Origin of the sequence: Streptomyces sp. NPDC089919, assembly GCF_040684615.1 — a bacterium.
Classification (GTDB): Bacteria; Actinomycetota; Actinomycetes; order Streptomycetales; family Streptomycetaceae; genus Streptomyces.
The window spans coordinates 1-86,840 of record NZ_JBFBGK010000023.1 but is presented as its reverse complement, the minus strand read 5'-3'; the positions used below and the strand labels follow the sequence as shown (position 1 = coordinate 86,840).

The 86,840-nt window shown below is 74.9% G+C and carries 63 protein-coding genes; 28 read left to right on the top strand and 35 right to left on the bottom strand.

Annotated elements, in window-relative coordinates; all coding sequences use genetic code 11:
• Positions 1-43: 43 nt before the first annotated feature.
• From mtnA to AB0O40_RS12955, 13 genes are all read right to left on the bottom strand, one after another.
• Entirely contained in the window at positions 44-958 is a 915-nt protein-coding gene (gene mtnA, locus AB0O40_RS13015) for an S-methyl-5-thioribose-1-phosphate isomerase (protein ID WP_365039321.1), read from the bottom strand.
• Positions 955-2,235, bottom strand: coding sequence for an MFS transporter (locus tag AB0O40_RS13010; RefSeq protein ID WP_365039318.1), 1,281 nt, complete (start codon positions 2,233-2,235; stop codon positions 955-957). Before AB0O40_RS13010 ends, mtnA begins: the two co-directional genes overlap by 4 nt.
• The gene (locus tag AB0O40_RS13005) at positions 2,235-2,552 is read right to left on the bottom strand and encodes a DUF5372 family protein (RefSeq protein WP_365039315.1); all 318 of its coding nucleotides are present in this window, start codon (positions 2,550-2,552) and stop codon (positions 2,235-2,237) included. The genes AB0O40_RS13010 and AB0O40_RS13005 overlap by 1 nt, the downstream gene beginning before the upstream one ends.
• On the bottom strand, positions 2,549-2,779 hold the full coding sequence (locus AB0O40_RS13000) for a ferredoxin (protein WP_365039314.1): 231 nt from the start codon (positions 2,777-2,779) through the stop codon (positions 2,549-2,551). The genes AB0O40_RS13005 and AB0O40_RS13000 overlap by 4 nt, the downstream gene beginning before the upstream one ends.
• On the bottom strand, positions 2,772-4,028 hold the full coding sequence (locus AB0O40_RS12995) for a cytochrome P450 (protein ID WP_365039311.1): 1,257 nt from the start codon (positions 4,026-4,028) through the stop codon (positions 2,772-2,774). The genes AB0O40_RS13000 and AB0O40_RS12995 overlap by 8 nt, the downstream gene beginning before the upstream one ends.
• Before the next feature lie 26 nt (positions 4,029-4,054).
• A complete protein-coding gene (locus AB0O40_RS12990) occupies positions 4,055-5,518 on the bottom strand; it encodes an aldehyde dehydrogenase family protein (RefSeq protein ID WP_365039308.1) in 1,464 nt (487 codons plus the stop codon).
• On the bottom strand, positions 5,515-6,912 hold the full coding sequence (locus tag AB0O40_RS12985) for a cytochrome P450 (RefSeq protein WP_365039305.1): 1,398 nt from the start codon (positions 6,910-6,912) through the stop codon (positions 5,515-5,517). Before AB0O40_RS12985 ends, AB0O40_RS12990 begins: the two co-directional genes overlap by 4 nt.
• Before the next feature lie 90 nt (positions 6,913-7,002).
• Complete coding sequence (locus tag AB0O40_RS12980; RefSeq protein WP_365039303.1) at positions 7,003-7,863, bottom strand: SDR family NAD(P)-dependent oxidoreductase; 861 nt, start codon at positions 7,861-7,863, stop codon at positions 7,003-7,005.
• 207 nt (positions 7,864-8,070) lie between these two features.
• Positions 8,071-8,493 (bottom strand): ester cyclase, encoded by a 423-nt coding sequence (locus AB0O40_RS12975; RefSeq protein ID WP_365039300.1) that lies wholly within the window; start codon positions 8,491-8,493, stop codon positions 8,071-8,073.
• Positions 8,494-8,554: 61 nt separating this feature from the next.
• The gene (locus AB0O40_RS12970) at positions 8,555-10,966 is read right to left on the bottom strand and encodes a KR domain-containing protein (RefSeq protein WP_365039297.1); all 2,412 of its coding nucleotides are present in this window, start codon (positions 10,964-10,966) and stop codon (positions 8,555-8,557) included.
• Positions 10,963-17,025, bottom strand: coding sequence for an SDR family oxidoreductase (locus AB0O40_RS12965; RefSeq protein WP_365039294.1), 6,063 nt, complete (start codon positions 17,023-17,025; stop codon positions 10,963-10,965). The genes AB0O40_RS12970 and AB0O40_RS12965 overlap by 4 nt, the downstream gene beginning before the upstream one ends.
• Before the next feature lie 28 nt (positions 17,026-17,053).
• Positions 17,054-18,547: an acyltransferase domain-containing protein gene (locus tag AB0O40_RS12960; protein ID WP_365039291.1), complete on the bottom strand. Its 1,494-nt coding sequence runs from the start codon at positions 18,545-18,547 to the stop codon at positions 17,054-17,056.
• 241 nt (positions 18,548-18,788) lie between these two features.
• On the bottom strand, positions 18,789-20,204 hold the full coding sequence (locus AB0O40_RS12955) for an NAD(P)/FAD-dependent oxidoreductase (protein WP_365039288.1): 1,416 nt from the start codon (positions 20,202-20,204) through the stop codon (positions 18,789-18,791).
• Positions 20,205-20,482: 278 nt separating this feature from the next.
• On the opposite strand from AB0O40_RS12955, the gene AB0O40_RS12950 reads away from it, so the two are divergent.
• From AB0O40_RS12950 to AB0O40_RS12940, 3 genes are all read left to right on the top strand, one after another.
• Entirely contained in the window at positions 20,483-21,043 is a 561-nt protein-coding gene (locus tag AB0O40_RS12950; RefSeq protein WP_365039285.1) for an FABP family protein, read from the top strand.
• 1 nt (position 21,044) lies between these two features.
• Positions 21,045-21,776: a 4'-phosphopantetheinyl transferase superfamily protein gene (locus tag AB0O40_RS12945; RefSeq protein WP_365039282.1), complete on the top strand. Its 732-nt coding sequence runs from the start codon at positions 21,045-21,047 to the stop codon at positions 21,774-21,776.
• A gap of 351 nt (positions 21,777-22,127) precedes the next feature.
• Positions 22,128-23,030 (top strand): IclR family transcriptional regulator C-terminal domain-containing protein, encoded by a 903-nt coding sequence (locus AB0O40_RS12940; RefSeq protein WP_365039279.1) that lies wholly within the window; start codon positions 22,128-22,130, stop codon positions 23,028-23,030.
• Positions 23,031-23,123: 93 nt separating this feature from the next.
• Here the strand turns inward: AB0O40_RS12940 and AB0O40_RS12935 are convergent, their stop codons facing one another.
• On the bottom strand, positions 23,124-24,356 hold the full coding sequence (locus AB0O40_RS12935; protein WP_365039276.1) for an MFS transporter: 1,233 nt from the start codon (positions 24,354-24,356) through the stop codon (positions 23,124-23,126).
• 126 nt (positions 24,357-24,482) lie between these two features.
• Here AB0O40_RS12935 and AB0O40_RS12930 point away from each other — a divergent pair, with 126 nt between their 5' ends.
• Positions 24,483-25,076 (top strand): CGNR zinc finger domain-containing protein, encoded by a 594-nt coding sequence (locus AB0O40_RS12930; RefSeq protein WP_365039273.1) that lies wholly within the window; start codon positions 24,483-24,485, stop codon positions 25,074-25,076.
• 203 nt (positions 25,077-25,279) lie between these two features.
• Positions 25,280-25,474, top strand: coding sequence for a hypothetical protein (locus AB0O40_RS12925; protein ID WP_365039270.1), 195 nt, complete (start codon positions 25,280-25,282; stop codon positions 25,472-25,474).
• On the opposite strand, the gene AB0O40_RS12920 is transcribed toward AB0O40_RS12925, so the two are convergent.
• Complete coding sequence (locus AB0O40_RS12920; RefSeq protein WP_365039267.1) at positions 25,458-28,574, bottom strand: BTAD domain-containing putative transcriptional regulator; 3,117 nt, start codon at positions 28,572-28,574, stop codon at positions 25,458-25,460. The genes AB0O40_RS12925 and AB0O40_RS12920 overlap by 17 nt on opposite strands.
• 182 nt (positions 28,575-28,756) lie before the next feature.
• Positions 28,757-29,734, bottom strand: a complete 978-nt coding sequence (locus AB0O40_RS12915; RefSeq protein ID WP_365039264.1) for a helix-turn-helix transcriptional regulator — start codon at positions 29,732-29,734, stop codon at positions 28,757-28,759.
• A gap of 286 nt (positions 29,735-30,020) precedes the next feature.
• Here AB0O40_RS12915 and AB0O40_RS12910 point away from each other — a divergent pair, with 286 nt between their 5' ends.
• The 15 genes from AB0O40_RS12910 (at position 30,021) to AB0O40_RS12840 (ending at position 58,578) form a co-directional block, all read left to right on the top strand.
• Positions 30,021-30,224 (top strand): hypothetical protein, encoded by a 204-nt coding sequence (locus AB0O40_RS12910; protein WP_365039261.1) that lies wholly within the window; start codon positions 30,021-30,023, stop codon positions 30,222-30,224.
• Between the two features lie 9 nt (positions 30,225-30,233).
• Complete coding sequence (locus AB0O40_RS12905; protein WP_365039258.1) at positions 30,234-30,548, top strand: hypothetical protein; 315 nt, start codon at positions 30,234-30,236, stop codon at positions 30,546-30,548.
• Between the two features lie 11 nt (positions 30,549-30,559).
• A complete protein-coding gene (locus AB0O40_RS12900) occupies positions 30,560-30,772 on the top strand; it encodes an MbtH family protein (protein ID WP_365039255.1) in 213 nt (70 codons plus the stop codon).
• 4 nt (positions 30,773-30,776) lie between these two features.
• The gene (ddaH, locus tag AB0O40_RS12895; protein ID WP_365039252.1) at positions 30,777-31,619 is read left to right on the top strand and encodes a dimethylargininase; all 843 of its coding nucleotides are present in this window, start codon (positions 30,777-30,779) and stop codon (positions 31,617-31,619) included.
• A gap of 56 nt (positions 31,620-31,675) precedes the next feature.
• Positions 31,676-32,686, top strand: coding sequence for a TauD/TfdA family dioxygenase (locus AB0O40_RS12890; protein WP_365039327.1), 1,011 nt, complete (start codon positions 31,676-31,678; stop codon positions 32,684-32,686).
• Complete coding sequence (locus tag AB0O40_RS12885; protein WP_365039249.1) at positions 32,679-34,433, top strand: non-ribosomal peptide synthetase; 1,755 nt, start codon at positions 32,679-32,681, stop codon at positions 34,431-34,433. Before AB0O40_RS12890 ends, AB0O40_RS12885 begins: the two co-directional genes overlap by 8 nt.
• On the top strand, positions 34,430-35,248 hold the full coding sequence (locus AB0O40_RS12880) for an alpha/beta fold hydrolase (RefSeq protein WP_365039247.1): 819 nt from the start codon (positions 34,430-34,432) through the stop codon (positions 35,246-35,248). The genes AB0O40_RS12885 and AB0O40_RS12880 overlap by 4 nt, the downstream gene beginning before the upstream one ends.
• A complete protein-coding gene (hppD, locus tag AB0O40_RS12875; RefSeq protein WP_365039244.1) occupies positions 35,245-36,327 on the top strand; it encodes a 4-hydroxyphenylpyruvate dioxygenase in 1,083 nt (360 codons plus the stop codon). Before AB0O40_RS12880 ends, hppD begins: the two co-directional genes overlap by 4 nt.
• A 35-nt stretch (positions 36,328-36,362) precedes the next feature.
• A complete protein-coding gene (locus AB0O40_RS12870) occupies positions 36,363-37,427 on the top strand; it encodes an alpha-hydroxy acid oxidase (RefSeq protein WP_365039324.1) in 1,065 nt (354 codons plus the stop codon).
• The gene (locus tag AB0O40_RS12865; protein WP_365039241.1) at positions 37,424-38,734 is read left to right on the top strand and encodes a PLP-dependent aminotransferase family protein; all 1,311 of its coding nucleotides are present in this window, start codon (positions 37,424-37,426) and stop codon (positions 38,732-38,734) included. The genes AB0O40_RS12870 and AB0O40_RS12865 overlap by 4 nt, the downstream gene beginning before the upstream one ends.
• Positions 38,735-38,789: 55 nt before the next feature.
• Complete coding sequence (locus AB0O40_RS12860) at positions 38,790-40,316, top strand: AMP-binding protein (RefSeq protein WP_365039238.1); 1,527 nt, start codon at positions 38,790-38,792, stop codon at positions 40,314-40,316.
• 54 nt (positions 40,317-40,370) lie between these two features.
• A complete protein-coding gene (locus AB0O40_RS12855) occupies positions 40,371-42,098 on the top strand; it encodes a condensation domain-containing protein (protein ID WP_365039235.1) in 1,728 nt (575 codons plus the stop codon).
• A gap of 67 nt (positions 42,099-42,165) precedes the next feature.
• Positions 42,166-50,055, top strand: a complete 7,890-nt coding sequence (locus AB0O40_RS12850) for an amino acid adenylation domain-containing protein (protein WP_365039232.1) — start codon at positions 42,166-42,168, stop codon at positions 50,053-50,055.
• A 46-nt stretch (positions 50,056-50,101) separates the two neighbouring features.
• Positions 50,102-57,304, top strand: coding sequence for an amino acid adenylation domain-containing protein (locus AB0O40_RS12845; protein WP_365039229.1), 7,203 nt, complete (start codon positions 50,102-50,104; stop codon positions 57,302-57,304).
• Positions 57,301-58,578, top strand: a complete 1,278-nt coding sequence (locus tag AB0O40_RS12840) for an MFS transporter (RefSeq protein WP_365039226.1) — start codon at positions 57,301-57,303, stop codon at positions 58,576-58,578. The genes AB0O40_RS12845 and AB0O40_RS12840 overlap by 4 nt, the downstream gene beginning before the upstream one ends.
• Before the next feature lie 26 nt (positions 58,579-58,604).
• Here the strand turns inward: AB0O40_RS12840 and AB0O40_RS12835 are convergent, their stop codons facing one another.
• Positions 58,605-60,545 (bottom strand): DNA/RNA helicase domain-containing protein, encoded by a 1,941-nt coding sequence (locus tag AB0O40_RS12835; protein ID WP_365039223.1) that lies wholly within the window; start codon positions 60,543-60,545, stop codon positions 58,605-58,607.
• Positions 60,546-60,852: 307 nt separating this feature from the next.
• On the opposite strand from AB0O40_RS12835, the gene AB0O40_RS12830 reads away from it, so the two are divergent.
• Positions 60,853-60,981: a DUF6408 family protein gene (locus AB0O40_RS12830; protein ID WP_365039220.1), complete on the top strand. Its 129-nt coding sequence runs from the start codon at positions 60,853-60,855 to the stop codon at positions 60,979-60,981.
• 73 nt (positions 60,982-61,054) lie between these two features.
• On the opposite strand, the gene AB0O40_RS12825 is transcribed toward AB0O40_RS12830, so the two are convergent.
• Both AB0O40_RS12825 and AB0O40_RS12820 read right to left on the bottom strand, forming a co-directional pair.
• The gene (locus tag AB0O40_RS12825; protein ID WP_365039218.1) at positions 61,055-62,380 is read right to left on the bottom strand and encodes a TRAM domain-containing protein; all 1,326 of its coding nucleotides are present in this window, start codon (positions 62,378-62,380) and stop codon (positions 61,055-61,057) included.
• A 130-nt stretch (positions 62,381-62,510) separates the two neighbouring features.
• Positions 62,511-64,559 carry an APC family permease gene (locus AB0O40_RS12820; protein WP_365039215.1) on the bottom strand — a complete coding sequence of 683 codons (2,049 nt, stop codon included), beginning with the start codon at positions 64,557-64,559 and terminating at the stop codon, positions 62,511-62,513.
• 226 nt (positions 64,560-64,785) lie between these two features.
• Here AB0O40_RS12820 and AB0O40_RS12815 point away from each other — a divergent pair, with 226 nt between their 5' ends.
• Complete coding sequence (locus AB0O40_RS12815; RefSeq protein WP_365039212.1) at positions 64,786-65,454, top strand: TrkA family potassium uptake protein; 669 nt, start codon at positions 64,786-64,788, stop codon at positions 65,452-65,454.
• The gene (locus AB0O40_RS12810; RefSeq protein WP_365039210.1) at positions 65,451-66,122 is read left to right on the top strand and encodes a TrkA family potassium uptake protein; all 672 of its coding nucleotides are present in this window, start codon (positions 65,451-65,453) and stop codon (positions 66,120-66,122) included. The genes AB0O40_RS12815 and AB0O40_RS12810 overlap by 4 nt, the downstream gene beginning before the upstream one ends.
• A 64-nt stretch (positions 66,123-66,186) precedes the next feature.
• Here AB0O40_RS12810 and AB0O40_RS12805 read toward each other — a convergent pair whose 3' ends face one another.
• From AB0O40_RS12805 to AB0O40_RS12775, 7 genes are all read right to left on the bottom strand, one after another.
• Positions 66,187-66,942 (bottom strand): DUF3159 domain-containing protein, encoded by a 756-nt coding sequence (locus tag AB0O40_RS12805; RefSeq protein WP_365039207.1) that lies wholly within the window; start codon positions 66,940-66,942, stop codon positions 66,187-66,189.
• 3 nt (positions 66,943-66,945) lie between these two features.
• A complete protein-coding gene (locus AB0O40_RS12800; RefSeq protein WP_365039204.1) occupies positions 66,946-67,356 on the bottom strand; it encodes an OB-fold nucleic acid binding domain-containing protein in 411 nt (136 codons plus the stop codon).
• Positions 67,357-67,414: 58 nt separating this feature from the next.
• A complete protein-coding gene (locus tag AB0O40_RS12795; RefSeq protein ID WP_365039201.1) occupies positions 67,415-68,101 on the bottom strand; it encodes a response regulator in 687 nt (228 codons plus the stop codon).
• Entirely contained in the window at positions 68,098-70,635 is a 2,538-nt protein-coding gene (locus AB0O40_RS12790) for a sensor histidine kinase KdpD (protein ID WP_365039198.1), read from the bottom strand. The genes AB0O40_RS12795 and AB0O40_RS12790 overlap by 4 nt, the downstream gene beginning before the upstream one ends.
• Positions 70,636-70,957: 322 nt before the next feature.
• Positions 70,958-71,746, bottom strand: a complete 789-nt coding sequence (locus tag AB0O40_RS12785) for a DUF3710 domain-containing protein (protein WP_365039195.1) — start codon at positions 71,744-71,746, stop codon at positions 70,958-70,960.
• Between the two features lies 1 nt (position 71,747).
• Complete coding sequence (gene dut / locus AB0O40_RS12780; RefSeq protein ID WP_365039192.1) at positions 71,748-72,281, bottom strand: dUTP diphosphatase; 534 nt, start codon at positions 72,279-72,281, stop codon at positions 71,748-71,750.
• On the bottom strand, positions 72,281-72,865 hold the full coding sequence (locus tag AB0O40_RS12775) for a PaaI family thioesterase (RefSeq protein ID WP_365039189.1): 585 nt from the start codon (positions 72,863-72,865) through the stop codon (positions 72,281-72,283). Before AB0O40_RS12775 ends, dut begins: the two co-directional genes overlap by 1 nt.
• Before the next feature lie 58 nt (positions 72,866-72,923).
• On the opposite strand from AB0O40_RS12775, the gene AB0O40_RS12770 reads away from it, so the two are divergent.
• Positions 72,924-73,385, top strand: coding sequence for a DUF3093 domain-containing protein (locus AB0O40_RS12770; RefSeq protein ID WP_365039186.1), 462 nt, complete (start codon positions 72,924-72,926; stop codon positions 73,383-73,385).
• 43 nt (positions 73,386-73,428) lie between these two features.
• Here AB0O40_RS12770 and AB0O40_RS12765 read toward each other — a convergent pair whose 3' ends face one another.
• From AB0O40_RS12765 to AB0O40_RS12735, 7 genes are all read right to left on the bottom strand, one after another.
• Positions 73,429-74,328 (bottom strand): hypothetical protein, encoded by a 900-nt coding sequence (locus AB0O40_RS12765; protein ID WP_365039183.1) that lies wholly within the window; start codon positions 74,326-74,328, stop codon positions 73,429-73,431.
• 8 nt (positions 74,329-74,336) lie between these two features.
• Complete coding sequence (locus AB0O40_RS12760; RefSeq protein WP_365039180.1) at positions 74,337-74,633, bottom strand: DUF4193 domain-containing protein; 297 nt, start codon at positions 74,631-74,633, stop codon at positions 74,337-74,339.
• 384 nt (positions 74,634-75,017) lie between these two features.
• On the bottom strand, positions 75,018-76,262 hold the full coding sequence (locus tag AB0O40_RS12755) for a HAMP domain-containing sensor histidine kinase (protein WP_365039177.1): 1,245 nt from the start codon (positions 76,260-76,262) through the stop codon (positions 75,018-75,020).
• A gap of 5 nt (positions 76,263-76,267) precedes the next feature.
• Positions 76,268-76,921 carry a response regulator transcription factor gene (locus AB0O40_RS12750; protein WP_281206972.1) on the bottom strand — a complete coding sequence of 218 codons (654 nt, stop codon included), beginning with the start codon at positions 76,919-76,921 and terminating at the stop codon, positions 76,268-76,270.
• Positions 76,922-77,187: 266 nt separating this feature from the next.
• The gene (locus tag AB0O40_RS12745; protein WP_365039174.1) at positions 77,188-77,355 is read right to left on the bottom strand and encodes a hypothetical protein; all 168 of its coding nucleotides are present in this window, start codon (positions 77,353-77,355) and stop codon (positions 77,188-77,190) included.
• Positions 77,356-77,567: 212 nt separating this feature from the next.
• Positions 77,568-78,371, bottom strand: a complete 804-nt coding sequence (locus AB0O40_RS12740; protein WP_365039171.1) for an inositol monophosphatase family protein — start codon at positions 78,369-78,371, stop codon at positions 77,568-77,570.
• 92 nt (positions 78,372-78,463) lie between these two features.
• On the bottom strand, positions 78,464-79,633 hold the full coding sequence (locus AB0O40_RS12735; protein WP_365039168.1) for a ferrochelatase: 1,170 nt from the start codon (positions 79,631-79,633) through the stop codon (positions 78,464-78,466).
• 181 nt (positions 79,634-79,814) lie between these two features.
• Here AB0O40_RS12735 and AB0O40_RS12730 point away from each other — a divergent pair, with 181 nt between their 5' ends.
• Both AB0O40_RS12730 and AB0O40_RS12725 read left to right on the top strand, forming a co-directional pair.
• Positions 79,815-81,074 carry an MFS transporter gene (locus tag AB0O40_RS12730; protein ID WP_365039165.1) on the top strand — a complete coding sequence of 420 codons (1,260 nt, stop codon included), beginning with the start codon at positions 79,815-79,817 and terminating at the stop codon, positions 81,072-81,074.
• Positions 81,016-82,353 carry a D-arabinono-1,4-lactone oxidase gene (locus tag AB0O40_RS12725; protein ID WP_365039162.1) on the top strand — a complete coding sequence of 446 codons (1,338 nt, stop codon included), beginning with the start codon at positions 81,016-81,018 and terminating at the stop codon, positions 82,351-82,353. Before AB0O40_RS12730 ends, AB0O40_RS12725 begins: the two co-directional genes overlap by 59 nt.
• A gap of 3 nt (positions 82,354-82,356) precedes the next feature.
• Here the strand turns inward: AB0O40_RS12725 and AB0O40_RS12720 are convergent, their stop codons facing one another.
• Positions 82,357-83,193, bottom strand: coding sequence for a hypothetical protein (locus AB0O40_RS12720; protein WP_365039159.1), 837 nt, complete (start codon positions 83,191-83,193; stop codon positions 82,357-82,359).
• Between the two features lie 653 nt (positions 83,194-83,846).
• Here AB0O40_RS12720 and sepH point away from each other — a divergent pair.
• Positions 83,847-84,875, top strand: coding sequence for a septation protein SepH (gene sepH, locus AB0O40_RS12715; protein ID WP_365039156.1), 1,029 nt, complete (start codon positions 83,847-83,849; stop codon positions 84,873-84,875).
• Between the two features lie 184 nt (positions 84,876-85,059).
• Here the strand turns inward: sepH and AB0O40_RS12710 are convergent, their stop codons facing one another.
• The gene (locus AB0O40_RS12710; RefSeq protein ID WP_365039153.1) at positions 85,060-85,899 is read right to left on the bottom strand and encodes a sulfurtransferase; all 840 of its coding nucleotides are present in this window, start codon (positions 85,897-85,899) and stop codon (positions 85,060-85,062) included.
• A 144-nt stretch (positions 85,900-86,043) separates the two neighbouring features.
• On the opposite strand from AB0O40_RS12710, the gene AB0O40_RS12705 reads away from it, so the two are divergent.
• Positions 86,044-86,820, top strand: coding sequence for a VOC family protein (locus tag AB0O40_RS12705; protein WP_365039150.1), 777 nt, complete (start codon positions 86,044-86,046; stop codon positions 86,818-86,820).
• Positions 86,821-86,840 lie beyond the last annotated feature (20 nt).

Sequence of the window (86,840 nt, the reverse complement as noted above, 5' to 3'; positions counted from 1 at the left end):
GCGCACGGTCGCGTAAGCCGCGGCGGGACTCCCGGCCGTCACGTCACGGCCGGGACCCCTGCGGTGCGGCGGTCCGGTCCCCGGTGGTCGTCTCGTCCCGCATCTCGATCCGCACGCCCGCGCCGTCGGCGGTGGCGAGGTCGAGCGTGGCCGTGGTGGCCGCGACCATGAAGGGGACGTCCGCGTGGGCGCAGGCGAGGGCCACCCCGAGGGTGCCCACCTTGTTGGCCGTGTCGCCGTTGGCCGTGATCCGGTCCGCGCCCACCACGGCCGCGTCGACCAGCCCGCCGACGATCGCGGACGAGGCGGCGCCGTCGACCTGGACCCGGTGCGGGATGCCCTCCTGCGCCAGCTCCCAGGCCGTCAGGCGGGCGCCCTGGAGCAGCGGCCTGGTCTCGTCGACGTAGACGGTCTCCAGCATCCCGCGGCGGTGCAGCTCCCGGACCACGCCCAGGGCCGTGCCCCAGCCGGCGGTGGCCAGCGCCCCGGTGTTGCAGTGCGTCAGCAGCCGCAGCGGGCGGTCCGTCCCGGTCCGGGCCAGCAGCCAGTCGGCGCCGAGGACCCCCATGGCGCGGTTGGCCTCGAGGTCCTCGCGCAGCACGGCGTGGGCCTCCGCCAGGACGGCGTCCAGCCCCTCGGGGAGCCGGGCGGCCACCCGGTCCACGCAGACGGCGAGGTTGACCGCGGTCGGCCGGGCCCCGCGGATGCGCGCCACGGCCGCGGCGAGTTCCGCGTCGTCCCAGCCCTCCCGGCGCGCTTCGAGCAGGGCGAGCGCCACGCCGTACGCGCCGGCCGCGCCGATCGCCGGCGCACCGCGCACGGCGAGCCGCACGACGGCGTCGACGAGGGTGGCGACCTCGCGCACCTCCAGCCGCTCCAACCGGTCCGGCAGGGCGGTCTGGTCGATGAGCGACAGGGCCGTGCCCGTCCACTCGACGGCGCGCAGTTCACGGGTCATCGGGCACTCCTTGCAGCGGGGGAAGCGGAGACGGTTGCGGGCTCGGCCGGCGGGGCCGGGCGGCGGGCGCCGCGGACGGCCACCGTGCTGGCGGCCACGCTGACCGCCGCGAGCACGGCGAAGAAGATCCAGATGGCCCGGTCGCCGAAGGCCTCGTGCAGCCGCAGTCCGCTGAGCGGCGCGATCATCCAGGCGAGCAGCTGGCTGCTGGTGTACCCGCCCATGTAGACCCCGTGCATGGCGGGCGGGGCCAGCCGCGCGATGGTGGCCTGCATGGTGGGCACCCACAGCATCTCGCCGAAGGCGAAGACCACGATCACCGCGAGCACCGCGGCGAGGTGGGTGGTGGCCAGCAGGATCAGGAACGGCGGGCCCATCAGCAGGACCCCGACGCTGAGCACGACGCCGGGGTGCCAGCCGCTCGTCCAGCGCGTGAGGCGGATCTGGAGGGCCAGCACCAGGACCGGGTTGACCGCGTAGAGCAGGCCCCAGGTGGCGGGAGCCAGGCCGAAGGAGCTGACCGCCACGACGGGCAGCACCGTCTCGAAGGACATGTAGACCATGAAGCCGACGAGGGTGGCGAGCAGGAGCAGCAGGAAGGGCCGGTCGGCGCCGACGGCCTTCAGGGTCGGCCCCAGGCCGGCGCCGCGTTCGCCGCCGCCGCCGTGGTGGGCGGGCAGCAGGACGACGGCCAGCCGGCAGGTGAGGGCGCCCAGCACCGCGATGCCGACGAGGAAGGCGGTCCAGCCGCCCGCCAGCAGCAGCCCGGCGGCCAGCGGTGGGCCGACCACGACGCCCAGGTTGTTGGCCGTGCGCAGGCTGGCGTACGCCTGGTCGCGCCGCTCGGGCGGCATCACGTCGGCCACCAGGGCGTTGATGGCGGAGCGGCCGGGCGCCCAGACGACCCCGGCCAGCACGACCAGGGCCACGCCCCAGGGCACGTGCCGTCCGACGAGCCCGAGGCAGAGGATGAGCGCGGACTGCAGGCCGGTGCTGGCGACGAGGATCCGGCGCCGCCCCCACCGGTCGGAGAGGTGCCCGCCCACCCAGGCGGCCGGCGGGGTGAGCACGGCGCTGAGGAGGAAGATCAGGCCGGTCTCGCCCGCGGTGGCGTGCAGCGACTCGATGGCCCAGACGCCGACGTACGACCAGAAGGTCGCGAAGGAGGCGCCGCTGAGCAGGCTGACCAGGGCCGCCCGGCCCAGGACCGGCTCCCATTCCGCTCCCAGCAGCAGTCGGCCGCAGCCCCGGGCGAGCCCGGCGAGCCTGGTCTTCATCAGGTGAACTCCATCGTGCGAGGGGGGTGTTCCGCGGGGCCGTCGAGGCCCACGCGGCGGCCGACCGCGGCCGCCACCGAGCTGCGCAGCCGGCCCAGGGCCCGCTCGGACACCCGGAAGGGCGGTGCCGGGTGGTGGTCGTCGGTCCAGGACCGCAGCACGGTCACCGGGCGCCCGTCCGGGCCGTCGCAGATCAGGGCCTCGGCCAGGCCCCGCCCGTGCACGGCCCGGACGTGCAGGCGCCGGCCGCGCAACGGGTGCGAGGGGTGGGTGACGGTGATCGGCTGACCCGGTCCGGCCGGGCGGTCCCCGGTCATTCGGGCGGGGCCAGTTGGCTTCCCGTCCCGGCCTCGTGGACGAACACCGCCTCCATCGGACAGGTCTCCGCCGCCTCCAGGACCCGGTCGTCCGGGGCCGTCAGGGGGTGCAGCGCCTCGGCCCGTCCGCCGCGCAGGGCGAAGTGGCCGGGGGCGACGGAGACGCACACCCCCGAGCCCTGGCAGTACGACCGCTGGACGGACAACTCCCACTGCTGCTCAGCCATCAAGGGCCTCCCCCGCGCCGCCCGGCCGCCGGGCTCCGGTGCGGATCTCCCGGAAGGACACCCGCATCCGCTCGGGGCCGCGGACCGCGACGTGCGGCCGGTAGCTGAGGGCGCCGGTGTCGAGGACGGGGTCGGCGAACGCCCGGGCGAAGGCGTTGAGGGCGATGGCGCCCTCCATCCGGGCCAGCACCGAGCCGAGGCAGAAGTGCGGGCCGGCGGCGAAGCCGAGGTGGCCCGGGTCGCCGCGGGTGATGTCGAAGGTGTCGGGGTCCCGGTGCTCCTCGGGGTCACGGTTCGCGGCGCCGAGGAGGACCAGCAGGGGCGTGCCCGCCGCGACCTCGACGTCCCCGACGGTGAGGGGTTCGCGCGCGATACGGGTGATCATCTGGGCCGGGGCGTCGTACCGCAGCACCTCTTCCACCGCCGCGCCGGCCAGTTCGGGCCGCTGCCGCAGCAGTTCGAGCTGGTCGGGGTGGCGCAGCAGGCTGAGGACGCCGTTGAGGATGAGGTTGGCGGTGGTCTCGTGGCCCGCGACCAGCAGCAGGATGCACATGATGATCAGCTCGGTCTCGGTGAGCTGGTCCCCGCTCTCCTCGGCCGCGATCAGCTCGGAGAGCACGTCTGCGCGGGGCGCCGGGTCGTTCCGGCGCTCGGCGATCAGGCGGGAGAAGTAGCCGACGAAGCCGGCGCGGGCCTCCTCGACCTCCGCCTCCACGCCGGTGGTCAGCTGCCCCGGGACCAGCTGCGGGTCCACGGTGTACGCGATGGAGCGGGCCCAGCGCTCGAAGACCGGGTGGTCCTCGCGGGGCACGCCCAGCATCTCGCAGATCACCCGGACCGGCAGCGGGTAGGCGAAGGCGGACACCAGGTCCGTGCTGTCGCCCCCGGCGGCGATCTCCTGGAGCAGTTCCTCGACGATCTCCTCGACGCGGGGCCGCCACTGCTCGATGACCCGGGGCTTGAAGGCCCGGCCGGCGAGCCGGCGCAGCCGCGTGTGGTCGGGGGCGTCCAGGTTCATCAGGTTGGGCATCTGCGGCACCTTGGTGATGCCCGCGCCGCGCCGGTCGCTGCTCACCTTGGGGTTGCGCAGCACGGACTCGCAGTCGGCGCGGCGGCCGACGACGAGGATCCCGCTGGCGGGGTCGGTGTAGGGCGAGGCCTCCCGCAGGGCCCGCAGGACCTCGTACGGATCGGGCCGTACGGCCGGGTCCGAGAGCCGGGCCAGGTCGGGTGACAGGGATGTGGTCACGTTGTCCGTTCTTCCGTGAGGGGGTGTCAGCGCCGGCCGTGGACGGCGCGCATCATCCGGACCAGGGCGCGCATCGTCCCGGGCGTGCGGCTGAAGCTGGTGGGCCGCAGCGGCGGGCGGAACAGCTGGCTGGTGACGGCCTGGGTCCGGGTGAACTCCCGCAGTCCGTCGGCCCCGTGGACCCGGCCGAAGCCGGAGTCCCCGACGCCGCCGAAGGGCAGGGCGGGGATGCCGGCGAAGGCGATGACGGCGTTGACCGACACCATCCCGGCGCGCAGCCGCCCGGCGACGCTCCGGCCGGCGGCCCGGTCGCGGGTGAACACCGAGGCGCCCAACCCGTAGGACCCGGCGTTGACCAGCTCGACCGCCTCCTCGACGGAGCCGACGGTGTTCACCACGAGCACCGGGCCGAACGTCTCCTGGGTGAGCGCGGTGCTGTCCTCGGGCACGTCGGCCAGCACGACCGGGGCGACGTACGGGGGCGCGAAGGAGTGCTCGCCGCCGAGCAGGGCGCGGGCGCCGCGCGCCAGGGCGTCCCGGACGTGGCCCCGGATCACCTCGACCTGGCGGGGCAGCACGATCGGGCCGAGGTCGGCGTCGGGCCGGTCCCCGGTCCGCAGCGCCGCGGCCTTCGCGGTGACCAGCTCGAGGAAGCGCTCGGCCGCCTCCCGGACGACGTAGACGCGCTCCAGGCCCACGCAGGTCTGCCCGGCGTTGGACATGGCCGCCCAGACCGCCGCGTCGGCCGCCGCCTCGAGGTCGGCGTCGGCGGCGACCACCATGGCGTCCTTGCCGCCGCCCTCGATCACCACGGGCGTCAGGGTCTCGGCGCAGGCGGCCATGACCTTGCGGCCGGTGGCGCTGGAGCCGGTGAAGGAGATCTTGTCGACCCCGGAGCGGCACAGCTCGGCGCCGGTGTCGCCGTCGCCGGCCACGACCTGGAGCAGGTCCTGGCCGGGCGCTGCCTCGGCCAGGGTGGCCGCGAGCCAGCGGCCGGTGGCCGGGGTCAGTTCGCTCGGCTTCAGGACGACGGTGTTGCCGCCGGCGAGGGCGGCGGAGACCGGGCCGATGGGGATGAACGCCGGGTAGTTCCAGGGCCCGATGACGCCGATCACGCCCAGCGGCCGGTAGGCGAGGGTCGCGGACTGGTTGACCATCAGCATCCCGGCGGGGACGCGGCGGCGGCGCAGCACGCGTGCGGCGTGGGCGGCGGCCCAGCGCAGGTGGTCGGCGACCAGGACCACCTCCAGGCGCGCGTCGTCGGGGGTCTTCCCGGTCTCCCGGCCGATGAGGTCGGCCAGTTCGTCCGCCCGGCGCAGGATCAGCACCCGCCAGGCGTCCAGGACCCGCTTGCGTCCCGCGAAGCCCAGCGCCTCCCAGGCGGGCTGGGCCCGGCGGGCGGCGGCGACGGCCCCGGCGACCGCGGCCGCGCCGGGCCGGCCGGTGCCGGCGTCGGCGTCGGTGGGTGCGGGGGCGGCGCCCGGGCTCATCGGCGGGCCCCCCGGTCGCGGGAGACGGGCTGGACCAGGACCCGGGAGCGGGGGCGCAGCGAGATCGCCGTGTCGCCGTACCGCAGGAACTCGCCCGGCACCAGGCTGAGCTTGAAGCGCTGGTGGATCATCGCGACGATCATCCGCAGCTCCAGCAGGGCCATGAAGTTGCCCACGCACATCCGGGCGCCGGCGCCGAAGGGGAAGTAGGCCATGCGGTGGCGGCCCTTGGACCGCTCGGGGTCGAACCGGGCCGGGTCGAAGGCCTCGGGGTTCTCCCAGTGCCGCGGGTTGCGGTGCGAGACGAACGGCGAGAGCAGGACGGAGGAGCCGGCCGGGATGTGGAAGCCGGCCAGTTCGTCGTCGGCGACCGCGTCCCGCGGGTAGATCCAGATCGGCGGGTACAGCCGCAGGCTCTCGTCCACGACCTGCTGGGTCCACGGCAGTCGCTCGACGTCCGCGGCGGTGGGGACCGCGCCGGCCAGCACGCGCTCCAGTTCCTCGTCCATCCGCTCGCCGACGGCCGGGTGCTGGGCCAGGGAGACCAGGGTCCACAGCAGCGCGACGGCGGTGGTCTCGTGGCCGGCGAGGTAGATGGTCAGCATCTCGTCGCGGATCTCCTCGTCGGTCCACCGCTGCCCGGTGACCGGGTCGGTGGCGGCCTCGATGAGCTCCATGAGCGGGCCCTCGCCGGTGCGGGCGTGGTTCTCGCGGATGTCGGTGACCAGCCGGGTGAAGATCCGGCGGTCCCGGGCGATGGTCCGGTTGCGGCGGGTGGGCAGCCAGGACGGGGCCATCTCGCCGACCGACCCGTGCTTGAACATCACCTCGATGACGTTGTTGACCACGTCCTTGAGGACCGGGGTCGCGGGCCGGATGTCGTAGCCGAAGAGGGAGCGGCTGAGGGTCACCAGCGTCAGCCGCAGGGTCTCGGTGACCAGGTCGACCGGTTCGCCGCGGCGTGCCCGCACCTCCCAGTCGTCCAGCATCTCGGTGGTGGCGCGGACGATGATGGGCTCGATCGAGGCCACGGCCTTGCGCAGGAACACCGGCTGGACGGCCCGCCGGTGGGCCTTCCAGGCGTCGCCGTCGGTGGTCAGCAGGCCGTCGCCCATCACCGTGCGGAACTGCTCGTAGAGCACGCCGCGCGTGTAGTTGGAGGAGTTGTCCTTGAGCACCCGGGCCACCGCGTCGGGCTCGGAGACCAGGTGGACCGTGTACGGGCCGAGGCGCAGCCGGGAGACCTCGCCGTGGTCGCGCTGGGCGCGCAGCAGGAACTCCGCGGTGTCGCCCTTCCACTGGGGCAGGTTGCCGAGCACCGGGATGCCCCGGGGGCCGGGGGCGGTCCGCCCGCGCACCGGCGCGGGCCGTACTGCCGTCTGGGTCGTCGTCATCGTCGCGTCACCTCGTTGGATGGGCCGGGGGCCGGCCGTTCGCCTGGTCCGCCCGCGGCGCCGGGCGGGGAGTGCTGTGGGGCCCGCGGATCACGGGACGGGGAACTGGCGCTTCACGAAGGCGCCGTCGAAGACCCGGTCGGGGGCCAGCCGGCGCAGCGCGATGGTGCTGGCCGCCAGGAGGCCCACCGGGTAGCGGGTCCTGGGCCGGCGGGCCCGCACCGCCCGGCCGATGGCCTCGGCGACCTGCTCGGCGGTGATGGTGAAGGTGCCGGCCAGCGTCCGGCGGGTGCCGTTGTAGATCGCGTCGTAGTAGGCGGCCGTCCGCTCGTGGAAGGTGCGGTACGGGGAGTTCTCGCGGGTGGCGGCGGGGGGCAGGTGGTCCATGAAGGTCTGCCCCCACGGCGTGTGCACCGGGCCGGGCTCGACCAGGACCACCCGGATCCCGAAGCCGGCGACCTCCAGCCGCAGCGCGTCGCTCAGCGCCTCGACCGCGTGCTTGCTGGCGTGGTAGAAGCCGCCGCCGGGGACGGCGTACTTGCCGAAGATGGAGGAGACGTTGACGACCGTGCCGCGGCCGGCCTCGCGCATCCCGGGCAGCACCCGCTGGGTGAGGGCGACCAGGCCGAAGACGTTGGTCTCGAACTGCTCCCGGACCCGGTCGAGGGCGGTCTCCTCGAAGGTGCCGGACAGGCCGTACCCGGCGTTGTTGACCAGCACGTCCACCGAGCCGTGGCCCTCCTCGACGGCGGTGACGGCGGCGTCCACGGACTCGGGGTCGGTGACGTCGAGCGCGAGGGTGCGCAGGCCCAGGGCGGCGAGCTCCGCAAGGGTCTCGGGCTTGCGGGCGGTGGCGAAGACGGTGTACCCGGCGGCGTGCAGCCGGAGCGCGGTGGCGCGTCCGATGCCCGACGAGCAACCGGTGACGAGAGCGGTCTGCGGCTGCGGCATCGCGCCTGCCTCCTCATGTCCGTGGTGGGCCGCGGCCCGTGGGGGCGCGGCTGGGATCGCTGCGGTGGGGTGGGGCCGGCCGGCCCGGGGCGCACCGGACGGGGTGCGGGGCGGACAGCCGGGGACACCGGGCATCGACGAAGAGCAGGTGTCCCCGGCGGTCCCGTCGGGGTGCTGCCGCGGCCCGTGCGGGCCGCGGCTCCTGGGTCAGCCCAGGGCGCCGAGCTGCTGGGCGAGCTCCATGCCGTCCATCGAGAACCAGGACTCGACGATCTTGCCGTCGACGAAGTGGTCGATGACGATGCCGGAGATCTCGAAGGAGCGGCCGCTGGCGGGGATGCCGTAGTACTCGGCGCCCGAGTGGCTGCCGCGCGCGGTGAAGCGCTGGACGATCTTGTCGCCCTGCTCGATCCAGTCCTCGACGACCACGTGGAGGTCGGGGAAGGACTCGCGCTGGATCCGCACCCACTCGCGCAGGTGCTCGACGCCGTCGAAGCCGTCGGCGCGGGTGCCGTGGCTGATGTGGTCCGGGATCGCCTTCTCGTAGACGGCGTCCAGGTTGCCCTTGTTGAGGCACTCCTCGTAGTAGTGCTCCAGGACCCGGCGGTTGTGGCTGGTGGTCTCGGTCATGTCGGTGCTCCTCGGTCGGTGGTCGGAAGGGGATGGCCGGGCCGGCGGACCGGCCCGGGGGTCAGATGCGGTTCGCCGCCAGCCCGTGGAAGCGGGCGACGAACTCACCGGTACGGGCGTCGGTGACGCGCCAGACGCCGAGCGCGGGGTCGCCGGCGAGCCGGACGCGCGCCCGGGCGGCCCCGTTCAGGGCCAGCCGGCGGACGATCAGGGGGTCGGGGGTGACCGAGAGCCCCGGGGCGCACTCGGTCACGACGCGGACGACGTTCTCGACCGCGGCCACCGGCACCGCGCACTCCGGCGGCCGGGGCACCGCCCACAGGTCGTGCGGGTGGCAGTAGCCGGCTTCGGCGCCGAGGCCGTGCACGCCCTCGGGCTCCCAGCCGGCCAGCGGGACCACCAGGCCCCGCCAGCGCAGCACCGGGGTGTCGGTGAGCAGGGTCACCGGCGCCCCGGGCCGGCCCGGCAGGGCCACCGGCAGCTCCGCCTCCGGCGCCCCGGTCCCGTAGACCAGGCGCAGCGCGGCGGCCGGCGCCGGGTCCGCGGGGTCGTCCGGCCCGCCGGTGACGGGGCGGAAGGTGACCCGGACCGCCCAGCGGCCGTCCGCCAGCGGGTCGGCCGTGACGTCGCGCCGCAGCCGCAGCGGGCCGTCTGCCGGGCAGCCGAGCAGCGACCAGGGCACGGACAGGTCCTCCACGGTCGGCAGGCCCTGCTCCGGCAGGTCGGCCGGGACCACCCACTCGGCGCCGCGCACGGCGCTCTCCAGCAGGAGCGACACCGGGAGTGCCGGCCGGCCGCCCACCGTGAAGTCGCCGACCGCGGGGCTGGTCGCCGGGTCGAACTCCACCACGCTGCAGAGCCGTTCGTGGGCGGCGTACACCTCGGGCGAGCCCAGGTGGAAGACCTTGGGCCAGGTCTCCCGGTAGCCGGGGAGCGAGGGCGTCAGCGGGTAGCCGAGCGCCTGGACCGGGTCGAGCGCGCTGCCGAGCGGGCCGACGAAGCTCACCTCGCCGCGGCTGCCGGCGAGCAGTTCGGCGTGCCAGTGCGCCAGGCCCTCGTCGACGTCCATGGCGGCCATGTAGCGCAGGCTGGCCTCGAAGTTGGCGATCAGGCCGAGCTTGGCCCAGGTCGGCCAGGCCAGGGTCATCACGGGGAAGGACACCTGGCGGCCGGCCCACAGGCCGAGCCGGGCCAGGCACTCGTTGGCGGCGGCGTAGTCGAACTGGCCGACCATGCCGCCGAGCCGCCCGGTCAGCGAGCCGACCGTGCACAGCACCTTCAGGTCCCGGTCCCGCACCGCCCGGAAGACGTGCAGGAAGGCGTCGACCTTGGTGGACACCACGTCGGTGATGTCCGCGTCGGACTTGTTGGGCAGCCGGGTCGGGCGGTCCACGCCCGCGTTGTGCACCACGGCCGTCAGCTCCGGCAGCGCCTCGACCAGGGCCTCGACCTGCCCGGCGTCGGTGAAGTCGCAGGCCCGGTACTCCAGTCGCAGCCCCGCCGCACGCGCCGAGCGGAGGTTGTCCACCAGCTCCCAGGCGCTTTCGGCCCGGGCGATGTCCTGCCGGATCTGTGCGACCCGGCGGCCGTCCCGGTGGCCGGCCCACAGCTCGGCGCGGCGCCGGGCCAGCCCGACCGCGGTGTACTGGTCCCAGGTGTCCTCCGGCGGGGCGGCGGCCCGGCCGGTGACCACGGCGCGCAGGCCGTGCGTGGCGCACAGCCGCCGGGCCAGGGCCATGCCGATGCCCCGGCCGCCGCCGCTGATCAGGACCGTGTCGGCGGCCGTCCACCGCACCTCCGGGGCGCCCGGCGGCACCTGGTCGGCGGCCAGGGTCCAGCGGCCCCCGTCCCGGTGGCCGATCTCGGTCAGCCCCGGGCGCACCAGCTCCGCGGCGACCAGGCCGGGCAGGACCTCCTGGTCGTCCAGGGAGACGTCCAGCGCCCGGGCGTGGCAGGTCGGCAGCTCGCGGTGCAGGGTCTTGGCCAGCCCCGCCCACAGGCCGCCCAGCGGCTGCGCGAGGTCGTCGCCGGCGTGGTAGCCCATGCCGCCGCCGTGGTAGGTCACGGCCAGGTAGGTCAGCCGGTCGCAGGCCTTCTCCGTGCTCCAGGCGGCGTAGCAGGCGCGCAGGGCCGCGAAGGTCCGCAGCAGTGCGGCCCGCCACTGGCCGGCCGCGCCGGGCGCCAGCGGCTCGGCCAGCGTCAGGTCGACCAGGGTGTCGGCGGCCGCGGCGCCGGAGGGCCCGTCGGCATCCGCCAACTCGGCTCCGTGCGCCAGCAGTTCGGCGCGGACCCGGTCGGCGAGGGCCGGCGTGCCGTTGAGGACCAGCACCCGGCGGCCCGCGAGGGACTGCCGGGGCGCGCCGGCCGGGGCGGCCGTGAGCCGCCACAGCATCCGGCGCACCGGACGGGTGCTGGGGTCCTCGGACGGCAGGGCCGGGTGCGCCTCGGGCGCGGTGAGGGCGGGGGCGCTCATGCGGACACCGCCTGACGGCCGGCGGCGGCCGGCGCGGGCGGGTGCACCACGCCGGTGGCCGGGTCGAGGTGGCCGATCACCGTGGCGTCCAGGTCCTTCATCTGGGCCACCACCCGTCCGCCGGGGGTGACGGCGACGAAGCGGTTGCCCTCCCGGCGCTCCCCGGTGAAGCCGGGGTTGGTGACGTAGAGCTCCAGGTGCCCGTGCTCCTCGGCCAGTTCCCGGTCGTTCGCGCTCTGGTACAGGTCGATGCGGCGGATCGAGAGCGGTGCGGCGACCGGCACCAGGCCGTCGACCGGGGCCAGGACCCCGGTGCGCGCCAGGGCGTCGAGCAGCACGGCCGGCATGGTGAACTCGCCCCAGGGGCCGGCCCCGTCCAGCCGCGGACGGTAGCGCGACCGGGCGCCCATCGGGTGGCTCCGGGTCGCCTCGGTGGCGCGGAAGGCGCCGCCGAGCAGCACCGGCGCCGCGGGCTCGTGGTACGGGTCGGTCACCGGGTGCTCGCCCTCCGGAGCCCAGTGCTCCCAGCGGGGTGCGGCCGGGAAGGCCTGGCTGACCAGTACGCGGGCGGTGAAGTGCGGCTTGTCGGAGACCAGCAGCACCCCCGAGGGGGAGACCACGTCGTGGGTGATGGAGACCTCGACGGCGGTGAGGTCGCCCAGCCGCTCCGCGAGGGTGGCGGTGATCTTCTTGGGCCCCTGTGCGACCCCGGCGCGGACCTGGAGGAAGTGCAGGAACCGCACGTCCTCGAAGGCCACCACGCAGCCGCCGGGGACCAGTTCGAGGGCCGCCTCGGCGGCGATCTCGGTGACGAAGGTGCCGGGCAGCGTGGGGACGCCCCGGACCAGGTGGCCGTGCAGGTAGCCGTCCGTCTCCAGGTCGAAGGGGCACTCGAAGCGGATCGTGTCCGCGGGGGCGCCGGCCGGTGCCTCGACGGCCCGGCGCAGGTAGAACCGGCCCCGGCCGGACCGGGGTGCGGCGGCCGCGGGGACCCCCGCCACGGGGGCGGGGCCGGTCGCGGCGGCGGCCGGGGCGCTCAGGAAGCCCGGGTAGAAGGACTCCACCGTGGCCTTCTCGGCTTCGCCGAGGTGCACCATGGAGGGCACCCGACGGCCGGTGGCGAGCTCGGCCAGGAAGTGCCGCACGCCCTCGGCGACCGGCATGTGGGTGTAGGAGCCGGCCCGCTTGAAGTACTCGCGGGTGAGTTCGTTCGCCCCCATGCCCACCTCGTCCCAGAGGGTCCAGCCGATGACGAACTCCTCGCTGCCGCCGCCCCGGGAGGCCCAGCCGGCGGACGTGGCCAGGTAGTCGTTGCCGGAGGCGTAGTCGGCCTCGCCGCGCTGCCCGAAGTACCCGAGCAGGGAGCCGAAGTCGCACCACAGGCGCGGCGGCCGGCCGGCGAGGGCCCGGTGCAGGTTGCGGTGCGCGGCCACCTTGAGGTCGCGGATCCGGCGGAACTCGCCGAAGTCCTTGTCCCGGATGAGCGCCGAGCGGTTCAGCCCCGGGGCGTTGACGAGCAGGTCGATCCGGCCGTGCTCGGCGTGGACGGTGTCCAGTGCGGCGGCCACCGACGCCTCGTCGCGGGCGTCGCAGGTCAGGTAGGTGACCCGGCCCGCACCGCTGTGGCGGGCCATCCGCTCCAGGTTGCGCCGGGCGGCGCGTGCGTCGGTCAGCCGGTCGAAGCCCCGGCTGATCTCGGCGACGGTCCGGCCGCCCTGCTTGAGGCCGGCGGTGATGTACGCGGAGCGGGTGGCCGCGAACTCCTCGTCGGTGCCTTCGAAGGTCGCGGCCGGGTAGCTGTCGATCGGATTGCTGCCGAGGGCGTAGATCCGGCTCCCGTGCCGCTCGGCCACGGCGGTGAGCAGTTCCGCGGTGATGCCCCGGGCACCGCCGAGGGCGACGACGACGGAGTCCCGGTCCAGCGGCGGGACCGGCGCGGGGTCCGCCGCGGCGGCCTCCTGCCGTACCAGCGCGGGGACCAGCCGGCGGGTGCCGTCGTGGTGGACGACGGGGAAGGTGCGCGCGCACGCCCGCTCGGTGGCGATGAGCCCGGCCGCCCGGTCCGCCCCGCCGGCCGCGACGAGGGCGAAGACCTGGGCGTCGGCCAGTTCGAGGCTGACGCACTTGGCGAGTCCGGTGAACAGGCCCGCGAGCGGGTGGGTGACGCCCTCGGGGGCCGCGCCGAGGAGGGCGAAGACCACGGAGGACCCGGCGTCGCCGAGGTCCGCGTAGCACTGCTGGACGACGAGGAAGGCCAGGTCGTGCAGGGCGGTGAGGGCGGTGTGGTCGCCGGTGAGGGCCGACTCCGGCGGGGCGGCTGCGGTCAGGTCGGTGGCGACCAGCACGTGCCGGACCGGACCGGGCAGCGCCTTCAGCGCCTCGGCCACCGCCTCCGGGGTGTTGGCGACGTGCCGCGCCCCCGTACCGGCGGACCCGGTGGTGCTGAGCACCGTGCAGCCCGCGGCGGTGCCCGCCAGCCGGGCGGCCAGCTCGGGCCGGTCGGTGAGGATGACCGCGCCGTCCGGGACGGCCGCGGGCAGCGGGCCGCGCGGCTCGGCCGGTTCCGGCCGCAGGGCCGACTCGTAGCGCTCGACCAGGTCGGCCGGGGCGGGCCGGTCCTGCGACCGGTCCTCGGACCGGTCCGCGGGTGCGGCGGGCCGGGCGGCCGCCCCGGGGCCGCTGACGAGCAGCCGGGTGACCATGTCGTGGCCGTTCTCGCGGCATCCGATCTCGGTGCTGCCGGCGGGCTCGCGCAGGGACCGCAGGATCTCCACGGCGCCCGAGGCGCCGAGGTAGCGCCCGTAGGTGCCCTGCGAACCGCAGTCCACGGTGGCCGCCGGGGCGGCGGCGGCCGCGGCCCGCGTGTCGACCTCGTCGACGTAGCCGAGCACCGTCAGGCCGGCGGCGCGGGCCGCCCGCTCGGTGGTGAGGCCGAAGAGGAAGGCGCCCTCCGCGAGGTCCACCCGCTGCTCGAAGACCTCGCCGAGCAGGTCCCGGTACTCGGGCAGGCTGTTGCCGTTGATGCCGCCGGCCAGGACGAAGTCCAGCTCGCCGCTGTGCAGGTAGCGGGCGGCGGTGGCGAAGGCCGACAGGGTGGAGGCCAGCCCCGCGTCCAGGGTGATGTTGGGGCCGTTGAGGTCGAAGTAGTTGGCCACCCGGGCGGAGATGACGTTCGGCATCATGCCCGGGAAGGAGTCCTCGTTCGAGGCCGGCACCATCGAGCGGACCCGCTCGCGCAGGCCGTCGAGGAGCGGGGTGAGACCGCTCTCACCGGCGAGTTCGGCGTCCTCCCGCAGGCCCCGCTCGATGTCGTCGAGGTAGCAGCGGTTGGCGTAGAGCATGGCGGCCCGGGTCGGGCCCATGTGCCCGATCACCACACCGGTGCGCTCGGCGTGCTCCTGCCAGAACTCCGGCAGCTGGTCGCGCAGGTCGTGCGCGCAGGCCAGGATCATCAACTGACAGCGGTCGATGGTGCGTACCGTCGCGGGAGGCATCCGAACCTGCTGGAACGGCGGCGTCGGGTACTTCTCGCCGAAGCTGTCGGCCACCTCGCGGGAGCCGGTCAGCCAGTCGAGCACCTGCTCCCGGTCCTCGACGCCGGGCAGCTTCGCCGACCAGCCGACCACGGCGATCCGCTCGGTGTCGCGGCGGGCGGGCACCGGCGCGCCCTCGGCGGCGCCGGTCTCCTCCGTGAGGATCAGGTGGGCGTTGGTGCCGCCGAAGCCGAAGCCCGAGATGGCGGCCGTCCGGGGCCGGCCGGGGACGGCCGGCCAGGGCCGGGGCGCGCTGGAGATCTCCAGGCGGCAGCCGTCCAGCCCGAAGGAGGCGGGAGCGGAGGAGTAGCGGTACTGGCCCGGGATGGTCTCCTCCCGCATGCCGAGGATCGACTCGATCAGGGAGACCACACCCGCGGCCCAGCCGGTGTGCCCGATCAGCGACTTGTTGGAGGTGACGGCGGCGGCCCGGTCGCGGCCGTAGTACTCGCGCAGGGTGGTGAACTCCGCGAGGTCGCCGGCCGGGGTGCCGGTGGCGTGGGCGTTGACCCAGTCGACGTCCGCGCCGCCGATGCCGCCCGCCGCCAGGGCCCGGCGCACGGCCAGGGACTGGCCGGTGGAGCTCGGGGCGTAGATGGCCTTGCCCTTGCCGTCGGAGGAGGAGCCGAAGGCCTTGAGCACGCCGAGCACCCGGTCGCCGTCGGCCCTGGCCCGGTCGAGCCGCTTGAGCACGACCACGCCCGCGCCGTCGGCGAAGATCACGCCGTCGGCCTCGGCGTCCAGCGCGTGCACCGCGCCCCGCTCGGAGAGGCCCTTGAGCTTGGAGAAGAGGACGGTGCCGCGCGGCGCCAGGGCGAAGGCGCCGCCGCAGACCGCGATGTCCTGCTTGCCCATCAGCAGGCCCTTGATGCCGATGTCGATGGCGTACAGCGACGAGGAGCAGGCGGTGTCGACCATCTGCATCTGGGTGTCGTCGGGCAGGACCCCGGCCATGGCCTGGCGGCCCACCTGGTGGGGCAGGAAGCGCGGGGTGGTGGTGGCGCCGCGGTGGTAGCGGCCCGACAGCACCTTGTCGACCCGGCCGAGCAGCCCGGCGCGCGCAGCGGCCGGGACGTCCAGCCCGTCGGCGACCTCGGAGGTGAGGTGCCGGGCGGCGGCCAGCACGCCGGCCTCTTCGAGGTGCTGGCTGCCGTCGGCGGTGTAGCCGACGTGGAAGGAGAACCGGTCGCGTTCGCCGTACCGGACCCCGTCCAGCGCCTGCACCAGGGAGTGCCGCAGCCACAGGGTGGTCAGCTCGGTGTCGTCGGGGTGCCCGGACAGGCCCTCGAGCGCGGCCCGCTCGGGGTGGAAGTCCGTGATGAACACGCAGGTGTCCTGGTACGACTTGTCCTCGTCGGCGCGCTCCCGGGAGGAGAAGTTGGACCGCTCCCAGCGGTCCTCGGGCACCTCGATGAAGAGTTCGCCGCCGGTGGTGCGCAGCTGCCAGAACTCCTCCGGGCTGCTGGCCCCGCTGACGGCCAGGCCCATGCCGACCACGGCGATGTCGTGGTCCTCGTACCCGGCGTACGGGTCCTGCGGCGCGGCCGGGGCCGGCTGCGGCTCCTCGGCGCGCGGGGCGGGGGCCACCGGGGCGGCGGCGGGTACGGCGACCTGCCGCGGCACGTCCGGGCGCCCGGCGGCCGGCACCGGCTCGGGCTGCGGCACGGGGGCCGGCGCCGGGGCGGGGACCTCCTCCTGGACGGGGGCCTCCTCCTGGACGGGGGCCTGCTGCCGGCCGGCCTCGCCCGCCGGCGGGGACAGCAGCGGCGCGCCGAGGGTGAGGCCGCCGTCCGCGAGGAGCACCTGCCCGGTGATCCAGCGCGAGCGGTCCGAGGCGAGGAAGGCCACGACCTCCGCGAACTCCTCCGCCGTGCCGAGCCGGCCCAGCGGCGTGGCGGCGGCGATCGCCGCCTGCATGGCCCCGGCGTCGGGGAAGGCGTCCGCGACCGCGCTGGTGAGCATCGCCGCGGAGGCGGTGTTGACCCGGATGCCCAGCGGCGCGAGCTCGACCGCGAGGTAGCGGGCGGCGGCCTCGACGGCCGCCTTCGCCGGGGCGCAGGCCAGGTAGTTGGCCATCACCATCTGGGACCCGCCGAGGGCGGAGACGTTGACGATGGAGCCGCCACCGGTCCGCGCCATCAGCGGCGCGGCGGCGCGGGCGCAGCGCAGGCCGCCCTTGAGGTTGGTGTCCCAGGCCTTGTCGAGCAGTTCGTCGGTGACCTCGGGGCCCGGCACCAGGGCGCCGTCGGCCGCGTTGTTGACGAGCACGTCGAGCCGGCCGAAGCGGCTCTCGATCTCCGCGAACATCCGCGTGACCTGCTCGGGCCGGGCCACCGAGGCGCGCAGCAGGTCGGCCTTCAGACCCCGGTCGCGGAGCTCGCCGAGGGTCTGCTTGGCCTGCTCGTGGGAGTGGAAGTAGTTGATCAGTACGTGTGCGCCGCGTTCGGCCAGCGTGGTGGCGATGGCCTTGCCCACGTTCTTGGCGCCGCCCGTGACGAGCGCGGTCCTGCCGGTCAGGTCTGTCATCGGTCTCATTCCTCGCAGATGCGCCGGCTCAGGCGCGGGCGCCGTCGAGCTGCAGACGGCCGAGTTCGTCCTGGACGAGGTCGGCGATCTTGTCCAGGGTTTCGTAGTCGCCCAGCCGGAAGTCCGAGGAACGGGCGGGCAGTCCGTAGTGCTCCGAGGCCCGCGACAGCAGCTCCACCTGCTTCACCGAGTCCACCCCCAGCTCCGCCTCCAGCAGCGCACCCGGCGTGAACACCTCCTCCGGGTACTCCAACGCCTGCGCGTACAGCGCCCGCACCGTCGCGAACACCTCCGCCCGCGCCGGCACCCCACCACCCACGACAACCGGCTCCGACACCGGCTCGGCCACCGGGACGGCCGGGGCGGCGGCAGGGGCGCGGAACTCGGTCAGCAGCCGCTCCACCACGTCCGAGACCTGGGCGCCGGCCTGCGCCCAGAAGTCGGCGAACTCCCCCGTGGACAGGCCCGGGGCCAGCCGGTCGCGGACCGCGTCCAGACCGCCGGCGGCGCTGCGGGCCAGGCCGAGCGAGCGCAGCACGTCCAGGGTCTCCGGCAGCCGCAGGGCGTTGCCCCGGCCGACCGAGAGGGTGGAGAGCACCGTGACGTCCTCGCCGGCCGACCCGGCCAGCGCCTTGGGCGTGAGCGAGGCGAGGATGGCCCGCCCGCCGGTCTCGACGAACGTGCGCGCGCCCCGCTCGTGCAGGTGGCGGACGGCCGTGGAGAAGCGGACCGGCTGGGTGAAGTGGTCCGCCAGGCGGTCCGCCAGGCTCTCGTCGTCCTCGTAGAAGCGCTGGGTGATGGGCGAGTAGACCGGCACCGTGAGCGGGTGGCGGGGCAGCTCGCGCACCGAGGCCGCGAAGCCCGGCGCCACCGCGGCCAGGGTCGGGCTGTGGAAGGCGAAGGAGGCGTCCAGGTCGGCCGTGGCGATCTTCAGCTGCGCGGCGATGGCCTTCACGTGGGCGATCGCCCCGCGCGGCCCGCTCAGCACGGTCTGGGCGTCGTGGTTCTCGGTGGCCACGGCCAGGGACTCGTCCCCGACCAGCGCCACCAGGTGGCGGCTGCGTTCGGGGGAGGCGCCCAGCGCCACCATCATGCCCGCGCCGGCGTCCCGCCCGGCGATGGCGCTGGTGCGGCGCAGCACGATCCGGGCGCCGTCCTCCACCGAGTAGCCGCCGGCGGCGACCAAGGCGGTGATCTCGCCGAGGCTGTGGCCGACGAGCACCGAGGGGCGGACGCCGTTGTCGGTCAGGATGCGGTGCGCGACCAGCCCGGTGGCGTAGATGGCCAGCTGCGAGACCCAGGGCTCGTCCGCCAGCAACTGGGCCAGCTCGCGCGGGGGTTCGGCGAAGAGGATGTCCGACAGGCGGCGGCCGCAGGACTCCTGGGCGACCGGGTCGATGCGCTCGAGCACCGCGCGCATCTGCGGGTACGTGCCGGCGGCGCGGTGGAAGGCGGTTCCGTCGAAGCCGCCCTGCCCGGGGAAGAGCAGTACGGGGCCGGTGGCGGGTGTGGTCGTGGACATCGGTGAGCATCCCCCTCGGGAGCGGGCGCGGTCCGGGCGGGCCCGTGGACGGGCGGCCGGCGGACGGCGCGGCGTGGGTACGAGTGAGTCGGTGGCGCGCGCGGCCCGCCGGGACGCACCGGAACGGCGGTCGGTGCGGCGGGGCGCCGGTGGTGCCCGGCGCGCGGCGCTCTGCTGATCGGTACGGCGGCACGGTTTCGGGCGTGCGGTGCCGTGGTGAGGGCGGGCGGGCCGGGGACGGCTAGGGGCGGGCGCTGCGCAGGAGCAGGTCTCCCATGGGGCCCAGGTTGGCGGCGACCAGCCGGTCGGCCAGGTCCGCGGGGCCCACCGGCAGTCCGGGCACGGCCGGCAGGCCGTGCAGCAGCCAGCGCAGCATCCGGATCTTCGGCGGCAGGCCGCCCCGGTCGTCGAGGAAGTCGAAGAGCGCGCGGAAGTTGGCGCGGGAGTAGAACTCGCGCGGCGGCACGACGGTGGCGAACAGGCCGATCATGTCGCGGGCGTGCCAGGGGCTGCGGCTCATCGCCTCGATGAGGGCGCGCTCCTCGGCGCTGTGGTCCGCGACCCGCGCGTAGTCACAGGTGTATTCGTAGTGCTCGGTGACGAGCCGGTCGCGCTCGCGGCCGTAGCGGGCCAGGGCCCGGGCCATCGGCAGGCCGCCGCCCAGCGCCTCGTCCAGGGCCGCGGCCAGGAGCTCGGCGCCGAGGACCGCGTAGGTGATGCCGGAGGCGGTGATGGGGTCCCGGGTGGCGCCCGCGTCCCCGACCAGCGCCCAGCCCGGACCGGACGCGGTGCGCAGGAAGTTGGGCACCGCGCCGGTGAGCCAGCGGTCGGCGCGCCGGGTGTCCCGCATCTGGTCGGCCAGTTCGGGGTCGACGTCGGCGAGGGCGTCGGTGACCACCTTGTCGGTGGCCTCGTCGGAGCCCGGCACGGGGAAGTCCGCGGTGGGCCAGGCCACTCCGACGATCGTGAGCCCGTCGTGGGTCGGCCAGGTGAAGGGGTGCCGCCCGTGGTCGCGGTAGGTCCGCACCAGGTCGGGCTGCGGCAGGTCTTCCCAGTACGTCCACAGGCTCTTGCCGAGCACCGGCCGTTCGCGGTACTTGGCGGCCGACACCAGCTGCGCGACCTTGGAGTTCTTGCCGTCGGCGCCGATGACGACCCGGGCGCGCTCGGTGAACGTGCCGGCGCCCTTGGTGGTGCCGCGGACCCCGACGACCGTGCCGTGCTCGTCGTACAGGAGCTCCTGGACGGAGGTCTGTTCGCGCAGTTCGGCTCCCGCGTCGACGGCGCAGCGGACGAAGGCCTCGTCCAGCGCGAGCCGCGGCGGTGACATCGCGTAGTCGACGCCGCGGACCTCGGGCAGGCGCGCCTCGAGGCCGACGGGGCCGCTCTGGAGCCGGTAGCTGTGGATCCGGGGCACGGTGTGGCCGGTGAGCCGGTCCAGCACGCCCCACTCCCGCAACCGGGCCACGCCCGGTGGGTGGATGAGGTTGGTGGACGACGAAGTGGGGCTCGGGAAGCGGGCCCGGTCGACCAGGAGCACCCGGTGCCCGGCCCGCGCCAGCAACAGCGCTACGGACGCACCGGATATTCGTGCGCCGACAACTATGGCGTCGTACACAAAGGCCCCCCGTTGGCCGTGGACGTCGAAGAAAAACACCGAAGCGAGTCCGGCTCCGCCACCGTAGCAAATGCCCGAGAGCCCGCGCCAACCCTTACAAGAGGCTCTGACCTGCACTTTCTCTGTATACGAGAAATGAATTCTTCTCACCTGACGAGAAAGCCGCGCATTCTCGCCAGGTGAGAATGCAAAGCCCTCACGCCTTCCTGAAAGCGGCGTGCAAGATAGCCTCGACCATTGTCCGCCCGGCACCCTCCGGCGGGCCCGCCCGGCGGGCGGGGCCCCGGGGACGGCCGTACCGCACAGGAGGTTCCGCCGTGTTCGCGCCGGTGACCGCCCACCCCTTCCCCGACGTCCACGCCCTGGGCGAGGGGCCCGAACCGCACCCCTGGCTGACGCCCCTGCTGCCCTACCTCGGCCGCTGGCGCGGCGTGGGCCGGGGCGAGTACCCGACCCTCGACCGGCCCTTCCACTACGAGCAGGAGGTGACGTTCGGTCACGACGGCCGGCCCTTCCTCCACTACGAGGCCCGCTCCTGGCTGGTCGACCCGGACTCGGGCGCGCCGCTGCGCCCGTCCGGCCGGGAGACCGGGTGGTGGCGGGTCGCCCCGAGCGGCGACATGGAGACCGTGCTGGCCCACCCCACGGGCATCGTGGAGGCCAGCACGGGCCGGGTCACCGCCGGCGCCGACGGCCCGGTGGTCGACCTGGAGTCCTTCGTGACGGCCTGCACGCCGGTGGCCAAGGAGGTCGAGGGGATCAGGCGCCACTACGCCCTGGAGGCCGGCGAGCTGGTCTTCACCCAGGAGATGGCGGCGGTGGGCGTCGCGATGTCCCACCACCTCTCGGCCCGGCTGCGCCGGATGCCGCGGGGCTGACGTGCTCGACCTGTGGTGGTGGCGGTACGACTCCCCCGCCCCGGCCGCCTTCGCCGACCTGCTCGACGACGCGGAGCGGCGCCGGGCCGCGGCCTTCCGCTTCCCGGTGCACGCGGCCCGGTTCGTCTGGGCGCGGGGCATGGCCAAGTCCGCCCTGGCCGCCGCCGCGGGGGTGCCGGCCGGTCGGGTGCGCCTGGTGCGCGAGGGCTGTCCCGACTGCGGCGGCCGGGACCACGGGAAACCGTCCGCGGTGGTGCCCGGCGACCGGCCGGGCGCGTTCCAGTTCAGCCTGTCGCACAGCGAGGGGCACTCCGCGCTGGTGCTCGCCCGGGGCCACCCGGTGGGCCTGGACGTCGAGCGGATCCGGCCGATGGCGGTCGACGTGCTGGCTCCGGCCACGCTCAGCCCGTCCGAGCGCGCCCACGTCGCGGACCAGCCGGCCGGCCCGCCCCGCTCCCTCGCCTACCTGCGCTGCTGGACCCGCAAGGAGGCGGTGCTCAAGGCCTCGGGGGCCGGGGTCCGCGGGGACCTGACCGCACTCGAGGTGGCACCGGCCGAGGAGCCGGCACGGGTGGCCCACGCCTTCGGCTCCGGACCGGCGCACTGGACCGTGGCCGGCGGCGCGGTCGCGGACGGGCTCCTGGCCGCGGTCGCCGTCCCCGAGGGGGCGGACCCGGCCCACCGCCTCCGCTCCGCGGCCGCGCTGCACGGCGCGGGAACGCAGACCCGCTGAGTCACCCCGCCCGGCCCCGGTCACCACGACCGGGGCCGGGCTTTCCGGTGCCCGGACCCGGCTGCGCCGACGGGACGAACACCCCGTATCCACCCGCGCCGTTCACCCTGTGAGGGCCGCCACACCAGCCGGACTCCAGCCAACGTATAACGTGGAAACGGCAACTTTCCCAGTAGAAAGCGCTGAGCGACCGACGGCGCACAAGGGGGTGGGAACGTGGTATCCGCAGGTCGGCACGCTGCCGGGCACAGTGACGTGGTCCGCTCACCGAGCTTGACCGGTGACCCCCCGTCCGCCTTCGGTGGTCGCAGGAGCAGCACTTTCCGCCAACCCGGCTCCGTGGAGGTACCGATGTCCATACCCCGCATCCCCACCCAGCGCCCGGCCGCCGTGGATGCCCGGCACGGCACCGCGCAGAGACCCGCACCGCGTTCCGGCGGCACCACGCATGCGGAGCGCGTCTTCCGCGTCCAGCAGGCCTTCGCGCAGCTCGGCGGCGAGGTCCACGGGCTGGGCGAACTGGCCCGTGCCTCCGGTGTGGACGACTCCTCTGTCCACCGCATCCTGCGCTCCGGCCTGTCGCGCGGGGCGTTCCTCCAGGTGGGCCGGGGCCGCTACCGGCTGGGCCCCTCGGCGGCCCGGCTCGGGGCGCAGGCCCTGATGAACTCGCTGGACGTGGAGGCCCTGCCGGACCGGCTGGGCCGACTACACCGGGCCACGGAAGGTGGCCTCACCTTCCTGTTCGGGCTGAACCACTTCGGGCGGCTGCAGCGCCACTGCGTCGACATGGCCGTGGGCGACTCGGACCTGTCCGAGTTCGGCGCCGTCCGGGACATGCTCGTCATCAACAGCTCGCTGCGGGTCGGTGCCGCCGGCCGGGCGATCCTCGCCCACCTCCCGGAGGCCATGCGGCGACGGGCGATCTCCGAGCCCCTGCCACCCGGCGTGGGACCGGGAGCGTTCCACGACCGCGAGCGGCTGCTGGCCTCGCTGGCCGAGATCCGCGCCAAGGGGTACGCGGTCGGGCTGCAGGAGTGCATGTCGGGCTGGAACTCCCTGGCGGCTCCGGTGCTGTGGGGGGACACCCCGCTCGGCGCCGTGGTCGTCATGAAGCCGGCGGTCGGCGCGGCGGAGCCGATCGAACGGTACGTCCTGGCGGTCCGCGCGGCCGCCGCCGACCTCGGGCGACATCTGGGGAGCTCCGAGTCGGAGGCCTGCGTGACGGCGCTGGACGGGGGCCCGCGCACCGCGTAGCGGATCCGGCCCGGCGGCTCTGCACGGGAAGGCAGCCCTGCACCACCGTCTCCGGCGGTGCAGGGCTGCGGTGCGCCCGGGGCTGCGGGGGATTCAGCTCCGGGCGAGCGAGGGGGCGTCGGCCGTGCTGCCGGCCTCGGCGGCCGCCTCGGCCCGGCGGGCCCGGCGGATGGCGAGGTGGCTGAGCTCGCCGATCAGCAGGCCGGCCAGGACGATGCCGGCCGCGGGGTAGCCGAGGTGGTCGACCTCGACGACGTGGTCGAGGAGGAAGCCGCCGATCACCGGGGCGAGCGAGACGCCGATGTAGTTGGCGGAGGAGCTCAGCGAGATGGACAGCTGCGAGGCGGCCGGGTTGGCGCCGACCAGCCGGTGCTGGATGGGGACGAGCATGGCCCAGCCGCAGGCGCCCCAGATCATCACGGCGACGAAGGCCGACACCGTGTGCTGGCTGCTCCAGGGGGTGGTCGCGAAGACGGCGACCGCCACGATCCCGGCCGTGTTGATCACCACGCGGTTGCCGAACTTGTCGGTGATCCTGCCGGAGACGCTGTTGCCGACCACCGCGGCGGCGCCCCAGGCGAACAGCAGCCAGGCGAGCGTGGTGCCGTCCCCGTCGGTGGCGGTGCGGAAGACCTGGCTGACGTACGTGTACAGGGTGAACAGACCGCTGTAGGCGACGAGCAGCAGGAGCAGGGTCAAGGTGATGCGGACGTCCTTCAGCGGGGAGAGCCGCTGCCCGAAGGAGACCCGCGGCGGGCTCGGCACGCTGGGCAGCCCGACGAGTACGGCGACCAGGGCGACCGCGCCCACGACGGCGACGAACACCATGGTGCCGCGCCAGTCGGTGACCCCGCTGATGGCGGTGCCGATCGGGGAGCCGAGCGCGGTGGCCGCGCTCAGGCCGCCGAAGAGGATCGACAGCGCGGTGGCGCGCCGCTCCGGCCCGGCGAGCGCGACGACGGCGCCGGCCGAGGTCGGGGTGAACATGGCGCCGCCGAGCGCGGCCACCACCCGGAAGCACATGGCCACTTCGAAGGTGGGGGCCAGGCCGGTGCCGATGTTGCCGCCGATGAAGACGAGCAGGCCGCCGATGAGCAGGACCTTGCGCGAGACCTGCGCGGCGACCGTGGCCACCACCGGGGACAGGATCGCGTAGGCCAGGGCGTAGGCGGTGATCAGTTCGGCGCTGGTCTGGACGTCGGTGTCCAGGTCCTTGGCGATGCTGGGCAGGATGCCCGCCACCACGAAGCTGTCCGTGCCGATGGCGAACATGCCGATGGCGAGCGCGACGAACCTCAGGTTCAGCCGCTTGTCCGTGTCTGCCATGAGTCCTTCTTCGGTCGGGGTCCTGCACCGGCGGCCCGCCTTCATAACGGGAAACCGATCAATTTGCCGTTGTAAGCGCGACCGTACGCCGGATAACGGGAAATCACAAGTGCTACCGTGAGAGGTATGGACGTCGCCGAACGCACCCCGGCCGCACGGGGACCCGCCCCCGGCGAGGCGCAGTACGCCTCGCTCGCCCTGGTCAACACGGAGTTCGAGCTGCCGACCGGCCCTTATGACGGCCTGCCGGACGCCCCCGCCGCCCGCGGCTGGCTCACCACCGCCGGGCTGGTCCCGGCCCGGACCCGGGTCGACGCCGACGGTGCCGAGCGGCTACGGCTGCTGCGTACGAGCGTGCGCGAGGCCTTCGCGGCCCGCATCGAGGAGCGGCCGCCGGCCGCCGACGCCCTGGCGCACATCAACACCGCCCTCGACGGCGCACCCGGCGTCCGCAAGCTCTCCTGGACCGCCCGGGGCCCGGCCGTCGAGGTCCGCCGCCGCGCCGACGCCCCGCTCGAGACGGCCCTGACCGTCCTGGCCGAGGATGCCGTCGAACTCCTCGCGGGCCCGGTCGGCGCCAAGCTCTCCGCCTGCGGCGCCCAGGGCTGCACCCGGCTCTTCGTCCGCGCCCACGCGTCCCGCCGCTGGTGCTCCGACCGCTGCGGCAACCGGGTCCGCGCCGTCCGCCACTACGCCGACCGCACCCGCCGCCCGAAGTAGCCCGGGCCGACGGGCCCACCGCGACCGCCCCCTGCGCCACCGGCGCCGGGGGCGGTGGCGTACCCGCAGGTCAGAGCCGCGGTCCGGCGGTGGAAGCGGCGTATATGAAACGTAGATGGCCGGCTGCGAGGCTGCTGCGCAGAACAGCCCGCAAGCCATCCAGGGGCCGCACCCGGCGCCTGGACGAACAGACAGGATCCACCGTGCCGCACACCCGCACGTCCGTCACGCGCCGTCTGGCCCTCCTCGTCCCCGCCGCGCTCCTCGCGCTGCTCGCCGTCGGCGCCACCGCCGGCGCCCCCGCCCTCACCGCGGACCGCGACACGAACGTCGCGGCGGACTTCGTCACGGGGCCGCACCCGCGCCTGGACCACGACGAGTTCAACTCGAAGGCCTGACCACCACGCGCGTCTCCAGCAGGGTGCGGGCCTCCCCGGCCTCCGGGAGGCCCGCCCGCTCGAAGACCTCCAGCGCCTCGGCCGCGTGCCGCAGCCCCTCCTCCGGCCGGTCCGCCGCCAGGCAGAGCCCGGCGTGGATCAGCAGGGCGTAGCCGCGGTCCCGGCCCCGGCCCGGCGCCGTGCGCAGGTGGGCCACGGCCCGGGCGGAGGCCTCCAGGGCCTCCCGGGTCCGGCCCAGGTCGCTCAGCGTCCGGGCGCGCCGGTAGTCGGCCTGCGCCCGCTGGCCCGGGATCCGGGCCGCGTCACACAGGTCCAGGCACTCCTCGTACGAGGCCAACGCCTCGGTCAGCCGGCCCAGTTCGTGCAGGGCCTGGCCGCGCACGCACAGCGCGTGGGCGACCCCGTGGTCGTCGGCCACCTCCCGCAGCGCCGCCAGCGCCTCCTCGCAGGCGGGCAGCGCCTCGGCCGCCCGGCCGTCGCGGACCCGGGCCAGCGCGGCGTTCAGGGTGATCGTCAGGGCGCCCGAGCGGTGCCCCTGCTCCCGCGCCAGGACCAGCGCCTCGTCGAAGCACTCGACCGCCTCGCCGAAGCGGTGCTCGAACTGGGCGATCACCCCGAGGTCGTTGTACGCCTGCTGCAGGATCGCCCGGTCGCCGGCCCGCCGGCAGGCCCGCACGGCCAGCTCGGAGCCGGTGCGGGCGCGGCCCAGGTCGGTGGCCTGCAGCGCCGCGTTGCCGGTGAGGAAGTGGGCGCGGCCGGCCGCGCGGTCGTTGCCGCGCAGGGTCGCGGCCCGGGCCAGTTCGGCGGCGGTCGCCGTGATCCGCGCGTACGGGATGTCCTGGCCGAAGGAGCTGAGCGCGACCAGCAGGTCGGCGGCCATGGTGAGGTGTTCCGGGTCCGCGGCGTCCGGCCGCCGCACCACCAGCTGGACGGCGTGCAGCGCGCAGTCGAACTCGGCGACGACCCAGGCGCGGGCCTCGGCCAGGTCCGCGAGCCGTTCCTGCCCCGCTCCGGCGGGCGCCGCGACGATCGAGCGGTGCACCGGGTCGCCGGGGATCATCCGCTGGAAGGCCTCGGCCGCCATGCCCAGCAGGTGGTGCAGGAGCCGGTGCTGGACCGGCGGTCCGGTCTCGCCGGCCGGGGCCGGCAGGTTGAGAGCGAAGTCCCGGCCCAGCTCGTGGTGGCGGTAGCGGCCCGGCTCCGGTGACTCCAACAGGGCGGCGTCCACCAGGGCTTCGAGCAGGTCCTCGGCGTCCGGCTCGGCCAGGTCCAGGGCCGCGGCCGCGGCGGCGAGTCCGATGCCCGGCCGGGAGACGGGGGCGAGCCGGCGGAAGACGCCCGCCTGGGGCCCGGTCAGCTGGCGGTGGCCCAGTTCGAAGACCGCGGCGACGGCCAGGTCGTCGGCCCGCAGCTCGGTCAGCCGGCGCCGCTCGTCGGCGAGCCGGGCCACCAGGTGCGCGACGGTCCAGCCGGGCCGGGCGGCGAGGCGGGCGGCGACGATGCGGACCGCCAGCGGCAGCCGGGCGCAGGCCGCGACCAGCGCGGCCGCGGCCTCCTCCTCCCGGTCCACCCGCTCGGCGCCGACGATCTGCCGCAGCAGCCCGAGCGCCTCGGGCGTGGTGAACTCCGCGAGCTGGACGTGGCGCCCGGAGAGCAGCCCGCCCAGCCGGGCCCGGCTGGTGACCACCACGGCGCAGCCCGCGGCGCCCGGCAGCAGCGGTTTGACCTGGGCGATGTCCCGGGCGTCGTCGAGCAGCAGGAGCAGCCGGCGGCCGTCCAGGACGGTACGGAAGAGCCGGGCGCGGTCCTCCGTCGAGGACGGCACCTCACGGCGGGGCACGCCGAGGGCGCCGAGCAGGCTGGCCAGGACGGTGCCGGGGTCGGCGGGTTCGCTGCCGGTGCCGCGCAGGTCGGCGTAGAGCTGGCCGTCCGGGTAGGCGTCCTTGACGTGGTGCGCGACCCGCAGGGCCAGCGCGCTCTTGCCGATGCCGCCCATCCCGCTCACCGCCGCGACGGCCAGCGCGGTACGGGCCGGATCGGCCAGGGCCCCGGCGAGGGCGCCGAGTTCGGCGGCGCGCCCACTGAAGTCAGTGATGTCGGCCGGGAGTTGGGCCGGGCGGACGTACCCGGTCGCGGGCCGCCCCGGTTCCGGGTCGGGCACCGCGGCGGCGGCGCCGGACGGCACGGCCCCGGCCGGCGTCCCGGCATCGCCGGCCACCGACTGCCCGGGGGCCCCGGCGGCGGCACCCGGCACTCCGGCCGGACCGCCGGCGGCGGCCACCGGCCCGGCGGCCGGCACCTGCCCGGCCGGCCGGTCCTCGGGACCGGTACCGGGACCGAGGAGGAGGCCGGGGTCGCCGGTCAGGACGCGCGCGTGCAGGGCGCGGAGTTCCGGACCCGGGTCCAGGCCCAGCTCGTCGGCCAGCACCTCCCGGGCCCGGCCGAAGACCGCGAGGGCGTCGCCCTGCCGTCCCGCGGCGTACAGCGCGCGCATCAGGAGCCCGTACGGGCGCTCCCGCAGCGGCTCGTCGCGGATGAGGGCGGTGAGTTCGGGGACCGCGCGTTCGTGCCGCCCCAGCAGCAGGTCCGTCGCCAGGCGCTCCTCCAGCAGGTGCAGCCGCAGCTCCGCCAGGCGCGAGCGCTGGCTCTCGGCGTACGGGCCCGGCACCCCGGCCAGCGGCTCGCCGCGCCACAGGGCCCCGGCCTCGGCCAGCGCGTCGGCGCAGGCCGCCGTCTCCCCCGCCGCGTGGGCGCGCGCGGCCTGCCCGGCCAGCTCCTCGGCCCGTACCGCGTCCACCGAGCCCGGCGGCACCGCGAGCCGGTAGCCGTCGTTCGCCGACTCCAGGACCTGGGCCCCGGCCTTCCCGGACGCCCCGCGCTCCAGGAGCTTGCGCAGCCGCCAGACGTAGGTCCGCAGGATCATCACCGCGGAGTCCGGGGCGGACTCCCCCCACACCGCGGCGGTCAGTTCGTGCAGCGGCACGACATGGCCCGCGCGCAGCGCCAGGGCGGCCAGGGTCGCCTGCTGCTGTGGCGGCCCGCAGGCCAGTACCGGTCCCCCGTGGGACAGCCCCACGGATCCGAGCACGAAGATTTCCACGAATTCCCCCTGTGCGCGCGCACAGCTCCACCCGGCGGCTGGTCCCCAGTCGCACTGGTCCGCCGATGTACGGAGCGTCATCCTAAGCGGTTCATATGACCAGCTCATCGGAATCGGTCACGCAGGCGCGGCGGTGGCCCCGGCGGGGTCCGCGGGGTGAATCGGAGGGAACCATTCCGGGCTCAGACCCATCCGAGGCGGGCCGCGCGCAGCCCGGCCTCGAACCGGCTGCGGGCGCCCAGCCGTTCGATCAGCGAGGCCATGATCCGGCGGGCGGTGCGGGCCGAGATGTGCAGCTGCCCGGCGGCGGACTCGTCGGTGTGGCCCTGGGCCAGCAGGCTGAGCAGGGAGCGCTCCTGCTCGGTGGGGACGTACCCGGCCTCCGAGGGGTCCGCGCCCAGCGGCACCGCCGCGCCCCACTCCCGCTCGAAGAGCGCGACCAGCGGGGCGATCATGCCCGGCGCGGAGAGGCACAGGGCGCCCTGGCGGGTGTCCGCCGGGTCGATGGGCACGAGCGCGTGGGTCCGGTCGACCAGCACCATCCGGGTCGGCAGCGCGGCGACCGTGCGGAAGGCCCCGCCGCCCGCGACCAGCGCGCGGCTGTAACGCAGCGTGGCCGGATCCTCTCGGACCAGGTCCAGCCCGATGGTGCGGACGGCGACGCCGCGGGCGAGCACCAGGGCGTCGTTGCGTTCGGCGGCCTCCAGCGCGGCCGCGGACTGCGGCCCGCCCGGCATGAAGGTCAGCACCTCGGTCCTGGCCTCCAGCGCCAGGCGCTCCAACCGCCGCTGCACGGCGTCGAGTCCGGTCAGCCGCTCGACGCCCTCGGCCGGCCGGCCGCCGGCGCCGCCGCCCGCCAGGATCCGGACCAGGGCCTGCTGGTGGCCGGCGGCCTGGCGGTGCCGGCGCACCAACTCCTCGTGCTGCTGCTCGAGCAGCCGCTGCATCCCGAGGACCGGGTCGACGACGGTGAAGCGGCCGGGCGTCTCGAAGGACGCCTGGACCAGGCGCAGCGCGAACAGCCGGTCGAGGCAGTCACGGATCCGGTCGGGCTCCACCCCGAGCCGGCCGGCCAGCTCGGCCAGGCCCAGTTCGGGCCGGGCCAGCATCTCCTCGTACACCGTCTGGTCGAGCTCCTCCAGGCCGAGCGTCACGGACATCGTTCCCCCTCTTCGCTTGCGGTCGTCCCCGTCGGTCTGCGACCAGCCTGCCCGCCGGAGATCTACGGGACATAGACGCGTCATCTGCGCGCGTAGACGGGGCCGGGACCGGGCATCCACGGCCCGCCGCGACGGGCTCCCGACCGGGGCCGGCCCGGGCGCGGCTGTCACAAAGCGTCCTGGCCGTTTCCGCCACCCCTGGACCCGTTCCCCCAGGTCAACGCCGTGAGCAGGATGGAGGCGTGCCGCTCGGCACCCCTTCCCTACTCCCGATGAGGGCACCTCCATGACGTCTCGCGTCCCCACCGCCGTCCGTCCGGTCCGCACCGCCGCCGTGGCCGCGGCCGCGGCCGTCGCCTGCGCCGCGCTCGCGTTCACCGCCGGCGGTGCGGCCGGTGCGGACAGCGCCGGGGCGGACGCCGTCCGGACGGCCGCGGTGACCCTCCCGGCCGGCCCGGGCGCGGTCGCCCGCGGCCTCATCTGGGACTGACCCGGGCGCGTGGAGCTGACCCTGATCTCCCTCGTCCCGCCCGGGCCCGGGCCCGTCCCCGTGGACGACGACCGGCTGCGCCGGCTGCTCCGGGACGCGGCCCGCCCGGCGGACCGCCTGGAGCACATCAGCCTGCGGAGCGGTCCGCACGGCGTGGACCTCGGACTCTTCACCGTGGCCAGGCCCGGCACGACCGCCGCGGAGGCGGCCCTGGCCGTCTGCCGCCGCGCCCTCGCAGCACCCTCCCCCTTCCACGGCTGGCACCTCGCCGCCGGACCCACCGGCCTCGCGCGACCCGGCGCGATCCCGACCACCACGACGTGACAGGAGCACCCGTGACCAACCCCTTCGAGGACGACGAAGCGACCTACTTCGTCCTCGTCAACCAGGAGAACCAGCACTCCCTGTGGCCCGCCTCGATCGAGGTGCCCGCCGGCTGGAGCGCCACCCACGGCCCGGCCGGCCGGCAGGCCTGCCTGGACCACATCGAGGAGCACTGGACCGACCTGCGCCCGGCCTCCCTGGTCGCCGCGCTCGGGGAGGTCTGAGCCCGTGAGCGTCCAGCGCACCGCCCGTCCCCGGCACTACCTGATGTGCCGCCCGTCGCACTTCACCGTCGACTACCGCATCAACCCCTGGATGGACCCGGCCAAGCCCACCGACACCGACCTGGCCGTCCTCCAGTGGGAGCGGCTGTACGCCCTCTACCAGGAGCTCGGGCACACCGTCGACCTGGTCGACCCGGTTCCGGGGCTGCCCGACATGGTCTACTCGGCCAACGGCGCCACCGTGCTCGGCGACCGGGTCCTGATGGCCCGCTTCCGCCACCCCGAGCGCGCCGCCGAGGCCCCCGCCTACCAGGCCTGGTTCGAGGCCAACGGCTACACCGAGGTGGTCGCCCCGGAGCACGTCAACGAGGGCGAGGGCGACTACCTGGTCGCCGGCTCCCGGATCCTGGCCGGCACCGGCTTCCGCACCGACCCGGCCTCGCACGCCGAGGCCGAACGCGTCCTCGGCGCACCGGTGGTGGGCCTGACCCTGGTCGACCCGCGCTTCTACCACCTGGACACCGCCCTCGCCGTCCTCGACGACGACGAGATCATGTACTTCCCCGGTGCCTTCTCCGCCGAGTCGCAGGCGGTGCTGCGCGAGCTGTACCCGGACGCGCTGCTGGCCACGGAGGAGGACGCCGAGGTCTTCGGCCTGAACGCGCTCTCCGACGGGCGCAACGTCCTCCTCGCCGAGGCCGCCCGCGGGCTCGCGGACCGGCTGGCCGAGCGCGGGTTCCACCCGATCGGCGTCGACCTGTCCGAGCTGTTCAAGGGCGGCGGCAGCGTCAAGTGCTGCACCCTGGAGCTCCGGCACGCCGCACCGGCCGCGGGCGGTGCCGCGTGAACCCGCAGCCGACCACCCCCGCGGCGGCCACCGGGGCCGTCCCCTTCGCGGCCGCCCTGGACTGGCTGACCGAGCCGGGCGCCCCGGCCACCGTGCGGACCCCCGAGCTGGCCGACGCGGCCGCCGCCCGCGACTGGCTCGCCGAGCACCGCGCCGAACTGCGCGCCGGACTCGACCGGTTCGGCGCCGTGTACGTCAGCGGGCTGCCGGTCCGCACCGTCGACGACTTCGCCGTGGTCCGCGACGAGCTGGTCCGCCGGGCCACCCCGTACCGCGAGAAGGCCACCCCCCGCAGCGACTTCGGCTCCGGCGTCTTCTCCTCCACCGACCTGCCCGCCGCCCAGCCGATCCGCCCGCACAACGAGAACAGCTACACGCTGACCTTCCCCGGACTGCTGCTCTTCGGCTGCCTGACCGCGCCCGAGGAGGGCGGCGCCACCCCGGTCACCGACTGCCGCGAGGTGCTGCGCTCGGTCCCCGCCGCGCTGGTCGAGCGGATGCGCGCGCACGGCTGGATCCTGACCCGCACCTACTCCGAGACCCTTTCGGTCGCCTGGCAGGCCGCCTTCGGGGCCACCACCCGCGAGGAGGTCGAGGCGTACTGCGCCGAGAACGCCATCGCCTGCGCCTGGGACGAGGAGGGCACGCTGCGCACCAGCCAGGTGCGGCCGGGCGTGGTCCGGCACCCCGGGACCGGCGACGAGGTGTGGTTCAACCACATGGCCTTCTGGAACCGCTTCTCGCTGGACGAGGAGCTGCGCGAGGTCCTGCTGGACGAACTCGGCCCCGGCGGGCTGCCCTTCGACACCGGCCTCGGTGACGGCATCGAGCTGACCGAGGCGGACCTGGCGGCCGTCAACGCCGCCTACGAGGCGGCCACCGTACGCCGTGCCTGGCAGCCGGGTGACCTGCTGCTGGTCGACAACGTCCTGACCGCGCACGGCCGCGACCCCTTCCGCGGCGACCGGCGGATCGTCGTCGCCATGGGCGACCCGGTCGCGGTGGCGGACTGCGCCCCGACCGTCGCCCCGCGCGCCGGAACCGTGGCGGGGGTCTCCCGTGGCTGAGCCGCTGAACCTGGTGGAGCGGTTCCTGGCGACCGCCGGGGCCTTCCCCGACCGGGCCGCGGTGCACGCCGCGGACGGTTCCCTGACCTTCGAGGAGCTGGCCGGGCGCACCGCCCGGCTGGCGGCGGCGCTGCACGCGCTCGGCGTCCGCCCCGGCGACCGGGTCGGCGTGAGCCTGCCCCGCGGCACCGGCTGGGCCGCCGTCCCGCTGGCGGTGTGGCGGGCCGGCGCGGCCTACGTCCCGCTGGACCCGGCGTACCCCGGGGAGCGGCTGGCGCGGACCGCGGCCGGCGCCGGGCTGCGCGCGGTGGTCGCTCCGGCCGGTACCGCGGCCGGCTGGGCCGGCGGCCTGCCGGTCCTGGACCCGGCCGACCCGGACCGGCAGGCCCCCGCCGCCGGGCCGGCCGGCCGCGCCGGGCACCCGGCCACCGCGGCCTACGTCATCCACACCTCGGGCTCCAGCGGCCCGCCCAAGGGCGTGGAGGTCACTCACGGCTCCGTCGCCGCCCTCGTGGCCGGCCTGGAGGAGCGGGGCGTCTACCCGTCCGGCCACCGCGTGGTCGCCTGGAACGCCAGCCTGTCCTTCGACGCCTCCGTGCAGCAGCTGGTGCGGGTCTGCCGCGGCGACACCCTGGTCGTGTTGGACGACGAGGACCGCACGGAGCCGGCCCGGCTGGACGCGCTGTTCGACGCGCACGGCGTGACCGACCTCGACTGCACCCCCTCGCACTGGCAGTCCACCGGTCCGCGGCTGCGGCCCGGCCGGCCGCTGCGGCTGCTGCTCGGCGGCGAGCCGGTACCGGAGCCGATGTGGCGGGCGCTGGCCGAGGACCCGGCCGTGACGGCCTGGAACCTGTACGGCCCGACCGAGTGCACCGTCGACGCCACCGCGACCCGGATCACCGGGGCCGTCCCGCACCTGGGCGAGCCGCTGGCCGGAGTCCGCGCCCACGTCCTCGACGAGCAGCTGCGCCCGGCCGCGACGGGCGAGCTGTACCTGGCGGGTCCCGGCGTGGCCGTCGGCTACGTCGGCCGGCCCGGGCTGACCGCCTCGCGGTTCGTCGCGGACCCGTTCGCCGCCGACGGCGGCCGGTTGTACCGCACCGGCGACCTGGTCCGCCGGGGGCCGGACGGCCTGGAGTTCCTGCGCCGCACCGACCGGCAGCTCAAGGTCCGCGGCTTCCGGGTGGAGCCGGGCGAGCTGGAGGACCGGCTGCGCAGCCACGCCGCGGTGGCGGCGGCGGTCGCCGTGGCCCGGACCGGCCCGGACGGCGACACCCTCCTCGCGGCCTACTGGGTCCCGGCCCCCGGCGCCCGGGTCACCGACGCCGAGCTGCGCCGGCACTGCGAGGCCGCGCTGCCCCCGCAGTTCGTCCCGGCCGCCTTCGTCGCCGTCGACGCGCTGCCGCTGACGCCGAACGGCAAGGTGGACACCGAGGCGCTGCCCCCGCTGCCGACGGCCCCCGCGGCCGGACCGGAGGCCGGCGGACGCGCCCCCGAGGGCCCGCTGGAAGAGCTGATCGCCGCCGTGTGGGCCGAGGTCCTGGGCCGGGACGGGGTCGACGCGGAGGCGAACTTCTTCGCGCTGGGCGGCCATTCGCTGCTGGCGCTGCGCGTGGTGTCCCGGCTGAAGAAGAACGCCGGCATCGCGCTGCGCACCAAGGACGTCTACCGCTTCCCGGTCCTCGCGGACCTGGCCCGGCACGCGCACGCGGTGCAGGCCCGGCCCGCCGGGGAGGGCTCGTGAACGCCCTCGACACCACCGCGGTGCGGCTGAAGGAGGCCGCGCCGGGCGCGCCCACCCTGGTCTGCCTCGCCTTCTGCGGCGGGGGCACCGCGACCTACCACGACTGGGTCCCGGCCCTCCCGGACGGCGTCGGCCTGGTGGCCGTCTGCTATCCGGGCCGCGAGGGGCGGTTCGCCGAGGAGTTCGCCCTGACCTGGGACGAGCTGGCGGCGGACGCCGCCGCCGGGGTCGCCTCGGTGGCCGGGCAGGGTCCGTACGTCCTGTTCGGGCACAGCATGGGCGGCTGGATGGCCTTCGACGTCACCGTCCGGCTCGCCGCCGCGGGCGCGCCCGCGCCGCGCGCCCTGGTCGTCTCGGCCTGCAACGCCCCGGACCTCGGGGTCACCGACCGGGACCGGTTCCTGGACCGGGGGCAGCGCGACGAGGAACTGCTCGGCTGGATGCGCACCCACGGCCTGCTGCCCGCGCACGTCCTCGACGAACCCGAGCTGACCGAGATGGCCGTGGAGCTGATGCGGGCCGACCTGACCGCCCGGGACAGCTTCACCCACGCCCCCGGCGCCCGTACCGGCGTCCCGGTCCAGGTGTTCTCCGGGGACGCGGACCCGGTCATCGGCGGGGACGTGGGCCCGCGCTGGGCGGCGCTGACCGACGGGCCGTTCCGCCACGACGTCCTGCCCGGCGGCCACTTCTACACCCCGGAGGTGTGGCGGGGCCTGCCCGCCGAGATCGCCTCCCTGACGACCGGGGGCGCCGAGGTCCCCGCCCCCGTCCCTTCCCCGTCCGCCGCCCCCCGAGGGACGGCGGCCCCATGACGAACGGCAGCTCCATGACCTTCTCCCCCGCCTTCGGCATCAGCCACGTCGAGTCCTACGTCGCCGACCTCGAGTCGGCGGCGGCCGAGATGACCGGCCGCTTCGGCTTCCGTGCGGTCGCCCGCGCCGCGTCCGCCGACGCCGAGTCCCTGCTCCTGCGCCAGGGCCGGATCTCCCTCGTCCTCACCCAGGCCCGCTCCCCGCACCACCCGGGCGCCGCGTACGTCCTGGCGCACGGCGACGGCGTCGCCGACATCGCGCTGAGCGTGCCGGACGTGACCGCCGTCTTCGACGAGGCGGTCGCCCGCGGCGCGGTCCCGCTGGCCGTGCCGCGCCGGGACCCCGACGGCCGTACCCGGGCGCAGGTCGCGGGTTTCGGCGACGTGGTGCACACCCTCGTCGAGCCGGACCCGGCCGGGCTGCCGGCCGGCTTCACCCCGCTGCCGGACGCCGCCGCACCGGATGCGGACGGCGAACTCCTGGAGGAGCTGGACCACTTCGCGGTCTGCCTGCCGGCCGGCGAGCTCGCCCGGACCGTGGAGTTCTACACCCACGTCCTCGGCTTCCGCATGATCTTCCAGGAGCTGATCCGGGTCGGCGCGCAGGCCATGGACTCCAAGGTGGTGCAGAGCGCCACCGGCGAGGTCACCCTGACCCTGATCGAACCCGACACCTCCCGGGAGCCGGGGCAGATCGACCGGTTCCTCGCCGAGCACGGCGGCGCGGGCGTCCAGCACGTCGCCTTCGCCTCCCGGGACGTGGTCCGGGCGGTCTCCACGCTGCGCGAGCGCGGGGTGGACTTCCTCAGCGTCCCCGACGCCTACTACACGATGCTCGCGGACCGGCTCGACCTGGTCCGGCACTCCACGCAGGAGCTCCGGCGCATCAGCGTCCTGGTCGACGAGGACCACGACGGGCAGCTCTTCCAGATCTTCACCCGCTCCACCCACCCGCGCCGCACCCTCTTCCACGAGGTCATCGAGCGGTTCGGCGCCCGCACCTTCGGCAACGGCAACATCAAGGCCCTGTACGAGGCCGTCGAGGCCGAGCGGCTGGGCGCCGGCGAGGTCCTGCGGTGAGCGCCGGACACGACACCGCGCCGGTCCCGGTCCGGCTGGCGGACTTCGCCGGTCCGGCCCGCCGGGCGCTGCCCCCGGAGGTCTGGGACTTCATCGAGGGCGGCAGCGGCGAGGAGCTGACCCTGGCCGCAAACCGGGCCGCCCTGGACCGGATCCGGCTGGTCCCCCGCGTCCTGTCGGGCGGCGGCTGCGACACCTCGGCCGGGCTCCCGGGCGCCCTGGCGGCCCTGCCCGTGGCGGTCGCGCCGATGGCGTACCAGCGGCTGCTGCACCCCGAGGGCGAGCTGGCCACGGCCCGTGCGGCGGCCGCCGCCGGGGTGCCGTTCACCCTGAGCACGCTGAGCAGCGTGCCGGTGGAGGAGGTCACCGCGCTGGGCGGGGTCACCTGGTTCCAGCTGTACTGCCAGCGGGACCCGCAGCTCACCGCCGACCTGGTGCGGCGGGCCGAGGAGGCCGGCTGCGCCGCGGTGATGGTCACGGTCGACGTCCCCTCGATGGGGCGCCGCCTGCGCGACCTGCGCAACGGCTTCGCCCTGCCGGCGGACGTGGCGGCCGCGCACCTCGACCCGGCCACCACCCGCCGGGCCGCCGAGCGCCGGGCCGGTACCTGCGCGGTGGCGGAGCACACCGCCGAGTCCTTCGCCCGCACGCTGGGCTGGGACGACCTGGCCCGGCTGCGGGAGCAGACCGGACTGCCCCTGATCGTCAAGGGGATCCTCGATCCCGGGGACGCCGCGACCGCGGCCGCCCTCGGTGCGGACGCCGTCGTCGTCTCCAACCACGGCGGCCGCCAGCTGGACGGCGCGGTCGCCAGCGCGGACATGCTGCCCGCGGTCCGGGCGGCGGTGCCGCCGGCCTGCCGGCTGCTGCTCGACAGCGGGATCCGCGGCGGGACGGACGTCCTGAAGGCCCTGGCGCTCGGCGCCGACGGGGTGCTGCTGGGCCGCCCCGTCCTGTGGGGCCTGGCCGCGGACGGCGAGGCGGGCGTGTCCCGCGTCCTGGAGCTGCTGGCGGCCGAACTGCGCTCCGCACTGGAGCTGTCGGGCTGCGGCAGCCCCGCCGACGCCCCCTGGCTGACGACCCTGGGAGCGGGCCGATGACCCTGACCGCCGTGGCCCTGGACCGGGCCGATCTGCACGCGTCCCTCTCGGACCCGGCGCTGCTGTCCATGACCTTCCTGAACGAGATCGCGGGGCGGTTCCCCGAGGCGGTCTCCTTCGCCCCCGGCCGGCCCACCGAGGACTTCTTCGACCCGGCCGACCTGCACCGCTACCTCGACGCGTACATCCACCACCTCACCGCGGACAAGGGCTACGACGCGGCCGGGGTGCGGCGGGAGCTGTTCCAGTACGGCCGCACCAAGGGCGTGGTGCACGAGCTGATCGCCCGTCACCTCGAGGTGGACGAGGGCATCGTCTGCGACCCGGAGGCCGTGCTGGTCACGGTCGGCGCGCAGGAGGCCCTGTGGCTGGTGCTGCGCGCCCTGAAGTCCGGCCCGCAGGACGTGGTCCTGGCCCTGGACCCGACGTACGTCGGGCTGACCGGCGCGGCCCGGCTGCTGGACCTCCCGGTGCGCTCCGTCCCCGAGGGCCCCCGCGGGGTGCGCCCCGAGCAGGTCCGCGAGCGGATCCGCGAGGTCCGCGCCGCCGGCGAGCGGCCCCGGGCGCTGTACCTGGTGCCGGACTTCTCCAACCCGAGCGGCCACTCCCTGGGGACGCAGACCCGCCGCGCACTGCTGGAGGTGGCGGAGCAGGAGGACATCCTGCTGCTGGAGGACAACCCGTACGGGTACTTCCGGATGACCGAGGGCTCCCGGCCGCCGACGCTGAAGGCCCTCGACACCGGGCAGCGGGTGGTCTACCTGGGCTCGCTGTCCAAGACCTGCTTCCCCGGCGCCCGGATCGGCTTCGCCATCGCGGACCAGCGCGTCACGGGGGCGGGCGGTCCGGCCCTGCTGGCCGACGAACTGGCCCGGGCCAAGAGCATGCTGACCGTCAACACCCCGCCGGTGGCGCAGGCCTTGGCCGGCGGGATGCTGCTGGAGCACGACGGCAGCCTGCTGGCGGGCAACCGCCGCCAGATCGAGGTCTACCGGCGCAACCTGCGCGCTCTGCTCGAGGGGCTGCACCGGCGCTTCGCCGGGGTGCCCGGGGTCTGGTGGACGGCCCCCGCGGGCGGCTTCTTCGTCGTGGTCGACGTGCCGTTCCCGGTGACCGACGCCCTGGTCGAGGCGGCCGCCGTCCGGCACGGGGTGCTCTTCACCCCTATGCGCCACTTCAGCGACCACGAGCGGGCCCGGCGCCAACTGCGGCTCTCGTGCAGCTCCTTGGACCCGGACCGGATCGAGGACGGACTCGACCGGCTGGCGGCGCTGATCGACGAGCACGGCGCGGCCACCCATGGCTGAGCCCGCCGCCCCGCCCCTGCCCCCACGTCCCGCACCCTCCCCGGAAGGAACGTCCATGCACACCGACGACGCGCACGCACCGCGGCACTCGCTGGTCCGGTCCCTGATGCGCGCCGTCCGGCGCGACCCGGCGGCGGTGGCCGTCGTCGACCGCGGCACCGCCCGCACCTACGGTGAACTCGACCGGCTCTCCGCCGAGATCGCCGGCGGCCTGGCCGCCCGCGGCCTGGGGCCGCAGGACGTGCTCGCGGTCCACGGCGAGCGCTCCTGGGAGCGCTGCGCCGCGGTGCTCGGCGCCTGGCGGGCCGGCCTGGGCGTGGTCTGCGTCGACCCGGGCATGCCGGCGCCGCGGGCCGCCCGGATCGCCCGGCTCTGCGCCCTGCTGGTCCGCCCGGACCACACCCCGCCGACCGGTCTCGGCCCCGCCGAGGCCGCCTTCGGGGAACTGCGCGGCGCTCCCCTGGAGGAGCTGCGCGAGGGGACCGTCGGGTACGTCATCCCCACCTCCGGCTCGACCGGGGAGCCCAAGTCGGTGGCCGTGGCGCCGTCGGTGCTGGCCGCGCTCGGCGACTGGCACGTACGGCACTGGTCCCACGACCGCCCGCCGCACACCCTCCAGGCGGCCTCGATCGGCTTCGACGTGGGCTACGAGGAGATCGTCACCACCTGGCTGGCCGGGGCCGCGCTGGTCGTCGTCTCCGACGAGGAGCGCCAGGACCCCTTCGCGCTGATGGACCTGATCGGCGAACAACGCGTCGCCCGGCTGTTCCTGCCGGTGGTGGGGCTGCACGCGCTGGCCACGGCCGCCGTCTTCGACCCGGAGGCGATGCCCGACCTGCGGGAGATCGCGGTCGCGGGCGAACGCCTGGTCGTCAACTCCGAGGTGCGGGAGTTCTGCGCGGCCGCCGGGGTCGCCCTGGTCAACGAGTACGGGCCCAGCGAGACCCACGTGGTCACGCAGTACCGGCTGGACCCGCGGGAGGCCGCGTCCTGGCCCGAGCACCCGCCGATCGGCGGTGCCGTCGCCGGGGCCGAGCTGCTGCGCGAGGCGGACGGCGTGCTGCGGCCGTTCGGCGCGGGCGAGGAGGCGGAGCTGGTCGTGGGCGGCGGCAGCGTCGGCCTCGGCTACCTGGGCGACCCGGAGCTGACCGCGGCCCGCTTCCGGACCCTGCCGCACCGTGATGGCACCACTCGGCGCACGTACGCCACCGGCGACCTCGTCCGGTTCGACGGCACGGACTTCCACTTCGTGGCCCGGGCCGACGACCAGCTCAAGGTGAGCGGCTACCGGGTCGAGCCCGGCGAGGTGGAGGCGGTCCTGGGCGCGGTCCCGGGGGTCCGCCGGGCCGTGGTGGTGGCGGTGGAGGTCGCGGGCTCGCGCCGGCTCGCGGCCGTGTGGACCGGGACGGGGCCCGCCGGGCCCGGGCCCGGGGAGCTGGCCGCGGCGTGCGCGGCCCGGCTGCCCGCCTACATGGTGCCCCGGCACTTCCGGCCGGTGGAGGAGCTGCCGGTCACCGCCAACGGAAAGGTCGACCGGGCCGCGCTGCGGGCGCTGTTCGCCCCGGCCGGCGCCGCCGTCTGACAAGCCCGCGCGGGCCGCCCGAGGCCCGCACGGAGAACGAGAACGAGGAAGACCATGAGGGGAATCGACGTGACCGAGGCGGAGCGGATCCTGTGCGGTGTCCTGGCGGACCTGTTCGGGATCCCGGAGGTCGGCCCGCAGGACGGCTTCGTCCGGCTCGGCGGTGACAGCATCATCGCCGTGCAGGTGGTCGGCGCGGCCCGCCGGGCCGGGCTGCGCATCGCCGTCCGGGACGTACTGGCCCTGCCGGACGTGGCGGCCCTGGCCGCCGCCGCCCGGCCGCTGGCCCGGTCCCCCCGGCCGGGCGCCGACGACGGGGTCGGCCCGGTCCGGCCCACGCCGGTGATGCACTGGCTCGACGGCCGCGGCGGCCCCGCCGACCGGTACTACCAGTACCTGGTGGTCCGGACCCCGGCCGCACTGACCGAGGCGGCCGCGGCCGAGGTGTTCCAGGCGGTCCTGGACCGGCACGACATGCTGCGGGTGGTCCGGGAGGACGCCGGCTGGCGGACCCGCCCGGCCGGGTCGGTGCGCGCCGCGCAGTGGCTGCGCCGGGTGCCGGCGGAGGGCCGCGAGCCCACCGTCGAGGAGGTCGACCGGGAGGTGCGCGCGGCCCGCGACCGGCTGTCGGTGGCCGACGGGGTGATCGTGCAGGCCGTCTGGTTCGACGCCGGCCCCGGGCTGCCCGGAGCGCTGGCCCTGGTCGTCAACCACGTGGTCGTGGACGGGATCTCCTGGCGGGTGCTGACCGGCGACCTGGCCCGGGCCTGGGAGGCGGTGGCCGCCGGGCGGGCCCCCGCCGACGCGCTGGAGCCGGTGGCGACCTCGTTCCGCCGCTGGTCGGAGCTGCTGGCCGCGGAGGCGGCCGGGGCCCGGACCGCGGCCGAAGCCCCGTACTGGAGCCGGGTGGTGCGGCCGGGCGCGGGGATCGCGGGCCACCGCCCGCTGGACCCGGCCCGCGACCACGAGGACCGTGCCGGGCACCTCGTCCTGCGCCTGCCCGCGGCGACCTCCGGGCCGCTGCTGACCTCGGTCGCCGACCGGCTGGCAGCCGACGCCAACGAGGTGCTGCTGACCGGGCTCTCGCTGGCCCTGGCCCGGTGGCGGCCCGGTGCGGCGGAGGTCTTGGTGGAGCTGGAGGGCCACGGCCGGGAGGACATCGGCGCCGAGGCCGACCTCTCCCGCACGGTCGGCTGGTTCACCACCCTCTTCCCCACCCGCTTCGCCCTGGACGGCCTGGCCGCGGCGGACGCCGAGGACGGCGGACCCACCGCCGGCGAGGCGCTGCGGCGGGTGCAGCGGCAGCTGCGGGAGATCCCGCGCAAGGGCATCGGGTACGGCCTGCTGCGCCACCTGGACCCGGTCGCCGGCGCCGAACTCGCCGCGGCGGAGCCCGCCGGCCTCGGCTTCAACTACCTGGGCCGGCTGGGCGGTCCGGGCGGCGGGGACTGGCAGCTGCTGCCCGCCCACGGGGCCCGGCTCGACGCCCCCGGCCCGGGCATGCCGATGGCGCACGCCCTGGAGGTGAACGCCTTCGTCCTGGAGTCGGCGGACGGGCCGGTCCTGCACGCCGACTGGGCCTGGGCCGAGGGCGTCCACGACGGGGCGGACGTCCGGGCGCTGGCCGAGGGCTGGTTCCGGATGCTCGCCGCCCTGGTCCGGCACGCCGACCGCACCGTTCCCGCCGGCCCGGTCGCCGCCCCGCCGGCCACCGCCTTGACGCTCGACGCCATCGACCAGGACGAGCTGGACGACCTCGCCGCCTCCCTCGGCCTCCTCTGACCCCGCCCGGACCGCACCCCCGCCCCGCCGCCGCCCGCCGGCGGCATCCCAGAAAGCGACACCAGCCATGAACACCAGCCGGCCGGCCATCGAGGACGTGCTGCCCCTCTCCCCGCTGCAGGAGGGCATGCTCTTCCACTCCGGGTACGACGAGGACTCCAAGCACCTCTACATCGCCCAGTTCACCGTCGACCTGGACGGGGCGCTCGACGCGGACCGGCTGCACCGGGCCGCCGGGGAGCTGCTGCGCCGCCACGCCAACCTCCGGGTGGTCCTCACCCACCGCAAGAACGGTGATCCCGTCCAGGTGGTCCGCCGGGACCTGGAGCCGGCCTGGCAGCAGCACGACCTCGGCGGCCTGCCGGCCGGGGCGGCCGAGGAGCGGGCCGCGGAGCTGACGGAGGAGGACTGGGCGCAGGGCGTCGACAGCCGCCGCCCGCCGCTGCTGCGCTTCACCCTGCTCCGGCTGGCGGACGACCGCCACCGACTGCTGGTGACGGCCCATCACATCCTGTTGGACGGCTGGTCCTTCGGGCTGCTCTTCCGCGAGCTGTTCACCCTGTACGCGGGCGCCGAGCCGGAGCCGGTGCGGCCCTACCGGGAGTACCTGGCGCACCTCGCGCGCTGCGACCGGCCCGCCGCCCAGGAGGCCTGGCGCACCGCCCTGGCCGGTCTCGACGCCCCCGGCCGGATCGCGGACGGCACCGGCCGGGTCGCCCCGGGCGCCACCCCCGAGGACGTGGTGGTGCGGCTGGACGAGACGACGACGGCGGCGCTGACCTCGCGGGCCCGGAGCTGCGGGCTGCTGCTGACCAGCGTGGTCCAGGGCGCCTGGGCGGCGCTGATGGCCCGCACCACCGGGCAGCAGGACGTGGTCTTCGGCCTCACGGTCAGCGGCCGCCCCGCCGAACTGCCGGGTGCGGAGCGGATGATCGGCATGCTGATCAACACCGTGCCGGTGCGGGCCCGGATCGACCCGGCCGCCCCGCTGCGCCGGATCTGCGCGCAGCTCCAGGGGGACCGGGCGGAGCTGGTGGACCACGACCACCTGGGGCTGACGGAGATCCAGCAGCTGGCCGGCGCCCCGGCCGCCCTGTTCGACACGAACCTGGTCTTCGAGAACTTCCCGATGAGCGACTACGCGCTCGACCTGCCCGGTTTCGGCCTGGAGGCGCGGATCCGGTTCCGGGACACCACCCACTTCCCGCTGACCCTGGTGGTCGAGCCGGGCGCGGCGCTCGGGCTGCGGCTGAGCCACCACCCCTCTCTCGTCGGCACCGATCGGGTGAAGGAGCTGGGCGAGCGGCTGGTGCGCCTGCTGGAGCGCTGGACGGCCGACCCGGACGCGCCGCTGGAGGTGCTGGACGCGCTCACCCCGGCGGACCGCCGCCGGGTCCTGACCGAGTGGAACGACACCGCCGCCGCCCTCCCGGAGACCACGCTGACCGCGCTGCTCGCGGAGCAGGCGGCCCGGACCCCGGACGCCACCGCCGTGGTCTTCGAGGGGACCTCCCTGACCTACCGGGCGCTGGACGAGCGGGCGGAGCGGCTGGCGGACGTGCTCGCGGCCCGCGGCATCGGGCCGGAGAGCCTGGTCGCGGTCGCCGTGCCGCGCTCCCTCGACCTGATGGTCGCGCTGTGCGGGGTCCTCAAGGCGGGCGCCGCCTACCTGCCCCTGGACCCCGGCCAGCCCGCGGAGCGCAATCTCGGGATCATGGCCGACGCCGCCCCGGCGCTGGTGCTGAGCACCGGCTGGGAGGCGGCGGGGACGCCGACGCTGCGGCTGGACGCCCCGCTGCCCGCGGCCGCCCCGGCACCGCGGCCGGCGGTCCGCCCCGACCACCCGGCGTACGCGATCTTCACCTCCGGTTCCACCGGCCGCCCCAAGGGCGCGCTGGTCCCGCACCGGGCCATCGTCAACCGGCTGGAGTGGATGCAGCGGGAGTACGGCCTGGGGGCCGGGGACCGGGTGCTGCAGAAGACGCCGAGCGGCTTCGACGTCTCGGTGTGGGAGTTCTTCTGGCCGCTGCTGACCGGGGCGACCCTGGTGGTCGCCCGGCCCGGCGGCCACCAGGACCCCGCCTACCTGGCCGGCCTGATCGCCCGGGAGTCCGTCACCACCGCGCACTTCGTGCCGTCCATGCTCGACGTCTTCCTGCGCGAGCCCGCCGCGGCCGGCGCCCGCTCGCTGCGCCGGGTGATCGCCAGCGGCGAGGCGCTGCCCCCGCACACCCAGGACGCCTTCTTCCGGGTCCTGCCCGGCGCGGAGCTGCACAACCTGTACGGCCCGACCGAGGCCGCGGTCGACGTCACGCTCTGGCCCTGCCGGGCCGGGGACGCCGTGGTCCCGATCGGCCGCCCCGCCGCCAACACCCGTACGTACGTGCTGGACGGCCGGCTCGCCCCGGTGGCGCCCGGCACCGCGGGCGAGCTGTACCTGGCCGGCGTGCAGCTGGCCCGCGGCTACCTCGGCCGGCCCGCGCTGACCGCCGACCGGTTCGTGGCCTGCCCCTTCGAGCCCGGGGCCCGCATGTACCGCACCGGCGACCTGGTGCGCTGGCGGGCCGACGGCGTCCTGGAGTACCTGGGCCGCACCGACGACCAGGTCAAGATCCGCGGCTTCCGCATCGAGCCGGGCGAGGTCCAGAGCGCCGCCGCCGCCTGCGCGGGCGTCTCCCACGCGGCGGTCGTGGTCCGCGAGGACCGCCCGGGCGACCCCCGGCTGGTGGCGTACGTGGTGCCCGGCCCGGGCGCCGCGCCGACCCCCGCCGGGGTGCGCGCCGAGCTGGCCGCCGCGCTGCCCGAGCACATGGTCCCCGCCGTGGTGGTGCTGGACGCGCTGCCGGTGACGCCGAACGGCAAGCTCGACCGGCGGGCCCTGCCCGCCCCCGCCCTGCGCACCGGCGGCCGGACCGGCCGCACCGAGCGGGAGCGGATCCTGACCGGCCTGTTCGCCTCGGTGCTGGAGCTGCCCGAGGTGGGGGCCGACGACGACTTCTTCGAGCTGGGCGGCCATTCCCTGCTGGCGATGCGCCTGGTGGCCCAGGTACGCGGGGCGTTCGGCGCCGAGCTGGGCATCCGCGAGGTGTTCACGGCCCGGACCCCGGCCGCGCTCGCCGCGCTGCTCGACGGCGCGGGCCGGGCCCGGCCCGCCCTGACGCGGCAGGAGCGCCCGGAGCTGCTGCCGCTCTCCCCGGCGCAGCGCCGCCTGTGGTTCCTGGACCGGCTCGACGGGTCGAACCCGGCGTACCACAGCGCGGTCGCGGTCCGCCTGGACGGCCCGCTCGACGTGGCGGCGCTGCGCGGGGCGCTGGCCGACCTGGCCGAGCGCCACGAGATCCTGCGCACCGTCCACCCGGAGACCGGCGGCGAGCCCCGCCAGGTCGTCCTGCCGCCGGCCCCGCCGGCCCTGGAACTCCTCGACGCGGCCGACGCCCCGGCCGCCGCCGCCCTCGTCGCCGAGATCACCGGCCGCCCCTTCGACCTGGCCACCGACAGGCCCCTGCGGGCCGCGCTGCTGAGCGCCGGGCCCCAGGAGCACACGCTGGTGCTGGCCCTGCACCACATCGCCACCGACGGCGAGTCCTGGGGGCCGCTGCTGGCGGACCTGGCGCACGCCTACGCGGCCCGCACCGGCGCGGACCCGGACCCGGCCGCCCCGCTCGCCGTGCAGTACGCGGACTACACCCTCTGGCAGCGCGAGTTGCTGGCCGAGGTCGGCGCGGAGCAGCTGGCGCACTGGACGACCGCGCTGGCCGGGCTGCCCGAGGAGCCCGCGCTGCCCACCGACCGGCCCCGGCCCGCGGTGGCCGAACCGGCCGGCGCCGCCCTCGGGTTCGACCTGGACGCGGCCCTGACCGCGGAGCTGGAGGCGCTGGCCCGGGCGCACGGGTGCACCGTCTTCATGGTGCTCCAGGCGGCGCTGGCCGTGGTGCTGTCCCGGCTCGGCGCGGGCACCGACGTACCGATCGGGACGGTCGTCGCGGGCCGCACCGACGAGGCCCTGGACGAGCTGGTCGGCTTCTTCGTCAACACCCTGGTCCTGCGCACCGACCTCTCCGGCGACCCGACCTTCGCCGAGCTGCTGGAGCGGGTCCGGGACACCGACCTGGCCGCCTTCGCCCACCAGGACGTGCCCTTCGAGCAGGTCGTCGAGGCGGTCAACCCGCGCCGCTCCCTCTCCCACCACCCGCTCTTCCAGGTGGCGCTGACGATGCGCCGGGCCGCCGCCGCGGCCTCGCTCGAACTGCCCGGGGTGACCGCGGTCACCGCCGAGGTCGAGGTACCGCAGGCCGAGTTCGAGCTGGCGCTGCAGTTCACCGAGGCGGAGTCCGCGGGCGCCGGGCTGCGCGCGGTCGCCACGTACCGCACGGGCCTGTTCGACGAGGCCACCGTGCGCGCCCTCGTGGAGCGGCTGCAGGGGGTCCTGCACGCGGCGGTGCGCACCCCGCGCGGCCGGGTCTCGGCCCTGGAGGTGCTGCTGGAGCGGGAGCGCGAGCAGCTGCTCGACACCTGGCTGCCGGCGGGTCCCGGGCGGACCGCGGCGGGCGGCGTGCACCACGAGTTCGCCCGCCGGGCCGCCCTGCACCCGGACGCCGTGGCCCTGGTCGCCGGCCCGGACGAGATCACGTACGGGGAGCTGGACCGGCGCGCGGACCGGCTGGCCCGGCGGCTGGCCGGGTACGGGGTCGGCGCCGAGACCCCGGTCGGCGTGCTGATGGCCCGCTCCCCCGAGGTCGTGGTCGCGATGCTGGCCGTCCTGAAGGCGGGCGGGGCGTACGTGCCGCTGCACACCGGCTACCCGGCCGCGCGCATGCAGCAGGTGCTGGCCGACGCCGGCTGCCCCGTGCTGCTGGTCGACGAGGCCTTCGCCCCGCTCGGCCTGGAGTGCGCCTGCACGGTCCTGGTCACCCCGGCGGACACCGCCGCGGCGGACGGACCGGAGGCGGCGTTCCCGGCCGCGCCCTGCCCGCCCGGGCAGCTCGCCTACCTCATGCACACCTCGGGTTCGACCGGCACCCCCAAGGGCGTCGCCGTCACCCACCGGGACGTGCTGGACCTGGTGGCCGACCGGGGCTGGCACACCCGCGGCGCCGAGCGCGTCCTCTTCCACGCGCCGCACGCCTTCGACATCGCCGACTACGAGCTGTGGGTGGCGCTGCTGTCGGGCTGGCAGGTGGTGGTCGCCCCCGAGGGCGAGCCCACCGTCGCCGGACTGGGCGCGCTGCTCCGCGGGTCGGGCATCACCGCCGTGCACCTGACGGCCGGTCTGCTCCGGGTGGTCGCCGAGGAGGACCCCGGCCTGCTGGCCGGTGTCCGCGAGGTGCTGACCGGCGGCGACGTGGTCAGCCCCGCCGCGGTCCGCACCGTGCTGGCCGCCTGCCCGGACACCGTGGTCCGCCACCTGTACGGGCCCACCGAGGCGACCCTGTGCGCGACCTCCCACCTGATCACCGACGCGGCGGACGCCGACGGCCCGGTGCCCATCGGCCGCCCCCTGGACGGCACCCGCGCGTACGTCCTGGACGAGCGGCTGCGGCTGGTGCCGCCGGGCACCCCGGGCGAGCTGTACCTGGCCGGCGCCGGCGTGGCGCGCGGCTACCACGGGCGGCCCGCGGCCACCGCGGAGCGGTTCACCGCCGACCCGTTCGGCGCGCCCGGCACCCGCATGTACCGCACCGGCGACCTCGCCCGGTGGCGGGCCGACGGGCTGCTGGAGTTCCTCGGCCGGGCCGACGAGCAGGTCAAGGTCCGCGGCTTCCGGGTGGAGCCCGCCGAGGTAGAGGCCGTACTGGCCGGCTGCCCCGGCGTCCGCCAGGCCGTGGTGGCCGTGCGGGCCGCCGCGGACGGCGAGAAGCGGCTGGCCGGGTACGTGGTCGGGGAGGTCTCCGGACCCGCGGTGCGGCGCCGGCTGGAGCGGCTGCTGCCCGACTACATGCTGCCCTCCTACGTCCTGGTCCTGGACGCGCTGCCGCTGACCCCCAACGGCAAGGTGGACTACCGCGCCCTGCCCGAGCCCGCGCTGCCCGCCACCGGCGGACGGGCCCCCCGCACGCCGCGGGAAGAGATCCTGGCGGGGCTCTTCGCCGAACTGCTCGGCCTCGACGCGGTCGCCGCCGACGCGGGCTTCTTCGACCTGGGCGGCCACTCGCTGCTGGCGACCCGGCTGGTCAGCCGGATCCGTACGGCCCTGGGGGTCGAGCTGTCGCTGCGCGACGTCTTCCGGGCGCAGACCGTGGCCGCCCTCGCGGAGCTGGCCGGCAGCGCCGACCGGGCGCGGCCGCCGCTGCGGCCCGCGGAGCCCGGCCAGGGCGCCCCGCTGTCCTCGGCGCAGCACCGGCTGTGGTTCGCACACCAGGCCGAGGGCCCGTCCGACCACCACAACGTCCCCTTCGCCTACCGGCTGAGCGGTCCGCTGGACGCCGGGGCGCTGCGTGCGGCCCTGTGCGACGTGGTCGCCCGGCACGAGGTGCTGCGGACCGTCTTCGACGAGTGCGGGGGCGAGCCGGTGGCCCGGCTGCTGACGGGTGCGGCGGCCGAGGTGCCGCTGGAGGTCCGCGCCGTCGCGGAGCCCGGCGCGGTCGCGGCCGCGGTCCGGGAGGTGACGGGCCACCACTTCGACATCGCGGCCGAACTGCCCCTGCGGGCGCGACTGCTGGAGCTGGGCCCGCAGGAGTGGGTGCTGGTGCTGGTGGTCCACCACATCGCCACCGACGGCTGGTCCTGGGGTCCGCTCCTGACCGACCTGGCCACCGCCTACGCCGCCCGCTGCGCGGGCACGGCGCCCGAGTTCGAACCGCTGCCCGTGCAGTACCGGGACCACACCGTCTGGCAGCGCTCCGTCCTCGGCGCCGAGGACGACCCGGCCGCGCTGGTCACCCAGCAGCTCGCCTTCTGGGCCAAGGAGCTGGCCGGTTCCCCGGCCGAGCTGGACCTGCCCTACGACCGGCCGCGCCCGGAGGTCGCGGACTTCGCCGGCGGCTCCGTCCCCCTGGAGCTGGACGCGGAGCTGCACCGACGGCTCCTCGAACTGGCCCGGGAACACGACTGCACCCTCTTCATGGTCCTCCAGGCCGGCCTCGCCGTCCTCCTCTCCCGCCTCGGCGCCGGCACCGACCTCCCCATCGGCACCGTCGTCGCCGGCCGCACCGACGAAGCACTCGACGACCTCGTCGGCTTCTTCGTCAACACCCTCGTCCTGCGCACCGACCTCACCGGCGACCCCACCTTCACCGAACTCCTCCACCGCGTCCGCGAAACCGACCTGGCCGCCTACGCCCACCAGGACGTGCCCTTCGAGCGGGTGGTGCTGGCGGCGAACCCGGAGCGCTCGCTGGCCCGGCACCCGCTCTTCCAGGTGCTGCTCCAGGTCCAGAACGAGCCTCCCGCCCTGCCCCGCCTGACGGGCCTCACCGCCCGGCCGCACCCCGTCGAGTGGGCGGTGTCCAAGTTCGACCTCGGCGTGGACCTCGGGGAGCAGCGGGCCGCCGACGGCACCCCGCTGGGTCTGGCCGGTGAACTGACCTACGCCACCGAGCTGTTCGACCGCACGAGCGCCGAGCGGCTGGCGGCGGACCTGGCGCTGGTGCTGCGCGGCCTGACGGCCGCCCCCGGCCGGCCGGTCGGCTCGGTCGACGGCCCGGCCCCGCGCCCGGCCCCGGCGGCGCCCGCCGCCCCGGAGCCGGACACGGAACCGGGCGGCAGCACCGAGGACCGGGTCCGCGCCCTGTACGCCGAAGTCCTCGGCCGGGACGAGATCGGCCCGGACGACAACTTCTTCGCCCTGGGCGGCCATTCGCTGCTGGTCACCCGGCTGATCAGCCGGATCCGGGCCGAACTCGGCCGGGAGCTGAAGATCCGCCAGCTCTTCCAGCACCCGACCCCGGCCCGCACCGCCGCCCTGCTCGCCGACGCGCCCAAGGCCCGTCCCACGCTCCGCCGCACCACCGATGCCTGAGCCCGCCACCGCCCCCCGCCCCGCTCCGCACGTCCCTGGAGGTCCCGTGTTTCCCGTTTCGTTCGCCCAGCGGCGGCTGTGGTTCCTCAACCAGCTCGGCGATACCGGCGCCGCGTACAACTGCCCGCTGACCACCCGGCTGCGCGGTCCGCTGGACCCGCGGGTGCTGGCCGCGGCCCTCGGCGACCTAACCGGGCGGCACGAGGTGCTGCGTACGGTCTTCCCCGAGGTGGACGGCGAGCCCGTGCAGCAGGTCACCGACCGGGCACCGGAGCTGCCGGTGGTCCGCCTCGGCGAGGCGGAGCTCGCCGCCGCGCTGGCCGCCGAGGCCGGGCACGTCTTCGACCTCACCACCGAACTCCCGGTGCGGGCCCGCCTCTTCGCGCTGGGCGACGAGGAGTGGGTGCTGGCACTGGTGATCCACCACATCGCCACCGACGGCTGGTCCTGGGGTCCGCTCCTGACCGACCTGGCCACCGCCTACGCCGCCCGCTGCGCGGGCACGGCGCCCGAGTTCGAACCGCTGCCGGTGCAGTACCGGGACTACACGCTGTGGCAGCGCGAGCTGCTGGGCGCGGAGGACGACCCGGAGAGCCTGCTCGCCGAGCAACTGGCCTTCTGGAAGCGGGAACTGGCCGGCACCCCGGCCGAACTGCCGCTGCCCGCCGACCGGCCGCGCCCGCAGGTGGCGAGCTTCGCCGGCGGGTCCGTCCCGCTGGAGCTGGACGCGGAGTTGCACCGACGGCTCCTGGAGCTGGCCCGGGAACACGACTGCACCCTCTTCATGGTCCTCCAGGCCGGCCTCGCCGTCCTCCTCTCCCGCCTGGGAGCCGGCACCGACCTCCCCATCGGCACCGTCGTCGCCGGCCGCACCGACGAAGCACTCGACGACCTCGTCGGCTTCTTCGTCAACACCCTCGTCCTGCGCACCGACCTCACCGGCGACCCCACCTTCACCGAACTCCTCCACCGCGTCCGCGAAACCGACCTGGCCGCCTTCGAGCACCAGGACGTGCCCTTCGAGCAGGTCGTCGAGGCGGTCAACCCCGAGCGGTCCCTGGCCCGGCACCCGCTCTTCCAGGTGATGATGACCCTGGACGGCGGCGCCGGTCCGGCCTTCGCCCTGCCCGGCCTGGAGTGCGCGGAGCAGTCCGCCGCCTGGGACGTCGCCAAGTTCGACCTCACCGCGGACTTCCAGGAGCGGTGGGACCCGGCGGGCGCCCCGGCCGGCGTCGGCGGCGCCCTGGAGTACGCCACGGACCTGTTCGACCGGGCCACCGCCGAAGACCTCGGGACCGCCCTGGCCCGGGTGCTGGCGCGCCTGGCCGCCGACCCCGCGGCCCCCGTCGGGCTCGCCGACCCGCTCTCCGCCGAGCAGCGCGCGCTGGTCCTGACCGGCTGGAACGACACGGCCGCACCGGTGCCCGCCGGGACCCTGCCCGAGCTGTTCGAGGAGCGGGCCGCCCGCACCCCCGACGCGACGGCCCTGGTCTTCCGGGACACCGCACTGACCTTCGCCGAACTCGACGCCCGCGCCGACGCGCTGGCGCACCGGCTGGCCGGGCACGGGGTCGGCCCGGAGCACCTGGTCGCCCTGGCCCTGCCCCGGTCCGCCGACTCCGTCGTGGCGCTGCTCGCGGTGCTCAAGTCCGGCGCCGCCTTCGTGCCCGTCGACACCGACTACCCGGCCGAGCGGATCGCCCGGCTGCTGGGCACCACGACCACCGTCGTCACCGACGCCGCGACCGCTCCGGGCCTCCCGGACACCGGCGCCCGCCGCGTGCTGGTGGACGCGCCGGGCCCGGTCCCGGCGGGCGCCCGCGGCCCCGTCCCGGGCCGCCGGATCCTGCCCGGCGGCGCCGCGTACGTCATCCACACCTCCGGGTCGACCGGCGAGCCCAAGGGCGTGGTCATCGACCACGCGGGGCTGCGCAACCTCTACGCCTTCCACCGCGCCGGGGTCATCGCCCGCGCCGAGGAGCTGCACGGCGGGCGCCGGATGCGCATGGCCCTGACGGCCGCGCTGTCCTTCGACACGTCGTGGGAGGGGCTGCTGTGGATGGTGGCCGGCCACGAGCTGCACCTCGTCGACGACGACACCCGCCGCGACGCGGCCGCGCTGGTCCGGCACATCGCCCGGGCCGGCATCGACGCCCTCGACGTCACCCCGACCTACGCCGAACAGCTCGTCGAGGAGGGCCTGCTGGACGACCCCGTGCACCGGCCCAAGGTGCTGCTGCTCGGCGGGGAGGCGGCCGGCGCGGCCCTGTGGACGCGGGTCCGGGAGGCCGAGGGGATGCTCTGCCACAACCTGTACGGGCCCACCGAGTGCAGCGTGGACACCCTCTGGTGGGACGCCGCCCTCAGCGAGGCGCCGCTGGTGGGCCGCCCGCTCGCCAACACCCGGGCGTACGTGCTCGACTCCGGGCTGCGGCCGGTCGCCCCGGGCGTCCCCGGCGAGCTGTACCTGGCCGGACCGAGCCTGGCCCGCGGCTACCTGAACCGCCCCTCGCTCACCGCGGGCCGCTTCGTGGCCTGCCCCTTCGAGGACGGCGCCCGCATGTACCGCACCGGCGACCTGGTCCGCTGGGACCGCGAGGGCCGCATCGACTACCTCGGCCGCGCCGACGACCAGGTCAAGATCCGCGGCTTCCGCATCGAACCCGGCGAGATCGAAGCCGCCCTGCGGTCCTGCCCGGAGGTGGCGCAGGCCGCGGTGCTCGCCCGGGACGGCGGCCCGGCCGGCAAGCGCCTGGTGGCGTACGTGGTGGCGGCCGCGGGCCGGGTCGCCGAGCCGGGCGTGCTGCGCGGCCGGCTCGCCGCCCTGCTGCCGGACCACATGGTGCCCTCGGCCTTCGTGGCCCTGGAGGCCTTCCCGATGAACCGGAACGGCAAGCTGGACCGGGCCGCGCTGCCCGCGCCGGACTTCGGCGCGCTGCTCTCCTCGCGGGCCCCGCGCGGGCCCCTCGAGCAGCTGCTCGCCGAGCAGTTCGCCCAGGTGCTGGGGCTGGCGTCGGTGGGCGCCGAGGACAGCTTCTTCGAGCTGGGCGGCCACTCGCTGCTCGCGACCCGGCTGCTCTCCCGCATCCGTACCGCCCTCGGCGGCGACCTGGGCATCCGCCAGCTGTTCCAGCACCCGACGGTGGCCGGGCTGGCCGCCTGCCTGGCGCAGGACCCCGCCGCCGGCGAGGGCCGCCCGGCCCTGACCGCGGCCGCGGTGCGGCCGCCGGCCCCGCCGCTGTCGGCCGCCCAGCGCCGGCTGTGGTTCCTGAGCCGGGCGGGCCAGTCCGCCGGCTACCACTGCCCGTTCGCCCTCCGGCTGCGCGGCCCGCTGGACCCCGCGGCGCTGGCCGCGGCGCTGGCGGACGTCACCGACCGGCACGAGGCCCTGCGCACGGTCTTCCCGGAGACGGCGGGCGAGCCGTACCAGCGGGTGCTGCCCGCCGGCGGCGGCGTGCCCCTGGACCTGGTGGAGTGCGGTCCCGAGGGGACCGCCGGCGCCCTGGACGCCCTGCTGGCCCGCCCGTTCGACCTGGCCGCGGCGCCCCCCGTGCGGGCGGCCCTCCTCGCGGCCGGTCCGCAGGAGTGGGTACTGGCCCTGGTGGTGCACCACATCGCGCTCGACGGCTGGTCCTGGGGGCCGCTGTTCCGCGACCTGTCCCAGGCGTACGCCGCCCGGAGCGCGGGCGCCGCACCCGCCTTCGAACCACTGCCGGTGCAGTACGCCGACTACACGCTCTGGCAGCGGGAACTCCTCGGCGCGCAGGACGACCCCGCGAGCCGGCTCTCCCGCCAACTCGCCTTCTGGACCGGCGCGCTGGCCGGCGCCCCGGCCGAGCTGGCGCTGCCCTACGACCGGCCGCGCCCGGCGGTGGCGGACTTCGCGGGCGGCTCCGTCCCGGTCGCGCTGGACGCGGACCTGCACGGCCGGCTGCTGGACCTGGCCCGCGCGCACGGCTGCACCCTCTTCATGGTGGTGCAGGCGGCGCTGGCCGTGACCCTGTCCCGGCTCGGCGCGGGTACCGACGTACCGATCGGCACGCCCGTCGCGGGCCGTACCGACGAGGCCCTGGACGACCTCGTGGGCTTCTTCGTCAACACCCTGGTGCTGCGCACCGACGTCTCGGGCGACCCGAGCTTCGCCGAACTCCTGAGCCGGGTCCGGGAGGCCGACCTCGCCGCGTACGAGCACCAGGACGTGCCCTTCGAGCGGGTCGTGGAGGCGGTCAACCCGGCCCGCTCCCTCGCCCGCCACCCGCTCTTCCAGGTGCTCCTCCAGGTCCAGGACGGCGAGGACGGGACGCCCGCGCTGGCCGGCCTGGAGGTCCGCCCCGAGCCGTTCCGCTTCGACGTCGCCCAGTTCGACCTGACGCTGGACGTCCAGGAGCGCCGGGACGCCGAGGGCCGCCCCGCCGGGATCGCCGGCTTCCTCGAGTACGCGGCCGAGCTGTTCGACCACACCACCGTCGAGGAGCTGGCCGCGGCCCTGGAGCGGACGGTCCGGCTGCTCGCCGAGGCGCCGGAGCTGCCGGTCGGCGCCGCCGACCCGCTGACCCCCGCGGTCCGCCGGCGGGTGCTCACCGAGTGGAACGACACCGCGCTGCCGGTGCCGGCGGCCACCGTGCCCGAGCTGTTCGCGGCCCGGGCCGCCCGTACCCCGGACGCCACCGCGCTGGTGCACGGCGCCGAGCGGATCGGCTTCGCCGCCCTGGACGCCTGGTCGGACCGGCTCGCCCGGCGCCTGGTCCGGGACGGGGCGGGTCCGGAGCGGGTGGTGGCCGTCGCCCTGCCGCGCTCCCCGGCGGCGGTGGCCGCGATCCTGGCCGTCCTCAAGGCCGGTGCGGCCTTCGTCATGGTGGACACCGGCTACCCGGCCGACCGGATCGCGCACATGCTGGCCGACTCCGCGCCGGCGCTGCTGGTCACGGACTCCGCGACCGCCCCGCTGCTGCCGCCCGCGGGTCCCGGGGTCCCGCTCGTCCTCACCGACGTACCGGACGACATCCCGGCCGACGAGGTGGCCGGGCCCGGCACCGGGCCGCTGCCGCGGATCCGGCCGGGCGACGCGGCGTACGTCGTATACACCTCGGGATCCACGGGCCGGCCCAAGGGCGTGGTCGTCGACCACGCGGCACTGCGCAACCTGTACGCCTTCCACCGCGCCCACACCATGGCCGAGGCGGAACGAGCCGCCTCCGGAAGGCAGTTGCGGGTGGCCCTGGTGGCCTCGCTGTCCTTCGACGCCTCCTGGGACGCCCTGATGTGGATGGTCGCGGGGCACGAACTGCACCTGATCGGCGACGCGGTGCGCCGCGACGCCGCCGCCTTCGTCCGGCACGTCGCCGACGCCGCCCTCGACGTCGTCGACACCACCCCCACGCACGCCGAGCAGCTGGTCGAGGAGGGCCTGCTCGACACCCCGCCGCGGCTGCTACTGATCGGCGGGGAGGCCGCCGGCGAGGCCCTGTGGACCCGTTTGCGCGCCACGGAGGGGATGCACGCCTACAACCTGTACGGGCCCACCGAGTGCACGGTCGACGCCCTGTGGTGGGACACCGCGCGCAGCGAGCGCCCGCTGGTCGGCGGCCCCGTCGCCAACACCCGCGCCTACGTGCTCGACGCGGCGCTGCGCCCGGTCGCCCCGGGCGTCCCCGGCGAGCTGTACCTGGCCGGCGCCGGGCTGGCCCGGGGCTACCTGCGGCGCCCGGGGACCACCGCGGAGCGGTTCGTGGCCTGCCCCTTCGAGGACGGCGCCCGCATGTACCGCACCGGCGACCTGGTCCGCTGGGACCGCGAGGGCCGCATCGACTACCTCGGCCGCGTCGACGACCAGGTCAAGATCCGCGGCTTCCGCATCGAACCCGGCGAGATCGAGGCCGCGCTCGCGGCGGCCCCCGGGGTGGACCGGGCCGCGGTGACCGTCCGGACCGACGGCCCGGGCGGGACGAACCGGCTGGTCGGGTACGTGGTACCGGCCCCCGGCGGCTCCGCGGTGACCGCGGCGGAGCTGCGCGCGCACCTCGCGGCGACGCTCCCGGCGCACCTGGTGCCCTCGGCCTTCGTGGTGCTCGACGCCTTCCCGCGCACCCCGAACGACAAGCTCGACCGGGCCGCGCTGCCCGCGCCGGAACCCGGCGCGGGCCGGGACGGCCGGGCGCCGCACGGCCGCCGCGAGGAGGTCCTGGCGGGCCTGTTCGCGGAGGTGCTGGGGCTGCCCGCGGACGCGGTGGGCGCCGAGGACGGCTTCTTCGACCTGGGCGGGCACTCCCTGCTGGCGGCCCGCCTGATGGCCCGGGTACGCGAGGCACTGGGCGAGGACTTCGGCGTCCAGGACCTGTTCGCCGCCCCCACCGTCGCCGCCCTCGCCGCCCGCTCCGGGGCCGCGGTCCCGCGCGGGGACGGGTCCGTCCACGGGGACGCGGGCGTGCACGGGGACAGGGGCGCGCACGGCGACGCGGACCCGCTGGCGCCGCTGGTCACGCTGCGCCCGGGCGCGCCCGGGGTGCCCGCCCTCTTCTGCGTCCACCCCGGCGCCGGCACCGGCTGGGTGTACCGGGGGCTGCTCGAGCACCTGGACCCGCGGTGGCCCGTACACGCCCTCCAGTCACGCGCCCTGAGCGAGCCCGCCGCCCGCCCCGGCACCGTCGCGGAGATGGCCGCGGAGTACGCGGCCCGCATCCGCGCCGTGCAGCCGGACGGCCCGTACCACCTCCTGGGCTGGTCCTTCGGCGCCGTGGTCGCCCACTCGGTGGCCGTCACCCTCCAGAACGCCGGCGCGGAAGTGGCGGGCCTGACCCTGCTGGACGGCTACCCGACGCCCCTCGACGAGGGGACGGCCGACCCGGCTCCGGACCCGCTGCGGGACCTGCTCGAATCGCTCGGCTATCCGCCGCGCGAGGAGTGCGGGGAGGCGGGCGCGGCTCCGCTGACCTTGGAGGGGCTGGTGGCGGCAGCGGCCGCCGAGGACGGCCCGCTGTCGGTCTTCGACGGGGCGACCGTCGCCGCCCTGGGCGAGGCCTACGTCCACCACGACCGGCTGGCCGCGGCCCACCGCCCGGCGGTGTTCCGGGGCGCGGTGACCCTGGCCGTCGCCGCCCACGAGCCGGACGCACCCGGCCCGCAGGCGTGGCAGCCCTACGTCACCGGCCCGGTCGCCCACCACGAAGTACCGTGCGCGCACGGCGAGATGATGGCGGCCAAGCCGGCCGCCGAGATCGCCGCGCTGCTGGCCCAGGGCGTGCGCCGGTGACCGCCGGCCGCGGCGCACTGCGCCGCCCGGACTTCCGGCTGCTGTGGGCCGGGGAGTCCGTGAGCCAGTTCGGCAGCGCCGCCACCCGGGTGCTGCTGCCCCTGATCGCGGTCGACACCCTGGACGCGGGCCCCTTCACGATGGGCGTACTGGGCGCCGCGGCCTGGGTGCCCTGGCTGCTGTTCGGACTGCCCGTGGGCGCCTGGACCGACCGGATGCGCCGCCGCCCGGTGATGATCGTGTGCAACGCGGTGTCGGCCGCGCTCATGCTCTCGCTGGCCGCGACGGTCTGGCTGGACGCCCTGACGACCACTCAACTGATGCTGGTGGCAGTCCTGGCCGGCACCGCCGACGTCTTCTTCCGCGCCGCCTACAGCGCGTACCTCCCCACCCTGCTGCCCGCCGAGCAACTCGCCGACGGCAACGCCCGCCTCCAGACCAGCGAATCGGTGGCCGAGGTGGCCGCCCCAGGCGTGGGCGGCGCCTTGGCCCAGGCCGGCACCGCCGCCGCCGGCCTCCTCGCCGACGCCCTGACCTTCCTGATCTCAGCCACCCTCCTCCTCCGCATCCGCACCCCGGAGAGCCCGCCGGGCGGCACCGAACCAGCTCCCACCCAGCGGTCATTGGTGACGGAGATCCGCGCGGGGGTGGCCTTCCTCACCCGGGACCCGTTCCTCCGCACGATCCTGCTCTGCGACGCGGCGATGAACCTCTTCCTCGGCGGCGCCCAGGCGCTCACCATCCTCTTCCTGAGCCGGACGGTGGGCGTACCCGGCACGATGGTCGGCGTCCTGATCGCCCTGGCGGGGCTGGGCGGAGTCCTGGGCGCGATCCTCTCCCCGCACCTCGCCCGCCGCTTCGGCACCGCCCGAGCCGTCCTCCTCTGCGCCTTCTGCGGCAGCCCCTTCGGCCTCCTGATCCCCCTCACCACCGACGGCGCCGGCCTCCTCACCTTCCTGATAGGCGAGTTCTCCCTGATGACCAGCGTGGTCGCGGGCAACGTCATCATCGTCAGCTTCCGCCAGGCCTACTGCCCCCCGAACATGCTCGGCCGCGTAAGCTCCACCATCCGCTTCGTCATGTACGGCACCATCCCCATAGGCAGCCTCCTAGCCGGCGCCCTAGCCACCCCGTTGGGCACAAAGGAAGCCCTCTACCTCCTCTACACCGCCAACGCCCTCACCCCCCTCCTCCTCTTGAGAGGCCCCCTCAAATCCCACCGGGACCTCCCGACCCCGGACCCCACCAGAGAGGACGCCCCCGCCACCGCCTGAGCGCTCGGCGACCGGGAGCGTGGCGGTCACAACCTCGGAACCCCGAGGTCGGCGAAGAGGCGCGTGGTGCCCGGGTCCACCGAGTACAGCACCGTGCCGCGGATCGACCTGGTCATCAGGACCCCGTAGGCGTTGCGGATCCGCTCCAGCAGGTCCTTGTCGGAGGAGACCCTGCGCGCCTTGCTCCGCACATGCTCGCGATCCACGACCCAGGCGTCCCCGGCCCAGGTGAGATCGGCCCCCATGATCACTCCGCCCCACTCGTACTCCAGGCCCTGCGCCGTGTGGACACAGCCGATCTGGCCGAAGCCGCCGGGATCCGTGGCCCAGAAGCGGCGCTTCGGCACTCCGGGAGTGCGGTGGCTGTCCCCCGCGTTCCACGGCCGGGCCCACCCCTCCTCCGGAGCGACGTCCGGTGCGGTGCCCGTGTCGTCGGTCCACTCCCAGCACATTCCCGCGCTCATCCGGGCGCTCGACTCCGCATCCAGTTTGGACTGCAGGAACGCTTCCATCCGGGCGGCACTGTCCGTGTAGTACAGCTCGAAGGGTTCCGGTTCCTGGCCGTCATCGGCACGCCACGGAACCGGATCACCCGTGAGGAAACGTTTCACCCATTCGTCGTAGGTGGAACTCCCCACAGCGCGATAGGCCCGGTCCAGCCGAATGGGCACGACCTCTGCCCTCAACTCGTATATCGCGTCGATGAGTTCCTGCTCTGACCAGATCTCCTCGGCGAACAGCCGCTGGTCGCCGTCGACGAAGAAGACCGGCACCCTGGCTCGGGTCACGATCACCGAAACGGAGGACTCACCGGGCCGCATGGAGAAGGAACCGGTCTGCGGACGCTCGGTGAGCCGGTGCGCTTCATCGCACAGCAACAGATCGAGTTCGTCGGCCGCGACGTCGTCGGCGACCTTGTTCAGCGTCGGAAAGGCCTTTCCCATGCCTCTGACACCGCGTTTGAAGTTCTCCCGGGAGGCGATGCCCCCCGAGACGAACTTCGCGTCGTAACCTCCGCGGTGCGCCTGGCCCAGCAAGGTCAGTGCGAGGAGGGACTTACCGGTGCCGGCCCGACCGCTGACCACGAACACCTTCTTCGCCCCGCGCGACGGCGAGCGAACGGCGTCCATGATGTTGTTCACCGCTTCGAGCTGCTTCTCGACCAGGCTGAACTGCGTGTGGCCGTTGACGATCGCCCCGGCCTCCGACGTCAGGAGCGCGGTGGTGCGCCGCCGGTCGAGCAGCGCCTGAGCCGCCACCGCGTCCGCCGCCGGCTCGAAGCGGGCTTTCAGGAAGGCCCGGAGATCCGCAGGCTGGCGGGCGGTGAACGTCGGGATGTCCGCCACTGGCTTGACCCGGCCGATCCACTGCGACGCGGGGTCCTTGAGATTGTGCAGGTACGCGGCACCGGCGAGGTGCACATAGCGGTCGTCGAACATGCTGTGATGGAGCTTCAGCGCGTTCAGGTTGTCCATTACCTGTACCGCGGGGTGCTTCTTGTGGCGCCCGTAGTCGGGCATGTACACGCGGTCGAGGGCGCATTCGCCGCAGAGGGTCCCGGCATCACCCCGGCATGCGGTGCAGAGACCACCCGTCCCCTGGGACGGATCGGGGCGCATGACCGTGCGCCACTGCTTCAGCTCGAGCGCGACGTAGCTGTGCCCGCCCTCGGGATGGGTACCGGCCAGGACCACGTCGATGGGGTTCATCGCCTGCTGGACCCGGTACTCCACGAACACGTAGACCTGCCCGAGCCCGAGGTTCGTCAGGGCCGTGGCGACCTCGTAGACGCTCTCCCGCCATGAGTCGACGTCCCCCGCCGAGGGCTGCCTCCCGTTGGGGTGGGCGCCTTCGTAGCACTTGATGATCTCGGGAACCACGCGATCCGGGTTCCGCACCATCTCGTCGGCCGGCCAAAAGACCTCCAGGTCCGCCCACGTGCCCCCGCCCGCCATGAACCCACCCATCCCCACTCTCGGCCCCTCTGTCCGCCGGCCACCGTACCTTGGCATGCGCCTGGCAAGGCGGACGGAGCGACGGCTTCTCGCCAGGGGTCGAGCAGTGGGGTACCGGCGAATCCGGTGGCTGCACACCGCTCCGCTCCACTAGAGTGCGGCTGCGCTGCGGGCCTTCCCGGAGGGCACACGCGAGTTCACGATCCCCTCAACAGCCATGAGCCGTGGTGGTCGCCGTCACCCAGCGGGTGCGGCGGGTCGGCGGAGGTCCGGTAGGACGTCCCTACCATTCCGACTCACAGCTGTGGAGTGGTGTCCCGTGAACGAAGCCGAGTGCAAGTCCGCGCGTCGCGTCTGGTTCCGCAAGGTCCTGATCGACGTCTCCGCCGGTGTCGTCTCCAGCCTCGTGCTGGCGACGCTGACGGCGGTCGCGCGCCTGCTCTTCTGAAGCAGGCCGGTGGCGGGCCCGGAGAGCCCGCCACCTCACACCTCTGAGCAGCAGCCCGGCTCCGGCGCCCGGCTCAGTCCTCGGCGCGGATCGGCTCCAGGATCGCCACGCACTCGACATGGTGCGTCATCGGGAACAGGTCGAAGACGCGCAGGGTGCGGGGCTTGTAGCCGGCTTCCTTGAAGTAGGCGAGGTCGCGGGCGAGGGCGGCCGGGTCGCAGGCTACGTAGGCGATGCGGCGGGCGTTGAGGCCGGCCACGTGGCGGACGGTCTGCTTGCCGGCGCCGGCGCGCGGGGGGTCGAGGACGACCAGGTCGCACTCCGTGATGCCGGTCCGCGGGAGGACCGCCTCGACCTTGCCCTGCTCGATGCGGACGCGCGGGAAGTCGGCCAGGTTGTGCCGGGCGTCCTCCACCGCGCGCTTGGTCGATTCGATGCCCAGGACGGCTCCGGTGTCGCCCAGGCGCTCGGCCAGCGCGCCCGCGAAGATGCCGACGCCGCAGTAGAGGTCGAGGGCCATCTCGCCCTTGCGCGGCATCAGGCCCTGCATGACGGCCTTGATGAGGGTGTCCGCGGCCTGCGGGTGCACCTGCCAGAAGCCGCCCATGCCCACGCGGTAGGTCCGGCCGTCGGCCCGCTCGCGGACGAAGGGGCGGCCGTGGACGCGGTGCACGCCGCCGTCCTTCTCCTCGACCCGCAGGACCGAGACCGGCTTGTCCAGCTCGACCAGCGGCAGCCGGCCGCCGGGACGGGGGGTGAGGACGACCTGGCGGTCGCTGGAGCCGGAGGCGGCGATCGCCTCGACGGTGGCCATCTGGGGCCAGTCCTGCTTCTCGATGCCCAGCTCGCTGACGCCCGGCGCCGCGATCATGCAGTGGTCGATCAGCTCGATGTCGTGCGAGCGGTGCCGGCGCAGGCCGGGGTTGCCGTCCTCGTCGATGGCGTACTGGACGCGGGTGCGCCACTGCGGGACCTCGCCGGCCGGCAGCTTGTCGCCCTCGGCGGGGGCCACGGTGCCGTCCCAGCCGGCCTCCTCGGGGGTCAGCCCGGCCAGCCGCTGCAGCTGCTCGGCGACGACCTCGCCCTTGAGGCGGCGCTGGGCGCCGGGCTTGGCGTGCTGCCAGTCGCAGCCGCCGCACTTGCCGGGGCCGGCGAACTTGCACGGCGCCTGGACCCGGTCCTTGGAGGCGGTCAGGACCTCGGTGGCGTCCGCCCGCAGGAAGCGGGAGTCGATCTCGCCCTCGGTGACCGTCGCGACCACCTTCTCGCCCGGCAGGGCGTGGCGGACGAACAGCACCCGGCCGTCGGCGGTCCGCGCGATGCAGTGGCCGCCGTGCGCGACGGGCCCGACCTCGACCTCGTACGTCTCCCCGACCAGTGACTGCTTCTCGTTCTGCATGGCGGGGACGACTCCAAGTCTGAAAACTGCGTCTGGAAAGACTGCCGGAAACCACTACGACGCGCTGGACGCGACCCATCAGTGTACGACGGGTCGCGTCCGCTCTTCTTCACCTCGAAGCCGGGGCAGGTCAGCCCTTCTGCGTCGGCTCCTTGCGCCGCTGGTCCACCGGACCCCGGCGCACCGCACCCGGGGCGCTCCACTCCTGGCGCCGCTTGGCGCGCTTCTTGGCCGCCTCGGAGGAGGCCAGCTGGTAGGGCACCGAGGTGACCATCACACCGGGCGTGAAGAGCAGCCGGCCCTTGAGGCGCAGCGCGCTCTGGTTGTGCAGGACGTGCTCGTACCAGTGGCCGACCACGTACTCCGGGATGTACACGCTGACGGCGTCGCGCGGGTTCTCGGTGCGCAGGCCCTTGATGTACTCGACCACCGGGCGGGTGATCTCGCGGTACGGCGAGTCCAGGACCTTGAGCGGGACGTCGATCCCGCGCCGCTCCCACTCCGCCCGCAGGGCCTTGGTCTCGGCCGGGTCGACGCTGACGCTCAGCGCCTCGAGCTGGTTGGCGTGCAGCAGCTTGGCGTACGCCAGCGCCCGCAGGGTGGGCTTGTGCAGCTTGGAGACCAGGACGACGGAGTGCACCCGGGAGGGCCGCACGTACTCGTCCGGGCGCTCCTCGGCGGCGGCGATCTCGTTGGCGACCTTGTCGTAGTGCCGGCGGATCGCGGACATGGTGACGTAGAAGATCAGCATGCCCAGCAGGGCGACCCAGGCGCCGTGGGTGAACTTGGTCGCCAGGACGACGACCAGGACCAGCCCGGTGAAGGTGGCGCCGAAGGCGTTGATGGCCCGCGAGCGCACCATGTGGCGGCGCTTGGCCTGGTCGGTCTCGCTGCGCAGGTGCCGGTTCCAGTGCCGGACCATGCCGATCTGGCTGAGCGTGAAGGAGACGAACACGCCGACGATGTAGAGCTGGATCAGCTTGGTCGAGTCGGCGTCGTAGATCCAGACCAGCAGGATCGCGGCGCCCGCGAGCAGCACGATGCCGTTGGAGAAGGCGAGCCGGTCACCGCGGGTGTGCAGCTGGCGCGGCAGGTAGCGGTCCTGGGCCAGGATCGAGCCGAGCAGCGGGAAGCCGTTGTACGCGGTGTTGGCCGCCAGGAAGAGCACCAGGGCGGTGGCCGCGGCCAGCACCACGAAGAGGAAGCTGCCCTTGCCGAAGACCGCCTCGGCGACCTGGGAGATCACCGGGTTCTGGACGTACGTCGGACCGACCGGGACGCCGCCCTGCAGCAGGTCGGTGGCCGGCTTCTCGGCCATCCGGACGTGCGTGCTCATGGCCAGCGCGATGATGCCGCAGAACATGGTGACGGCCAGCCCGCCCATGAGGGCGAGGGTGGTGGCGGCGTTCTTGCTCTTGGGCTTGCGGAAGGCCGGGACGCCGTTGCTGATCGCCTCGACGCCGGTCAGTGCGGCACAGCCGGAGGAGAAGGCCCGGAGCAGCAGGAAGACCAGCGCGAATCCGGCGAGGCCCTGGTGTTCCGCCTTGATCTCGAAATCGGCTGTGGGCGCCTTCATGGTGTCGTCGAGGACCAGTCCGCGCCAGGCGCCCCAGGCGATCATGACGAAGACACCGGCGACGAAGACGTAGGTGGGAATCGCGAAGAGCTTTCCGGACTCCTTCACACCGCGCAGGTTCATCAGTGTGAGGAGCAGGATCATGGCGATCGCGCAGAGCACCTTGTGCTCGATGACGAAATGCACCGCGGAGCCGAGGTTCTCGACGCCGGAGGCGATGGAGACCGCCACGGTCAGCACGTAGTCGACGAGGAGGGCGCTGGCGACCGTGAGGCCGGCCTTGGGCCCGAGGTTGGTGTTGGCGACCTCGTAGTCGCCGCCTCCGCTGGGGTAGGCGTGGACGTTCTGCCGGTAGGACGCCACGACCGTGAACATCAGCACCACGACCGCCACCGCGATCCAGGGGCTGAAGTGGTACGCCGACACGCCCGCGATCGAGAGGACCAGAAGGACCTCTCCCGGGGCGTACGCCACGGATGACAGGGGGTCGGACGCGAACACGGGAAGTGCGATGCGCTTCGGCAGGAGCGTTTCACCGAGGCGGTCGCTGCGCAGGGCCCGGCCGATCAGGATCCGTTTGGGCACGTCGGTCAGTTTGGACACGCAGAGGATGTTAAGCGTTCGAAAACAGCGCTGACCAACCACCACCCGAACCCCGCCCCAATTACGCACGGCCGCGGCACAAGACATCACACTGGTGACCGCGCGTGTGTAGCTTGGGCCACGGTCTGAGACCCTGTGAAGCCAGAGGATCATCCGGTCCCTCCGGCCGGAAGATCATCCGGGTCCGGAACTGGGTCCGGAACTATTGACAGCCGGAAGGACGGCCGTGCACATCGTCATTATGGGCTGCGGAAGAGTGGGCTCCGCTCTCGCGCAGACCTTGGAGCAGCAGGGGCATACGGTCGCCGTCGTCGACCAGGACCCCACCGCGTTCCGTCGGCTGGGATCGGGCTTCGGCGGTCGTCGCGTGACCGGCGTCGGCTTCGACCAGGACACCCTGCGCGAGGCCGGCATCGAAGAGGCGGGCGCCTTCGCCGCGGTCAGCAGTGGTGACAATTCCAACATCATCGCGGCCCGGGTGGCCCGCGAGATGTTCGGCGTGGAGAACGTCGCGGCCCGTATCTACGACCCCCGACGCGCCGAGGTCTACCAGCGCCTGGGCATCCCGACGGTGGCCACCGTCCGCTGGACGGCCGACCAGATGCTGCGCCGGCTGCTGCCCTCGGGTGCCGAGCCGCTGTGGCGGGACCCCAGCGGCGGCGTCCAGCTCGCCGAGGTGCACACCTCCGCCGCCTGGATCGGCGAGAAGGTCAGCAAGCTGCAGGAGGAGACCGGCGTCCGCGTGGCCTTCCTCACCCGGCTGGGCGAGGCGATGCTGCCGACCTCCCAGACCGTGCTGCAGGAGGGTGACCTCGTCCACGTGATGATGCGCACGGACGAGATCGAGAAGGTCGAGGCGGCCTTCGCGCAGGGCCCCGAGGAGGCACACGCATGAGGGTCGCCATCGCCGGTGCCGGCGCCGTCGGCCGCTCCATCGCGGGCGAGCTGCTGGAGAACGGCCACGAGGTCCTGCTGGTCGACAAGGCGCCCACCGCCATCTCGGTGGAGCGGGTGCCCCAGGCCGAGTGGCTGCTGGCCGACGCCTGCGAGATCACCTCGCTGGACGAGGCCGCGCTGCAGCGCTGCAACGTGGTCATCGCCGCGACCGGTGACGACAAGGTCAACCTGGTCGTCTCGCTGCTGGCCAAGACCGAGTACGGGGTCCCGCGGGTGGTCGCCCGCGTGAACAACCCGAAGAACGAATGGCTCTTCAACGAGTCCTGGGGCGTGGACGTCGCCGTCTCCACCCCGCGCCTGATGTCGGCCCTGGTCGAGGAGGCCGTCAGCGTCGGCGACCTGGTGCGCCTGCTGCGCTTCAGCCACGGCGACGCCAACCTGGTCGAGCTGACCCTGCCGCCGGAGTCCCCGATGGCCGGCACCCGCATCAGCGAGGTGAACTGGCCGCAGGACACGTCCCTGGTCACGATCATCCGCGGCAACCGGGTGCTCACCCCGCACCCGGAGGAGACCCTGGAGGCCGGCGACGAGCTCCTCTTCGTGGCCGCCCAGGCCCGCGAGGAGCAGCTGGAGGACCTGCTGAACGCCGAGCGCGCCGGGGGCTGAGCCCCGCCACGCGCACGACGAGGGCCCCGGAACCGATCGGTTCCGGGGCCCTCGCGTCGGCGGACTACGCCTGGTGGTGCCGGGCGGCAGCGGCGGCCTTGCGCTCCTTCTCGGCCTGCTCCTCCGCCTCCATCTCCGCGAAGACGTCGATCGGCGGCGGGGCCTTCGCCAGGAAGACCCAGGTGAAGTACACGGCGATCACCATGGGCGGCAGCTTCAGCGCGATCAGCACCCAGCCGAGGCTGGTGGTGTCGCCCCACCAGTACAGCGGGAAGAGGATCGCGTACTTGGCCAGGAAGACCAGGCCCCAGGCCAGGCTGGCCTTGGTGTACGCGGCCTTGCGGCCGGGGTTGCGGGTCCGCCAGGAGAGGTTCTCCTTGAAGATCGGCCCCAGCACCACGCCGAGCAGCGGGAAGCCCACCAGCGCGGAGAGCGTGAAGGCGACGCCGAGCCCGGCGCCGTAGATCATGCCCGGCAGGTAGAAGTCCTTGGCGTTGCCCGTGAACATGGCGAAGGCCACGCCGAAGCCGACGCCGAAGACGCCGCTGAAGGCGTGCTTGACGGTGTCCTTGCGGACCAGCCGGACCACGACCAGCGCCAGCGCCACCGCGACCGCCGCGATGCCGGAGGACTTGAGGTCCTTGTTGACCGTGTAGATCCCGACGAAGAGCAGGCCGGGCAGCATGGTCTCCAGCGTGCCCCGGATCCCGCCGAAGGCGTCGAAGAGGGCGGCCTGGGTCACGGCCCGGGCATCGGCCTCGGCATCCGCGGTCGAGGGCCCGGCGGGGCCCTCCGCTCCCTGCTTGTCGAGTGGCGTCACCGGCTAATGCTCCTGTCCCAGCGGTCGGAGTTCGTACTTCGGGTTGAAGAGCACCCGGCGGCCGTGGCTCATCGCGATCCGTCCGGAGGCGATCATCTTGCGGCCCGGTTCTATGCCGACGATGGAACGCCTGCCCAGCCAGACCACGTCCAGGGCGGCGGAGCCGTCGAACAGCTCCGCCTCCAGGGCCGGCACTCCGGCCCGCGGTCGCAGGGTGACCGTGCGCAAGGTACCAGTCACCTTGACGATCTGCCGGTCGTGGCAGTCGCCGATCCGGGTGCACCCCGCGGCCTCCGCGTCCTCCTGGAGCTCGGCGGAGAGCAGTTCCTCCTGGGAGGTGGACAGCCGCTCGAGCATCCGGCGGAACCGCCCGGCGGGTTTGGCGGGCTTCTCGGAACGAGGTACAGCACTCATACAAGAAGCGTACCGGCGCCCCGCGCACCTCTCGTAGTGGTATCCCCCACCTCCTGGATCACCGCTCGAAGCGGTACCCCATGCCGGGCTCGGTGATGAAGTGCCGGGGGTGCGAGGGGTCCGCCTCGAGCTTGCGGCGCAGCTGGGCCATGTACACCCGCAGGTAGTTGGTCTCGGTGCCGTAGGAGGGCCCCCAGACCTCCTGGAGGAGCTGTTTCTGGCTGACCAGCCGGCCGCTGTTGCGGACCAGGACCTCCAGCAGGTGCCACTCGGTCGGGGTCAGGCGGACGTCCCGGCCGTCCCGGCTGGCCTTCTTGGCCGCCAGGTCGACGGTGAAGCCGGCGGTCTCCACCAGCACCTCGTCCCCGCCCGCGCCGGCCACCGGCTCGGCCCGGCGGACCGCGGCGCGCAGCCGGGCCAGCAGCTCGTCCATCCCGAAGGGCTTCGTGACGTAGTCGTCGGCGCCGGCGTCCAGGGCCTCGACCTTCTCGTCCGAGCTGTGCCGGGCGGAGAGGACCAGGATCGGCACCCGGGTCCAGCCGCGCAGCCCCTTGATGACCTCCACGCCGTCCATGTCGGGCAGCCCGAGGTCCAGGACGACCACGTCGGGGTGGCGGGCCGCGGCCAGCTCGAGCGCCCCGGCCCCGTCGGCGGCGGCGTCGACCTCGTACTTGCGGGCCCGGAGGTTGATCACCAGGGCCCGTGCGATCTGCGGCTCGTCGTCCACCACGAGCACCCGCGTCATGGCCGTCCTGCTTTCTCTCGTACCGCTGTTCTGTCACTGTGCACGGCCCGCAGGGTCAGCACCATCGTCAGGCCCCCGCCGGGGGTGTCCTCGGTGTGCAGGGTGCCGCCCATGGCCTCCACGAAGCCCCGGGCCACCGCGAGGCCGAGGCCGACCCCGGCCCCGCGCGGGGCGTCCCCGTAGCGCTGGAAGGGTTCGAAGATCCGTTCCTTGGCCTCGTCGGGGACGCCGGGGCCCCGGTCGACCACCCGTACCTCGACGCGTTCGCCCAGCACGCTGGCCGAGACCTGCACCCGCTGCCCCTCGGGGCTGTACTTGACGGCGTTCTCGACGACGTTGGCCACCGCCCGCTCCAGCAGCCCGGGGTCGACCGCGACCATGGGCAGCGTCTCGGGCACGTCCAGCCCGACGCTGCCCTCGGGTACGCCGCCCAGGGCCATCGGGACCACCTCGTCGAGGTCGATCTCCCGGATGAGCGGGGTGACGGTGCCGGTCTGCAGCCGGGACATGTCCAGGAGGTTGCCCACCAGGTGGTCGAGCCGGTCGGCGCCCTCCTCGATGCCTTCCAGGAGGGCGGCCCGGTCCTCCTCGGACCACTCGACGTCGTCGGAGCGCAGCGAGGAGACCGAGGCCTTGATGCCGGCCAGCGGGGTGCGCAGGTCGTGGCTGACCGCGGCGAGCAGGGCGGTGCGGATCCGGTTGCCCTCCGCCAGCTCCCGGGACCGGGCGGCCTCGTCGACCAGCCGCTGCCGGTCGAGGACCACGGCGGCCTGGGCGGCGAAGGCGCCGAGCACCCGCCGGTCCTCGGCGGGCAGCACCCGGCCGGACAGGGCCAGGGCCATGTTCTCCCCGATCGGCATGTCCACGTCGGCGTCCTCGGGCCGCCCGACCGGGGCCGGCCCCACGCTGCCCGCCGGCTCCCAGGGCTCGACCTCCCCGGCCCGCTCCAGGAGCGCCACCGAGTCCATCGCGAAGGTCTCCCGGACCCGCTCCAGCAGGGCGTCCAGGGTCGCCTCGCCGCGCAGCACGCTGCCGGCCAGGAAGGAAAGGATCTCGGACTCGGCGCGCAGCCGGGCGGCCTGGTGGGTGCGGCGGGCGGCCAGGTCGACGACCGAGGCCACCGAGACGCCGACGGCGAAGAAGATCCCGATGGCCAGGATGTTCTTGGGATCGGAGATGGTCAGCCGGTGCACCGGCGGGGTGAAGAACCAGTTCAGCAGCAGCGAGCAGAGGGCGGCCGAGGCGAGCGCCGGCACCAGCCCGCCGAGCAGGGCCGCGGCGACCGTCAGGGCCAGGAACAGCAGCACGTCGTTGGCCAGACCGAGGTCGCCGTCGATGTGGGTGAGCAGCAGCGCGAGGCCGGTGGGCAGCCCGACGCCGACCACCCAGCCGGCCAGGATCCGGGTCCGGCCGAGCCGGGTGAGCCCGGCGACCGGCAGGTTGCGGCCCTTGGCGACGCCCTCGTGGGTGACGATGTGGACGTCGAGGTCGGGCCCCGAGTCACGGGCCACGGTCATGCCCACGCCGGGCCCGAACATGTACTGCCAGGGCCGCCGGCGGCTGGAGCCGAGGACGATCTGCGTGGCGTTGACCCCGCGGGCGAACTCCAGCAGCGCCTCGGGCACCGCGTCCCCGATCACATGGTGAAACGTTCCTCCCAGGTCTTCGACCAGGGTCCGCTGCACCGCGAGCTCCTTGGGCGAGGCGGCGGTGAGGCCGTCGCTGCCGGCCACGTACACGGCCAGCACCTCCCCGCCGGCGCCCTTCTCGGCCAGCCGGGCGGCCCGGCGGATGAGGGTACGTCCCTCCGGGCCGCCGGTGAGCCCCACCACGATGCGCTCCCGGGCCTGCCAGGTGGAGCGGATGCCGTGCTGGCCCCGGTACTCCCGCAGGTACTCGTCGGCCCGGTCGGCCACCCACAGCAGCGCCAGCTCGCGCAGGGCGGTGAGGTTGCCGGGCCGGAAGTAGTTCGACAGCGCCGCGTCGACCTTGTCGGACCGGTAGATGTTGCCGTGCGCCATCCGCCGGCGCAGCGCCTGCGGCGACATGTCCACCAGCTCGATCTGGTCGGCCCGGCGCACCACCTCGTCCGGCACCGTCTCGCGCTGGCGCACCCCGGTGATCGACTCGACCACGTCGCCGAGTGATTCCAGGTGCTGGATGTTGACGGTGGTGACCACGTCGATCCCGGCCCGCAGCAGCTCCTCGACGTCCTGCCAGCGCTTGGGGTTGCGCGAGCCGGGGACGTTGGTGTGCGCCAGCTCGTCCACCAGGACGGTGCCGGGCCGGCGGGCCAGCACGGCGTCCACGTCCATCTCCGTGAACGGCACCCCCCGGTGCTCCAGGGTGCGCCGCTCGACCTGCGCCAACCCGGCCAGCATCGTCTCGGTGCGCGGCCGGCCGTGGTGCTCGACGAAGCCGACGACCACGTCGGAGCCGCGCTCCACCCGGCGGTGGGCCTCGGAGAGCATGGCGTACGTCTTGCCGACGCCCGGTGCCGCGCCGAGGTAGATCCGTAGCTTGCCGCGTCCCATGTCCCTATTGTCTTTCACGTCCTGGTAGCGCACCGTCACGGGGTCGGCCCTCCGGGTCAGCGCCCGGTCGGGGCCTCGAACGCGGTGCCGGGCTCGAGGACGCCGTACGACCCCTCCGAGCAAACCCCGGCTCCCGCACGTCCGCTCGCCCCTTGACGGATCCCATACGCCCCCGGCCGCCGCCTTGACGTCTCCCTGACGGGACCACCGGGACCTGCGGGCCTGCGGTTACCGCCGGGACGGCGAAAAGGCCGGTGGGCCGCACCCCTCGGAAAGGGGTGCGGCCCACCGGCCTCGACTGACCTGAACCGGTCGGTGCGGGTCAGCGCACCTCGGTGATCTCGGGCCCGCGCTCGAGCTGGCCCATCCCGCCGGAGAAGCGGGAGCCCTCGGCGTCCTCGGTCTGCACGCCGTCCGGCACCATCTGGGCGTCGTTGGGCAGCTTGAGGACGATCGGGTCGCGCGGGGCCATCGGACCCTCGCCGCGGGTCACGACGGTGTCCCGGAAGATCTGCTCCAGCAGGCCCGCGGCCTCGGGCTGCACCGCGCCCTGCCCGGAGATCACACCGCGCAGGAACCAGCGGGGCCCGTCGACGCCGACGAAGCGCACCAGCTGGACGCCGCCGGTGCCGTCCGGCAGCTGTACCGGGACCTGCGCGCGCAGCTCCCAGCCCAGCGGGCCCTCGACCTCGTCGATGACACCGCCCTGCTGGGTGATGCCGGAGGCGATCTCCTCGCGGACCTCGCCCCAGATGCCCTCCTTCTTGGGGGCGGCGAAGGCCTGCAGCTGGATGGCGCTGTCGCGCAGCACCACCGTGGCGGCGACGATCGCGTCACCGGCCACCTCCACCCGCAGCTCCATGCCCTCGACCCCCGGCACGAAGATGCCGCCGAGGTCGACGCGGCCCTCGGTGGGGTCACCCACCTCGGAGACGTCCCAGGGGCCGTCCGGCCGCGGGGCCGGCGGCAGGTTCACCCGGCGCTGCTCGCCCGTGGTCAAGCCGGCGAGCTGATCGGCGTCCGGCTCCTCGCCACCGACGCCGTCGACGACCTGCTCGGCCTCGCCCGCCACACTCTCGGCGGCGCTGCTCTTCTTGCGACGTCCGAACACGTCACTGTCCTTCCCGGTCGGATACGACCGAAGCGTAGCCATTCCCACCCTGCTGCCCAGCGCCGGATCCGGCCACGGCGGCATGCCCGCCCGTGGATCCGAAACCCCCCTCGGCACGTGCCGAGCCGGGAAGTTCCGCCACCTCGTGGAAGCGCACCCTCTCGACCCGCTGGACGACCAGTTGGGCAATGCGGTCGAAGCGCTCGAACCGGACGCTTTCGCGGGGGTCGAGGTTGACCACAATCACCTTGATCTCCCCACGGTACCCGGCATCCACCGTCCCTGGGGCATTCACGAGGGCGAGCCCGCACCGGGCCGCCAGGCCGGAGCGCGGATGCACGAAGGCCGCGTACCCGTCCGGCAGGGCGATCGACACGCCGGTGGGCAGCACGGTGCGCTCGCCGGGGGCGAGCTCCGCGGCCTGGGTGGTGACGAGGTCGCAGCCCGCGTCACCGGGGTGACCGTACGCGGGAACGGGCACCTCGGGGTCGACGAGCTTGATCAGCACGTCGACGGGCGCGTGGTTCTGGGACATCAGGGGTTCACCTCGAAGGCGCGGGCGCGCCTGACCTGGTCCGGGTCGGACATCGCCGCCCGGATCTCCTCGGGCCGACCGTTCTCGATGAAGTGGTCGACCTTGACCTCGATGAAGAGCGCGTCGGCACGGACGGCGACGGGCCCCTCGGGGCCGCCTATCCGGCCCACGGCGGTGGAGTAGATCTTCCGCCCGGCCACCGCCGTCACCTCGGCCTCGAGGTACAGCACGGTGTCCACCGGTACCGGACGCACGAAGTCGGTCTCCAGCCGGCCGGTCACCGCGATCACCCGCAGCAGCCAGTTCAGCGAGCCGAGGGTCTCGTCGAGCGCGGTGGCCAGCACCCCGCCGTGCGCGAGGCCCGGTGCGCCCTGGTGGGCGGCCTTGACGGTGAACTCGGCGGTGACGCGCACGCCCTCGCCGGCCCGGGCCGCCAGGTGGAGTCCGTGCGGCTGGCCCTCCCCGCAGCCGAAACAGTGGCCGTAGTGCGCACCGAGCAGCTCGCCGGGGGCCGGGGCATCGGGATGCCGCACCGGCACGGCGGCATCGGCCGGGGGCGTCAACGCTGTGTTTCGTCCACTCACAGGCGCAGACCTTACCCGCGCGGCTACCCGGCGGTCGCCCCGTGCCAAGCTTGGGGTCATGCAGCTCTCCGCCTCGCACCACGACGAACGCCTGACCGCCCCCCGCTCCTGGTGGGCGATCGCCGTCCTGGTCGGCCTCGCCGGGGCACTGATCATGCTCCCGCTGGGGGCCGCGCCGGCGCTGGCCGGACTGGTCGTCGGCGCCGCCCTGGCCGGGGTGCTGGTGAGTTCGTACGGGTCCGCGCGCGTGCGCGTGGTCGGCGGCAAGCTGGCCGCCGGCGAGGCCAGCATCCCGGTGACCGCCCTGGGCGACCCCGAGGTGCTGGACGCCGAGGAGGCCCGGGCCTGGCGGACGCACAAGGCCGATCCGCGGGCGTACATGCTGATGCGCAGCTACGTGCCGACGGCGGTCCGGATCCCGGTCACCGACCCGGCCGACCCGACGCCGTACGTCTACCTGTCCACCCGCGAGCCGGCGGCCCTGGTAGCGGCCCTGAAGGCCGCGCAGCAGGCGGCGTAGGGCACTGCGCCCGCGGGCGCGGCGGACGGGGCCGGTACGGGTCTCAGCCCTCGGTACCCGGCCCCAGCGCGTGCGGGTTGTGGCCCGGCGGCGGCAGCGGCCGCGGGTGCTGCTCCAGCGGCGGCAGCCCCTCCAGCGCGGCCCACGGCACCGCACGGCGGCGCAGGTCGGCGCGGACCTTCTCGGCCAGCTTGCGGGTGTCGCGCCGGTTCATCACGGCGCCGACGGTGGCGCCGACCATGAACGGCAGCAGGTTGGGGAGGTTGCGCACCATGCGCTTCATGATCTGTTGGCGCAGTTCGCGCTTCATCTGACCGCCCAGCGCCGCGTTGAGCGTGGTGGGCTTGGTCAGGTCGATGCCGCGCTCCTCGGTCCAGGCGCCGAGGTAGGCCAGGCTGCGCTCCTTGAGCGAGCCCGGCGGGCGCAGGCCGTAGACCTCGTGGAGTTCCGCGACGAGCTTGAACTCGATGGCAGCGACCCCGGTGATCTCGGCCGCGAGCTCGGCCGGCATGGCGGGCGGCACCGGCAGCATGGCCGCCGCTCCGACGCCCGCGCCGACCGTCGAGGTGGCGTTGGCGGCTCCCGCGATCAGCTTGTCGGCAAGCTGATCGGGGCCCAACCCCGGGAACTGCGCGCGCAGGGTCGCGAGGTCCCGTACGGGCACTCTGGGGGCGTTCTCGATGATCCGGTCGACCAGGTAGCCCAGGGCCGCCCGGGCGCCCACGCCGCCCTTGCGCACGCCGTCCTTGACGGCCTGCAGGCGGCGAGCCCCGGTCGGCTGCCGGGGCCCATCACCGGCCGCCGCGCCGGCAGCCGGCAGCGGGGCGGAGGGTACGGCGGGAGTCAGGGCGCCCGTTTCCGGGTCGGTGCCTCCCTCGTACGCCTCCGCTGGACCCTGCGGCTTACGGAAGCGTCGCTTCCGCGACGGCGTCGAGCCTGCCACGGCGGCTGTCAGTCGCAGTCGCGGCAGATCGGCTGGCCGTTCTTCTCACGCGCCAGCTGGCTGCGGTGGTGGACCAGGAAGCAGCTCATGCAGGTGAACTCGTCAGCCTGCTTGGGCAGCACCCGGACGGCGAGCTCTTCGTTGGAAAGGTCCGCGCCCGGGAGCTCCAGGCCCTCCGCGGCGTCAAAGTCGTCCACGTCGACCGAGGACGAAGACTTGTCGCTGCGCCGAGCCTTCAGCTCTTCGATGCTGTCACTGTCGACGTCGTCGTCGGTCTTGCGTGGGGTGTCGTAGTCCGTTGCCATAGTTCGCTCTCCCCCTCTGGGTGTTAGCGGTGTCTCAGCGCACGTAACGCGCGAGAGGCCGGACTTGTGCCCGACCTGAGGCGGAGATTTTGCCTCACATCAAGGTCTGTTACTCAATCGACACCCAGCCGCACGCCTGAAGGAGCGATCGGCGGGGATGTCGAGCGGGACCGTACACGGTCCCGGGGGTGTGCCGCATCGGTGCCACCCCGTGTGATTCCCGCCTTTCAGGGTGCCGGAAACCCGGACTTTCCCGGGCTTTCGGCACCTCTTGGGGTGACGGTACGTACAGGGGCGGCCACACGGCACTGTGATCGATCACACAAGAACCCGCCGGGGACAACCCCCGGCAATTTCGCCCATAGCGAACAGGCTCTCCGGGGATCAGATCGGCAGCGTGACACGCATCACGAGGCCACCGCCCTCTCTGGGCTCCGCGTGGATCCGGCCGCCGTGCGCCCGGGCCACCGAGCGCGCGATGGAGAGACCCAGGCCGACGCCCTTGTCACTGCCCGTCCGCTCGGTCCGCAGCCGCCGGAACGGTTCGAAGAGATTGTCGATCTCGTATGCGGGAACCACGGGACCCGTGTTCGACACCACGAGCACCGCCTGGCCGTGCTGAGCCTCGGTGGTGACCTCCACCCAGCCGCCCTCGGGGACGTTGTACCGGACGGCGTTCTGGACCAGGTTGAGGGCGATCCGCTCGAGCAGGACGCCGTTGCCCTGGACGACCGCCAGCGCCCGCTCCCCGCGGATCTCCACGCCCTTGGCCTCGGCCTCGGCGCGCGCCTGGTCGAGGGCGCGCGAGGCCACCTCCGCCAGGTCCACCGGCTTGCGCTCCACCAGCTGGTTGTCGCTCCGGGCCAGCAGCAGCAGGCCCTCCACCAGCTGCTCGCTGCGCTCGTTGGTCGCCAGCAGCGTCTTGCCGAGCTGCTGGAGCTCCACCGGCGCCCCGGGGTCGGAGAGGTGCACCTCCAGCAGGGTCCGGTTGATGGCCAGCGGCGTGCGCAGCTCGTGGGAGGCGTTCCCGACGAACCGCTGCTGGGCGGTGAAGGCCCGCTCCAGGCGCTCCAGCATCTCGTCGAAGGTGTCGGCCAGCTCCTTGAGCTCGTCGTCCGGGCCGTCCAGCTCGATCCGCCGGCTCAGGTCGGAGCCGACCACCCGCTGGGCGGTCCGGGTGATCTTCCCGAGCGGGGAAAGCACCCGGCCGGCCATCGCGTACCCGAAGGCGAACGCGATGATGCTCAGCCCCAGCAGGGCCATCAGGGAGCGGCTCAGGAGGTCGTCCAGGGCGCGCTTCTTCTGGTGGTCCATGCAGGCCGCGATGGCCTGGTTGAACTGGTCGAGGGTCTGGTTGCCGCCCACGCCGGGGCAGGTCGCGCTGGTCACCTGGACGTTGGTGCCGCCCACGATCTTGAACGGCGGCGAGCTGCCGCCGTGCAGCGCCTGGGCGGCGAGCAGGTAGATGATCGAGAGCAGCAGGATGCCGGCGATCAGGAACATGCCGCCGTAGAGCAGCGTCAGACGTATCCGGATCGTCGGCCTGAGCCAAGGGAAGGGACCCTCGGGCGGGCCGGGGTCCCAGGTGGGTTTCGGTGGTGCCGCCGGTGGTGGCGGGGTCGTGGCCACCGGCGTCAGATCCGGTAGCCGGAGCCCGGCACGGTCACGATGACCGGCGGTTCACCGAGCTTGCGCCGCAGGGTCATGACGGTCACCCGCACCACGTTGGTGAAGGGGTCGGTGTTCTCGTCCCAGGCCTTCTCGAGCAGCTGCTCGGCCGAGACGACCGTGCCCTCGCTGCGCATCAGGACCTCCAGCACCGCGAACTCCTTGGGCGCCAGCTGCACCTCCCGGCCGTCCCGGAACACCTCGCGGCGGTTGGGGTCCAGCTTGATGCCGGCCCGCTCCAGCACCGGCGGCAGCGCCACGGTCGTGCGCCGCCCCAGGGCGCGCACGCGGGCGGTCAGCTCGGTGAAGGCGAAGGGCTTGGGCAGGTAGTCGTCCGCGCCGAGCTCCAGGCCCTCCACCCGGTCGCTGACGTCGCCGGAGGCGGTCAGCATGAGCACGCGGGTGGGCATGCCGAGCTCGACGATCTTGCGGCAGACGTCGTCGCCGTGCACGAGGGGGAGGTCCCGGTCGAGCACGACCACGTCGTAGTCGTTGACGCCCACGCGCTCCAGGGCCGCCGCGCCGTCGTACACGACGTCCACGGCCATGGCCTCCCGGCGCAGTCCGGTGGCCACCGCATCGGCGAGCAGCTGCTCGTCCTCGACGACGAGTACGCGCACGTCGTTTCCTTCCTCATGGGCCCGGGGGCGGGCCAGGGTCTTGTTGCCCGTCCATCCTGCCCTTTTCTCCGGTAAACCGGCTGTAAGGCGCTGCTGAGGGGGCCGGCGGCGGCAGAAGGGCCCCGGGACGGCCCCGGACGGCGGCCAGGAGGCTCCCCCGGACACGGCGGGGCCCCGGCACCCTGATCGGATGCCGGGGCCCCACCGGCCGCCGCTGGGCGCCTCGGCCGCCTCCTGCACGGAGACGCCCTCGCGCCGCGTGCGCGCTATGCCGCGGTCAGCCTCACTCCGTGCTCGGCGGCCAGCCGGTGCAGGTCCTCCAGCTCTGCCAGCTCGACTTCCGCCAGGAAGTCGTCGCCCGTCTCGCGGGCCCGCGTGAGGTCGGTCTCCGTGGTCCTGATGCGCTGCAGAAGACCTGCGGTGAATGCGTCCATGGTGCGCCCCCTCTTCGTGGGTCGGGGTCGGTGGCACGGGGGTGTGCCGATCCCCCCGTGACACGCAGCACGCCGCGGTCGAGGGGTGATCGAGGGTGTGTAGCCCCCTCATCCCCGCCCCCCGCAACCCAGAAACCTCGCAAGGCCCGTGAATCCTCTCCTCCGCCCCCGGGGAAGCGCGGGGCGGACGCCCTCCGGGGCCCGGCGCGGGGTCAGTCGTGCCAGGCCCCGGCCTCGTCGAGCAGTGCGCCGAGCGGCCCGAAGACCGCCGGGGTGGCCGCCAGGACCAGTTCGCCCGAGGGCGGCGAACCGGGGCGCCCACCGGTCAGCGCGCCCGCCTCGCGGGCGATCAGGTCACCGGCCGCCAGGTCCCAGGGGTGCAGCCCGCGTTCGTAGTAGGCGTCCAGCCGGCCGGCCGCCACGTCGCACAGGTCCACGGCCGCCGAACCGCCGCGCCGGATGTCGCGGACCCGGGGGATCAACCGCTGCGCCACGTCCGCCTGGTGCGCCCGGACGGTCTGGACGTAGTTGAAGCCGGTGGCCACCAGCGCCTGGTCGAGCGGCGCGGCGGCCCGGCAGCGCAGCGGCCCGCCGCCGGCCAGCCAGGCCCCCTCGCCGAGCACGGCGTGGTACGTCTCGCCGCGCATGGGCGCCGCGACCACCCCGACCACGGTCTCGCCGTGGTACTCGGCGGCGATGGAGACGGCCCAAGAGGGCAGGCCGTAGAGGTAGTTCACGGTGCCGTCGAGCGGGTCGACCACCCAGCGGACCCCGCTGGTGCCCGCGCTGCTGGCGCCCTCCTCGCCGAGGAGGCCGTCGTCGGGCCGGTGCGCGGCCAGGAAGTCGGTGATCAGCTTCTCGGCGGCGATGTCCATCTCGGTGACCACGTCGATCGGGCTGGACTTGACGGCGGCCACCCCGAGGTCGGCGGGGCGGCCGTCGCGCAGCAGCTCCCCGGCCTGCCGGGCGGCCTCCAGGGCGAGGCCCAGCAGTTCGGTCTTCAGCAGGTCGGTCACGGCTCTCCTCGGCGGCGGTGCGGTCGGCGGTGCGCTCGCCGGCCCGGGGACGCACCCCGGACCGGCCGGTCGTACGGACGGACGGGCCCCGGTCAGGCGAAGGGGCTGTCCTCGCCCGCGGCGGCCGGCCGCGGGGCGCGCGCCGGGCAGCAGCCCACCGCGCACAGGTCCTGGCCGGCTCCCAGAGTGCCGACCCAGCAGCGCTCCACCGCGTCGCCGCGCTCGGCGGCGGCCCGCTCCAGGAGCAGTTCGCGCACGGCGGCGGCGAACCGCGGGTCCGCGCCGACGGTGGCGGACCGGGCCACCGGCAGGCCGAGCTCGGCCGCCTTGGCGGTGGCCTCGGTGTCGAGGTCGTACATGACCTCCATGTGGTCCGAGACGAAGCCGATCGGGACCATCACCGCGGCCGGCGCGCCCTCGGCGTGCAGGGACTCCAGGTGGTCGCAGACGTCCGGCTCCAGCCAGGGGATGTGCGGGGCGCCGCTGCGGGACTGGTAGACCAGCTTCCAGGGGTGCTCCCGGCCGGTGCGGGCGGCGACCTCGGCGGCGATCACCCGCGCCACGTCCAGGTGCTGGCGGACGTACGCCCCGCCCGCGCCGCCGGTGGTGTGCTCCTCGACCGGTCCGGAGGCGTCGGCCGCGGCGGTCGGGATGGAGTGGGTGGTGAAGGCCAGGTGCGCGCCGGCGCGCACCTCCTCCGGCAGCGCCTCCAGCGCCGCGACGACCCCGTCGGTCATCGGGCCGACGAAGCCGGGGTGGTTGAAGTAGTGCCGCAGCTTGTCGACCCGGGGCACCGCCACCCCCTCCTCGGTGAGCGCGGCCAGCGAGTCGGCCAGGTTCTCGCGGTACTGGCGGCAGCCGGAGTACGAGGCGTACGCGCTGGTGGTGAGCACCGCGACGCGGCGGTGCCCGTCGGCGGCCAGCTCGCGCAGGGCGTCGGTGAGGTACGGGGCCCAGTTGCGGTTGCCCCAGTAGACCGGCAGGTCCAGGCCGTGCCCGGCGAAGTCCTTGCGCAGGGCGTCGAGCAGCCGGCGGTTCTGCTCGTTGATCGGGCTGACCCCGCCGAAGCCGAAGTAGTGCTGCCCGACCTCCTTGAGGCGCTCGCGCGGGATGCCCCGGCCCCGGGTGACGTTCTCCAGGAAGGGGACCACGTCGTCGGGCCCCTCGGGGCCGCCGAAGGACAGCAGCAGCAGGGCGTCGTAGGGACGGGCGTCGGGGCGGGCCGCGGCGCCGGCCGCGGACTGAGCGAGCTGGTCTGGCATGTCCCGAATCCTGCCACCCGGCACCGACAGCCGGTAACCGGCCTCGCCCGGGTCTCGGGTCCTGGACGCCGGGCCGGTACGGAGGAGGTGCGCCCGACCTAACTTTTCGGATGATTCGCTGCGGACCGGCAGGGCGGGCCGTAACCTGTAGTGGCCATCTACGTCCCTTACGGAGCGCCCCTTGGCCAGTCCCTACCGCGCGATCTTCGCCACCCCCGGCGCCCGCGCGTTCACCGTGGCCGGATTCTTCGGGCGCATGCCCCTGTCCATGCTCGGCATCGGCGTCGTGACGATGGTCTCCCAGCTGACCGGCCGCTACCGGCTGGCCGGCGCGCTGACCGCCACCCTCGCCCTGTCCGCGGCGGCGCTCGGCCCCCAGGTCTCGCGGCTGGTGGACCAGTACGGCCAGCGCCGGGTGCTGCGGCCGGCCACCCTCATATCGGTGGCCGCCGTCTCCGGGCTGCTGATAGCCGCCCAGCGCGGGGCGCCGGACTGGGTGCTCTTCCTCTGCACCGCCGGGGCGGGCTGCGTGCCCAGCGTCGGCGCCATGCTGCGGGCCCGCTGGACGGCCGTCTACCGCAACTCCCCGCGGGAGCTGCACACGGCCTACTCCTTCGAGTCCGTGATGGACGAGGTCTGCTTCATCGTCGGGCCGATCGCCTCCATCGGCCTGTCCACCGCCTGGTTCCCCGAGGCCGGCCCCCTGATCGCCGCCGTCTTCCTGCTGGTGGGCGTCTTCTGGCTGACCGCCCAGCGGGCCACCGAGCCCGCCCCGCACCCGCGCGAGCCCGGCGCGGACCGGCGCTCGGCGCTGCGCTCCCCCGGCCTCCAGGTGCTCGTGGCCACCTTCGTCGCCACCGGCGCGATCTTCGGCTCGATCGACGTGGTGACCGTGGCCTTCGCCGAGGAGCAGGGCCACAAGGCCGCGGCCAGCCTGGTCCTGGCGGTTTGGGCGCTGGGGTCCTGTATCGCCGGACTCCTCTTCGGCCTGCTCCATCTCAAGGGCCGGACGGAAGTGCGCTGGGTACTGGGCATCTGTGCGATGGCCGTGAGTATGATCCCCCTCCTACTGGCCGGGAACCTTCCGTTTCTGGCCGTGGCGCTCTTTGTCGCGGGCCTCGCCATCGCACCCACGATGGTCACCACCATGGCCTTGATCGAGGCGCACGTACCGCGCGCGAAGCTGACCGAAGGCATGACCTGGACCGGCACCGGGCTCGCCGTGGGCGTCGCGCTGGGCTCGTCGGTCGCCGGCTGGGTCATCGACTCGGCCGGGGCGGAGCGGGCGTACGTGGTCCCGATCGCGGCAGGGGCCGCCGCGGCGGCGGTGGCGTTCGCGGGTTATCGACGGCTCACCAGGCCGGCGCATGGGGAGGAACCCGATGGGCACGCAGAGCAGCACGAAGACGACCACGACCGCGGCGCCCAGCACGTGGCGTAACTGGGCCGGCAACGTCAGCGCCCGGCCGGTCCGGGTGGCCGAGCCCCGCTCGGTGGACGAGCTCCGGGAGACCGTCCGGCGGGCCGCCGCCGACGGCCTCAAGGTCAAGGCGGTCGGCACCGGCCACTCCTTCACCTCCGCCGCGGCCACCGACGGCGTGCTGGTCCGCCCCCAGGCCCTGAGCGGCATCCGGCACATCGACCGCGAGGCGGGCACCGTCACGGTCGCGGCCGGCACCGCCCTCAAGGACCTCAACCTCGCCCTGGCCCGCGAAGGACTCTCGCTGACCAACATGGGCGACATCATGGAGCAGACGGTCTCCGGCGCCACCAGCACCGGCACCCACGGCACCGGCCGCGACTCCGCCTCCATCGCCGCCCAGATCCGCGCCCTGGAGCTGGTCACCGCCGACGGCCGGCTGCTCACCTGTTCGGAGAAGGAGAACCCGGAGGTCTTCGCGGCCGCCCGGGTCGGCATCGGCGCCCTGGGCATCGTCACCTCGATCACCTTCGCGGTCGAACCGCTCTTCCTGCTGACCGCGCGCGAGGAGCCGATGGCCTTCGAGCGGGTGACCGCCGAGTTCGACCAGCACTGGGCGGAGAACGAGCACTTCGAGTTCTACTGGTTCCCGCACACCGGCAACTGCAACACCAAGCGCAACAACCGCAGCACCGGCCCGGCCGCCCCCAACGGCGCGGTCAGCGGCTGGATCGAGGACGAACTCCTCTCGAACGGCCTCTTCCAGGCGGCCTGTTCGCTGGGCCGTACGGTCCCGGCCACCATCCCCTCGATCGCCCGGCTCGCCAGCAAGGCGCTGTCCGCCCGCACCTACACGGACATCCCCTACAAGGTCTTCACCAGCCCGCGCCGGGTCCGCTTCGTCGAGATGGAGTACGCCCTGCCGCGCGCGGCCGTGGTCGACGCCCTGCGGGAGCTGCGCACCCTGGTCGACCGCTCCGACCTGCGGATCAGCTTCCCCGTGGAGGTGCGCACCGCTCCCGCGGACGACATCGCCCTGTCCACCGCCTCCGGACGCGACTCGGCGTACATCGCGGTGCACATGTACAAGGGCACGCCCTACCACGAGTACTTCACCGCGGCCGAGCGCATCTTCACCGCGCACGCCGGGCGTCCGCACTGGGGCAAGGTGCACACCCGCGACGCCGCGTACCTCGCCGGGGTCTACCCGCGCTTCGGGGAGTTCACCGCGCTGCGCGACCGGCTGGACCCGGACCGGCTGTTCGGCAACGACTACCTGCGCCGGGTGCTGGGCGACTGACCGTCAGCCGGTGCCGGCCGTGGCGCCGTTCCCCTCCTTCGGGGTGCCCCCGTCCGCGCCCGGGCCGCCGTCGGCCCCCGTCGAGCGGTGCGGCGTGGGGGTGGGCTCCGGGGTCGGCGGGGTCGGGGTGGGCGTGGGGTCCGACGGGCTCGGCGAGGGCGTCGGGTCCGTCGAGTGCGAGGGGCCCGGCGTGGGCGTCGGGTCCCCGCCGGTGGAGCGGGAGGGGTCCGGGCCCGGGTCCTGCCGGTGCGTGGCGCCGCCGCCGTCGGGCGTCGGCCGGTCCTGCTCGCCCTTCTCCGGTGCGGGGTCCTGCTGCCGGTGCTGCGAACCGCCGGTGGTGACGCCGCCGAAGGTGCTGGTGTTCCCGGACACCTGCTCGTACACGGCGATCCCGCCCATGGACACGCCGAACACCAGCGCCGCCGCGAGCGCCTTGGCCCGCCAGCCCCGCACCCGCGTCCCGTGCGTCGAGGCCGCCCCGAAGTCCTCGCCGGCCACGGGCGGCCGCCCGGTCGGGTCGACGGCGCGGAGCAACCGGGTCCGGTCGGGATCGGCGGCCGGGAGCAACTGCGTCCGGTCCGCCGCCGGGAGGATCCGGGTGGCGTCCTCGTACGGACCGGGGGCCGGGGCCGGCGGCGTCCGGACCTGACGGGCCTTCGGGCGGACCGCCTCGCCGCCCTCGCGGATGGTCTCGCCGGTGCGCTTGAAGAAGTGCTGGATGACCGGCCCGCCGGCGGTGGCCACCACGCTGACCACACCGGCGCCGAGGATGGTCCCGTACACCCCCATCTTGGAGGCGAGATAGGCCGCCGCGATGGTGGCGAGGGAACTGCCCGCCACTTGGGTGATACTCAGGTCCAGCCGCTTCCCGGCGGCCCCTTCGGCCCCGGTCGGCTCCGTCGCCGCTCCGGTCGCGGCGGTCTGTGCGGCCTCACCCGGCGCGCCCGTTTTCTGCCCCATGCCCAGCCTCTGACGTCCCTCCGCCGCCCTTCGTCGCGGGCGCTTACAGCAGTTACTGACATGTGGGCGAAGCCGATAGTTCCACTTAGCGGGATTCTGTGAACCAAGACACCCGAAAACGCCCGTCGCGTCAGGCGCCCGTAAGGAATCCAGCGCCTCAACTCCCCACCCGCAGGACAAGTTCGGCGGCGCGGCGGTCCACCCCGGTGGCCCGAATGGAGTACTGTGGCGAGCCCTGGGGCCGCGCTTCCTTTCGGATGACCGGACCCGGGAGAGGGGGCCGGTTACTCGAAGGAGCGGCGCTCGAAACCGGCGACGCCAAGGCATCGCACGAGAGCCTGCTGCGCAGAGTGACCAAGTCGTCACTATGAGTGGCGAACAGGCAACCGTGCCATACCGGCGATCAAGGGCGCATGCCCGACACGCGGGTTTAACTCGGCAAGGTTGTGGCAGGCTGCACCCGGGCAGGCCACACTCGACTAGCGGAAGCAGCGACGCACGTGACGTCGGCAGGCACCACCCGGGAGGTCCCCATGCCCGAACTGCGTGTCGTGGCCGTCTCGAATGACGGCACACGACTGGTGCTCAAGGCTGCGGACGGCACGGAGTTCACCCTTCCGATCGACGAGCGGCTGCGCGCCGCCGTGCGCAACGACCGCGCGCGGCTCGGGCAGATCGAGATCGAGGTGGAGTCCCACCTCCGCCCCCGGGACATCCAGGCGCGGATACGTGCCGGTGCCTCCGCGGAGGAGGTCGCACAGCTCGCCGGCATCCCCGTCGACCGGGTGCGCCGTTTCGAGGGTCCCGTGCTGGCCGAGCGCGCCTTCATGGCGGAGCGGGCCCGCAAGACCCCCGTACGCCGCCCCGGCGAGAGCGCGGGACCGCAGCTGGGCGAGGCCGTCCAGGAGCGGCTGTCCCTGCGCGGTGCCGAGAAGGACACCGTCCAGTGGGACTCCTGGCGCCGCGACGACGGCACCTGGGAGGTCCTGCTGGTCTACCGGGTGGCGGGCGAGCCGCACTCGGCGAGCTGGAGCTACGACCCGCCGCGGCGGCTCGTCCAGGCCGTCGACGACGAGGCGCGTTCGCTGATCGGCGAGTCCGACGACCTGCCGGCGCCCGAGCCGAGCTTCCCGTTCGTGCCCCGGATCGCGCGGCTGCCGCGCGACCGGCCGCTGGACCGCGCCCTGGACCGGCAGATGCCGGCCATCGCGCCGGCCCCGCCGGCCCCGGAGCCGGAGGAGGAGCGCGACTCGCTCACCAGCCTGCTCGAGGCCGTGCCCAGTTTCCGCGGAGACCTGGTCGTGCCGGAGCGGCCGGCCCCGCCCGTGGAGGAGCCCGAGACGGCCGTCGCCTCGGAGGAGGCGGCCCCCGCCGCCTCGGCCGGGGCGGGCGCCGCGTACGCCGACGTCCTCATGCCGAGGTCGGTGGCCGGCCACCGCGAGCGCCTGACCGGCACCACCGACCGCCAGGCCGAAGCCGACGGCGTCCGCCCCGGCCGCCGAGCCGCCGTCCCCAGCTGGGACGAAATCGTCTTCGGCACGAGGCGCAAGAAGCAGGAGTAGCGGCCCCCGCAACTGTCGCCTCAATCGCCGGCGAGGCTGGATTTCCAGCCTCGCCGGCGATTGAGGCGCGGGGTCCGGGGCAGCGTCCCGGTTTCGGGATGGGGGTCCCCCCGGACGGAGTCTGGGGGAGGGCGGGGAGGGGACCAGCTCCGCGCAGCGGCCCCACCCGCACCCCCACCGGCCGTCAGCCCGGCAGCGGCCCGGTCGCAACCGGCCGGCCCGGATCCCGAGACCACTCGGACCAGGAGCCCGCGTAAAGGGCCGCCCGCACCCCCGCCACGGCAAGCGCCAGCACCTCGTGCGCCCCGGAAACCCCCGACCCGCAGTACACCCCGACGGCCGCCCCACCGGCAGCCGCCCCCAGCTCACTGAACCGCGAAGCCAACTCCCCGGCGGGGAGGAAGAGCCCGTCATCCCCCACGTTCGACGTCGTCGGCGCCGACACGGCCCCCGGCACGTGCCCCCCGACCGGATCGATCGGCTCGACCTCACCCCGGTACCGCTCCCCCGCCCGCGCGTCCAGCAGCACCCCCGAACGGGCCAGCGCCGCCGCCCCGTCCGCGTCCAGCAGGCCCATCGCCCCCGGGCTTGGCTTGAAATCGCCTTCGGCCGGCGCCGGCACCTCGGCGGTCACCGGCCCGCCCGCCGCCCGCCACGCGGCCAGGCCCCCGTCCAGGACCCGGACCTCCTCGTGACCCGTCCAGCGCAACAGCCACCAGGCGCGTGCGGCGGCCCAGCCCAGCCCGCCGTCGTACACGACCACCGGCTCCCCGCGGCGCACTCCCGCCCGCCGCATCACGGCCCCGAAGGCCTCGGGGTCCGGCAGCGGATGCCGGCCGCCGGCCCCCGGCGGACCAGCCAGTTCGCGGTCCAGGTCGACGAAGACGGCGCCCGGCAGGTGCCCGGAGTCGTAGGCGGGGCGCTGGTCGGGGCCGCCCAACTGCCAGCGGACGTCGAGGAGGACCGGGGGCCGGGAACCGGCCAGCTCGTGCGCGAGCTCTGCGGCGGAAAGGATCGCGTTCATGCGCCCATCCTCCTCCAGCGGCCCTTCCCCGCGTAACAGGGCCGAAATCACCGGGCCGAACCGATTCGGTCATCTCTGGCCGGGCGCCCGAAAGTGGGCGCGGCCGGGGCGCGGCCGACGGCGCGGAGTGCCACCATCGTGCCCATGACCGAGCAGGCGATCCGCCGCACGCCCGGCACCCCGTGCTGGGTCAGCCTCATGGTGCACGGGCTGGCCGCGACCAAGGAGTTCTACACCGCCCTCTTCGGCTGGGAGTACGCCCCGGGCCCGGGCGAGCTGGGCCCGTACGTACGGGCCCGGCTGGACGGCCGGGAGGTGGCCGGCATCGGGCAGTTGCCGCCCGACCGCCACCTGGCCACCGCCTGGACGACGTACCTGGCCACCGACGATGCCGACACCACGGCCGAGCTGATCCGCAGCTGCGGCGGGACCGTCGCGGTGGGGCCGCTGGACGCCGAGGACGCCGGTCGGATCGCGCTCTGCGCGGACCCGGCCGGGGCGGTCTTCGGCATCTGGCAGGCCGCCGCGCACCTCGGCACCCGGCTGACCGGCCCGCCGGGCACGCCCGTGTGGAACGAGCTGGTCACCCGAGAGACCTCCGCCGTCGCCAAGTTCTACCAGGTGGTCTTCGGCCACCGGCCGGAGCAGGGGCCCGCCGAGGACTTCGACTACTTGACGCTGCACCTGGCCGACGGGCCGGTGTGCGCCCTGCACGGCGTCGGGCGGGCGCTGCCGCCGGACCGGGGCGCCCACTGGATGACCTCGTTCCGGGCCGCCGACACGGACGCGGCGGCGGCCCTGGTGACCGAGTTGGGCGGACGCGTCCTGAGCGCGCCGCACGACGGGCCCCGGGGCCGCAGCGCCGTGGTCGCCGATCCGGAGGGCGCGGTCTTCACTCTGGTCGGACCGGCGGCGGGCTGAACGCGCCGGGGCCCCGCGGC

Coding starts and splice junctions, on each gene's coding strand:
- mtnA (WP_365039321.1), bottom strand. CDS start 958: ATGACCCGTGAACTGCGCGCCGTCGAGTGGACGGGCACGGCCCTGTCG.
- AB0O40_RS13010 (WP_365039318.1), bottom strand. CDS start 2,235: ATGAAGACCAGGCTCGCCGGGCTCGCCCGGGGCTGCGGCCGACTGCTG.
- AB0O40_RS13005 (WP_365039315.1), bottom strand. CDS start 2,552: ATGACCGGGGACCGCCCGGCCGGACCGGGTCAGCCGATCACCGTCACC.
- AB0O40_RS13000 (WP_365039314.1), bottom strand. CDS start 2,779: ATGGCTGAGCAGCAGTGGGAGTTGTCCGTCCAGCGGTCGTACTGCCAG.
- AB0O40_RS12990 (WP_365039308.1), bottom strand. CDS start 5,518: ATGAGCCCGGGCGCCGCCCCCGCACCCACCGACGCCGACGCCGGCACC.
- AB0O40_RS12985 (WP_365039305.1), bottom strand. CDS start 6,912: ATGACGACGACCCAGACGGCAGTACGGCCCGCGCCGGTGCGCGGGCGG.
- AB0O40_RS12980 (WP_365039303.1), bottom strand. CDS start 7,863: ATGCCGCAGCCGCAGACCGCTCTCGTCACCGGTTGCTCGTCGGGCATC.
- AB0O40_RS12975 (WP_365039300.1), bottom strand. CDS start 8,493: ATGACCGAGACCACCAGCCACAACCGCCGGGTCCTGGAGCACTACTAC.
- AB0O40_RS12970 (WP_365039297.1), bottom strand. CDS start 10,966: ATGAGCGCCCCCGCCCTCACCGCGCCCGAGGCGCACCCGGCCCTGCCG.
- AB0O40_RS12965 (WP_365039294.1), bottom strand. CDS start 17,025: ATGACAGACCTGACCGGCAGGACCGCGCTCGTCACGGGCGGCGCCAAG.
- AB0O40_RS12960 (WP_365039291.1), bottom strand. CDS start 18,547: ATGTCCACGACCACACCCGCCACCGGCCCCGTACTGCTCTTCCCCGGG.
- AB0O40_RS12940 (WP_365039279.1), top strand. CDS start 22,128: ATGTCCATACCCCGCATCCCCACCCAGCGCCCGGCCGCCGTGGATGCC.
- AB0O40_RS12935 (WP_365039276.1), bottom strand. CDS start 24,356: ATGGCAGACACGGACAAGCGGCTGAACCTGAGGTTCGTCGCGCTCGCC.
- AB0O40_RS12930 (WP_365039273.1), top strand. CDS start 24,483: ATGGACGTCGCCGAACGCACCCCGGCCGCACGGGGACCCGCCCCCGGC.
- AB0O40_RS12915 (WP_365039264.1), bottom strand. CDS start 29,734: ATGTCCGTGACGCTCGGCCTGGAGGAGCTCGACCAGACGGTGTACGAG.
- AB0O40_RS12910 (WP_365039261.1), top strand. CDS start 30,021: ATGACGTCTCGCGTCCCCACCGCCGTCCGTCCGGTCCGCACCGCCGCC.
- hppD (WP_365039244.1), top strand. CDS start 35,245: ATGACGAACGGCAGCTCCATGACCTTCTCCCCCGCCTTCGGCATCAGC.
- AB0O40_RS12865 (WP_365039241.1), top strand. CDS start 37,424: ATGACCCTGACCGCCGTGGCCCTGGACCGGGCCGATCTGCACGCGTCC.
- AB0O40_RS12860 (WP_365039238.1), top strand. CDS start 38,790: ATGCACACCGACGACGCGCACGCACCGCGGCACTCGCTGGTCCGGTCC.
- AB0O40_RS12855 (WP_365039235.1), top strand. CDS start 40,371: ATGAGGGGAATCGACGTGACCGAGGCGGAGCGGATCCTGTGCGGTGTC.
- AB0O40_RS12850 (WP_365039232.1), top strand. CDS start 42,166: ATGAACACCAGCCGGCCGGCCATCGAGGACGTGCTGCCCCTCTCCCCG.
- AB0O40_RS12835 (WP_365039223.1), bottom strand. CDS start 60,545: ATGGGTGGGTTCATGGCGGGCGGGGGCACGTGGGCGGACCTGGAGGTC.
- AB0O40_RS12825 (WP_365039218.1), bottom strand. CDS start 62,380: ATGCAGAACGAGAAGCAGTCACTGGTCGGGGAGACGTACGAGGTCGAG.
- AB0O40_RS12810 (WP_365039210.1), top strand. CDS start 65,451: ATGAGGGTCGCCATCGCCGGTGCCGGCGCCGTCGGCCGCTCCATCGCG.
- AB0O40_RS12800 (WP_365039204.1), bottom strand. CDS start 67,356: ATGAGTGCTGTACCTCGTTCCGAGAAGCCCGCCAAACCCGCCGGGCGG.
- AB0O40_RS12795 (WP_365039201.1), bottom strand. CDS start 68,101: ATGACGCGGGTGCTCGTGGTGGACGACGAGCCGCAGATCGCACGGGCC.
- AB0O40_RS12790 (WP_365039198.1), bottom strand. CDS start 70,635: ATGGGACGCGGCAAGCTACGGATCTACCTCGGCGCGGCACCGGGCGTC.
- dut (WP_365039192.1), bottom strand. CDS start 72,281: ATGTCCCAGAACCACGCGCCCGTCGACGTGCTGATCAAGCTCGTCGAC.
- AB0O40_RS12770 (WP_365039186.1), top strand. CDS start 72,924: ATGCAGCTCTCCGCCTCGCACCACGACGAACGCCTGACCGCCCCCCGC.
- AB0O40_RS12760 (WP_365039180.1), bottom strand. CDS start 74,633: ATGGCAACGGACTACGACACCCCACGCAAGACCGACGACGACGTCGAC.
- AB0O40_RS12745 (WP_365039174.1), bottom strand. CDS start 77,355: ATGGACGCATTCACCGCAGGTCTTCTGCAGCGCATCAGGACCACGGAG.
- AB0O40_RS12735 (WP_365039168.1), bottom strand. CDS start 79,633: ATGCCAGACCAGCTCGCTCAGTCCGCGGCCGGCGCCGCGGCCCGCCCC.
- AB0O40_RS12725 (WP_365039162.1), top strand. CDS start 81,016: ATGGGCACGCAGAGCAGCACGAAGACGACCACGACCGCGGCGCCCAGC.
- sepH (WP_365039156.1), top strand. CDS start 83,847: ATGCCCGAACTGCGTGTCGTGGCCGTCTCGAATGACGGCACACGACTG.
- AB0O40_RS12710 (WP_365039153.1), bottom strand. CDS start 85,899: ATGAACGCGATCCTTTCCGCCGCAGAGCTCGCGCACGAGCTGGCCGGT.
- AB0O40_RS12705 (WP_365039150.1), top strand. CDS start 86,044: ATGACCGAGCAGGCGATCCGCCGCACGCCCGGCACCCCGTGCTGGGTC.